The following is a 115,343-nucleotide window of genomic DNA, read 5'->3' on the forward strand; positions in this document are numbered from 1 at the left end:
GAATTTGATTTTTTATATTTTCTAGTTCTTCTTTTTTGCTATTTAGATTTTGTTCTTTTTCTAAAATTTCACTCTCATGTTTTTCTTAAACCTCATCTTTGTTTTGCAAATCACCAAGCAAAGAAAGTATATATTTAATATCTTCATCTTTTTGATCAACCCAAATATATGGATCTATTTTTAAATCTTGTTTTAAAACCCAAGTATTATCATCTGTTGTTCTTACATATACAAAATATTCTCCTGTGTTTTGTTTTTTCCAAATATCACCTAAATTTGCATCACTAGGCTCTTCTTCACTAGTGTATGTTGGTATATAAGCACTTGGATTTTCAGGACTTGTCCAAGTTTGACCACTAGTAGTTTGAACATATACAAAATATTCTCCTGTGCTTTGTTTTTTCCAAATATCACCTAAATTTGCATCACTAGGCTCTTCTTCACTAATAAAAGCAGGGTTTAATTCTCTTGGTAAAGCTGGATTGATCCAAGTTTTATTTTTTAAAACTTTCTCGCAAACATAAATTTCTCCTTCCATAATATCTTCCTCATTAAGAGGTTTAAACCAAATAGCACCTTCATTCTTTTGATTAGGTGGATTTTTTTGTATAAAATTAATAGTAGGATTTTGTAAAAATTGTAAAATTTGACATGTAGATTTTTTAAACCATATTTGATTTATTTTTGGATTAATTGGTTTATCATCACTGCTTGCAAAATCAAAAGGATATACCACTTGTTCATAAAGTTCTTCAAGAATTCTTAGTTTTTCTTTACTTAAATTTTCATAAGAAGATAAAGCATCTTTTACTTTTTTTTCAAAATCTTCTATGTGTTCTAATATATACTCATCTATTTTATCTTTACTATTATATAAATATTCTCTTATGGCTATTATATCTTTACTTGCTTGTTCTAAAGTAGAATACAACATAAGACTAGTAACTCTTGGATTCATCATCATTCTCCTTTTTAAAAATTTGATTGATTTCATTTTGCATATTAATAAGACTTAGGAGTTGTTGTAAAATTTTAGTGGTGCTTTTAATATTATCTTTATTAACTAATGTTTCTACTATTAATTGCTCATTGTTTGATATATCTTTTTGGCTAAGCTTTATCACATTGCTTTCCCATAAGAATCGTTCGATAGATATATTATGCGCTAAAGACTGGCTTAAAGCAAAATAGTCTGCTCCCAAGCAATTATCATTTAATCGCTCTATAATTTCATATCCTTTTTCATTTATAATGCTTAAAACTTCTTTGGTTTTATCTTGAGCGTGTTTAAAAATCACATTTTCTAATTCTTTTGAGTATTCTAAAAGATTTAATTTTTCTTCGTTAGACTTTAACTTAATTTCTTCTAATTTTAATTTTATAAAATTTATAAGTTCGTTTGATTTTTGATCAACAAAAAAACTTACCTCGTTAATTTGTTTTACTAGTTCATTTAATTCTTCTCCAAAAGGATTTAAAGATCTTACAAATGCATCTGCATGTTTATCAAAATCTATTGGATTTTCCAAATTTGGAGTTTTTGGCAATTGGTTTATTTTAGTTGTAATCATTTTCATTTATCTTCCTAGCCTTTAATTTTAAAAATTGCCTATTATCATTCTCATCTTGTATATTTAAAATTTCATACTTTTCATTTTTGAATACAATAAAATAAGACATATCAAGCTCTAAAAATCTAATTACAAATTCGCATTGATATAACTTACTAGATATATTATTTTGCTCTTTGTTTTCTATAATTAAATTTTTACAACTTGCAAAAACTTCTTTAATAAATATTTCTTTATCATGATCTAGTTCTTTAAATTCGTTTTGTTCTTGATACTTTTTATAAATTTTTAAACGATGCTTTAATGCTTTTGCATTCATAATAAACCTTAAAAAAATGTTATTTTATACCTATTGATAAGAGCTTTGCTTATATTGGGAAAACTTGTGTTTTCAAAAGCATGCAAACAATAATTTTTTAACCAAAGTTTTATATCCTCAGGTGGTATCTCATAACCTAAACTTACAATCATATTTCCACTGCCATTGCAATATAAAACATTGCAATTACTTTTAAATTCTGCTTTTAAATCTGCATTTTTTAAACAGTTAAATGGACCCAATACGACTCTTTCATTAAAAAAAGTAATCTCATAATCATTTTTAATTAAAATACGATTTGTTCTACTTTCAAATTCAGCTATTGCAGCTTTTAAAAATTGCTTTAAATTTTCATCAAACACATCGCTATCTATTCTTATAAACTCTCTTAATTCTTTAATATCTACAAGAGTTTTTTCAGGTGCATTTAATTCTTTAATAATCATTCTTTGCCTTTGCTTTTTTGTCTTTATCTTTTTTACCTTGCGAATTTTTTTCTTCTTTTTCTTCTTGTTCTGTAATTATCTTTACAATATTTCTATTTTCAAGGCGTAGAGCTTCTTTATCATTAAGCTCCACTACATCACCTTTTTTATAAAAAATATCTCCGCTTAAACACGATAAAAACTCTACTTTTTTCATAGTTATTGCCTTTAAGATGGGGTTACAATTTTACAAACTGCATCATTTGAAATTAATTTTGCATCCAATCTTGATCTGACTTTAATTCCAACCAAATCATTTTGAGCATAAAGTTCATTTAATCTTGTAAAGCTCATAGTCTCTCTGTCCCAAATTTCGTAAAAACTAAAATCACCGAAAATGGCTGGCACTTTATTAGATCCAAAACCATCCAAAGAAGAGCAATAAGTCACTTTTTTGCCTAAAATAGTGTCATATCCACCAGAGCTAAGTGCTGGCATCCATAAAGGCCTACCATCTCCATCTACTAACTTATAAAGTGCTTTCATAAAAGCATCTCCTACAAGCCAAGAAGCGTTCGTTCTATATGCACTCTTTAAAGTAAAAAACGCATCTATTACATCATGCGATGTAATGCCACTATTGGATGATAGCTGATACTCAGTTGTTGTATTTATAAGTCCTGTTGGTTTTTTACTACCATCGCCTTTGATAAATGCTTCTTCTTCGGTTTGAGATATTTTCTCAGCACTTTTTCTAATTAAAAAGCTTTCTAAATTTGAGATGTTATCATTTAGCAATTCTTCACTAATCTTAATAATACCTCCTAGTTTATATGCTCCAATGGTGAGTTTTGAAAAAGAAGCACTTGCTTCGTTAAAATTAGCCATTTCATCAATCCAACCAAAACCACTTATATCATCAAGTATTGGTATATCTTGATTTGTAGATGATTTTTGAACTGTTGCAAGTTTTCTAATCACGCTAAGATCTGTTAATTTGGTTCTAATTTTTGATTGTAATGTTGTAGGGACTAAAACTCCACCTTTATCTCCTGCACTTTCATTTAATGCATCTCTTTGTAAAGATTTATCAATAATTCCACTTCTTAAATATCTTACAAAAGAATCCATATTATCTTTTTTGATATTTTCATTTTGTGGATTTTGATCCAATCTTACGCTTACAACTTCATTTAAAAAACTTTCTCTTTTTTGTTCTTCTTCAAGTCTTAAAAGCTCATTGCGCTTGCTTTCAAAATCTTTAACCATTTCATTATATTTTTGCTCTTCTTCTGTGCTAAATGTTCTTTTTTCATTTTTTGCTTTATTGGAAAGCTCAACCATTTGCTTATGTAAAGCTCCTATTTCTTCTCTTATTTTTTGCATTTTTTCTCCTTTTAAAGTGTTTTAATCATAAGTTCTAGCTCGCGTTCTCTAGCTTGAGTTAAAGCTTTAGCTTCTTTTTGAGATTGTTCATCAAAAAAGCGTTTTTTAGCATTTTTATCAGCACCTTTCCAAACAGCACTTAGTTCAAAAATTTCAAATTCATTTACAAGAACTTTTTTGGGATTGCTATCGTTATCTATGGTTTGTCTTAATATTTTGTATCCAATTGACACATCATTTAAAATTCCATCTTTGTATTTTTTAAAAATGTTTTGACTTTTTTCATCTTTAGCAAAAATACAATCACAAACTAATTCACCATTTTCAATTCTTATATTTTCAATTTTTGCTATAGCATTATCTACATTTGGCACATGATCTTTAAAAAGTGTTCTTAACTCACTATATTTTGCACCACTAACATCTAATTCTTCTATATATTCACCTAAATCCCAATCCCAACGCATACAAGCATTAGAATTTGAAATCATGACAAAACTTAAAATACTCTCAGTTTCATCTACGCTTTTAATTTTTGCAGTATCTGATCTTATAAGGTTCATATTTTTCCTTAAAAATATATTTTTATGTAGATTTTATAAATTTTTTGAGGCGTTAGAATGCGTGTTAGATTAAATTAAACCTTGTATATTTAATTTAACCTGTAAAAAATCATAATCTTCAATAGGAGCTGAATAATCTTTTAAAATACCAAATGTAGTTAATTTTTTAAAACCATTTTCACTTTCATCTGCTATAAATAAAGTTTTTTTATTATAAATACTTTCAATCAAATCATCATAATAATCAAAATGAACTTTTTCCAAAGCAATGATTAATTCTAAAAATTTAGCTTTTTTTCCATTTACTACAGTAGTATGCCCCCATTCATTTGTATTTGTTTTAGAATAATTAAGATAAGTAAGATTGGCAGGATGTATAGTAACACCTAATTTTTCTTTTTTACCCAAAAGTATATGTCCAACATTAGCTATATCGTTTAATGCATAAAAAGTAATTTTTATCTTAGAATTAATTGGATAATCAAGGAAGATAAAATCATCTTTATTGATTTTAAATCTACCAAAAAAATATTCCCACCAAGTGCGTGATTTCCTACAAAACATAGATTTTTCATAAATAATTCTTTTATCTAATGTTTGAATTTTGATTTTAGATATATTGGCATTTAAAATAGCAAAAGCATCAAAACTTTCTTTTACATCTATAACAATACTCCAAGTTTTATTATCTTTACTTTGAGTATTTATCTCATCATCAAAACATGCATTTTCATTTGTTGGTCGCATTTTTACCCATTTATCAAAATAAACATCTGGCTCTTCATGTTTATCTTCATCGTTTGCACTTTTATAAACATAACCCTTAAAAGAAACCTCATCATTAATTTTATAAGTGTTTTCTTTATTCCAAAGTTGTGTTTTATCTTTGCTTATGGTATTTTGCTCTATTATAAATTCTAAAGGTCTGACTATAATCATTTCTCAATCCTTTCTGCTATTTCTCTTGTTTGTTTTGTAAGTATTGACATATCCATACAAAGTCTTTTAATGCCTTTATCTACATTATCTATCTTTGTAATTAGTCCATCAAATTTAGAATTTAATTGTTTAAAACCATTATCAATTCCTTTAGAAAGAGCCAATTCTAATTTTTCAAACATATTAGAAACATCAACCTTTAATCCTTTACCATCTTTTAATGGAATAACTGCTTCAGGATAACCATTTTCACCTATAATGGCATTTGTTTTTTGTGTTACTATTCCACCATCTGCAAAAGCAAGTGGTTTTTTATTAGGGTTTTTTATTTCTTGATTTAATTCACTATCTACTTTATTAGAATTGTTTTGATATGCAAGCAAAGCATACTTTAGATTTTCTATAGCAGCCACACTCAAAGAACTACCATTTTTTAACTCTTTAATCATACCTTCTAAGTATTTTGCTATAGGCGAATCTTTTCCAAGATACTTAATCATCTCCTGAACTTCTTTTTGGCTTTGCTCTAAAAGAGTTTCTCTGTATTTTTTTAATTCTTCTAAAGTCATAGAAGATGTATCTTTTATAGTTTCTTGAAGTTTTTCATTTAATTTTTCATTTTCTAATGTGATTTTGGCAATCTCATCTTGTATTGTATTTAAATCAGCTTCACCTCCTAAATCCTTCATATCGTTAGCCATTTTTAGCATTTGGAATTGATATTCTTCATAAGATGATGAATTTCTTAAGTCATTTGCTTTGGCACTTGCTGCCTGCTTTAGTTCTTCAAAGGAAGATGAATTAAAATTATTATTTTTAAAATCATCGCTAGCTTTTTTTAGTAATTTTTCATAGTTTTTACTTATCATTTGAGGTGTTTGAATAGTTTGCTTAATCAAATTATCACTAAAGCTAGCAAGAGATGATAAAATATTTTTTTGATTGTTTAAATTTTCTAAAAGTTTATTGTTTTCATTAATTTTAATTTTGGCATATTCTTTTGAATTCTCATCTTCATATGCTTTTATAAGCTCATCAACCTTAGCTAACTCATTCAAATGCTCTGATGAAAAAATTAGACCGCCTTGTTCTTTCATTATTTGTTCAAAGGAAGTTATAATAGCTATTAGTTGTTTTCTAAGCTCAGTATTACCAGTGCTTAAAAAATCATTTATTCCTTCATGCCCAAGCTCTAACAACTTATCATTAGCACTAAAAATATCTTTAAAAATATCTTGTTCTTCTTTACTTAGATCATCTTTTAATCCACCCATTATAGTAGCATACTGATTAAGCAAATCATTAACTTTAAAAACACTAGTATCCAATCCATTAACACCTGCAAAACTTTGATTTATCTGCATTAATTCACTTGTTTTATTAATAATGGTTTGCAAGATGTTATTTACTTGCTCATTTGCACTTGCTAAAGCTTGTAATAATTGCTCCCAAGCTTCTACATTTTGAGTTGAGAAATCATTTCTTAAGCTTTCATTATAAGCCTCATTAAGTTTATCTAGTGAAATTTGTGAAATATTTTTAAATTCATCTTCTTTTAACCCTAAGATATCAAAACCACCACTTACATTTCTAATGGCAGTTTTTAGTGCATACATGGTATCATCTAGAGTAATTTTTGCCACCTTCACAGGATCATTTTTATATATTTGACTTAAAATATTACTTTGCATACTCATAAACTGACCAAATTGCTTAGAAAGTTGCTGTGCATAAGATATATTTGATTCTTTGGCAGCTTGTTGTATGGCTTTGATTTGCTCATTAATCAATTCATTATCATTGGTATTTAAAAAACTTTTTAATAATGCATTTGGCACAGCTGTATCTACAAGAGAATTGCCACTATATTTTCCAGCGTTTATTTCGTATTTGTCTAAATTTGCCCCTAACTTTTCTAATAATGCATATTGATTATCTAAGAATAAATTTAATTCTTTTATCTTTCTATCGTTTATATTTTGATATTCAGTCCAACTTTTTTTACTAAACCACCCTTTCTTTTGATAGTCAATGTAGCTTTGCAAATTTCCTTGTGAAAAATGATCTTTAAAATTTATATCTTGCCAAAGTCTTAGACCACTTCCGGTAGCTTTAGTTTTTCCAAAAATTCCACCTATAACACTACCTAAAAGACCGCCTACCAAAGTACCTATACCAGGAGCTATTAAAGAACCCAAAACTCCTCCTATAGCACCACCACTTCCAGCATGAGTATCAGCTTTAAATAACATATCTCCAAGCTTTCCTATACCATAACCTAAAAGACCACCACTTAATGCATTAGTAGCTAAACCACCAACAAAGCCTAAAGTAGAACCAATACCACCGGCTAAAGCTCCATTTATACCGCCAATACCTAAAGAACTCCATAAAGCACCAGAACTAAAAGAAGTTAAAGCAGTCCCTCCAAAAAAACTACCAAGATATGCACTTCCTAAACTTAAAATATTGCTTCCTAGTGTTCCTATATTTTTTATTAAATTAGAAAAATTTTGAAACACAGAAGTAAAACTATCACCAATACTGCTAAAATTAAAACTACTAAAACTTTGTATTTTTTCAAATGTAGAGCCACTTAAAATACCTTCTAATGCATTAAATCCACTTAGCACATTAGATACACCATTTAACACATCTTGTCCCTTTTTAACCTCTCCATTAGAAGATATAATAACTTCTTTACCATCTATAACACCTGTAAAATTTCCATTATTATCTTTTTTTAAACCTAAATCTTGAGAAATTAAACTAACATTTTGATAAGAATTGTTCGCACCCATTAATGAATTTGTAAAAATTCCTGATATTGATCCGCTGATAGAACTAATAGCAGGTGATAGCATATCCATAGCTAAAGATTTACCTAAACCTATGAATAATTCTTTTAAATTTTTTATTTTTCCTTCTATAAAATCAAAAAAACGACTTTCTATGGTTCTTTGCATATTTGCTATCATCTTAAGATAATCATTTTCTACATTTTTAAATGTTTTTGATGCATTTTTTTCTACATTTAAAAAAGCTTCTTTTTGTGTCTTTATAAGTTTTTGGAGATCTTCCTTGTCTAAAATATCTATAAATTTCTCTCTTAATTCTATTTCTTTTAAAGCCCAAGCTTCTTGTTTTTTACCAACGCTTTCATAAAATTCAAGCATTAAGCTCTTATAGGATTGAAATTCTTTTTGACTTTCTTTTAAATCAAGATCTATAATCATTTCTTCTTTGGCTTTTTGTATAGTTTTACCATCAAAACCTATTTCTTTAAAATGTTTTAATTTTTCATTGATAGATTCCAAGCTTTTTTCATACTCACTCATAGTGATTTGTGAAAGTTCTTTGAGTGCTTGATTTTGCTCTTTTATGATTTGAGTATGCTTTTCTTGAGCAAGTTTTGCTTTTTCTTCTTGATCTAGTATTTTTTTAATCTCATCAGCTTTAGCAGCATGAGCTAATGCATTAGATATAATGTTTACCTGCTCTACTAATGCGCTATTTTGTTCCCAATTGTTAATACTTACAAGTTCTAATAATTTTTTGTTTAAATCATCTAAAGCTTTATTTGTTTTTTCTAACTCTTGGCTTTCTATTTTTGGAATTTGAATTTTTGTTATTAATTCAACTGCGTCCTTTAACTCTTTATTGAGTTTTTCTACACTATTTAGTTTTACCTCCTCTTTTGCATTTTGCTTAATTTTTTCATCTAAAAATGCTATTTTTTGAGCAATATTTGCTATCTCTCTTGCATCTTCAACGCTTTGTTCTCTAATAGCCCCCATAAAAGAAAAATCTATTTTTTGCAGATAAGAGATTGCCTTTTTATAATCATCTCCTATAATTTCAAATGAATATTCTTTTAAAAAATTTCCTATTGTGTTTTGAAAACTTCCAATATCTGATATGCTTTTTAACTCTTTTTCTAATTGCTCTTTTTGTTTTTTTAAATCCTCTATATCTAAAATTTCAATTCTTCTTTTAAAAGAAGAATTTAACTTTTCTGTTTTCTCATACGCTTTATCCAAAGCATCTTCTATAGCAAACAACCTTTCTATTAAAACTAAAGGTATAGCATTCTTGGCAACATTTGATAACGCTTTAAATCCCCTAGATAAAACAATAGTTCTTTTATTTATTTCATTTATACTTTGAGTGTTAGAAAGCAACCCAACTCTTTGTAGATATAAAGCATTTTTAGTATCTAGTATTGAAGCTTTTAGTTCTAAAAATCCTTTAGATAAAATCGGAGCTATTTTAGAGTATGCCTTTAAGCTAGCAAAAGCCAAAGAAACATTAATAAGTATAGGTGTTAAACTCTGAAAAGTTTTAATAAAACTAGAAATACTATCTTTATTTTCTTCCATGTAAATATTTAGTTTTAACAAGCTTTCATTTACACTTTCAAATATAGGCTTGCTCAGCTCTATTTTTAATTTATCTATATTTGACTTTAGAAGTCTAACATTATCCTCATATCCTCCAAGAGCTAGCTGAGCAATCTTAACATTTTCACTTGTTTTTTGAATAATTAAATTATAAAGATTACCACTTGCATTAGCTTCCTTAATAGCTTCATTAGTAAGTCCGATTTGTTTTAAAAACCTACCAAGATCAGAACTTGATAATACAGCTCCATCTCCAAGACCATCTATTGTCATTTTCAGCTGCTCGACTCCAAGACCTGATATTTTAAGAGTTTGCATTAAATTTTCAAAAGATTTTATACTTTCATCAAAATTCATATTTTTTGAAGCACCTGCGTAAAAACTAGAAAAAATATCTGCTAAATCCGATACAGCATATCCTGACTTAGCAGATAAATTATTAAACTGTTCTAATGTTTTAGAACTTTGTTTTAATGACAATTGATATTTTTCTTGTATATTTAATGTCTTACCAAAAGATGCAACATTAGATGAATTTACCGCTATTAAGGAAGCTATATTCTTCTTTGTTTTTTCATATTGAGCATTTAATTCTATAAAAGATTTGGCATAATTACTCACGCTATCAAACATAGCTTTATAACCATGATAACTTTGCACAAAATGTGCATTCATATCCAATACAGCTTTAGATAGACCCAAAAAGTTTTCTTTGGTATCTTTTGTTTTTTGATTTAGATTAACAAAGCTTTGATTTAGTTTATTAACACTAACCACTCCTTTATTTGTATCAACACTTATGCCAACTTTTACATTTTTTGCCACTTTAATTTCCTTTTATATTTAATTTAGCTAGAATGAAAACAAAAAAAGGTATTAGAATGTTTTTTTACTCTTATGAACCACTTACTTTTATAACTTTGCTGTTTTTGCTTGTGGTGTTTTTTATGGCTAAAACTAAGAGTAAAAAAGAATTTAAAGAAAAGATTATTAATAAAGAACTTGCTAATTTTACCAAAGCCGTCCATATTTTTCTTAAAGAAAACAAACCCCAAATTGTTCTGCTTAGCGCAAGAGCTATGCAATTTGGTATAAAAAACAATCTTTTTAATCACGATATAAAAGCTCAGTTTTGTCAAATTTTGCAAGAAAACCCAAATGAAAAAGAATTTATCGTGGAGATTGATCATAATTTATTATCCTAAAAGTTCTAAAAAATCTAAACCTAATTTTTTTAAATCTATATTTTGATTTGTATTAGCACTTTGCTTAATTGATGGCTTCAAATACTCACTTAGTAAAAAATCTTCACATTTATTTTTAGCTCCCATAAAAGATGCGATCATACTAAGCAAAATGCTCATTTGTATTTCATTTCTATCGCAAGCTAAAGGCTCATTAGACAAAAACTCCATCCACTCATTAAATTCTGCTTGGGTAATGCTTTGCTCTAGTTCGCCTATTGTCTTTCCTAATGCAAGGGCTAGGCGATATTTTAATCGCCCTTGCTCTCTTGCTTTGGGACTTCTACACTAAAAGTTAAAATTTCATCAGCTATTTTAGAAATAACAGCGAGTGCAGTTTGATTAAGCTGTGTGATTTCTTTTTTACTTAACCTTGGCTCTACAAGTCCTTTTAAGACAACTTCAGTTCTAAAATTAGAATTGTTGCTTATAGCTTCTATATTGATTTCATTAGTATCATCGCTATCTTTTTTAAATTCTATTTTGTGATTTTTCATAAGCTCATATTGCTCTAACATAGAAAGTTGTTTTATGGTTATTTTTTCATCAATACCATCAACTTTTATTTCTTTTGTTTTAAGAGAGTTATTTTGTAAAAAATCTTTTAAATTCATTTTCTTCTTCCTCTTGGTGCAAAATTATTATTATTAAAAACTTCTTCTGTGGCAGCTGAAGCTACTCCGCTACTTGAATCACAAGTATATTTTTTTCTTATATCTTGATTTGCTGGATATGTAAGCGTTAAAGGATTTGGATAAAAATAAATTGTTTTACCTTTTAACTCCTCATAAGTTTGCCCCTGAGTTGGCTCATTTTGAGTCTCATGAATAATATTTTCTTCATTTTCTTTTTCCCATTTGCTATCTTGTTCTTGTTCACTATCTATAAATTCTTTACTTTTGTCAAAAACTTGCTTTTTAGCATATGGACATACTCCTCTAACATTATCAAAAACATACACGAATCTCTCATCATCAATTTGTGGTATTTTTAGTGTGCTTGGATTTGGATAGTAATAAACTATTTTTGATTTTTTATCAGCATAAACATCACCCACATTTAACTCATCACTAGTATGCTCTATGTTTTCTCCTTCTTCAAATCTAAAAGGAGTGATGTCTTTTGCTTCTCCTATTTTTTCTGCTGTAATATTTGCACTAAATTTATTATTAGCTTCACTAGTAACTTCAAAACCCGTTATTTTCATTTTGATTTTTAAAGTTGTTTTTCTTTCATCATTAACCTCAACAATGATAAAAACTTCTTCATTTTCCTCAAAAGCCTTTTCAAGATAATTTACACCTTCAAAATCTTGCGTTTTTCCATCTTTTACAAATTTATAAAGCAAAGACATATTCACAGTAGCACTTGTTTTTTTACCTACTGCATTTATTTCTTCATAATCTCTGTCATTAATTGGGCTTAATTTTTGACTTTCCCTACTTCCTCCTTTAAGTCCTGAAATGCTAGTTAAAAAACCTGCTTGAACTGGTGTAGATCCGGCTGTTTCCATAGCACGAGATAAAACTAATACTCTAAGACCTTGAACATCTGGTGCTTCTGAAATTATTTTTTCTTTTGGCATTGGTTCTCCTTGCAATAAAATACAAATAGATTTTAAAAAAACTTTGAGGCGTTAGAAAGCGTATTAAAATTTAAAAGTTAAAAACATATTACTGTGATAAAAACCATTTTCTTCATCTTCTGTGGCTATGAGTATATCTGTTGGCTTTTTATCTATACTAAACAATAAATTTTCCAAATCTTCTTTTATATTTCTTAACTTTTGATACTTTTTGCTATATATGGTAAGGGATATTTCTATTTCTTTTACTAATAATTTATTATCAATACTTAAAACTATTTCTTCATTGCTTATTTCATAAACTATAAAATTTTCTTTACTTTCTATAGTTGCTTTTATAGGATAAATATCTAGTTTTAATTCATTTTCTAAATTTTGTAGAAAGCTCACTAAAAATTCTTTGTACATTTTCATTTAAAACCCTAATTTTTTTAATTCTTTTTCTAATTCGTTTTGAACTAAAATATCTGCCTTTGGTTCTATTTTTTTTGTAGCATTTTCCATAGTTTTATATCCTTTTACAAAGCTTTTTACACCTTTTTTGTTTTTTCCTCCTTTATGCCAAAAGCCATGCTCTAAAAAATGTGCATAATAAGCACTAGAAAAATACTCTATTTTATTTTTCTTTTCATTCTTTTTCTCTAAAGTCCATTTTTTAAAACTTTTTAATTTTTCATATCTTTTTTGACTTACTTTTTTCTTTTTAAATACAACAGCAGCTGCTCTATAAACACCTTTTTCTAAATTTCTACTTGTAACAGCCCTAACACTTGATCTTAAAAGACCACTTTCTTTAGGTGCTGTTTTTTTATAAACCTTAGCTATTTCCTTACTTACACTCATAGCACCTTTTCTGGCAGCTTTTGATAATGATGAATTACTTAGCGTGTTTAAATCTTTCATTAATTCTACAAGACCTTTTACTTCTATTTGTGCCAAGTCTCATCCTTTAGTGCATTTAACTTTCCTAAATTTAATGCTATAAGATGTTCATTTCCATTGCTAATTGGGTTCATTTCCTCTAATGCTCTAACCTCGTTAATACTCATAACTCCATTATTTAAAGCTTTTGTATAGCTTTCCCATCTTGAAGCACTATCAGCTCTTAAAATAGCATTGATATTAAATTTAAAATAATATTTTCCCCATTCGCTTTTAGTAAGCAAAAAGCGATTAAATGCTTGTTCTATTTTTGTAGTAAGAGGCGTAATTGTTTGAACCATGTAGTTTGTTTCTTGTTGTTCTATATTAGAAAATGTTGCCCTAGAAAGATCTCCTAGCTTATGCGGGGGTATATTAAATAATCTTGCAATTTCTATAATCTGAAATTGCTTGCTTTCTATAAATTGACTATCTTTATTTGCGCTTGTAGTTTGAGTAAATGTAGAGCCACTTTCTAAAATGGATATGTTATAAGCTTTCTTTTGACTATAGTTTTCTTTAAATGATTTTTTCAATCTATCATATGCTTGATCACTAAGCTCATTTGGAACAGTAATAACACCGCTTGTAAAAGCACCATTTTGAAAAAAGCTAAGTCCATGTTGCTCTATGGCTGTAGCTAACTTTGCTGTGGTTTTACTTTTTCTTAAAGGTGCTATTCCATTGACACCATCTTTTGTGTGATATGGGACATTTACTATTTCATCATAACTTAAAACAACACTGCCATTGCTAGAGTATGCACTATAAAAGTATTTTCCGCTTTGTTTAAACAGCGAAATATCTTTGTTTTCTATAAGTTCTATGGAGCAAATTTGCCCATTTCTTTTTCGCATAGGATATAAAAAGCCATTTCCATAAATAAGCATTTGCACCATAAAAGATTCTATAAGCGTAAATGGCGTCATGGTTTCATTTGGTGCAATTTTTATAAGATCAAACAAAGGATGATTAGTGGCTAATACAGAGCCATTTTTTTCTTTTTTGTATAGATTTAATGGCAAAGAAGCTATAGTTTCGCTTATGTTTGATATAGCTGCAATTACAGCAGAAAGCTCATCAGAATTTACCTTTTCTTCTGAAAGGAATTCTAAGGCATAATAATCTTGATTTCTTTTTTGTGTTTTAAAAAATGATTTTATTTTATCTAGCATTCAAAGCCTCGTTTTTTTAAGTATTTTAAAAAAACTTTGAGGCGTTAAAATGCGTATTTGATATAATTTCATTAAAAATAAAAAAGGAATATTTTATGGGAAATACTCAAAACAAGGAAGAATTAACAGAAAATATCAAAGTAGATAGACCTATAAAATGCAAAAATGATGATTTGTTTGATAGACAGCATATTGCTAATACATTAACCAAGACCATTAAAAATTACAAAGAAAGTGATAGTATTTCTATAGGTATTATAGGGGATTGGGGTAGTGGAAAAACTTCTTTTATAAATATGGTTTTAGAAGATTTTAATGATGATAAAAAATTCATTATAATAAATTTTAACCCTTGGAATATTTCCACTAGAAAACAGCTCATTAGTGATTTTTTTACAAAACTTTCTATTGAAATTGGAAGAAAAAATACTTCTAAGCGGTATAAAAAATTGAGCAATGGTTTAAAAGTTTTATCTTATACATTTAAACCATTTAAATTTATACCTGGATTAGATATTGCTTCTGAAATAAGTGATAATATTAGCAATGCTCTTCAGGAAATAGCTGAGATGACAGAAAAAAATTTAGATACCGCCAAAGAAGAAATCAATAATGTAATTAAAAAAATAGATAAAAAAATTATTATAGTTATAGATGATCTTGATAGATTAGCCGATACAGATATACAAGAAATTTTTCAACTTGTTAGATCTATAGCAGATTTTAAAAACACTATGTATATTCTTGCTTATGATAATGAAATAGTCACTAAAGCCTTAGACAAAATCCAAAAAGATAAAGGCGAAAGATATATAGAAAAAATAGTGCAAGTTCCTATAGTGCTGCCTAAATTAAACGAAGTTACATTAAAAAAAATATTTTTAGAAAAAATAAACAATATTAAATTAAAATATCCAAAACTAGATGATGGAAGATTAGCTATGTACGCTAAAAATTTAGTCAAATGTTTTCATAGTCTAAGAGATGTGAATAGATATATAAATATTCTCTCTTTTGAAATTAATGCCATAGAAGAAGATTTATTTTTATATGATTTTGCGGTAATTACTTTAATAAAAATTTTTGAACCAACAATATATGATTATATATATCAGCAAAAAACAATTGCCATATACAATCATAAAGAAATACCTACCAATAAAATAAAATTTAACATTATATGCGAATTGCTAAAATCTTGTGAACAAATTAATGTTAAAACTAAAAGAATAACTAGCTCTATTTTTTTTGATAATTATTTCGCATTATCTTTTCCAAAAAATGGATTTTCTCAAAAAACACTAAACTTAATTATAAATGCGACTACATATGATGAATTTAAAAATATTTTTAAAACAAATAATATATCAACACTAGAAAAACTAAATGATTTATATACACATTTAAAAGATAACCATGGTTTTACCTATTTAAAAAATAATCAAAATTTTTTATTGTATCTTTTTGATTTTTTTAATGAGCTAATGGAAGAATTTCATAGTAATCAGCCAAATAATCCTCATTGGGATTTGTATTTCGTTTTTTATAAGTTTTTTTCCGATATAGACTTAAACGAAAAAATAAGTAGTGTTTTAAATAAAGATTTAAAATCAACAAATGTTGAAATTTTTTATATGCTATGTCTTGATTCACACAAACCACAAGCATTATGTGATAAAAATACAATTGATAATTTAATGGATAAATATAAGAAAAACAATAAAAACTATATAAAAAACTTACATGAATTTTTTTATACAATTTATAATGAAAATCATTGGGTTAATGATTACAATATATTTGCTTATACTGCAATAGAAGATATTATTAAAAAATATCAAGTATCACCTACTTTTTTGAATATTATTCTAGAACTTTTTATCCAAAATGAAGCATATAAACAAGAATTTTTAATAAAAGCTATTGAAAAAAAAATTATTGATACAGAATATCTAATAAAAATTATAAATAACTGTGAAAATAGTGAAGATTATAAAGACCTTATTGCAATGATTTCCAAAAATAATCAACCATAAGAGACAATTTTTATGGCTGATTATTTTACAAACTCCTAATACCCCGTTTTTCATAAACACTTTCTTGTGGTTTTGCAAAGGTATTTTTAGTCGCTATGGCAGTTACTAAAGCTGAAATTGCATCTATTCTTTCGCTTGATTTTTTCTTATCAGGTTTGATATTTTCTCTTGCATCTTTATCTATTACCAAATTATTATTACACCATCTAAAAATAGGATTTGCATTATGGTTTATAGTTTGTTTTAATACTCTTATTTGATACTCTTTTAGCGGTTCGCTTATACTTGCAAAACCTTGTCTAATTTGAACGCATTCTAAGTTTTCTTCACTAAGTTTTTTGGCTACTTCAGTGCTATTCCAAGGATCATAACCTATCATTTTGATATTAAGTGTTTTACTAAAACAAATAATATCTTCTATCAATATATCATAATCTACACTATTACCTGGTGTTAAAGTCAAATACCCAAGCCTAGCCCATTCTAAATATGGAACCTTATCTCTTCTACTTCTTTGCTCAGCACAAAGTCTAGGTGCATAAAATTTAAAATCAACATGTAAAATTTTATCAATTTCGCAGATTATAGCTAGTGCAGTTAAATCTGTCGTAGCTGAAAGATCTATCCCCATAAAAACATCAGAAGTTAAATTTATTTTTCCAAGATTACACTTCATAAAATCATCATCTTTTACAAAAGCACCAGCATTTGAAGTCCATATGTTTAAATGCTTTGTCTTAAAACTAACCTCATCATTTGCATTTGATTTTGCTTTTTCAAAATACTCTCTTAATTTTTCTATCTTGACTCCATACCCTAAAGCAGGATTTACTTTTGCCCATACTTTTTCATCATGCCAATCATCATTTTCGCTTGGTTCATAAATTTTAGAATATGTGGAAGGATCATTTATAATACCACAAGCAACCTTTTTACAATAATCATATTGTTTTTTCATCTCTGAATTTTGATTATAACCTGCTGTTGATATTACTATACAAAGAGAATTAGAACGACTTGCTGTTCCTTCTTCTAAAACCTTGTATAGTTTTCCATCTTTTGCAGCATGAAGCTCATCGTAAATAAAAACATAAGGTCTTAATCCATCTTTAGTTTCACTAGTAGCTGTCAAAACCTTTATAAAATCTTCAAATTTTGTATTTTTCTTACGGATTTCCCTATAAGTCTTATATTGATAGCACATATCATTTAAGTGCCTTTCTTGATTTATCATAGATGAAGCTGCATTAAAAACTAATTTTGCTTGTTCAGTTTCATTTGCCGCACAATATATTTTCTTTCCTTTTTCTTTATCTACAAAAAGAAAGTAAAGTAAAATAGCCCCTATAAGCTCTGTTTTGCCATTTTTTCGCGGAATAAATAATAATGCATAAGAATACCTCCTAGCATTTTTTTCTTTTGAATATGTGGCGATAATATCTATTATAAACTCTATTTGAAAATTTAAAAGAGCAAATGGCTTTCCTGCTAATTCTCCATCGGTATGTTTTAATAAAGATACAAAAATAACCGCGTTTAAAGCTATTTTTGTATCTATATAAAATGGAGAATTTCGAAATTCTTCGTTTTTTATTTTGATATATTTTTTAGCATAATTTAAAATATCTTCTCTAGATCTTAACTTGATATCATTCATCTTCTTTTCCCAATAAGACATCAAAAGGAGAGCTTTCTTTTTTCTCTTTTGGATTTACTCTTGTTCTACTTGGAGCACCGATACCTAAAATTTTAGCTAAGCCTATTACATTTTTAGTTAGAGAGTTAAAAGCAACTAGCTCGGGAGTGATAATCTGCACTCCTTTATCACTTGTAGTGCAAAAACCTCTTTTCTCTACCTCTTTGCTTGAGCATTCTAGTAAAATAAGATTTTTAGCATATACTTTAATAATATCATCTTCAAGATCATCATAAATTCCTAAATTAATTAAGTCGTTTTTTACTTTTTGAGCCAATTCTTGCTCTATTGTTTGAAAATTTAAGTTATTTTCGTTTGTTTCTTCGGTTTTAAATACTTGTTTATTTTTTGGTTTTTCTTTTATAATACTTTCATCTATAAAAAGCGCTATTTCATTTTGCTTTGAGTTGTGGTGATTATCATCTTGTCTTTTTTTGGCTAACTTTAGTATTTCTTCTTTTGGATAAGGTTTAGCTTTTCCTCTTAAAACCTTAACTCCATTTTTCTTTAAATATCTACTCAAATACTCTTTAGAATTAATATTTAGTATTTGCAAAACCTCATCACAACTTAAAAATTCTTTTTGCATCAACACCTTTCTTTTTAGTGATTTTATACAAAACATAAGGCGTTAAAGTGCGTATTAGTTAATTGGGCGTTAAATATAAGAAAAACATGCAAAAGAAATTAAAGCACAAACCCCAATTATTCATATTTTAAACTTGGTATTTATTGGTTAATTAGTTAGTCAATTACACACACAATAAAAAAAATAGTTCGCATTTTTTTACGACTAGCCGGTCGGTGACTAGAGTTCCGGTTTTATAGAGATTTAACCCCCTACCCCTTTCAACTCTTCTTTGGTTTTTTTATTGTGACAAGTCATACATAAACTTTGTAAATTTGCTACATTTAGTTTTTCTCCACCTTGTTTTATAGGAATAATATGATCAACAATTTTTGCAAATCTTCCACATTTAAAACAAAACGGATTATCGTTAATAAAACCTGAACGCAATCTCTTCCATTCTACACTATGATAAAAACTAGAGCTATCTCTATCTCTTTTGAAAGTATCATAGTATTTATTTTGATTTCTAATGGTTATTATCTTACACTCAGAACACTTGTTCAAATGTGATAGAATCTTCTTTCCGCATTTGCAAAATTTATACACATTCATCTTTTATAAAAACCTATTTCAGTTTTCTTTGTAAGCGATACTTTAAATTCATATTCAAAATCATCATAAGCCTTAATAGCATAACAACTATAGCCAGCTTCAATTATCTTCATAAACCAATCAGGAAGCAAAATAAAGAAATTTCCACCAACTCTTTTAACTTTAAAACCACTTTTAATATCATTAACATTTCTATGAAAATTATCATATAATCCAAGATTATTTATAAAAATCTTTGCAGGTACAGCATTATTAATTATTTCATTTTTAAACATTTTTCTACCTTATCAATTTAAAGCAAAAAAAATAAGTGAAGTTCCTTATTTTGTATTTTATCATATTTTCACACAAAAATAAAAAATATATAAGTTTGGAATATTATTTGCTCTTACTAAGATGTTAAACAGCAAAAAGTATCTATATCTTTTCCCCGCAATAAGCAACCAAATAAAAGCTATTCTCCTTATTAATCATAGAGGTTTTAATCGGAGCATTAGCTAACATCGTATTAATTTTAATCGGAAATATAAAAAATATACTAATATTGACTTTAATCGGATTAAAAGAAACCATTGCTGTGTATACATTAAATTGTAAAGTAATGGGTTACTCAGTGGGTTACTAATAGAATAAAATATATCTAAAAATAGATATCAAATGAAATTTTTTAGTAGCTGACCTTGGGCACCATTTGTTTTAGTTTTAAACTTATAATATACTCATTTACAAAAAAACAAAAAATAAATTTCTACAATATTATGATGTGTTATAATATTTCCTTCATTGTTTCTTTTTATTTTCAAAATTAATTACGCACAAATAATTAAAATTTCTATAAAAGGTTTATATTGAATTACACATTGATAAAAAAAGATAAAATATTTTATTATGAGTTAAATTTAAAAAATAAAAACTTTTTTGATATTTTTTTAAAAATAATGGAAAATAGTATTTTTAAAGTAAAAAAAATTCAAGAAAATAATTTTATCGCAAGCGGAGGTAAATTTACTTGGATTTATGAAAATGGTAAAAACATCATAATGACAGAATCTGTCTTTGAGATAATTGCAAATTTTATTCTAGATGATTTTTTTAATCTTTACTATCAAACTCAAACAAATAATGAAACAATAAATGAAACCAAAAATATAACCAAAGAAAACTATACACCTAATACGCAAGATTTTATAGATCAATTTAGTTATTTTAATATACCTCAAACTTTAGATGCAAAATCTCTAAAAATCAATGCACAAGATATGTTTGAATTTGCAAAACAAATGAATGCTATGAGAAATTATTATGAAGATGAATTTGAACAAAGTGGCAAAATGGATTCAGAGCAAAAAGCTTTAAAAAATTATCAAGAAAAAATTATACAAAAAGCCTTAAGAGATGTCTTAGATATCACTCAAGAAGAATTTGAAAAACTCTCTTTAAGTGATACAAAAAAAGCACAAGATTTTATCGATGATGCTTTGGAGATTGAACTTTTAAAATATACTGATATATTTATCAATCATAAATTAGATGATGATATTTTCACATGTATAATTAAACCTTTACTTGAAGAAGAAACAAAAAATCAAATAGGTTTTATACAATCTAAATCTTTTAATAACATCAATTCTAAAGAATATTTTTTCAATTTAATAAAAGCTGGTGCAAAAGTGACATTCAAGCAAGCTCAAAAAAGTATGACAATACAAAATTTTTATTATTCTTTGCAAGCACAGCTTTGCGAAATTTATAATCAAAATAATCAAAATTACAAATTAGAAGACGAAGAAATAAATAAATTTATAGAATCTTTACCTAACTATATAATTTTTAACAAAATAAACATAGCTTTGCAAATATCTCAAGCAACACAAGGAAAAGAGCGTATTAATCAACTTGATGATATTGAATGTTTATATAATGAGTGGCAAAAAGAAGAATGCATAGAACTTTTTATATTAGATTATACCTATAGTCCTCCAAAACTTTTAGCTTATGAAAGAATTGATGCAAACTTAAATGATGAAGAGATAAAAAATAAAGAACAAGAACTCATAAGAGCGAAAAAATTTAATTTTAATGCCATAAAAGCTTACAAAATTAAAAAAAGAAATGATTTTTCTAAACAGATTTTAGAAGAAGAGTTAGCTCCTTCACAAAAACACGAATATACTATAAATTTAAATTCTATTGAAGAAAAATACATAAAAGAAATTTTAAATTTAGATGAAAATATAAATATTACAAATTTTCACATAAATACTATCAATTCTTTGTTTGATAAAATTATCCAAAAACTTTGTGGTAATTTTTTAGCATTAGATGATGTTTTAGAACAAAGCAAAATACACGATTTAATTCATAATGATTTTATCGAAATTTTAATGCAAAAAAGTGTTAGTAAAAAAACTTTGAAAAATATAAATATTTGTGTTTTTGAACCTATTTTTAGCACCAAAGAATACGATTTTTATTATAATTTAGAAAATGAGCAAAAACAAAATTTTGCCTTAAAAATAGATCAAAATCTTTTCAAAACTTTATTAAAATGTGGAGTAAGTATCACTCAAAAACACCTAAAAAAGCTACAAACCCTGAAAGAATTTTATACCTTAATGCATAAATTAAATCTTGAAAATTTTAATCAAAATTTAAATTATTACGAAAATCAAATATACTACACAAAAGACCATATAAAAATTCAATTAAAAAATTTAAATAAAATCACAAATTTTCAAGAATTTTTAAACAAAAATACAAATTTTATAGCTTTAAATCAAATTTTAGATATTTTAAGTCAAATAAAAGATTTATCTTCATATGAAAAAGAAGAATTTTTACAAAATTATGATTTTAAAGACTGGCAGTATGTCGATGGTGAAATTTTTGTATATGATAGACAATACATTAATGAAAACTCCATAGGTTTTTTAAAAGCAAATAAAGAATTTCAAGAACCGAAAATACGCTTACTAGGTTTTACACAAATTAAACCAAACAATAATATAGAAAGCCAAGCAGAAGAAATATTTGATTATTTAATGTTAGGAGAATCTCTTTTTGATTTAGACAATATATTAAATTTCTTAAATATCATTAAACACAAAGAATATTGCGATGCCTTAAAAGCTAATATAACCTATGGATTATCTTATAGACGAATAATAAATTTAAAAGAGTTGGCAAATTATCTAAAAACAGAAGAAATTAAAAATATTATATTTATCCAAAATGACGATGAGTGCTTTAACTCCTTAAGCAAAGCTTTGAAAATATTAAATTTAAAAGCAAATTTTGATTTTAAATTAGATTTAGATAATAATTTGCAAATTTTCATACTAGAAAATGAAGAGAATAAAAATTTAAAATCAGCTATTATGTTTGGAGACACCATAGAAGAAGAATATATTTTAGATTTTATAGAAAAAGAGCAGTTTAATCAAAACTCACTTCCTTTACTTTTTGATTTAAATTTTAGACAAAATGGCAATGGAGGAATGGCTTTAAATTCTATTTTTTATCAAGGTTGTTGCTATTTAGAAGACAACCATACTAAAGTTTATAAATACATAGGTAGTTTTGATTTTTTTCAATGTAATTGTTTTTTAAAATATTTTAAAAATGATTTAAAAAAGATCATTATAGCCTATATGGATAGAAGCAAAGAAGAGGATTTTAACATTGATGAAAATATAGAATTTAAATCCAATTTTGATAAAAAATTCTTTGACTATGTTTATTCTTGTAAAAATTCTTACAATAATCTTTTTATATGTGAAAAAAACAATATACTTTATATTATGTTTTGTACAGATATGTATCAATCAAATTTAGAAGATAATTTTACATGCATGAGCTCTTTTATAAATAAACATTTTCCACTAAGTGTAAAGGAAGTTAAATTTTACTCACAAAGTCCTTATGAAAAATTTGGACTAGAAACATTTTATATACAAGAACAAATACAACTAGAAAAATTACAAAACATTAAACAAACAAATGAAAATTTTATTTCATTGCAAAGCATCAAAATGGCTAAAGAATTTTATGATACATTAAAACCTTTTGATAGTTTAAATGCTCTAAAAATTTATAATGAATTTAAAAAAATTTGCCTAACACCAGTGAAATTTTTAGAAAATACGGATAAAGATTATGTAGATTTTTTTATAAATATTGATATTTCACACAATAAACCATTTATAGATGAATATTATATTTGTTTCAAATTTGAGAAAGATTTTTACACTTTTTTTAAAGATGAAAATCTAAGCAGATGGGTTTTAATGATAACTTTTAGTTTATCATATGATGAGTATCTTGAGCAAAATAAATCTTACTCAAGCAATGATAACAATGGAGAATTTATTAAATATGCAAATTTAAAAGAAGTAGATGATGTGGAAGATCTAGAAATCAATTATAAAGAGCAACAAATAAGATGTGAAAAAATCTTTGACTTTATAGAAACAAATCCACTCTTTAAGAAATTTTTCAATGAAAACAATCCTAGGAATTTTAAATTACGATTTGCTACTTATGCTGAACAAATTGATGAAATAGTTTGGATTAATAACACTTAGATTAAATAAAGAAAGGGAAAAATGAAAACACTAAAAAAATTAAAAATCAACAACACAAGGAAAAACAATGGATTTTAATACCGATATTTTAGAAAGCTTAGATGATTTCAAAGCATTTTTAGACACAAAACCTAATAAAGAACTCCTAGAAGCAGTAAAAAATCATATAGATGATTTTATGGAAGGTGCATATAATAATTTAGATCCAGAAAACTACGAAGTTGCTTTTGAAGAAGATACTGGTATACCTTATGATGAAGCAGATGAGGATGAATTTAAGGATTGGTTTATTAAAAATGTGCTTTGTCATGATGATTTAAGTGAGATTTATAAAATACTAAAATCACTTTTTAAAGATTAAAACTCATTTTACAAAAAAAGGAAAAACAATGAAAACATTAGAAGAAATATTATCTTTGGAAGAAGATGTAGATAAATATGTAAAAAACTTATGTTTAGAATTTTATGATCTTGTAGAGGCTAACAAACTTGAAGAAGTTAAAGAATTTTTAAAAGATTATCCTGTGCCTGAAATATTTTTTGAAAAATGCTATACACCTTATTGGGATAGTGAAAACAAAAGAGCTATTATCGATCCTGTTATCGCTTTAGCTTGTGCAGGAATTGCTTATGATAAAAGTAAAAGTTTTGAAATGATGGAGTATTTTGAAAATTTAGGACTTAAAGCCAATGAAGTGTGCTTTGGATACAATGCACTTAGTAGGTATATTGATAGAGATGGAAAAAATAAAGAAGTAATAGAGTATTTTTTTAAAAAAGGATGCACATTTGAAACTTATAATGAAGAAAGCGGCGATACTCCTTTACATGAATGGATATTATGCGGCGAAGAAGTGAAGTATTTAGAAGAAGCTTTAAAACTAGGAGCAAATCCTAATATGAGAAGTATTAAAACAGAAAATGAATTTAGTTTTAGCGATGCAGGAGAAACCCTTTTGCATAGAGCTGCAGAATCTGATGAGAAACCTATAGGAGCTTGTGTGGAAGTGCTAATCAAATATGGAGCTGATGTAAATGCGGCTAATTGTTGTATAAGTGATATTGAAGATGGAAAAATTGAATATTATGATCCTGCTACTCCATTGGATAGAGCTAATACTTGCGATATAAATAAAAACATAAAAATCTTAAAAAAAGCAGGAGCTAAGACTTGGGAGGAATTGGTTGAAGAATACAATATCGATACAAGCTTAGAAGAACCAGAACAAATTAAAATGTATGAAGAAAGAAGAAAAAATAAAAATTAAAGGAAAAACAATGAAAAAACTAGAAGATATCAAAGCTATGAGCTATCAAGAAAAAGATGAATTAGAAGATTTAGTTCTTGAAATTATAGATAATAATGATTTAGTTAAGCTAAAAGATATTTTAAAGGATTATCCTGTAAAAATATCTTGTTATGAGCTTAATATTAAAGATGAGGATGGAGACTTTCCTTTATTTGATCCTTTTAATCTAATAATAAGAGCTGCACATGCTTGTGAAGATAATAATAATGATTTTTCTATTTTAGATTATTTATTTGATGAGTATGGATTAAGTTTAAAAGATCCTAAATATAACTTTGCTTTTCATGATATGAAATATATCAAAGAAGCTAATGAAAAATACATCTTAATGAAAGAAGTAGAAGATGATCCTTGTATTTATCAAAACGCTCTAATCTATGATTATATACTCAATGCTGATAATCCAAATTCTCAAATCATACAGTATCTAGTAAATCGTGGAGCTAAATTTGAAGTGCATGATAAGGGATATTCCGGTAGGACTCCTATGCATTTTTGGGCTAGACAAAATAATTATGAATTATTAGAACTAGCTATAAAAGGAGGAGCTAATGTAGATATGCAAACTTTTAGCAAATTAAGAAAATGTAACAATGAAACTCTTTTATTTGAAGCTGTAGAAGAAGCAGAAACTTATAAGGTTACAAAGCTTTTAATCAAACTTGGAGCTAATGTGAATTTTGCTACCCCAGATACTCCTTTAGATATTGCAAAAGGATCTAGAAATAAAAAGCTTTTAAAAGATGCAGGAGCAATGACTTCAGAGCAAATTATAAAAAATTTTAATTTACCAGCATATGATTCTTCTCATTGCGAAATTGATGGAAAAACTGACTTTGATTTATTAGGTAAATATCATGATGAATACTCCAAGCTTTTAAACGATGCCATAAAAAAATCCAAGGAGAATGGAGAAAAAAAAGATGTAAATAAAGTTTCAACACAAGAAACTACAATAATTTTAGGAAAAACTCCTAAAGAGCTTATAGATGCTGTGCAAAATTTTAAAGTTTTAAAAGCTTTAAATTTATTACAAAATGGCGCTATTAAAAGCATCGACAAAGACATTTTAAAAATATGTGATGATGCTATAAATGAGTTAATCGATAAAGTTGTAGTAGATTCTAACAAAGGTAAAAATATAGGAGATGGTATTTATATAGAATTTAGTGAATTTATTTGCATTGATTATAATAATGATGGTTATAAAGATTATAGCAAGAGCGTAAGGAAAGAACTTAAAAAAAGCAGTCTTTACGAACTAAGAAAGATTTTAGAAGATATTATAAAAGGTAAAAGCATAGAAAGCACTTTGCGCGATTGTGCTTTTTATGATAAAAAAGGTAAATTTAAACCAAAACATCCAAATCTTTGCTATATTCCATTTAATCTTTTTGAATTAAAAATATTAGTAGAGATGGAATTTATATCTTTAGGGCAAATTGATTTAAGTTACATAAAAGACCTAAATCAACTTTTTGCTAGTTATTCTATGGAAATCATTCATTTGCATACAAATAGGAAAGATTTTAGCGGGATAGAGTCTTGGGATGTGAGCCAAATCAAATACATGAATGGACTTTTTAAAGGATTAAAAGATTTTAATGCAAACTTAAGCAAGTGGAAAGTTACAAATGTAAAAGATTTTGAAGAGATGTTTTGTGATTGTGAGTCTTTTAAAAGTGATTTATCTAAATGGAAACCAAAAAAAGCTGAAAACATCAATTCTATGTTTCATGGAGCAAAATCTTTTGACTGCGATTTAAGCGAATGGAATCTACCAAGCGAATTAGTAGAACAATCAAACAATATATTTAGCGACTGCTCTTTACAAAATAATCCACCTTCATGGTATAAAGCAGTATTTGATATGGATAATCCAAGCTATGAATTATTATGTAAGCTTGTTAAGGCGCGTGATTATAAGCAGGCTAAGATTATTTTAGAAAAAATAATTCCTTTGCAAAATGAACAATACAGACATATCACTCAGCTTTGTTTTTATGTACCAAAAGGAACGACAAGCAATGCAATGCCAGATGAGGATTTTTTTAGTACTCTTGTAAAAAATGCAAAATCTCAAGGCTTTCATATTCCTATTAGTGATGAAGTGATGCATACTTGTTTGCGTTTTGATAAACTAGAATATGCTAAATTTCTTAGAACATTAGGCTATAAAGTAGTAATTACTAAAGAAAACAAATTTGGTTTATCTGTTGCATTAAAACATAAGTTGAGCACAGAAAACAAAAATATTTTAGAATTTATCTTGGATAATCTTGATAGTAAAATCGATACTACATTTTTTGAAAATATTAGACTTAATCAAACGCCTAATATAAGATTTTGCGATGCAGATGATGAAACACTTGATTTTTTCTTTCAAGAATTAATAAAGCGTTATCCTAAAGAGATGCTTGATGAAAAACTACTAGTTATGTTTGTGCATAGCGATCTTATTTATTTACTTTTTAAACATGGATTAAAAATAGATTTAAAAAATATACCATATGATCTAAATATAGTAGGAAGGTATTACTTAGCGCCGATTCAGAAAATGCTCGCTTATGAAGTAAAGGGAAGAGTATCAAGATTTTTACAGCTTTTAAGACATAATTTATTGCGTGCAGATTCTATTATAGAATATCATACTGGAGTAAAAGCCCCTGCGTTGCTTATTTTTTTAGATAATTTTAAGGATAGATTAGACCTTGATGGTAAAGAATACCCAATAAAAGACATTTTAATAGAATTTGCAAGTCATAATGTAGATATACAAAAGCTTGGAACTTTTTATGATAAAGATTTTTATGAAATTTTAAAATCAAGCGAATATAAACAAGAAATATTGAAAATTTTTAAAAAATAAATATATAAATATTTAATAAACAAAAATGGTTTTTTATATATTTTAGTTATCTTAAAATTCTGCCTTAATAAATAAAATAATTAAATTTTAACTAAAAAATATATAAAAACCTTTTTTGAGACATTTTATAAGATAACTTCGTGATTTTTTAAAATGGCATTGAATTTTATCAACTTAAATTTGCATAAAATCTCATATAAAATATTTTTATTTAAATACTTAAGTTTTGCATTTTTGAGAAATTTCTTCAAAAGCCTCTTTAGAAATCACAAAACCTGTATGATAAAGCAAACAACTACCCACATCTAATACTTTCAAAACTAATTTTTTATTATTAGTATCTTTTGGATTGTGTTTAGAATTTGCTAAAGAATAAATCTCATAAACCATATCTTTACTAAGCTTATTTATATCAAGCTCTATAATATTTTCTTCAAATTTAGCAGGTTCTTGAGTGTATTCTTCTTTTGCTTCTTTTTTTTGAAAATTTTTCTTTTTATTGAAAGATTTAATCTCATTTTCCTTGGCTTCTTCTAAAGTATAAATTTCATTTAAACTAAAGCTTAGATCATTGTCATTGTTTTTATATCGAAGTAAAAATGCAAATGCTTGTTCTTTTTTTTCTTTGAAAATATTTTCTACTTTTTCTACCTGAGCTTCAAAAATAATCATTTCAAAAGAAGAATAAAGATCTAAAATTTCTGCTTTAGCATATCTTTTTCCACTTTTGCTCATCATAGATTTAAAATCTTCAATTTTACCAATGGTTAAAATTTCACCCTCACCTTTTAATTCTTCAAAATCTATACTTTTGTAATACTCTATACCTTCCATTTGAGAAGAAAATTTATCCAAAGGATGGCCTGATACATAAATTCCAAGCATTTCTTTTTCATATCCAAGTTTTTCCATCAAATCAAATTCGTTTTTATTTTCTCGAATTTCTACCTTAATATCTCCTGCAATCTCATCTTCTCCAAAAAGCGAAGCAGTAGAATTTCGCTTAACTTCGGCAATTTTTTTACTTGTTTCAGAAATAAGTTCAAGATTATCAATTAAACATTTTCTTGTATAGCCAAATTCATCAAAAGCGCCTGATTTTGCTAAATTTTCTATGGTTTTTTTATTAATTTTGCTTGGATCAATTAAGCTTATAAAATCATTAAAATCACTAAAACCACTCTCTTTACGGATAGCCATGATATTTTCTATAGCAGGAATTCCCACACTTTTTATAGCTCCAAGTCCATAAATAATCGCTTCAGAGCCATCTTCAAGCTTAATAGCACTAAATTCTCTTTGAGCTTTGTTGATATTTGGAGGCAAAAGCTTGATATTCATTCTTTTCATTTCTTCGATATATTTTGCTATTTTATCTACATTGCTTTCTTCGCTAGTTAAAAGTGCAGCCATAAATTCACTCGGATAATAAGTCTTTAAAAAAGCTGTTTGAAAAGTAATGAGTGCATATGCTGCAGAGTGAGATTTGTTAAAACCATACTCAGCAAATTTCAAAATAAGCTCAAACAAATCATCAGCTTTTTTCTCATCATATCCTTGTTTTTTAGCTCCTTCTAGGTATTCAGCTTTAAGATTATCTAAAATTTCTCTTTTTTTCTTACCCATAGCACGACGCACATTATCAGCTCCTCCTAAAGAAAAACCGCCTATTTTTTGCACAATCTGCATAACTTGCTCTTGATAAACTATAACTCCATAAGTATTTTCAAGTATAGGTTTTAAATCATCAAATGCATATGTTGCAGCTTTTCTACCATGCTTAATCTCGATAAAATCATCCACCATTCCACTATCAAGCGGGCCTGGTCTATACAAAGCTAAAACCGCAATTAAGTCTTCAAATCTTTCAGGTTTTAATCTAGCATTTAAGCTTTGCATACCTCCTGATTCTATTTGAAAAATTCCTAAAGTATTTCCACTTTGTATGGTTTTATAAACCTTAGGATCATTTACATCTATTTTTTCCCAAATGACATCTTTGTTGTATCTTTTTTTGATAAGCTTGATCGCATTATCAATCACCGTTAAAGTTTTAAGTCCTAAAAAGTCAAATTTGATTAAATCTACATCTTCTAAATACTCTTTAGAATACTGCGTAACCAAATGTCTTTCATCGTTTTTGCTTTGTCTAAAGAGTGGAGCTTTATTCCACAAAGCTTCATTAGATATCACAACTCCTGCTGCGTGCATACCCGCATTTCTATTTAACCCTTCTAGTGCCTTAGCAAAATCCCAAACTTGATGTCCTTTTGGATGAGAATTTATAAATTCAGCTATTTTTGGCTCTTGCTCATAAGCTTTTTCTAATGTGATCTTTAGCTCTTCAGGGACTAATTTTGCTAAAGCATCAGCATCAGGTATGCTCATATCACAAACCCTAGCTACATCTCTAATCACCCCTTTTGCTAAAAGCTTACCAAAGGTAATCACTTGTGCTACTTTTTCAGCTCCGTATTTATCGATAACATAATCAATCACTTCCCCTCTTCTATCTTGACAAAAATCCACATCAATATCAGGCATAGATACACGCTCAGGATTTAAAAATCTCTCAAAAAGAAGATTATAAGGTATAGGATCTAAATCTGTAATTTTTAAACAATATGATACCAAGCTTCCTGCTGCACTTCCACGACCTGGCCCCACTGGTATATCTTTTTCCTTGGCTGCTGCGATAAAATCATGAACTATTAGCATATAGCCTGAAAATTTCATATTTTTGATAATGTTAATTTCTAAATCAAGCCTAGCTTTGTATTCTTCATGCTTACTCTCATCAATAAATCGAAGTCTTTCTTCCAAACCTTTTTTGCAAAGATACTCAAAAACTATATCATCATTATCAAAGCTAAATTCTCTATCTTCAACTAAATTGAGATTATATTTACTAGCATATTCTTTTGTAAATTTAAAATTTGGAGGAGTTGGATCTCCTAGTTTTAATTCTAAATTGCATTTATTTGCAATTTCTTGAGTATTTTCAATGGCTTCAGGGATATCTGCAAAAAGCTCGCTCATTTGCTCTGGCGTTTTTACATAAAATTCATGCACTTCATGTCTTAAACGCCCTGGATCATCAAGCTTAACACCCATAGCTATACACATAAACACTTCATGCGCAGCTGCTCTTTCTTTAAAAGTATAATGCGTATCATTAGTAGCTATGATTTTTATATCAAGTTCTTTAGAAAGCTTTATAATAGACTCATCAATAAATTTTTGATCATCAATCCCATGACGCATTATCTCAAGATAAAAATCATCTCCAAAAACTTTTTTATACCATAAAGCTGCTTCTTTTGCTCCTTCATAGCCTTTTGCGCCAAATTTGATATTTCTTTCATTTTTTGTATTTAAATGCCAATTTACCTCTCCTTGTAAGCATGCTGAAGAGCAAATCAAACCTTCGCTATGTTTTTCTAAGAGCTTTTTATTAATCCTTGGGTAATAATACAAACCATGGATATAACTTTGAGAACTTAAAAACATTAAATTTTTATAGCCAATTTCATTTTTAGCAAATAAACAAATATGAAAGCGTTGTCTTGAGCTTTTATCGCTTAAATCATCGTGATTATGCAAATATGCTTCAAGGCCTATAATAGGCTTTATCCCTTCAGCTTTCATAGTTTTATAAAAATCAATCGCACCAAACATATTACCATGATCAGTCATAGCAACACTAGTTGCCCCTTGTGCTTTTAAGGTTTTAGCAAGTTCTTTAAGTTTATTTGCTCCGTCTAATAAAGAATATTCTGTATGTAAATGTAAATGCGTAAATTGGCTCATACTATCCCTTAATAATTTTTCGTAATTATAAAAAAAATCTTTAAATTTAAAATAATTGGATAAAAAATGTATAATATCACACTTAAAAAAGGAGTAAAAAATGGAAGTAAAAATTTATTATTGTAATTTTTGAAACTACAAACCACAAGCTGCAAGGGTTGCAGAAGAAATACAAAATGAGTTCAAAAATGCACAAATTTCTACCATAGAAAAAGGTGGAGGACATTTTATCGTTGAAGTAAATGGTAAAATCATTTATTCAAAAAAAGATTTATTTAATTGCGAAGTGGATAGATTTCCCCATGAAGGAGAAATCACTCAGCTAATCAAAACGATGTAATCTCTCAAATTTGAGAGATTATTTTGTAAGCGAGACAAGCATACCTTCATAAAGTTTTTCATAAATTTCTACCGAACACAAGTGTTTAGCAAGCTCTAAGCCAAACAATATCGCCGTAGCAGGTCCTGCTGAAGTGATGACATTTTCATTTACCACAACAGCTTTAGAAACTCTAACTCCATCAATACCACTTTCACATCCTGGATAACAAGCAAATTCTCCATTAATCACCCCTGCTTTAGCCAATACTATAGGCGAAGCACAAATTGCTGCTACTATTTTTTTATCCGTATGAAGATCTTGGATGATTTTTATAATGGTTGGGTTATTTTTAAGATTCATCATTCCTTCAAATCCACCAGCCATAGCAATGGCGTCTAAATTTTTAGCATCGATCTTAGCTAGCGTCGTATCTGCTTTAATGCAAATTCCATTTGCTCCTTCAACTATAAGCTCATCATCTAAAGAAGCGATGATAAGCTCTAAATTTCCACTCATTTTAGCTGCTCTTTTTAAAACATCAGCTATGCCTATAAATTCAGCCTCTTCAAAACCCTTTGCAAGGGGTATTAACACTTTTTTAGTCATTTTACTCCTTTAATCAATAAATCTCTTAGTCAAATCATTATAAAATTCTATGCGTCTATCGCGTAAAAATGGCCACCATCTACGCACATTTTCACATCTTTGCATATTTATATCCACTATTTTACAAAGTTCATTTTCATTATCTGCCATAAAAAGTTCTTCGCCTTGTGCTCCAAAAACAAAAGAATTTCCCCAAAATCTTATGCCATCTTCTACGCCACTTTCATCTTTTTCAAAACCTACTCTATTTATACTCACAACAGGCAAGCCATTTGCTATGGCGTGAGCTCTTTGTATATTGATCCAAGCATTTAATTGTCTTTGTTTTTCTTCTTTGTCATCTTTATCAAACCAACCAATAGCCGTAGGATATATCAAAATTTGCGCACCTTTTAAAGCCATAATCCTAGCAGCTTCAGGATACCACTGATCCCAACATACCAAAACTCCAAGCTTACCAAGACTTGTTTTTATAGGCTCAAAACCCAAATCACCTTGTGTAAAATAAAATTTCTCATAAAAACAAGGATCATCAGGTATATGCATCTTGCGATACTTTCCTGCTAACTTTCCATCTTTTTCAAAAACTACACTTGTATTATGATAAAGCCCCGCACTTCTTTTTTCAAACAAAGAAGTAACCAAAACTATCTCATTTTCCCTAGCTACTTCTGACCAAAAATTTATATCTTTTTCATAATCATTTGCCAAATCAAAAAAATCCACATTTTCACTCTGGCAAAAATACTGAGTTTGATGAAGCTCTTGCAAACATACAAGCTCGGCATTTTCTTTTTTAGCTTGTTTTATAAATTCACAAGTTTTATTTATAGTATCTTTTTTATTTTGATGAAATTTTTGCTGTATCAAAGCTACTTTCATTTTTTACCCTTTCTTCTTCAGAATCATCATATGGATCAAGATGAATTTGTATATCCCACTTATCATCTTTATAGTTTTTTCTAATCTCATCTTCTATATCATCAGCTATTTTATGTGCATTTAGTAAAGAAATTATAGGACAAAACACTAAATGCACACTAAGATATTTTTTATCAGGACTTTGACGCGTTTTTAATTGATGGAAACTAATGATTTCAGGATGTTTTTGTATGCAAACTTGTATCCAATCTACCACTTCTTTATCCAAAGCTTTATCCATTAAAAATTCTAAGCTTTTTTTGATAATCTTAAACGAAGAAAAAGCTATATAAAAGCTTACCAATATCCCAAAAATAGCATCAATAATATAAAATTGTGTAAAATAAATAATCACCAAAGCTAATAATGTAAAGAAATTTGTCAAAACATCGCTTTTATAATGCAAACAATCAGACTCTACAATCAAACTTTGAGTTTTTTTAGCCACATAAGATAAAAATAACACCAAAATAAAAGTCACCACTAAGGCAAATACCATAACATAAATGCCTAAATTTAGATTATCAACCCTTTCTTGATGGTAAATTTTTACTATACTTTCATAAAAAATATAAACACCTATAATAAAAATCACAAAACCTTCAAGCAATCCCATTAAAGCTTCTATTTTGGAATAACCAAAATTATATTGATTGTTTGATTTTTGAGAAGCTTTTTTTAGTGCTAAAAAATTCAAAATAGAAATAACAAAATCCACCAAAGAATCAATCGCACTAGCAAGTATAGCTACTGATCCTGTAGTAAAACCAATCACAAATTTCACAATAGCTAAAAAAATAGCACAAATACTAGCACTAATAGTTGCAATTTTGGCTAAATTCATCTTAATCCTTGATAGCGATTTTGACAAGAACAATGCAAAGATCCATTTTGCCTTAAAAACACCCTTGCATCAACGCCAATTACCTCTCGATCTTTACAAGCTTTTTGTAAAGCATTAATGATAATACTATCGTTTGTGTCATTATAAGTTGGGACTATTAAAGCATTATTGATAAAAACAAAATTTGCATAAGTAGCTCCAAGTCTTTTATCATTATAATAAATAGGCTTTGGTAAAGGTAAAGGTAAAAGGTTAAATTTAGTTTTTTTAAGCTCATTTTCCATAGCTTTTAAAGCTTCATAGTGCTCATCGTTTTCATCTTCGCAAATACAATATGCTATGGTATTTTCATTTATAAACCGTGCTAAAGTATCCACATGAGAGTCTGTGTCATCGCCTTTTATAAAGCCATTTTCAAGCCATATAATTTCTTTCAATCCAAAAATATCTTTTAATTTTTTTTCAATTTGTGCTTGATTAAAGTGCAAATTTCTATTTTCATTTAAAAGGCAAGTGGTGGTAGTAAGCATAACTCCATCACCATTAAAATCAATGCTTCCACCTTCTAAAATAAAATCTATTTTTTCTAATTTTCCTTGTAGTTTATTGTTAAAAAGTTTAGAATTTACAGCATTATCTAAAGAGCTTTGAAATTTATCCCCCCAAGCATTAAAGGTAAAATCAAGTCCTATGAGTTTTTCATCTTCATAAACATCAATAGCACCAAAATCTCTAATCCAAGTATCATTAGTTTCACACTGAAAAAAATCTACATTTTCAATGCTTTTAAATCTTGCAAAATCACTTTCACCAGGCGCGATTAATAACACTTTTTGAAATCTAGCCACAGCTTTTATAAATTCTTCATAACTTTGTAAAATTTCTTCTAAATAAGGCTTCCAATCAGTATCCTTATGAGGCAAAGAAAGTAAAAGTAATTCTTGCTTATGCCATTCAGCTATGCTTTTTCTCATTATAATACCCTTTTTGATAATTAAAAAGGTATTTTAGCATTTTAATTGTAGTTTTTTACTCTTTTTTTAAAATCCAAGCAAAATACCAAAGTCCAAAAGAAACAACCAAAATAGCAAATAATTTCACATCATAAACATCAAAGCCCATATATAAAATAGAATACATAAAGCCAAAACCACCCACATAAATGCAAATTTTACTCATAAAGCCACTCTCAACAGCTTTAAAACAAGGACATTTATGAAAAAATTTCTTTTTTTCTTGTGTTTTTTTGGGTCTAAAAAAACTTAAAATTGCACTCAAAATCAACAGAAAACATAAAAAATATAAAACATTTTGCATTAAAAATACCTAAGCCACGCTGGTATAGCATTTTGCTCTTCTTTTAAACTGGTTTTTTGACCATGACCTGGTAAAAGTTCATAATCTTTTTCATAATTTAAAACTTTTAATAAACTTTCTTTCATTAAATTAGCATCAGAATATGGAAAATCCCATCTTCCTATACTCCTATAAAATAAAAAATCACCGCTAAAAAGCACATCTTTACCACACAATTCTATCATGCAACATCCTGGAGTATGCCCTGGAAAATAATGAAATTTGAAAACAAACTCATCAATTTTTATCTCATTTTCATTTTCAATCAAAACATCTGCAAAAGAATGCTCAAAACCATAATTAAAAGGATCTTGCAACATAAAAGCATCATTTTTATGGATATAAATTGGAATATGATAAGCATTTTTTACCTTAGCATTATCAAATACATGATCATAATGACCATGGGTATTTAAAATCGCAAGAGGATTTTTAGCATTTTCTTTTATAAAATCCAAAGCATTTTCACCTGGATCGATGATGATTTGCTTATTATCATAATCAACAATATAACAATTTGTCTCATAAGGACCACAAGGACATTTTAAAATACGCATATAAACTTCCTTTTAACTAAATCAAAATATAATTTACTAAATTTAATTTAATACTAAGATTTTTTATGAATTATACAAAATTACAAGAATTATTAATCAATTTTATAAAAAAACAAGCCGGAAATAAAAATTTAGTCCTAGGATTAAGTGGTGGGATAGATTCTGCTTTGGTGGCTCATCTTTGCAAGATGGCAGTAAATGAAAGACTTTTTACACTTTTAATGCCTACAAAAAATTCTAATAAACAAAATTTAGACGATGCATTAAAACTTTGTAAAACATTGCAAATCCATCATGAGATTATTTATATTGATGAAATTTTACAAAGCTTTGAAAAGGTAAGCAAAGATTTAAATTTAATACGCAAAGGAAATTTCACAGCAAGAATTCGTATGAGTTTATTGTATGATTATTCTGCTTTAAAAAATGCCTTAGTCGTAGGCACTTCAAACAAAAGTGAATTAATGCTTGGCTATGGAACTATTTATGGAGATTTAGCTTGTGCTTTTAATCCTTTAGCTACTCTTTATAAAAGCGAAATTTTTGAATTTGCTAAATTTATAGGTGTGCATGAAAATTTTATCAATAAAGCTCCTAGCGCTGATCTTTGGCCAAATCAAAGCGATGAAAACGATCTTGGTTATGCCTATAAACAATTAGATGAAGTTTTAAAAGCTATAGAAAATAATGAAAATTTAGATCATTTTGATGAAAATTTAAAAAATTTAGTTTTAAAACGCATAAAAGAAAATGCTTTTAAAAGAAAACTTCCCACTACACTAGAAAGCATTATATGACTTGGCTTGATAAGTATTTTTTTAAACCTAGCTTTTATCAAAAACTGTTAGCATTTTTGCTTTTACCCTTTAGTTTTTTATATACTTTAATAGCCATTTTAAATACCAAATTTAAAAAAGAAGTGCAATTTAGCATACCCATTATAAGTGTAGGAAATTTAACCATAGGTGGAAATGGAAAAACCCCAATTTGCAAAGCTATTGCAGCTGAATTTGAAAAAAATTTCATCATTTTAAGAGGTTATAAACGAAAAAGCAAAGGACTTATAGTTGTTAAACACAATCATCAAATTTTATGCGATATAAGCAAAAGTGGCGATGAAGCTATGGAATATGCGTTAAATAAAGAATGTTTTGGTGTTATAGTAAGTGAAGATAGGATTTTAGGTATAAAAAAGGCTATTGAATTAGGTGCTAAAATAGTTATTTTAGATGATGCATTTTCTAAATTTCATATTAAAAAATTTGATATTTTGCTTTTTGGAAAAGAAAAGCCTTATTTTAATTTCACCTTGCCAAGCGGGGCTTATCGTTTGCCAAAAATTTATGAAAAAAAAGCTGATTTTATCACCTATGAAGGAAAAGATTTTACGCGTTATTCTTATGTAAAAGAAAACCAAAAAGCTATTTTAATCACTTCCATAGCTAAGCCTTTTAGATTATACGAGCATTTTATCAAAGCTAGGGCTTGTTATTTTTTTGCTGATCACTATGCTTTTAGCAAAGAAGAGCTTGAAACGCTTTTAAAAAAACATCATTGTGATACTTTAATGCTAACTTTTAAAGATTATGTAAAGGTGAAAGATTTTGGTTTTAAAACAGAGCTTATAAAATTAGAAATTGTTTTAAATGAAAATTTCAAAGAGCGTTTAAAAGCTTATGTAAAAGAATTTAACTAAAGGATTATAATGTTATTACATTCTACTCAAGATATTACCCAAACTTCAAGTTTTTCAAATGCTTTATTAAATCCAAGTGCTCCAAATAACGCACTTTATGCTCCTTTAAATTTACCACGATTAAATCCTGAAAATCTAAAAAATTTAAACTACAAAGAACTTGCTTTAAAAATCATTGGTGCATTTGATTTTGACATCAATTTGCAAATTTTTCAAAAGGCTTTAGAAGTTTATGATAATTTTGATGATAAAAATTGTCCCATCAATATCACAAAAATCAATGAAAATTTATATATCAATGAACTATATCATGGGCCAACTAGAGCTTTTAAAGATATGGCTTTACAACCTTTTGGAGTGCTTTTAGAGTATTTAAAAAAAGATGATTTTTATTTAATCATGTGCGCAACAAGCGGTGATACAGGCCCAGCTACTCTAAAAAGTTTTGAAAATAAAAAAAATATCAAAGTAGTTTGCATTTATCCAAATGATGGCACAAGCAAAACCCAAGCTTTGCAAATGATTCATTCTAAAGCTTGTAATTTAAAATCTATTGCTATAAAAGGAAATTTTGATGATGCGCAAAATGCACTAAAAACACTTTTAAATGATGAAGAATTTAAAGCTGTATTAAAAAAAGAAAACATCCACTTAAGTGCGGCTAATTCTGTTAATTTTGGAAGAATACTTTTTCAAATTATTTATCATTATTATGCAAGTTTAAAATTAGATAAAAATTTAGATATTATCATTCCAAGTGGAAATTTTGGCGATGCTTTGGGTGCGTATTATGCTAAAAAAATGGGAGCAAAAATTTCAAAAATTAAAATCGCTTCTAATAGCAATAATATTTTGAGTGAATTTTTTAATAGCGGAAGGTATGATTTAAGAACAAAAACTCTCCAAAAAACTATCTCTCCAGCTATGGACATACTTATATCTTCTAATATAGAAAGATTGCTTTTTGATAAATTTAAAGATCAAAGAACCAAAGAATTAATGCTAAATTTGAAAAATGAAAAATTTTATGAACTTAATTTTGAAGAATTAAAGCTTTTGCAAGAAGATTTTGAAGCTGATTTTTGCACCGATGAAGAATGTATGCATTATATAAAGCAATACCAAGATTATCTTTTAGATCCGCATACTTGCACTTGTTTTAAAATGCTAGATTCAAATACCCCTACTCTAATAACCTCTACTGCACAATGGAGCAAATTTACACCAAGTATGTATAAAGCTTTGTTTAATAAGGAATGTTTAGATGAAAAAAAAGCAATGCAAGAAATTGCTAATCAATTTAATCAAAACATTCATCCTAACATAGCTTGTTTATTTGAACAAGAAGATATAAAGGTAAAAACTTATAAGATTGATGATTTAAAACAAACCATTATAGATTGGATTAAACAATGATTATTATACCAGCAAGATTAAAATCAACCCGATTTGAAAATAAAATATTATGTGATATAAATGGCCTTCCTATGTTTATTTATACAGCTAAAAAAATGCAAGAACTTGATGAAGTTTGCGTAGCTGTAGATGATGAAGAGATTTTAGAATTAGCACAAAAATACAACATAAAAGCGGTTTTAACAAGTAAAAATCACGAAAGTGGCACAGATAGAATCAATCAAGCTTGTGAAATTTTAAATTTAAACCAAGAAGAAATCATCATCAATGTCCAAGCTGATGAGCCTTTTATAGAAACACAAAATATAAAAAAATTTAAAGAATTTAGCCAAGAAGCTTTTGAAAAAAATGAAGCTTTTATGACAAGTTGTTATAAAAATATAAAAGACTTAGCAAGCACTCAAGATCCAAATTTGGTTAAGGTGGTTATAGATTGTAATGATTTTGCTTTATATTTTTCAAGATCTAAAATTCCTTTTGAGAGGGCAAGTTATAAAGAAAATTTCAAAGCACATTTAGGAATTTATGCTTATAAGGTAAAAAATCTAAAAGAATTTTGTGCTTTAAAAAATTCAGCTCTTGAAGAGTGTGAAAAATTAGAACAATTAAGAGCTTTAGAAAATGGTAAAAAAATTAAAATGCTATTAATTCAAACCCAAAGTATAGGTATAGATACCAAAGAAGATTATAAAAAAGCTTTAAATTTTTTAAAAGGATTAAAATGAAAAAAATTATTTTATTGTTTATCTTAGCCTTTTGTCTTAACGCTAAAGATTTAACAGTAGGAATGGAACTAGCTTATCCTCCTTTTGAAATGAGTGATAATGCAGGAAATCCAAGTGGAATAAGTGTGGATTTTTTAAAAGAATTTGCTAAAGAAAATAACTACACTTTAAAAATTCAAAATATAGCTTGGGATGGACTCATACCAGCCCTTAAAAGTAAAAAAATAGACTTGATTATGTCTTCCATGAGTATTAGCGAGCAAAGACAAAAAGTGCTTGATTTTACCGTGCCTTATGCAAAAGCAAATCTAGCCATTTTAAGTGCTAAAAAATCAAACATAAACTCCATTAATGATTTAAATCAAAAAGGAAAAATCATAGCTTTAAAAAGAGGTACTAGTGCGCATATTTATGCCCAAAAACATCTTAAAAACGCAAAAATTTTAGTTTTTGATAAAGAAAATGCTGCAATTTTAGAAGTAGTTCAAGCAAAAGCTGATGGTTTTATATATGATCAAATGAGTATTTACAAAGCATGGAAAAAAAATCCTGAGCAAACTAAAGCCATTTTCACTCCTTTTGAAGAAAAACCAGAACAATGGGCAATAGCTCTAAACAAAGACAATGCAAAATTAAAACAAGAGCTTGATAAATTTATACAAAAATCAAAAGAAAATGGTTTTTTTGATTTCTTAGCTCAAAAATATTTAAAAGATATACAAGATATTTTTAAAGAGCAAAATCTTGAATTTTTCTTCTAAGAAAGCTTTTTTTCAAGCTTTCTTGAAAAAATAGATATAGGTAAAGTCAATACCAAATAACAAAGTGCTAAAGGAATATAAATTTCTAAAGTGGAAAAAGTAAAAGCGTTGATTTCTTGAGCATTTTGAGTAAGTTCTGAAATGGCTATTACGCTTAAAAGAGAGCTATCTTTTATAAGATTGCTTAATTGACCACTAAGCGGAGCTAGGACACTTTTTAAAGCTTGTGGGAAAATCACGCTTTTATAAATTTCAAATTCACTAAGCCCTAAAGCCTTGGCACTTTCATATTGAATTTTATGCACACTTAAAATTCCTGCTCTAAAAATTTCACAAATATAAGCACTAGAAAAAAGAGCTAGGATTAATACCCCGCATACATAACGATTATCAAGTCCTAAGCTATCTGCAAAAATATAATAAATCAAAAGCACTTGCACCAATAAAGGAGTGCCTCTAATAAGCTCTATATAAACTCTTGCAAACATATTTAAAATCACTATTTTACAAAGACTCATATAACACAAAATCAAAGCAAAAATCACACCTATTATCAAAGATAATAAGCTAATTATAAAAGTAGTAAAAAATCCAAAAATCATTTTATCTTTGTATTCTAAAATAGCTAGAAAATCAAAATTATAAGTAGCATTTAAAAAGATAAAATAAAAAAACGAAAACATAATAAAAGCTAACATAAAAGCATTGATGATAAAAATTTTAAAATTTAAGCTTTTTCTTTCGTTAAATTGATGATTTAATATAAAAAAATTCAATCGTTTCCTTGTTGTTAAAAAATAATTTTACTGATTTATTTAGGAGAAATATTAACTTAAATTTACCACAAATAAGTAAAATAAAGTCTTTTATTTAAGATAATTAAGGAAAAAAATGCGTTTTTTGCTAGTATTTTTATTTTTTATAAATTTTCTTTTTTCTAATGAAGTTTTAAAACTTGATGAAGCATTTAAACTCAATGTCTATTCAAACAATCAAGGATTTTTTTTAAAAATCAATCTAGCCGATAGAATTTATCTTTATAAAGATCAAACAAAGCTTATGCTTGATTCTAAAGACATCACTTCTTTGCTTAATTTTCCAAAAACTTCTCAAAGAGAAAATAAAGAAGTTATTTTTAATCAACTTGAACTTTTTATACCTAAATTATTACTTGATGATTTTGTTAAAACAGACAAAGCAAAACTTAGCTTAGCTTATCAAGGGTGTTCTGAAGATGGTTTATGCTATCGCCCTGTGTATGTTGATTATGAAATTTATAAACAAAATAATAGCTATCAAATTAGCTCTATTAAAGATCAATTTAAAAATATAAGCGAAGATGAGCAAATTGCTATAAATTTAAGTAAAGACAATGTTTTCATAACTTTAATCACATTTTTTGGATATGGCTTGTTATTATCTTTAACCCCTTGTATTTTACCTATGATTCCTATACTTTCATCTTTAATTGCAATGAAACTAAAAAATAATCCATCTAAAAAACACAGCTTTTATCTTTCTTTTGTTTATGTATTTTTTATGTCTTTAGCTTATGCTATAGCTGGAGCCTTGGTGGGGCTTTTAGGAGCTAATGTACAAGGTTTATTACAGCAAACTTGGATCATTATCACTTTTGCTGGAATTTTCATTTTACTCTCACTTTCCATGTTTGGACTTTATGAATTACAACTTCCTTTAAAATTTCAAAACTATATAAACAAAAAAATACAAGGGAAAAATGGTTTTATAGGTGTTGCAATTATGGGATTTTTATCTGCTTTAATAGTAGGACCTTGTGTTGCTGCACCTTTAGCTGGAGCTTTGCTCTATATCACAAAAAGTGCAGATGTGTTTTTAGGAGCTTTATCATTATTTATAATGAGTTTTGGTATGGGCGTGCCTTTGCTTTTGCTAGGTCTTGGAGGGGGATTTTTAAAAAGCGGTGCTTGGATGCTTAAAATAAAATTGTTATTTGGCTTTTTAATGCTTGCTATGGCCATTTGGATGCTAGAAAGAATTTTAAATGCGCAAATCATTTTAATGTTATATGGGGTATTAGGGGTATTTTTTGCTTGTTTTATGGGACTTTTTGATGAAGTAAAAAATAATTTTGATAAATTTAAAAAAGCAAGTATGATTTTAGTTTTATGCTATAGCTTAAGTCTTATTTTAGGTGGCTCCATGGGCTCAAAAAGTTTATTAAAACCTTTAAATTTTTCCACTACTATAGAGCAAAATTTGCCAAGTTTAAATTTCAAAAAAATTACAAATTTAGAAGAATTAAATAAAGAATTGCAAAATTCTAACAAACCTGTGATGTTGGATTTTACTGCTATTTGGTGTGAAAATTGCAAGCTTTTAGAAGAATATACTTTTAAAGATCAAAGTGTGCAAAATTTATTGAGCAACTATACACTTTTGCAAATTGATATTACTAATAACACTAAAGAAGATTTAGAAGTGATGAAAAAATTCAATGTTTTTGGGCCACCTGTGATGATATTTTTTAAAGACTCTCAAGAATTAGGACGCATTGTAGGCTATGTAGATGCTAAAGAATTTATAACAAAGGTTCCTCAATAATTTTTATCTAAAAAAGCCTTTAATGCCTTCAAGCTGGTATTGCCATAATTTTTCTATAAAAATTTTAAGCTTTATGGCTATTTTACCACTAATTGTTTTGTGCAATATAGTCCCTATGGCATAATCTTTACCTATAGAACATATAGTATTTCCACTTATAAATTTAAATTCTTTTTCAAATTTTTCTTCTTTGATTAGCTTTGTTAAGGCTTTTGCTGCGTAAGCACCTTGTCTTAAAGCTAGTTGGGCTGTTGGAGGATAAGGGGTGTTAGTTTGTGGGTTTTTACAAATGCTATTATCCCCTATAAAAAAATATCTATGAGAATCTTTAATATTTAGCGGATGTAAAAATTCATCCACTTCTATGCGAGATCTTACACTAGGAAAATCAAGACTATTTTCAATCACACGATTCCCCCTTATACCTGCTGTCCAAACTATGGTATTTGCTTTAATAGATGTTTGATCTTCTAATAAAATTTCATTTTCTTTACATTCTATAATTTTAGATTTTTCATATACTTTTATGCCAAATTTTTCTAATTCGCTTTTAGCTTTTTGGGATATTTTTTTCTCAAACATTGGTAAAATATGATCCATAGCTTCTATAATACAAAGCTGTATTTTTTGATAATCAACACCCTCTTTTTGACAAAAATTTATAAGCTCTTTAGCTAAAGATGATACAAATTCAACTCCACTCAAACCACCGCCACAAACTGCTATTTTTAAATCATCTTCATTTTGAGAACTTTTATAATTTTTAATTTTTTTATAAATTTCTTCATTAACCTTTAAAGCATTTTCGTAATTATCTATACTCAAAGCGTATTTTTGCATACCTTTAATGCCAAAAGTTTCCTTTTCAAACCCCAATCCACAAACTAAAATATCAAATTCATACTCGCCATTTTTAGCATAAACTTTGTCTTTAGAAATTTTAATAACTTCATCTTGTATAAAATCAATCTTTGAATTTAACAAAGGTAAAATGTCAAATTTAGGCCCTAAAACATCTTCGCCAGAAGCCACTTTATGAAGTAAAATCGTATGATAATGATAAGAATTGTTATTGATCAAACTAACTTGTGCATTTTCAAAAAATTCATCTTTTAAAGCTTTGATAGTAGATAAACAAGCATAACCAGCACCTAAAAATAAAATTTTTTTCTTTTGCACGCAAAATCCTTTGTAGTTTGATAAAAAAATAATTAATTTTTTGGCATAATGGTATAATTTTTTATCTTAAAGAATTTTTTATTTAAATTTATTAAGGAAATATCATGCAAAGACAAACATGGAGTAATACTCTTACTTACATCCTAACCGTAGCAGGAGCTACCATAGGCTTTGGAGCTACTTGGCGTTTTCCTTATTTAGTAGGAGAAAATGGTGGTGGTGCTTATGTGTTAGCTTTTTGTATAGCCATGATTTGCATAGGAATTCCTGTTATATTAGTAGAAAATGTCATCGGAAGAAGAAGAATGCTAAATTCTGTAGATGCTTTTGGTGGCACTACTAGCAATGGAGTTAAGATTAATAAATCTTGGCAAGGAGTTGGATATTTAGGACTTTTAGGTAGCTTTGGAATTATGGCTTATTATATGGTCATAGGGGGTTGGGTTTTAGCTTATATATTTAAAATTATTATTGGAGAATTTAATCTTTCAACCCCAATAAGCGCAGAATATACAAGTAATTTTTACAATCTAACTATAGAAAATAGTCCTTTACTAATAGGAATTTTCACTACTTTTTTTGTGGTGATTAATTGGATTATACTTAAAAAAGGTGTGATTGATGGGATTGAAAAATCTGTTAAATACCTCATGCCTTTTTTATTTATTTGCCTTTTAATAGTAGTAGTAAGAAATTTAACCCTTGAGGGGGCTAATGAGGGAATTAAATTTTATTTAACTCCAGATTTAAGCAAAATCACTCCTAAATTATTTATAGATGTTTTAGGACAAGTATTTTTTGCACTTTCTTTAGGCTTTGGAGTGATGATTACCTTATCTTCACATTTAAATAAAAGCGAAAATCTTATAAAAACTTCAATCTATACAGGTGTTTTAAACACTCTTATAGCAGTCTTAGCAGGGTTTATGATATTTCCTGCTTTATTTAGTGTGGGTTTAACTCCAGATAGCGGGCCTTCTTTAGTGTTTAAAACTTTACCTGTGGCATTTTCACATATACCTTTTGGAAATATCATTTGTGTGTTTTTCTTTTTATTATTAATCGTTGCTGCATTAACCACAAGTTTGCCAATATATCAAGTTATAATTAGCGTATTAGAAGAAAAATTTAAACTTGCTAAAAATACTGCTATAAATCTTACTTTAGGAAGTATTTTTGTACTAGGAAATTTACCTTGCATACTTACTTATGGACCATTAAAAGATATCACCATTATAAAAGATAAAAATATTTTTGATAGTTTTGACTTTATAAGCGGCAATATCTTTTTCGTATTGACTGCATTTTTTTGCTGTATCTATGTAGGATGGGTGCTTAAAAAAGATTCCATAGTCGAACTATCTAATCAAAATACACTAAAAGGAAAAGTCTTTACGCTTTGGTATTATTATGTAAAATTCATAATTCCAGCTATCATTTTAATCATTTTTTATTTTGGAATTTTTTAATAAATTTCCAAAATAAATAAAACAAAAATATAAAATATTTGACATTAAATATTAATTATGATAATATTTTTCAAAAAATTAAGGTTGTTTAATTGGCTGAAAAATATATTTTTATCAATCCAGTTGTTTTAAAACTTTATGATATATCATATTTAAAAAATCTACTCACACAAAATAATTTTAAACTCATTTTTCCCAAAGAAGATATCGCTCAAATTATTAAAAATAAATATCTATCACTAAGTTCTAATTCCAAAGAATGTATTATAGATTCAAGATGCCCTAAGATTAAAGATTTTATAGAAAATCACACTTTCTCTGCTAATGTCAATCCTATTTTAATAGAAACAGCTTTGCATTTACACGCTCAAAAACAAAAGGAAGATTTTTTATACATCACCACACCTTGTATTGCTTTAGAAAATTTTGGAAATAACTTAAATTTAAGTAACACTTTGTTTATAACTTGGAATAATTTTGTATCAAAATTTAAACTAAAAATTGATTTAAAAAATAAAAAACAATTGCAAAATAGTCCTATCCCTCCTGGTTTTTTTAAAGATTTAGAAAGTTCTATAGGAAAAATACCTTCTGTAAGCGGTGAGCAAAATATCATCAAAATATTTAAAGAAAAATCTTACAAAAAACATAAACTTATAGAAATGCTTTATTGTGATAATGGATGTCACAATGGAGATGGAATTTAACAAATGCAATGGATTAAAAAAAATGTGTTTATTGGTATTATTATATTATCTTGGTATATAGTTAGTGAGTTACAGATATGGAGTGAGTATATACTTCCTTCTCCTCAAAAGGTCTTTTTAGCTTTTTTGTCTGAATTAATTGATGGAAATTTATTAGAAAATACTTATATTAGCTTATTAAGAATCATATTTGGCTTTTTCATAGCGTGTATTTTAGCTTTTATGTTTGGAATCATTGCTGGAATGAAAAAACAAATTTTTGAATATTTTGAAAATATTATTGAATTTTTAAGAAACATTCCTCCAATTAGTCTAATTGCTATTTTAATCTTATGGTTTGGCATAGGAGAAGAACCAAAAATCATCATTATAATCTTAGCATCTTTTTTTCCTATATTTATCAACACAACAAAAGGTATTTATATGGTTGATAAAAAGCTTTTAGAAGTTGGGTATTCTTTAAATTTTACAAAAATACAATTATTTTTTAAAATCATACTGCCAAGTTCTTTACCTTATATTTTATCTGGTATGAAAATTGGTCTTGGATATAGTTTTAGAGCTATTATAGGAGCTGAAATGATAGCAGCTTCTAGTGGTCTTGGTCATATGATATTAGATGCACAAGAATTGTCAAAATCAGATAGAGTTATAGCTGGTATTATAGTTATAGGTTTATTAGGATGTTTGATTGATTGGTTTTTTTCTTATTTGATAAAAAAATCCTCTAAAACAGGATATACCTATGAAGCTTGAAGCTCAAAATATATCTAAATTTTTTATAATCAATAATAAACAAATAAATATACTCTCTAATATTAATTTTAAAACCATAGATAATGGAATAACCATCATTTTAGGCAAAAGTGGTTGTGGGAAAACAACATTTTTAAAAATCTTATCTGGCTTAGAAAAACCATCACAAGGACAAATTCTTTGCAATGCAAAATTATCTATAGTGTTTCAAGAACCAAGATTAATGCCATGGCTTGATGTTTTTTCAAATATAAGTTTTGGCATGAAAAAAAGCACAATAGATAAGGAAAAAATTTATAAACTGATTAATCTAGTAGGACTGAATGGATTTGAAAAAGCTTATCCTTCACAACTATCCTTGGGTATGATGCAAAGAGTTTCCATAGCTAGAGCTTTAGCTAATGATGCAGATATTATTTTAATGGACGAACCATTTGCTTCTTTGGATTATTTTACTAGAGAAAAATTACAAAAAAGTCTTATAAATATAGTAAAACAAACTAATAAATCCATTATATTTGTTACTCATTGTATTGATGAAGCTTTAATTTTAGGTAAAAAAATCGTAATTTTTAAAAATGGTCAGATTGAAAAAGATTATTTTTTAGATAAAGATTATGAAAGAGACTTATTGTCTTTTGATTTTATTGAATTAAAAAAAGATATATTAAATACTATTAAGGAGATTAAATGAAAATTTTTTCAAAAAACACCTTCAAATTTTTAACCATAATGATACTTTCACTATTGTTGTTAAATGCTTGTGATAAAAATTCATCTTCTAAAGAAAATATGGATAAAAATTTCACAGCAAAACAAATAACCATAACCTATGTCAAAGCACCATTAAATGCGCCTTCTATCATAGAAAAAGAAAAAGCTATCTTTCAAAAATATTTTGATAAATATAACATTAAACTTTCTTACTCTCAATTAACAACAGGCCCAGAGCAAACCCAAGCTTTAGCTTCAAAAGATATACAATTTTTATACGCTGTGGGATCTACTTCTGTAATCTTAGCAAAGGCCAATGGGCTTGATATTAAAATAGTTAATAAATATAGCAAATCCTCAAAAACTTTTACTATTTTATCCCAAAAAGGAACCCAATTTAAAACAGCTGATGATATCAAAGGAAAAAAGATAGCAGGCCCAAAAGGAACCATACTTCATGAGCTTTTGCTAGCTTATCTTAATAGTTTGGGATTAAAAGAAAATGATGTAGAATTTATATCAATGGGAATACCACAAGCCCAAGCTGCATTAGCTGGAAAATCTGTGGATATGGCTTTATTAGCAGGTCCTAGTGCTTATAGTTTAATACAAGATGGATATAATGTGGTTACTACGGCTGATGGATTGATCGAGCCTTTGATTGTAGTTGCTACAACTAAAGAATTTTATGATGAAAATAAAATACTTGTTGATGAATTTATTAACGCTCAAAAAGAAATCTTAGATTATATAGATAAAAATTATGAAGAAAGTATGAATATCGTTGCTAAAGAAACAAATTTAGACATTAATGCAGTAAAACAAATGTATCCTTTGTATGATTTTAATATCAGTATAAATAATGATGATATAAAATCTTTAGAAAAAACAAAACAATTTATGTTAGATAATAAAATGATAGATACAGATATTAAAATAGAAGATTTATTTATAAAAGATTAATCAAATTTATATTTATATCTTCTAAGCATACTCACATTTCCATCAAGTCCACCTTGATGGATATAAAGAATTTTGTTTTCAAAAATTTCTTTATTTGCTAATAAAGTTTTAAAACCTACCATATCATAAAGCAAATCAAATTCTACTTTACATTGACTTTTTAAATCTTTATAAAGTTCATAAAATTCCAAATAAGGTTTTGCAAAATGATATTTTTTAGGTGGATTTAGTATGGTTAAATTACTAAAATCATAATTTGGCTCTAAAGCTAAAATTTGCTCTCTTAAATACGCGCTATCTCCTACACAAGCACAAGTAAAAACTTTAAATTTGCTATGTTTAGCTAAAAATGCTGCCGAAGTTCCCGTGCCAGAAGGTAAAAAAATATCTACTTTTTCATTAAGTTGTTTTTGAAGCTCTAAAGCTAAATTTTTATACCCTATTTCAGCTTCTTTAATAGCAATACCTTCTTCTATAAAAATATCATCAGGTTTTTTTAAACTTAGGGCTTTAGATTTTCTATTTGCAAATTCTTCATTTTCTATAATCTTAACACCACATTTTAAGGCAGTTAGATAGTTTCCGTGAGGATTTTCTTTTAAAAAAGAACTAATCTTTTCACATATAAAAATTAGTTTAAAATCATTTTCATGACAAAAAATAGCCAAAGCTGCTAAAGCATTACTTTGAGAAGATCCATAAGAGATGAAAACTTGACCTTTTTTAAATTGATGCTTATTAGTCTCTAAAAAGGCTAATTTTCTAGCCTTGTTGCCGTTAATTTTTCCAAGTAAATCATCTCTTTTTAGAAAGAATTCAAATTCATTATATTTTAAAAGATCTATCCTACTTGCTATCAAGGTATTTTTCAACCTTTTCTAAAGCATTGTTGGTGTTGATATTAAATTTTATTTCTATTCTACGACTTGCTTCTTTGTCTTCTTTTCCATCTTTTATGACAACATCAGAATATGATCTACCACTTGCCATTAATAATTTTTGAAGCCTAGGATCTTTATAAAAAGAGTAAATAAAACTCATCACTGCATAAGCTCTTTTTTGCGATAAATCAAGATTATATATATAAGATCCTGCGCTATCTGTATGTCCTTCTATGACTATATTTTCAATACTTGAAAGTATATTTTCATCTTTTAAAATACCATCAAAATATTGAGTCAATATAGCTTTTAAATTTTCTTTAGCTTGAGGTTTTAAAGTAAAAGAATTACTATCAAATAATACTTCTGAAGGTAAAACAATAGCACCCGAATTTACATCTAAAGTAATATTACTATCAATCTTTGCTTGTAAATTTTTAATAGTATTTTCTTTAATCAATCCTAGCTCTTTGATCTTGTTTTTTGCTTCTTCAAAATTAACTTGTAATTCTTTTATTTCTTCATCTTTTTTATTTAGTCGCTCAAGCAAAGTAAAAATTTGCTGATCTTTTTCATCTAAAGATAAATTTAAATCCTGATTTAATTTTGCATAAGAACTGACATTTGCTTCTAATTCTTGTTTTTGCTTTGAAGCGCTACTTAATTTTTGATTTAAATTTTTAAGTATGTCTTCTTTTTGGCTTAATTCTTCTTTGTTTTCTTGTAATCTTTGCTCTTGTTTTTCTAAATTCTCTTTTATGGTTTTTAAATCACTTTGAGTTAAAACATATTTTACAACAATAGCTCCAATTAACAATACAAATACAAACAACAACCCAGCCATCAAATCAGCATAGGCTATCCAAAAATTATTATCTTCGTTATTCTTTTGATTGCTTTTTATCATCTACTTCTTCATCTTCTTTTTGGTTTTCAAGTTTAGCAATAACTTGTGAAGTTTGCTCGTCTAATTCTTTACTTTCAAGCTTAAATTCTTCCATCATTGAAATTTTTTCATCGATGCTTTTTTCTTCTTCATAAGCTTCTTTGAAAGTATGCATTCCTTCTATAATGCTAGATTTAAATCCTTCAAAAAGTTTCATTTGATTTTCAAGCATAAGATTTTGATATTTTTCTATATTATTAGCAAAATTTTCTATTTTATCATCAAGTATTGTCACACTTTTATCAAGATGAGAAATTTTATCTGAGCTAATATCTAAAAGTCTATTGTATTGTTCAGAAATTCTAAGAGTAAGATCTTTTACATTCGAATTTAACATATTTACTGCATTGGCTATTTCTGTATAAGTTTTTACTATATCTTTTTGCTCCCTTTGTGTTTTTGAAAGATCACTCATGGTTTGTTTTACATGCTCACTACTTAACCTTACAGCTTTTTCTTCAGCATTTACCAATTCTTGAAAAACTCTAAATTTTCTATCTATAGTGTTATCAAGTTCTTTGAAAAATTCTTCATTGCTTACATGCTCAAAAATCGTACCAATTTTTTCAAAATGCTTCAAACTTTCTTGTAAATATTTTCTATCTATTTCTTCTTTTGACCAAAAAAAGTCACTTGTAGCATTTTTTTGACGATTAAGAAGTCTTTGAAATTTACTCGATCCATATTTTTCAAAGAAAATCCACCAAAGTGCTAAAAAAATTCCATAAATAGAAACATAAAATGCAGTTCCAACTCCATTTAATAAAACAGAAATTTCTTGCTCTAATCCTGCTGTATCGCTAGAATTAAAGTTAGGCATAGACATAGCTATACTTATAAATGTTCCCAAAATTCCAAGCATAGGAAAGATAGCTCCACCGACCAAAGCAAAATTTTCATTTCTTAAATCTCTTGCATATGCATAAGCAAAATCATCAAAACTTGCATTTGATTTTGTTTCCTTGCCTATGATTAAAAAATGCTTCATAATATAGCGTTTTAATACAAGTTTAAATTCGTCCTTTTGTTGCTCAAAAATACTTGAAGCATAATCAGCACTATGTCTTGCAAAAATAAGTGCTATAATATAAATAATTCCTATCATTATAACACTATGTAATTCTACTTTAAAATCAATCTTTCCAAAATATCCCAAAAGAACCAAAAGATATAATATAGTCGGGATAAAAATAATTTTTAAATAAGCAACTATACCTGTGCTACCTTTTCCATCTGGCAACACAAGATCTGAAAATTCATCTGTTATTTTTGCTTCCATTATTGTATACCTTATGTTAATTTTACTCTAAAAATTTCATATCTTCACAGGAAAATTAACTAAGAGCATATGCTCTTAGTTTCTATCAATACAATTTAAATCACTAAACGCACATTCTAAGCGTTTAATCATACTTTCTTCACCCGCTCTTAACCAAACTCTTGGATCGTAGTATTTTTTATTTGGCTTATCTTCTCCATCTGGATTGCCAATTTGTCCTTGCAAATATGCTTTATTTTGAAGCTCATATTCTCTAACTCCATCCCAAAAAGCCCATTGAGTATCTGTATCAATATTCATTTTTATCACACCATAGCTTAGAGCAGCTTTGATATCATTAATATCACTACCACTGCCACCATGGAAAACAAAATTAATTGGCTTGTCTTGATTGAGATTGAATTTATTTTTAACATATTCTTGAGAATTTTTAAGAATTTCAGGTCTTAAGATCACATTGCCTGGCTTATAAACCCCATGAACATTACCAAAACTAGCTGCAATTGAAAATCTATCACTAATTTTAGAAAGTCTTTCATAGGCTAAAGCAACATCTTCAGGCTGTGTGTATAATTTAGCATTATCGATATTTGTATTATCCACACCATCTTCTTCGCCACCTGTGCAACCCAACTCTAGCTCCAAAGAAATTCCAAGTTTAGACATTTGCTCTAAGTATTTTTCACAAGTGCTTAAATTTTCTTCTAAATCTTCTTCACTTAAATCAATCATATGAGAACTAAATAAAGGAATGTTATTTTCTTTTTTAAATTCTACATTGGCTTCAATCAAAGCATCAATCCAAGGAAGAAGTTTTCTAGCAGCATGATCAGTATGTAAAATAACAGGAACATTATAAGCTTTAGCCATCAAATGCACATGTCTTGCTCCACTTATAGCTCCTAAAATATCAGCCTTAGGACAAGCTTTACCTGCTACAAATTTAGCTCCTCCATTAGAAAATTGAATAATCACAGGAGAATTAACTTTTTTAGCACTTTCTAAAACAGCATTAATAGAATTTGTCCCTACAACATTCACTGCAGGGATAGCAAAACCTTCTTTTTTAGCGTGATTATAAACTATATTTAAATCATCACCACTTAAAACACCTGGTTTAACAAGATCTAAAATACCCATTATTTATATTCCACTTGTGCTTTTTTACGAAGTTCTTCAGCTTTTGAATTCATAAGATTTTTAAATTCTTCCATTTTTAAAGTATTTTCGATACCTGCTTTAACTTCATTATAGCTCATAGTGCTTTTTGCTCTAGCATCTTCTTTAAAAATAACATGATATCCAAAGTCACTTTTTACAGGAGTTTTAGAAATAGTTCCTTTTTTCATAGAAAAAGCTGCATCAGCAAATGGTTTTACCATAGTTGATTCAGCAAACCACCCAAGTTCACCACCTTGAGCTGAAGAGCCTTTATCGATTGATTTTTCTTTTGCTAATTGTGCAAATTTTTCTTCTAAAGCTTTACCACTAAGTTTGCTAAGTTGAGCAATGATTTCTTTAGCTTCTTTTTCGCTAGTTACTAAAATATGTTTAGCTTTTACTTGAGCTGGTTTTGTGTATTGATCTTTATGTTCATCATAGTATTTTTTAGCTTTTGATTCATTATTTTTTATAGAATCAAAAATTTTCTTTTGATAAATATTCACCAAAATAGCGTCTTTTGCACGCTCTAATTCTTCTTTGTATAAAGGATCATTTTCTATTTTTTGAGCTTTTGCATCTTTTAATACAAGTTGTTGAAGGATGTATTGGTCAATAATTGCTTTTTTTTGTTCAGCTGGTAAATCAGTAACTTTAGCACCTCTTAACATAGGAGCAAAGAATTCATTTACTTGTGTATCAGTGATATTTGTTCCATCAAGAGTAGCTACAACCGCAGCATTTAAACTCAAGCCTGTTAATAAAGTCGCAGCGACTAAAGAAACTTTTTTCATTGTTTTTCCTTTAAAATAATTTTGTAGTCTTTATTATAACTAAACTTTATTTAAAGGCGATTAACATAAAATAAGTTTTATGAAAAGAAATTTAGAAATTAAACAATTATTTTTAAAACATTTTGGACAAGCCAAAACAGAATTAGTTTTTAACAATGCTTATGAGCTTATAGTTTGCGTTATGCTTTCAGCTCAATGTACCGATAAAAGAGTTAATCTCATAACCCCTGCTTTATTTAAAGCTTATCCTAGCGTGAAAGATCTAGCTAATGCTAATCTTACAAGTTTAAAACTACTAATTAATTCATGCTCTTTTTACAATAATAAAGCTCAAAATTTAATCAAAATGGCTAAAGCAGTGTGTGAAAATTTTAACGGAGAAATTCCTATGGATGAAATTTCTTTGAAAAGCTTAGCTGGAGTAGGACAAAAAACCGCACATGTAGTGATGATAGAATGGTGCGGAGCTAACTGCATGGCTGTAGATACTCATGTCTTTAGAGTTTCACATAGACTAAATCTTAGTAAAGCTAAAACTCCTGAAGAAACAGAGATTGATTTAACTAAAATTTTTAAAGATAATCTTAACTATCTTCATCAAGCAATGGTTTTATTTGGTAGATATACTTGTAAGGCAAAAAATCCTTTATGTAAAGAATGTTTTTTAAATCATCTATGTAAAAGCAAGGATAAGAAAATTTAATCTAGTGCTAAAAATAGCACTAGAAATTTTTTAATGAAAAAATGGTAAATATAAAAAAGCATTTATCACTAAGGCATTAACTATATCTATAAAAAATGCCCCTACTAAAGGCACGATAATAAAAGCCATATGACTCATTCCGTAGTGATTTGTAACTGTTTGCATATTTACCATAGCTGTTGGAGTTGCTCCAAGACCAAAACCGCAATGTCCAGCTGCTAAAACCGCTGCATCATAATCTTTTCCACAAACTCTAAAAGTGATAAAAATTGCATAAGCAATCATCATTGTAACTTGAACTACTAAAATAACTAGCATTGGTAATGCAAGAGTTACCAAATCCCATAAATTGATAGTCATTAAAGCTAAAGCCAAAAATAAAGACAAGCTTACATTACCTAAAACAGAAACTTCTCTATCAAAAACATGATGAATTTTAGTAATAGATAAAACATTTCTTAAAACCACACCTGTAAAAAGACAATACACAAAAGTTGGCAAAGTAAAGCCTGTTTCTGTTTTAATATATGTAGATAAAGCACTTCCTATTAATAAACATAAAGCAATCAATGCTAAAGATTCTATGAAAGATGATGGGGTGATTAATCTTTCTTTTTGCGGAGATTGAAAACTTAAAATTCCATCTTGCTCATCATTTTGTTTTGGCACTACTAGTTTATATTTATTCACTAAATATCTTGCAACAGGTCCACCAATAATTCCTCCTGAAATAAGGCCAAAGGTAGCACAAGCAATAGCAATAGTAGTAGCACTTGAATACATATAAGGCTCTTTTACAAATTCAGCTGCCCAAGCTGCGCCTGTTCCATGTCCTCCACTCATAGTAACAGAACCTGCGATAAGCCCCATTAGTGGATTTTGCCCCATAGCGGTTGCTACACCTATGCCAACGATATTTTGCGCAAAAAGCAAACCTACAACAACCACTAAAAAAATTGCTAATTTTTTTCCACCTTTTTTTAAAGATGCAAAATCAGCTAACAAACCAATGCTTGAAAAAAATGCTAGCATTAGTGGATCTTTCATAGAACTATCAAATTTAATATCAACAGAAAAAAAGCTATGTAAGATAAAAAGAATGATTGCAGCTATACTCCCGCCTACTACTGGCTCTGGTATATTATAATCGCGTAAAAATTTCACTCTTTTGATGACGAACACACCTAAAAGTAACACTATCACCATAGTAACTAATGTTGCGTAAAAATCAAAATTCATACTTCTCCCTTGTTTGATGTATGAATTCATTTTAATAGATAAAGACTTTAAAATAACAAAATTTACACAATCTTATTTATGACATTATTACAAAATGAAACATATTATCAAACAATTTAATCTGAAATTAAAACTATACTATGGTATAAATTTATATTTTTAAGTAAAGCTAATCTTGCTCTACTAAGCTCTTGCAAAGAATTCACTAGCAAAGTATCTGCATCAAGATAATCTTTTAATTCATTGCGTCCTAAATTATATTTTTCAAGATACAAAGAAGCAATTTGAGCTTGATTGGTGCTAATTTCATCGGTAAGTTTTAATAATAAATTAAAATATTTATCATTTTCATAGCACAATTTAAAATCATTTAATGTTTTTTGTAAAGTATCTTTGTATTCTAAAAGTCTAACATTGTATTCATATTCTGAAATTTTTATATTTTGCTTAATTTTATAAAAATCTAAAAAAGGTAAATCTATAGCGACATTTCCTCCTAAAAACAAAAATTTAAAACTATCGTTAAATTTTTCATTAGACCCATCTATACTACCAAGTATTTTTACACTTGGTAGTATATTTTTTTGCACACTAGAATAATTTTTATAAGATGATTTTAATAAATTTAACTTAGCCTGTATTTGTGGTGTATAAGCAAGCATTTTTAAGTCTATATCAAAATTTACCTTATCTAAAGAAAAATCTTTTAAAGTGTAAGTAGAAATTTTTTGAAGCAATTTTTCATTTTCAAAACCCATTAAATCTTTTAAATTTTTAAGTGTTATTTCTTTGTTTTGAAGATTAGTAATGATATTTTGCTTGGTATTAAGAAGTGATTTTTTTATATTTAAAAGATCAATATATTCTATCTTTCCAAATTCTAATTTGCTAGTATAAATTTCTAACATTTGCTCAAGATTATTATAGTGCTCATTAAGCAAAATATCTACATCATTAAAATATACTAGTTCAAAAATAGAATTTATAGTTAGATTGACTATATCTAATTTTAATTTTTGCAATTCATATTCGCTAGATTTGGCTAAAAATTTACTAGATGCAACTTTATCTGAAATTTTAGCATATATATCAAGTTCATAATTTAACATCAAGCCATTGGAAAATCCAGAATTTTCACTCCCATTTTCTAAATTTCTTTTTATATTTGCCCCTAAATTTCCACTTAAGGTTGGATAAAAATCAACCTTTAAAAGCTTATATCTAGTCAATGTGCTTAAAAGATTAATTCTAGCTACATTTAAGTCTTTATTATTATCAATTACACTTTGGACAATTTGGTTTAAATCTTCATTTTTATATCTTTGCCACCAAGGATAACTAGCATTAAAATCTTCAAAAATTTTTTGTGAAATTTGCTCTTGTTTGATTTGCTCTAATTTTACACTAGCACAAGCATTAAAAAACAAAGCTAATAAAAATATTATAAAAATTTTCATTTTATTCCTTTGATAGAGCATTAATAGGATTTAAATTTGCAGCATTTTTAGCCGGAAAAAATCCAAACACAAGCCCAATAAGAACAGAACTTAAAAGCCCTAAAAATATAGAATTTAAAGAAAGTATCATTGTAAAACCCATACCCAAAGAATTAAAAACTTCTACAATCACAAAAGAAAGTAAAACACCAAAAATAGCACCAAAAGAACAAATCAAAACCGCTTCTATTAAAAACTGCATTAAAATATCTTCTTTTCTAGCTCCTATGGCCATTCTTACTCCAATTTCTCTTGTTCTTTCACTCACAGAAACTAGCATAATATTCATCACCCCAATGCCTCCTACTATCAAAGAAACTACAGCTATAGAAGATACTAATAAAGTCAAAGTGGCAGTATTTTCTTCTACTGCATTTTTAATAGCATCAGAATTAATAGTGAAGAAATCTTTTTGCCCTCGTTTGATTTCTAAAATTTTTATCATAGCTTCTTCTGCCAAAGATGGATTAACCTCATCTTTTACTTTAGTGACTATGGCTCTTATTTGCTTATCACCTGTGATTTTATTCATTAAAGTAGTATAAGGAGTGTAAATTTTTATAGTATTTTCATCAGCTCTAAAACCTTTATTATCCCTTTCACGCTTTAAAACACCTACTATAGTTAAAGGTTGTTTGTTAAAAATTATACTTTTACCTAAAACACTTCTAGCATTAGCATTTTCAAATAAAATTCTCAAAGCATTTTCATCAACTATGCATATATTTGTATTATCATTAATATCTTCATAATTGATAAATCTTCCATCTACCATTACTAAACCTCTAAGTTTTAAATGATTTGGCCCTACTCCATAAATTCTAGCTTGCAAAGAATTACTTTTATAAGTTACAACCCCAACCTTACCCACATCAGCTTCTACAGCCTCTAAATAAGGCAAAGAGCTTAAAGTCTTTAAGTCGCTTAAATTTAAACGCGTTTTACCTGATCTTATATCTCCCAAACCTCTTCCAGATACTACTTCTATGGTATTTGTCCCAATAGAGCTTATAGAAGCTAAAATGCTTTGTTGAGCCCCAAGACCTAAAGCTACTACACAAACTACTGAAGCTATACCTATAATAATACCAAGCATAGTTAGCAAAGATCGTAATTTATGAGCTATAATAGCTGCTATTGACATCTTAAAGCTTTCAATAATTTGATTTTTTAATAAAGAAAAACTTTTTCTTTCTTTGCTCATTATTTTTTTATCAGGATTTATAAGCTCTTTTGGATTGCTATCTTTAATGATTTTTCCATCTTTAATTTCAATAACTCTTTTTGCCATAGCAGCTATACAAGGATCGTGTGTCACTAAAACTATAGTATGGCCTTGCTCATTAAGTTTGGTTAAAATTTCTAAAACTATTTTTCCGCTTTTAGAATCAAGAGCTCCAGTTGGCTCATCAGCTAAAATCAACTCACCACCATTTATTAACGCTCTTGCTATGGATACTCTTTGTTGTTGCCCACCGCTAAGCTGGTTTGGCTTTGAAAATTCTTTATGATCAAGCTCTAAAAATGAAAGTAATTCTTTAGCTTTTTTTAAACGCTCATTTTTATTTTTACCTGCATATACAGCTGGTAAAGCTACATTTTCTTTAGCATTTAATAAATTAAGCAGATTGTATCTTTGAAAAATAAAACCTATTTTTTCTCTTCTAAGTCTTGCTTTTTCATCTTTTGAAGCTTTATTAACATCATAATTATCTAAAAAATACTCTCCACTACTTGGTTCATCTAAGGTTCCTATGATGTTTAAAAGAGAAGTTTTACCGCTACCTGATTGACCGATAATAGCTACAAATTCACCTTTGCAAATTCTAAGGCTGACATTATCTAAAATAGCAACACCATTAATCTTTTTAGAAATATTTTTTAAAAGTATCATTTTGCACTTTTACCTATAATGACTAAATCATTTTCATTCAAACCTTTTAAAATTTGTGTGTTAAGACTATCTTTAATGCCTAGTTGCACAGGAGTTTTTACTACGATTTTATCATCTTTTAAAATTTCTACATAATATCCATTAATATCACTATGAATTGCCAAAGTTGGTATCACCAAAGCATCTTTTTCAGTTTTAATAGCTATTTCATTTTCTGTACTCATACCAATGCGTAAAAAATTGTTTTCATTTTTTACAAAAAATCTAGCATAATAATACACAGCATTTGCACTAGCACTTGAGCTAGAATTTAAATTTGAACTACTAGTTGTATTAGTAATGGTAGTATTTGCTGGATCTATACTTGAAATAACAGCTTCGTATTTTTTATCAGGCTCGTTTAATATGCTAAATTTCACACTTTTACCTACTGCGATTTTATTTATATCTGCTTCAGCTATTTGCATACGAATTTCCATCTCACTTAAATCCGCTAAACGCACTATACTTGGAGTGTTTTGATTTGCATTTACAGTTTGTCCTTCTTCAACCGCTACATTGATAATTTCACCCTTACTTGGTGCTTTAATTGTTGTATAGGCTAAATCTTTTTGAGCATTTTTTAAAGAAATTTCAAGCTGGGTTGTTTGGGCTTTTAATTCTGCTACATTTGCTCTTAAGGTGTAAAAATTATTTTTTAAATTTTCAAGGTTTTCTAAAGAAGTAGCCTTTTTTTCATATAATTTTTGCTCTCTTTGATACTGCCTTGAAGCTATATCTAAGGCAATTTTTTTACTTTCTAAATTCGCTTTTGCACTTTCAAGTTTTGCTTTGGTAATATCAAGATCATTTTGCTGCTTATCTTTATCAATTTGAGCTATTAAATCTCCTTCATTTACATGATCTCCTAAATTAACATAAAGCTTTACTACTTGCCCACTTACTTGCGCACCAACATCAACTTGAGTTTTAGCATATACCTCACCAATAGCTTCTATACTTTGAGTTATATCTTGTCTTTGAACCTCAACGGTTAAATAATCAATTTTTTCTTTATTAGCAAAAAAGAAAAAATACACACCGATTCCAACTATAACTAAAAACAATACCAAATAAACAATTTTTCTCATATAAACCTTTTTTTCTAGAATAATAAAATATTTTTATAAAGCCAAAATAAAATTGTATCAATTTAAAATATAATTTTAATAATTTTAAAGCCTTAATTAACTAGCATATAAAAAATTAAAAGGAAAAACTTATGGATTATCTACAACTCATGCAAAATCGCTTATCTGTTAGATCTTATCTTGATAAAGAAATTTCTAAACAGGATTTAACTTATATATTAGAATGTGCTAGATTATCTCCAAGTTCATTAGGTCTTGAACCTTGGAAATTTTTAATCTTTCAAAACAAAAAACATAAAAAAGAAATTTCTCAAATAGCTAACAATCAAGCCCATGTGCAAAATTGTGCGGCTATTATTGTAGTTTTAGCTAGAGCTGATTTTAAAGATTATTTTGAAACAAAGCTAAAAAAACGCAATCTTTCCCAAGAAGAATTTCAAAAACGAATCAATACCTATAAACCCTTTATAGGTGGTATGGATTTAGAGCAAAGTTTTGCTTATGCAAAAGAACAAAGCTACATAGCTTCTACCAATATCATTAACGCAGCTTTTAATTTAAATTTAGGAGCTTGTATAATAGGAGGATTTAATCAAGATAAAATCAATCAATACTTAAAACTTGATACAAACAAACAAAGAGTTTCTTTAATAATCACCCTAGGATATCCTAGCACTGATACAAAGACTAATAAAGCTCGTTTTGATTTTAATGAAGTGGTGGAATTTAAGGATTGATTTTGTAATATTTATTATTTAAAGTTAATTTAAAAAATAATTTGGAGTTTTAATGCAAAATAATTTTTTAAAAATTTTTGGAATTTTACCCTTTTTAGCAGTAGCATTTATCAATGCTTTTGTGGATTTAGGGCATAAAATTATTATTCAAAATACTATCTATAAAGTTTATGAAGATAGCACTCAACTTTTTTTAACCGCTATAGTAAATGCACTCATGCTTCTTCCTTTTATACTTATGCTATCTCCATCTGGTTTTTTAGCAGATAAATTTCCAAAAAATAAAATCATGAAAATTTCTGCATATTTTTCAGTAATATTAACTTGTATTATTTGTGTGTGTTATTATTTAGGAGCATTTTGGCTTGCTTTTATAATGACTTTTATCATGGGGATACAATCTGCTTTGTATTCTCCTGCTAAATATGGTTTTATCAAAGAATTAGTAGGAAAAGAGCTTTTGGCCATGGGAAATGGCAGCGTTAATGCTGTTAGTATAGTAGCTATTTTAGCTGGTATGGCTGTATTTTCTTTAAGTTTTGAATTTCTTTATAATCCTGATTTTATAGATAGCTCTGATGTTTTAAAACAAATGGCTCCTTTGGGTTTAGTATTGATTGTTTTTGCTTTATTAGAACTTTTCTTAGCTTATAAACTTCCAAATTTAAAAGAAGAGGATACAAGTTTAAAATTTGATAAAAAACAATACCTGCAAGGAAAACTTTTAGCAAGCAACCTTCAAGCTATTTTTAAAAATAAAATCATATGGCTTTGTATAGTTGGAATTTCTTTATTTTGGGCAATTTCTCAACTTTATCTTGTAACCTTTCCTGTTTATGCAAAAAGTGATCTTTTTATAGAAAATACTTTTTATGTGCAATGTGTTTTAGCTTTTTCTGGTATAGGTGTAATTATGGGCTCTTTGATAGCTGGAAAATTTTCTAAAAACTATATAGAATTAGGCTTGATACCTTTAGGGGCATTAGGTATTTTCTTAATGAGTATTTTTATACCTTATTTAGAAACTTTGACAAGTTATGGTGTGGTATTTTTTATCTTTGGATTATGCGGGGCATTTTTTATCATACCTTTAAATTCTCTCATACAATTTCACGCTAAAGAAAATGAACTAGGTAAAATCTTAGCAGGTAATAATTTTATACAAAATATTTTTATGCTTTCTTTTCTTGGTATTGCTACTTTTGGAGCATATTTTAAAACAGAAGTGGTGTATCTTTTTTATTTTATCATCGCAGTAGCACTTTTTGGAAGCTTATATGTGCTTTTAAAGCTTCCTTTTTCTTTAGTTCGTTTGCTTATGAGTATAGCCTTTTTTCAACGCTATCGTTTATTAGTAGAAGGTTTTGAAAATATACCTGAAAAAGGTGGTGCGTTATTACTAGGTAACCATATTTCTTTTATAGACTGGGCTATTGTACAAATGGCTATACCTAGAAAAATTTATTTTGTTATGGAAAAAAGCATTTATTCTAAATGGTATATAAAATTTTTTCTTGATCATTTTGGCGTTATACCTGTTTCAAGTAGCTCTAGCAAATCAAGTTTAGAGCTTATAGCTCAGCATATAAAAAATGGAAATTTAGTTTGTCTTTTTCCCGAAGGAGTACTTTCAAGACATGGGCAATTAAATGAATTTAAGGGTGGTTTTGAACTTGCTTGTGCTAAATTAGAAGAAAATGATGGAGTGATTTTACCATTTTATATTAGAGGACTTTGGGGAAGTGCCTTTTCGCGTAGTGATGAAGAATTTTCAACAAGAAATAGAAAATTAAGTAAAAGAAAAATTGCTATTGCTTTTGGAAAAAGCTTACCGATACACTCTAAAAAAGAAATCGTTAAAGCTAAAGTTTTTGAGCTTTCATTTATCGCTTGGAAATCTCAATGTGAAAGTATGCATACCATAGCAAGAGCATGGATTGACAATGCAAAAAGAAATTTAAATAAAATTGCCATTATAGATCCTTTGGTAGGAGCTTTTACTTATAGAAAAATGCTTGCTTTAAGTTTAGTGTTAAGCTCATTTATCAAAAATAAATCTTATGAGTTAAACATCAAACCTACACAATCAAAATATGGACCAAAAGAAGAATGTATAGGCATTTTGCTCCCTGCTTCTATGGCGAGCACACTTTGTAATTTAAGTGTTTTACTCGCTGATAAAATCGTGGTAAATTTAAATTTCACCGCAGGAAACAAAGCTATAAATTTAGCCATTGAAAATTCTCAAATTCGTCAAATTTATACTTCTAAAAAATTCCTTGAAAAACTAGAAAATAAAGGTGTTAAACTAGAATTTGATTCTCAAATCACATTAATTTTCATGGAAGATGTTATAGCTAGTTTTAAAAATCAAAAAAGCAAAATTATCACAATGTTAGCATTGGTTAGTATATTGCCTAGTTGTATATTAAAAGCTATTTTTTCACCAAATAAATGCAATATTACCATAGCTGCGATTTTATTTAGCAGTGGTAGTGAAGGAACTCCAAAAGGTGTAATGTTAAATAACCGCAACATTTTAAGTAATATTGCTCAAATTTCAGATGTATTATGTCCAAGGTATGATGATACGATTTTATCTTCTTTGCCACCTTTTCATGCTTTTGGTTTAACCGTAACTACTTTTTTACCTTTATTAGAAGGTATTAAAAGTGTAACTTTTGCAGATCCAACTGATGCTTTAGGTGTAGCAAAAGCTGTGGTTAAAAATAATGTTAGCATTATGTGTGGAACCTCGACATTTTTAGGAATTTATGCAAGAAATAAAAAACTTGATGCAATTATGTTTGAAAGCTTAAGAATTATCGTTTCGGGTGCTGAAAAATTAAAAAGCGAAGTGCGAAGTGCTTTTGAAATGAAATTTAAAAAACCTATTTTTGAAGGCTATGGAGCCACTGAAACTACTCCAGTAGCAAGTGTAAATTTACCAAATAAATTTGATCCTGATTATTGGGTATTACACCGTGCTAATAAAGAAGGAAGTGTTGGTATGCCTTTACCAGGAAGTGCTATACGCATCGTTGATCCATCTACCTATGAAAGTTTAAATCATGGAGAAGATGGTTTGATACTTATTGGCGGACATCAAGTAATGGTAGGATATTTAAATAATAAAGAAAAAACCAATGAAGTAATCAAAGATTTAGAAGGAATACGCTGGTATAACACAGGAGATAAAGGCCATGTTGATGAAGATGGGTTTTTATATATAGTAGATCGTTATTCTCGTTTTGCAAAAATTGGCGGAGAGATGATTTCACTTGGAGCTTTAGAAGAAGAAATTGCTAAATTTATTAATACTGAAGTAGTAAAATTTTGTGCTGTAGCCTTAGAAGATGAAAAAAAAGGTGAGATGGTTTGTTTATTGATAGAATGTCAAGATCAAGATTTTGAAGGTATTGTTGAAGCAATTAAAAATTCTAATATGCCTGCCATTTTTAAACCAAGTAAATATTTCAAAGTAGATCAAATTCCACTTTTAGGCTCAGGTAAAGTAGATTTAAAAGGCGCTAAAGATTTAGCAAAAACTTTTGTTTAATTTCCAAAGTGAAATTCACTTTGGAAAACTCACAAACTATTTCTTTTTACTTTATGATTGTATTTTTTTTCAAACACAAGTTTTTCATTTTCTTTAACTTTCATATCTCCTTTTATATAAAAATACTCCATATCACTTGTTTGAGTTAAGATAATATCTGTATCTATCATACAATTTTCTCTACCTATTTTCATTTTTTGAGCAATGGTATATTTTGCACTTAGTGGATCATCATTTTTTAAACTAAGTTCTCTTTTTAAATTATGTTCAACCAAAACATCAACCTCATCAAACCTATAAACACCCTCTCCAAAAACTCCTCCAACTCCATCTGTAATGCAAGTCCAAGTATCATTTAACACATCATAAGTTATAGTCCTATCTACCCTACCATCTTTTAGTAAAGTCAAAGGTGTTAAAGGCGCGCTTTGTGGCTCTAAAATTATTTTGTTGCTATCTTTACCATTAAAAATTGGTAATGAAATTTTACATTCACTTAAATCTAAAGTTAAAGTTGAAATTTCTGGCATAGGCCAAAACATAGGCCAAAAAGTATTTGCTAAAGAAAGTCTTATCTTAGAACCTTTTGAAAATCTGTGTCCGCATAAATCAAGCTTTAATTGTTTAACTATAAATTTATCTTTTTCTAAAGGCTCAAATTTTTCTTTATTATCGCTTAATGCTAAATTTAAAACACCATAGCTAACTCTTTGCACAAAACCATCATCTCTTACTTCGCTAAGTTGTGCAAAAAGCATAGCTTTTTCTTTATCACTTGAAAATTTTACATTAAGTAATGGGAATCCTAAAATATCTAAATTATCTTGCAAAATTTCACTTTCAAAAACTACAGCCATTCCATCATCTAGCCTCTGGTCACACGGACTTTCTCCTAAAACACCAGCTCCCATCCACTCACCAGCTAATAAACCATGATTTTGCAGAGTATTTATTTTTATATAAGAATTGCTTTTTTCTTGTTTTAATTGATACGGATTTAAATAATAATGACTATATTTAATATCTTTTTCTATGTCATCAATCCCAACAAAACGACCATCTATAAATTCTACCTTAGAATTTGGTTTTATAGAATTTTCAATATAAGCTTGTATCATAGGACAGTCTAACACATCATTATCTATATTTTTTAGCCATTTATCCCACCATTTTAAAGCTTCTTGTAAAAATCCCATAGCTGGAAGTGGAGCTCCATCGTGTGGATAAACATGAGCCCAAGGTCCTATGATAGCCTTTTTCGGCACTTTTAAGCCTTGCATTAAAGCAAAAACTGGATTAGTATAAGAATCAGCCCATCCATCTAAAGCAAAAACAGGAACTTCTATGTCATCATAATTTTCACTTACTGAACCATGTTTCCAATACTCATCTTTTAAAGTATGTTCAAGCCATAAAACTGGCCATAATGGCATATTTTCAAGTCTATTTAACCATTTAACTCTTCCTTCTGGGTCAATCTTTGGATCTACAAAACGAGATTGATAAGCAAGCATTATATTGCCCCACCAAAAATTATCATTTAATAAACAACCACCTTTATAATGTATATCATCATTGTATCTATCATCAGTAAAACCTACCACTATAATTGCTTTTAAATTCTTTGGTTTTCTAGCTGCTACTTGCAAGGAGTTAAATCCTCCCCAAGATTTTCCCATCATACCTATATTTCCATCGCACCATTTTTGCTTAGCTATCCACTCTATAACTTCTAAGGCATCATCTTGCTCTTGTTTTAGATACTCATCTTTTAAAAGTCCATCTGATTCCCCGCTTCCTCTCATATCTACTCTCACAACAGCATAACCATTTCCAGCAAAATACCCATGCATAGGCTCATCTCTTGTTCTTGTGCCATCATTTTTTCTATAAGGTATATATTCTAAAATTGCCGGTATTTTTTCACTTGTTTGTGGTAACCAAATTCTAGCAGATAACCTTATACCATCTTTTAAAACTATCCATTTATTTTCAATAACTTTAACTTCATATTTAAAATCTTTAATAATTTTTTTCATAATTTTTCCTTTTTATTGTATTTTTTAATCCATATAGTGCAAAATATCACACCTAAAATAGCCATAATTATCATGATGCTAAAGTAATAATGATACCCTTTTACCCCTGTATATCTATCAAGTAAATCTCCAGCTAAAAGTGGAGCAAAAACTTCAGGTAAATAACCAAAAGTAGATACTATACCTATGGCCATTCCTGTTAAATGCATGGGAATTTTTCCCTCGCTTAATAAAGAATAATAAATTCCAAAATTAGAATACATTGCCACATAAACTACTACACATGCACTAGTTAAAACAGTCATTTGCAAAAATCCACTTAAATTTGAACTAAGCATTAAAAATATAACACCAACACCCATCATTACAAACCCTATTAGCATAACTTTAGCCTTACCATAACCATCAGCAACAAAACCACCTATAGTAGAAGATACAGGACGAATGTATTGAGCCAAAACAGTTAAAATAGCTGCAAAAACTGCTGATGTGCCTATAATATTACTTGCATAAGGGGTAAAATAATAAAAACTCATATTGAAAAAATATGTGCAAAAAGTAATCGCTACAATCAACCAAAGAGCTGAATTTTTTAATAATACAAATAAATCTTGTAATTTTAATTTTTCACTTTGTTCTTCAACTTTATCTTTTAAAAGAAAAAATAATAAAATAGCACTGATAATAGGTGCTAAAGAATAAAACACAATTACCATTTCAATGCCTTGCGAAGCTAAGGATTTGGTTTGAAAATATCCAAATATACTTGTAGCAATAGCCAAATGAATAGCTCCAACAACACCTCTACCTCCTTCAAAAATTCCATAAGCTCTAGCTTGTTCTTTAGAATTTGCTAGACTTCTAACTATTTTGATCAAAGACGGCCAAAAAGTAAGTAAAGATGTAATACCCCAAATTCCATATATAATAAGCAATGCGTTTAAAGAAGTAAAATACAAATGTAACAATCCTCCACACCCTGTTGCAATTAAAGAAAAAATTAATAATTTTTTAGGAGCAAATCTATCAGCTAAATATCCACCTAAGGCGTAAGAAAACAACCCAAGCAAACCATAAGCACTTCCCAAAAGCCCCATTTGAAAATTATTAAGATTATAAAGTGCCATATAATCATCATAATAATACTTTCTAAAATAAGGTAATCCATAAATTATAGATCCACAAAAAGAAAGTAATAAAAGAGTGAAAAAATTATTTTTTAAATTTTGTATTTTTTGTGTCATATTTACACCTCCTTATTTTTATAATATACAATTTTTAATCTTTTAATATAAAATAAATAAAATTTTATACAAAAATTATCTTATTTGGTTTATTTTTGCACATTAAAAATATATATAATAAAAATTTATTATTTTTAAATTAAAAATTATTATGTAGTAATAGTGAAATTTATAATTATATTTTATTTTTTATTATCATTTTTTTGATAAATTTTACTAATTAAATATATTTATAAAGGGAAAAGATGAAAATTTTTGATATGGTAGTTATTGGCGCTGGGCCTGCTGGTATCGCAGCTGGAGTAGAAGCAAAAATAAAAAATAAAGAAGTAATTATATTAGAAAAAGCTGATGCAATTTGTCAAACTTTAGTTAAATTTTACAAAGAAGGCAAAAGGGTTGATAAAGCTTATAAAGGTTGTGATAGCACAAATCATGGTCATATAGATTTTAACGATGGAACTAGAGAAAGCACTATAGAAACTTTTGAAAAGACAATCAAAGAACATAATCTTGAAATTAAATTTTCAAGCGAAGTTGAAAGTATCAAACAAGATGGTGAAAATTTTATCGTTAGCACTGCAAATGAAAACTATATTTGCAAAAACGCTGTAGTTGCTATAGGTAGAATGGGCAAGCCGAACAAGCCAAGCTATGCTCTACCTATGACTTTAACTAAAATCATAAATTTTAACGCTAATTCTACTAGTCAAAATGAAAAAATTTTGGTAGTTGGCGGAGGAAATTCAGCTGCAGAATATGCAATAGATCTAGCTAAAAATAACGATGTTACACTTTGTTATAGAAGAGAAACTTTTTCAAGATTAAACGATATCAATCTTGAAGATTTGCAAAAAGCATTTAACGAAGGCGCTATTAAAGCAAAACTTGGCATAGATATTATAAGTGTTGAAGATGAAAGTGGCAAAGCTAAGGTTAATTTTACTGATAATTCTAGTGAAATTTATGATCGTATTATTTATGCTATAGGTGGTTCAACTCCACTTGATTTTTTACAAAAATGCTCTATACAAGTAGATGATAAAGGCGTTCCAAGCTTTGATGAAAATAAAGAAAGTAATGTTAAAGGCTTATTTGTAGCTGGAGACATAGCTAGTAAAAATGGTGCTTCTATCGTTGTGGGTTTAAATGATGCATTTAAAATCTGCAACCATCTTTATAAATGCTAAAGCTCTTTCAATATCCAAAAGGCTATCGTTACAACAATGATAGTCTTTTACTTTTTGATTTTTTATCCAAACAAAATTTACAAGGAAATGTTTTAGATATAGGTTGTGGTTGTGGAATTATAGGCTTATTAATAAAACAAAAATTTCCAAATTCTAAAGTTTTTATGCTTGATATACAACAAAAAAATATTGATTTAACTTGTAAAAATTCTATAGAAAATGGCTTAAATGTTAAAACTATTTGTCAAGATTTTTTATACTTTAAAAGTGATATTAGATTTGATTATTTAGTTTCTAATCCTCCATTTTATAAACAAAATACCCAAAAAACAGATAATTTACATATGAACATTTCAAGATATCAAGAATTTATGCCACTTGAAAAAATGATAGCTAAAATAAATTCCATAATTAAACCAAATGGAAAAATTTATATGTGCTATGAGGCTGAATTTTTAGATGTAATTTGTGCTTATTTTATGCAATATAAAATAAAACTTACCAAATTACAATTTATCCACTCTAATAATGCTAAATCAGCAAGATTGATACTATTAGAAGCTAGAAAAAATAACAAAAGTCCTATTGAAATTTTACCACCACTATTTATGTATGAAAATGATAAGTTAAGTCAAGCTATAGAAGAAATTTATAAAACAACTGGAACAATTAGTTATGATTTACAATAAAGATTATGATTACACTTTCGATGAAAGTGCTTGTCAAAGATGTCAAGGAAAATGTTGCACTGGAGAAAGTGGCTATATATTTGCTAGTCAAGATGAGCTTTATAAAATAGCAAATTTTTTAAATTTGAGTTTTGAAGAATTTCAAAAACAATACCTCATCAAAGTTGGCTTTAAATTTAGTTTTAAAGAAGCAAAATACGAAGATGGTTATCGTTGTATTTTTTTTGATACAATGCATAAAAAGTGTCTAATATACAAATATAGACCAAATCAATGCAAGACTTTTCCATTTTGGGAATATTTTAAAACGCATAAAAAGGAGTTGCAAAAAGAATGCATAGGGGTTTGCTTTCATTAATCATATTAATATCCATTTTTAGCTATACTTTTGCCAAAAACGAACAAGAACTTCTAAAAGCTTTAATTTACGAAGAACATTTTGAATACAAAAATGCCTATGAAATTTATGCAAAATTATTTAAAGATAGTAATGAAAGTATTTATTTACAAAAAGCTTTATTTTTAGCTTTAAGTAATGATTTTAAAGAAAAAGAACAGCTTTTAAAAGACTCAAAAGACTTTTTACATTTACCTGCTATAGCAAGATTGCATGCTTTATATGCTTTTGAAAAAGGTGATTATCAAGAAGCAGAAAATTTAGTTTTTAATCTTATTAAAAATGAACAAGATTATAAAAATTATGAATTATTAGGTGATATTTACACAAGAAAAGGATTATTTACAAAAGCTTTAAAAGAATATAACAAAGCTTATGAACTTTTTGCTCATGAAAATCTTTTACTTAAAATAGTAGAACTTAATGTAAGAACTAAAAATATCAATCAAGCCAAAAAAGATTTAGAAACTTTTAGAAAAAATTATGGATGTTCATTGAAAACTTGTACTTTGCTTTTAAAAATTTATCAAGAGCAAAACAATACTCAAGCTAGCATAGAATTACTTCAAAATTTATATAAAATCAACAATGATATAAAATATATCTATGCCATTATAGAGCTTTTAAGTAAAGAAAAAAAATACACTCAAGCTTTAAATATCGCCAAAGAATACAATATAGGCACAGATACTAAAGTATTTTTATATACTCAACTTAAAGATTACAAAAAAGCTTATGAAGAAGTTTTAAAACAATACCAATTAAGTAAAAATAAAAAATACCTTTCAATGGCTGCCATTTTAGAATTTGAAAATTACGCAAATACAAAAAGTAAAAAAATCACTGATAAAAAAAGACTAGAATCAATCTTAAAAAAATTTGAAGAAAGTGTTGATATACGCAGCGAGGCTTTGTATCAAAATTTTTATGGCTATACTTTAATAGAATATGATGTAGACATTAAAAAAGGTATAGAGCTAGTAGAATGGGCTTTAGAGCAAGAACCTGAAAATCTTTATTATCTTGATTCGCTAGCTTGGGGGTATTATAAACTAAATGATTGTAAAAAAGCTTATGAAATTTTACAAAAAACCCTACATGATAAAGAATTTTCAAATTCACCAGAAAGCAAAGAGCATTTAGAGGCTATAAAAAAATGTTTGAAAAAATAAACTTATTAGAGCAAAATTTCAAACAAAGTCAAAAAAAATTAGAACAAAAAAAAGAAAAAATTCCTTATGATGTTTTAGGTAGAAGTCTAGCTTCTAATGCTTTTTATCCTAAAGATTTATATTTAATGTTATTAGAAAATCAAATTTCAAATATTTTATTTTTAAATGATTTAAATTTTAAAAAAGATGATTTTGATGGAGTTATCATCAATACTTTTTTAGAAGATATACAAAATCTTAGCCTGTTTAGACGCTATAGTCAAAAACCCATCATACAATTTGATTTTATTTTTGATGAATATCAAATTTTAGAAAGTCTAGTATATGGCGCAGATGCATTTTATATACAACCAAAAATGCTTACAACATTGCAACTTAAAAAACTTTACAATTTTGCTATTCACTTAGGTTTAGAAGCTATATTTTTCACACAAGATAAAAGTGATATAAATCATTCTATATTAGCAGGAGCAAGAATTTTTCATATAGAAGATGAAGAGCTTTTAAAATTTTTACCTAAAAATAAAGCCATTATAAGTAAAAATATCAAACATCTTCACGCTTGCATAAAGGAATAAAATGGAATATTTATACGCACCTTGGAGAGATACATATTTTAATCAAAAAGATAAAAATTCTTGTCCATTTTGTAAATGTAATGAAGTTTTAGATCAAGATGAAGCTTTTGGAGTGATTTTTAGGGCAAAATATTGTTTTGCAATTATGAATAAATTTCCTTATAGTCCTGGACATTTTATGATCATACCCTATGAGCATACTGAAAATATAGAAGATTTAGATGATAAAATTTGGATACAAATGAGCCAATATGTGCAAATTGGTGTGAAAATTTTAAAAGGTGAACTTTTTGCTCAAGGTGTAAATATCGGTATGAATTTAAGCACAGCAGCAGGAGCTGGTATAGCACCTCATTGTCATTATCATTTAGTGCCAAGATGGCAAGGGGATACTAATTTTATTACTACTATTGCAAACACTAGAGTATGTGGAAGTGATTTAAAACAAATTTATGAAAAACTACGCAAAGCTTTTTTAGCTCATGTTTGAAGAAGTTGAATTTGATCAATTTCAAAATTACAATTTTGATTTGATTATAGATGCTAGAAGCCCTAGAGAATTTCAACACTCTCATATTAAAAATTCCAAAAATTACTATGCTTTAAATGATGAAGAATTTAAAGAAATTGGCGCTATCTACACTAAAAATAAGGGCTTAGCAAAAGCAAAAGGTGCAAGTTATATTTGTAAAAATATGAGTTATCATATTAAAGATATTTATGATAAATACAAAATTAGATCTTTGGTGGGGATTTATTGTGCTAAAGGTGGAATGAGATTAAAATCTTTATCATTAATACTTAGTGAGCTTGGATATAAGGTTGTGAGATTAAAAGGTGGTTATAAGGGATATAGAAGTTATTTGAATGATTTTTTCAAGCAAAAATTAAATATAAAATTTTATTGTTTATGCGGCAATACTGCAAGTGGCAAAAGTGATTTGTTAAATTTATTAGACAATGCTTTAAATCTTGAAAAATTAGCAAATCATCAAGGATCAAGCTTTGGAAAGATATATGGTGAGCAACCAAGTCAAAAATCCTTTGAAGATGAGCTATTTCATTTTTTAAAACACTACCCTTATAAAACTTGTTTTATAGAAGCTGAAAGTCGGCAAATTGGAAATTTAACCTTGCCATTAAATTTATACCAAGCTATGCAAAATGCTGAAAAAATTTGGTGTGAATGCTCTATAAATTTAAGAATTGATAGAATATTAAAAGATTATTCTAAAATTAAAAAAGAATATTTTTATCATTGTGTGGAAAAAATCTCTCCTTATATTAGTAAAGATTTCAAACACAATCTTTTACAAAATTATGAAAATAATGATCTTAAAAATTGTGCTTTAATGCTTTTTGAATACTATGATAAGGTTTATAAAAAACCTTTAAAAATAAATCATTACATCAATACAGATAATTTACATCAAGCAAAAAAATATCTTATAAATTTACAAGATTAAAATTTGAACAAATATCATAAAAATAATACTTGATAAAATTCCTGCTACAGGTAAGGTAATCACCCAAGCAAGGCCAATAGGTTTCATCATATTCCATTTTGCATCTTTGTTAAACACCCCTATTCCAAGTATCGCTCCGATTAAAATATGTGTTGAGCTAACAGGAATTCCTAATTGAGTTGCCAAAAGTATAACTATACTGGCACCAAGTTCAGCACTAAAACCTGTAGTTGGTTTAATTTGAGCTAATTTTGATCCAACAGTTTGGATAACTTCTTTGCCTAAAAACCAAAGCCCAATAACCAAAGATATACCAAACATCAACATTACAGCAAATGGGACTGGCGAGCTTGGATTGATTGTGTTATTTTTAAGCACATCTAAAATTGCAGCAAATGGGCCTAGAGCATTGGCAATATCATTAGCCCCATGCGAAAAAGCAAAACTTGAAGCAGTAAAAATTTGAAACCACGAAAAAATCTTTTCTATGGTTTTATTTAATTCTGTTTTTTTCATCAATCTAACAACTGCTAGAGTTACTATATAAGCAAAAATGGAAATAATAAAAACTATCCATAAATTTTGCATCAAATTTAAAGTAGAAACCTTGTTTAATCCTTTAAACAAAAACATAGAAGAAATCACCAAAGCAGCCACACCAGCTATCAATGGCACATGAAATTTCATCTTACTAAAAACATCTATATCTTTTTCTTTGTCTTTTAATTGTTTAATTTTTAATTTATACTCACTTTTTTTCTCATCATCATCTAGCACTATAGCGCTTAATTCTTTAATCTGTTCTTCTTGAGATTTATTTTGTAAATTTTTAAAATATTCTTCTTTAAATGCTTTTTTCTCTTTTTTAATTTCTTTAATTTTGACATTAATAAGCGAAGAAGGCTCTAAAATTCGTTTATAAATATATGAGTAAATCAAATACGCAACAAGTCCTCCAAGCAAGGGAGAGATAATCCAACTTGCAACAATTTTATAAATTCCATTCCAATTTACCATAGAAAAAGCTTCATGTTGATTAAAAAACATAAAACCCATAGCGATACTAGCACCCACTATGCCACCTATAATACTATGAGTAGTAGATACAGGCAATCCTTTTTTACTAGCTATTAAAAGCCAAATCCCTGAACTTAATAATGCTGAAAGCATAATACACACAAAAACCATAGGATCAACACCATTTGGTAAAACTACAATACCGCTTCTTATGGTATTTGTCACAGAACCACCTGCAAAAATAGCTCCGCTTAATTCAAATACAGCAGCGATGATCAAAGCTTGTTTTATCGTAACAGTTTTAGCGCCCACACTTGTTCCAAAGGAATTTGCAACATCATTGCCGCCTATATTAAATGCCATAAAAATCCCAAAAACACTTGCAAGAATAAATAAAATCATAGAATTATTAGGTATATAATTATACCCCCAAACAAAAAAACATAAAACGCTAATTATAAAAATAAAAAACGCTATCATATTGTCCTTATTCAAGTGCTCTCCTTAGGATTATTTTGTTTATCATTTTAGTAAAATTTACTTATTTTTTTCTTTTATTTTTAAAAACTCTAAAGCTGATTTTACAGCTTGGATATAACTTTGTAAATTTATTTTTTTATTTTTATATGCTATGTCATAAGCTGTTCCATGATCAACGCTTGTTCTAATAATGGGCAAATTTAAACTCACATTAATACTTTTTTCAAAATACAAAGCTTTTAATGGAGCTAATGCCACATCATGATACATACTGACTAAATACTTACATTTTTTTAAAGAAGAAGGTATAAAAGCACTATCAGCAACCAAAGGCTCATTGATGAAAATATCTTCTTTAAAATTTAATGCCTTTTCTTTCTCACTAAGTAAAACATCATTACTAAGCTCATTTAAATTTAAGCCATCATCTTTTAAAAAAACATTGGCTATTTTGATAGCTTTTTTTATTTGAATTTCTTCTTCTCCGCCTATAACCCCATCATCACTTGCATGTGGATTAAAACTTAAAACACCTATGGGTTTAAATAATGTGCATTGATAAAATTGTATTAAAAATTTAGCAAGATCTAAAGCATTAATGTACTTATAAACTTCTCTTAAAGCGATATGTTCAGTATATAAAGCTACAAATAATTCTTCACAACCTAACATCATAATAGCATCTTTATCAAAAAAAGCTCTTAAGGCTTCAGTATGGCCTTTGTAGTTAATTTGACTCATTTGCCAAGCTTTTTTATTAATAGGTAAAGTTGTTAAAGCATCTAAATAATTTCTTGTGCATTTACTTGCAGCTTGAAAACTTAAAAATGAATAAGCTCCAACTTTTGCATCAAGCATGCCTGCATTAATAGTAAAATCAATATCCACTTCTTGATCTAACAAAGCAGTGTAAGTATAAATTTTAAAATTTCTTTTTTTTTCTTTAAAGATAAAATTTTCTTGCTCTTTAGAAGAAAACTCTACTAAATTAAATTCATCTTGCAATGTTATATTTAAAAGCTTACTTGCTTTTAAAAATATTTCATAATGAATAAAATAAAAAGGCTCGCAAATTTTTATAAGCTCTTTATGTGCTTGTAGTAAAATTTGCATACTAATGCCATTTAAATCCCCTATGCTAATTGCGACTTTTTTCATCTTTGCATCAAAGCTTTCATTTGTAAAATAGCTTCTTTTAAACCTATAAAAATAGATTTTGCTACTATGCTTTGACCTATGTTTAATTCTTCAATTTCTAAAATATTGACTATATTTTTTATATTTTGATAATTAAGTCCATGACCCGCTGCAACTTTAAGTCCTAATTGCTTTGCAAATTTAGCACTTTCTTTAAGTCTTAAAAGTTCTTCATCTAAAAGTGTTTTTAAATCATTTTTTTCTAAAAGTAAATTAGAGATTGCATAAGAAGTGTGGTTGATGTTAGTATATAAAGCATTATAAATATTTGCATAAAACCCTGTATGAAGCTCTATATAATCAGCATTTAACTCTTTGGATTTTTCTATATCTTTTAAATTTGGATCAATAAATAAAGAAGTTTCAATTTGAGCTTGTTTTAACTTTAAGATAGCTTCTTGTAATTTTTCATTATTTAAATTCAATCCACCCTCTGTTGTTAGCTCTTGTCTTTTTTCAGGCACCAAAGTAACCCTAGAAGGTTTGTATTTTAAAGCATATTCTATCATATCAAGAGAGCATTCAAGATTGACTATGCATTTGCAATATTTTAAAATATTTTCTAAATCGTTTTCATTTGCATGTCTGCAATCTTCTCTTACATGTATGGTTATTTGATCACACAAAGGTGAAACTAAAAATGCAGCTTCTAATAAATCAGGATCATTTACTTTTCTAGCTTCTCTTAAAACAGCAATATGATCAATATTTACCCCTAAAAGCATAAGTTTTCCTTATATTTTTTTAGATATTATACTTTAATTTTTTTAAGGAGTATTGGTGCTAGGTATAGATTTAGGCTCAAATACCTTAAGAGCTGTTTTAATGGATGAAAATTTTAATAAGCTTCAAAGCGAAGAATTTATCATAGGTACTGCCAAAAATATGAAAAATTCAAATATTAGCGATGAAGCTATCCAAAAATTATTTGATGCATTAAATACTTTAAAAAACAAAAATTATGATTTAAAAAACGCTAAAGCAGTAGCTACAGCAGCTTTTAGAAAAGCTAAAAATACTAAAGAAATTTTTGAAAAAATCAAACAAGAATTCAAACTCAAAATCACACTAATTGATCCAAATACTGAAGCAAAACTAAGCATTTTGGCCATGCAAGAAAGATTAAAAAGATTGCATATTTTTAGGAAAGATTTTAATTATTGTGATTTAGGTGGGGCTTCTTGTGAAATTTCAAATGCTAAAATTAGCAAAAGTTTTGATTTTGGTATTATAAGTTTTTATGAGAAAAATCATTTTAAACACTCTAAACATAATGCTTTTGTTAAATTTTTCAAAAAAAACCCTAAGCAATTAAAACGCATAAAAAATAAAATTTTAAAATTTCATTTTAGTCCTTATCATCCTCATTTTAAACAATTATTCTTTAATGCTTTTAAAGAAACTATAATGGCTAAAAAGATACTAAAAAGTCAGTATTTTGTTTTAAATTCAGGTGTGCCTACTACACTTTATGCTTATAAACAAAAAATCAAATATAAAGATTATAAAGAAGAAAAAATCAATGGTAAAATGCTAAATTCTAAAGATTTTTTAAATTTTGCTATAAAAATTTGGAATTTAGAGCAAGAAAAAGCTAAAATTTACCTAGGTGATAATAGAAAAAAATACCTAATAGCTGGTGCTTTACTTCTTTATACTTTATTTGATAAAGAAAAACTCATCATCATTGATGATGGGATTAGAGAGGGAGTTTGCATAGCTCATTTTAAAAATATCTCATATAAAGGAATATAATGAATTTAAAAGAACAAATTTTAGAAGACATCAAAGATGCAATGCGATGTAAGAATGATTTTAAAAGAAATACTTTAAGAACTTTAAATGCTTGTTTTAAGCAAATTGAAGTAGATGAGAAAATCACTCTTGATAATGATAGAATTTATAAAATCATTGCTAGTGAAATCAAAAAAAGAAACGAAGCTTCTTTAGCTTTTAACAAAGGCTCTAGGGAAGATTTAGCACAAAAAGAATTGGCTGAAATTGCTATTTTAAGTACATATTTACCAAAGCAACTAAGCGATGAAGAATTAGAAAATGAGCTCAAAAAATTAATAGAAAAATTACAAATTAGCTCCTTGAAAGAACAAGGTGTACTAATGAAAGAAGCCAAAGCACTTTTTGGAGCAAGTGTGGATGGTAAAAGACTTAACGAAGCAGTTAGAAAACTTTTAGCATGAAAAAAATACTTTCTTTATGTGTTTTAGCTTTAAGTTCTTTTGCATACACCCAATACGAGCTTGACCCTAGTTTTAAAAAGTATTTTCAAAACTGCTCATTGTTGATGGATAAGTATTATTATATTAATTGCTATGATTATACTTATAAAGGCACAAAAGCAATAGCTTACAAACTTGAAGCTAGAATTTTAAACCAAGGACATATTAAAAAACGCCCTAAATTTTCAGAAGATACTAATATACCGAAAAAATATAGAACTTATTGGCAAGATTATATAAAAAGTGGCTATACAAGAGGCCATGTAGTACCTAATCAATCCATGAATGCTACTCCACAAGCTCAGCTTAGTACTTTTTTAATGAGCAATGTTACTCCTCAAAAAAAAGATATTAATGCAGAAATTTGGAATGAAATTGAGCAAAGAGAAAGATATCTAGCTAAGAAAAACCAAGAATTGCAAGTATTAAATTTAATACTTTATGATGAAAATCCAAAACGCATTAAAAATAATATAGCTATACCAAGTTTTTATATAAAAATTTTAAAAGCAAAAAATTATAGCGAATGTTATAAAGTCCCAAATAATGATAATTTTGCAAGATTTGATAGAAAGTATTTCAAAGAAAATTGTAAAAAATATATAAAGTAGGTTTTACAACCTACTTTTAAATTATTCTACTTCTGCATCTATTACATCATCATCTTTTTTCTTTTTATCTTCGCTTGGCTTTTCATCTTTTTTATACATATTTTCAGCTAATTTATGAGAAACCTCGCTCAATGCTTTCATTTTGTTTTCTATCTCTTCTTTGGAAGCATTTACATTTTTTAAAGTTTCTTTTAAATCATCAAGTGCTTTTTGGATATTTGCCTTATCCTCATCACTTACTTTTTCTCCAAGCTCGCTTAAAGATTTTTCAACTTGATGTACTAAACTATCAGCAGCATTTCTTGCTTCTACAGCTTCTTTGCGTTTTCTATCTTCTTCTTTATGAAGTTCTGCATCTTTTACCATATTGTTGATTTCTTCTTCACTTAAGCCGCTAGAACCTGTGATTTTGATCTCTTGAGCTTTACCAGTTGCTTTATCTTTAGCACTAACTGTTAAAATTCCATTTGCATCTATATCAAATGTAACTTCAATTTGTGGCATGCCGCGAGGTGCAGGTGGGATTCCTTCAAGATTAAAATTACCCAAAGATTTATTATCACGGCTAAATTCTCTCTCACCTTGTAAAACATTTATAGTAACTGCACTTTGATTGTCTTCAGCAGTTGAGAAAGTTTGCTCTTTTTTAGTAGGTATAGTTGTACCTTTTTCAATGATTTTAGTCATAACTCCACCTAAAGTTTCAATACCCAAAGAAAGCGGAGTAACATCAAGCAACAATACATCCTTAACATCACCTTTTATAACCGCTCCTTGAATTGCAGCACCAATTGCCACAACTTCATCAGGATTAACTGATTTATTTAAATCTTTACCAAAAGCTTTTTTAACTTCTTCTTGAACTAAAGGAACACGAGTTGATCCACCCACCATTACAATTTCTTTGATTTCATTCTTATCAAGTCCAGCATCTTTTACAACTTCATTGATTTTGCTAATCGTTTCAGACACCAAACCTTCAATCATACTTTCAAATTTAGCTCTTGTTAAAGTTTTTGTTAAGTGTTTTGGACCACTTGCATCAGCTGTAATAAATGGTAAATTTACATTAGTTTCATTTGCTGAACTGAGTTCTTTTTTAGCATTTTCAGCTGCTTCTTTTAATCTTTGTAAAGCCATTACATCATTTTTAAGATCAATTCCTGTTTCATCTTTAAATTCATTTGCTAAAAAGTCTATTAACTTATTATCAAAATCATCACCACCTAAAAATGCATTACCACCAGTTGCCAAAACCTCTACTACATTATCTCCTGTTTCAAGCACTGTAACATCAAATGTTCCACCACCTAAATCATAAACTACTATTTTTTCACTTTCTTTTTTATCAAGCCCATAAGCTAAAGCTGCTGCCGTTGGTTCGTTTATAATTCTTAAAACATTAAGCCCTGCTATAGTTCCTGCTTCTTTGGTAGCTTTTCTTTGTGCATCATTAAAATATGCTGGAACTGTTATAACCGCATCTTCAACCTTTTCACCTAAAAAAGCTTCAGCATCTTCTTTTAATTTCATCAAAACTTTTGCTGAAATTTCTTGCGGAGTATAAATTTTACCAGCTATTTCTATAGCACAAGCTCCATTTCTTTCTGTTATATGATAAGGAAGACGATTTTTAGCTTCTTTAGCTGCATCTTCATTGATCATCAAACCCATAATTCTTTTTATAGAATAAATGGTTTTTTCAGGATTAGTTACAGCTTGACGCTTAGCACTATCTCCAACTAAAATTTCACCTTTATCAGTAAAAGCTACTACTGAAGGAGTTGTATTTTTACCTTCTTTATTAGGGATAACTTTACTCTCCCCTCTTTCATACACGCTTACACAAGAATTAGTTGTTCCTAAATCTATACCTATAACTTTACTCATTTTTATTCTCCTTTATTAAATTTATTTTGCAACGCTAACTTTGGCTGATCTTATGATTCTATCATTCATCATATAACCCTTTTGTAAAAGAGCTACTATGTGACCGCTTTCATGATCAGCACTTTCTACATGAAACATAGCTTCATGTAAATTTGGATCAAATTCACCACTAGCTTCCACTGGTTTAACCATATGTTTTTCTAGTTTTTTCAAAAGTAAATCAAGTGTATTTTGCACACCTTCTTTAATTTTTAAACTAATTTCATCATTAGCTTCTACATTTACAGCCGCCTCCAAAGCATCTACTACATCAAGCAAATCTTTTGCAAAACTTTCATTTGCATAAATAGTTGCTGAAATTTTTTCCTTTTCCATTCTTTTTTTGATATTTTCAAATTCAGCATTTGCTCTTAAATAAGTATCTTTTAATTCATCATATTGTGCTTGAAGTTTTTGAAGCTCATCGTTTTGTTCTTCTAAAACTTGCGTATTTTCATCAAGCATTTCTTCATTTTGCTTTTCTTCGCTCATGCAGCCTCCTTTATAATGTTTAACATTGTTTTAAAATCAGAATATATGCTTCCAGCAAAAATCGCGCTAGATTTTTGACCTAAAAACATACTCTTAAGCTTTAATCCCATAAATCCTTCTTCAAACAAAGGATTAAATTTTAATTTTTTATCAAAATAAAAACCAATTTGTGGAGATAAAAGCTTAGCAAATTCATCATTTTGATAAATTTGATAAGCTTTGCTCTCGTTATATCTATAATAAACCATTGCCTGCTTTAGCATAGAAATTTTTTCTAATAACTCTTTAAAATTTACCTTAAAAGCTAAATTTTCTATATCTTTTAACTCAAGTCCAATTAATCTTTGGATAAATAAAAAAGAATCTTGACTAAATTTTAAAACCAATTCATTTTTTATAAAATCAAGTATAATAAATTTATTATTTACAACTTCAACATCATTTAAAACTAAATTATCTCCTCCATAAATTAAAGTATAAATTTCAAATTTATCAAGCAAAAATTCCAACAAAGCAAGATCGTTAATAATGATTTCATTATCACAAAGTTGCTCATTCCAATAAGCTTTCATAGCCCTATTAGTAGGAATTCTTCCGCTACTTATGTGAAGTTGAGTTAAAACTCCCTCATCGCTTAATTTTTTAAAATACACCCTTATAGTAGAAGCTGGAATGCAAACTTTATTATTTAACTCATTAGAACCCACAGGAACATTACCATCCAAATAAGTTTCTATAATGGTTCTTAAGATTAAATCTTTTTTGTCATAAGACTTCACTATAAACCTTTTTTTATAAATTAGCACTCAATATTTTTAAGTGCTGAAATTATTATACAACTTTAGTAATACAATGTCAAGTTATTTTTAAATAAATTTACTTAAAATATTTTAGTCTATATAACTAAAGTTTATTTAGTTTCTATAAATAAATTTAATAAATATATTTTTCAGCTATTTTAAAAGTTAAAATTATTATAATTTCATTAGCAATATTATAAAAAGGTTTACTTCAGTTATGAAAAATTTAACACTTAGAGAAAAACAAGACTTAAATTCATATGTGTTTTCAAACATAGAAAAAAGAAAAATGGCCTTAAATAGAGTTTTAAAGTTATATTTTATTAAGCTTTTTAGATTAGTTTTTTAATCTGTATTTTTTCATTTCTTTTTGCGTAAAAGATAATTCTTTAAATTCTGGAGATGAAATAAGCTCCATACATTGTTTATCTAAATTTTCTATACCTATTACATACAAACTAGCTTGAGAAAATTCATCAAGAAATAAATCAAACATAACGCAATCTTGATTATTGACCTTATAAAGAATTTTACCGCCTGTGTTTTTATCTAAATTCAAAGCATGAATTTTTCCACTTTTACTTAAAAGTTTTAAATCATTAGCAAAAGAATGGTTTAAAGTATAATAAACCATAAAATCTCGCATAATATTTTTAATTTCACTAAGCTCTTTTCTCATAGAAGTCAGATCTTTTAAATATAAACTCATAAAATTTGTATTAAGATATTCATTTAATGTTGCTTCATTGACATCTTTACAAGAATCATATTTTTTTAAAATATATGCTTTTTTATCACTTAAAACTATATCAACACAAGATTTTTTATCTTTTTTTAATTCTAAAATAGTAGCTTCTTTGGAGTAAAGATTAATTGAGTTTTGTTTATTGTAAGCAAAATCATTTAAAGTTTCATAAATATTTGCATAAGAAAAACTTACAATAAACAATAAAAATAAAATTTTCATACAAATAATTCACTATGATGTTGTTTAAGGTATTCTACAACTTCTAAAATTTCATCAACCCCTTCGCTTTGACTTTTAGCACACACATCGTCAATACAATCAATATAATACTCTATCGCTTTATCAAGTTTTTCTTTTTTCACTCCAGCATATAAAAGCATAGCTTCAAGTACTATACTTAATTCATATTGCAAATTTTCTATTTCTTCTTTTAAATTATGATTTGCTTTCATTATTTTCCTTTAATTCTTTGCTTTTAATTAAATCCATAAATTGAGCTTTGATAAATTCATAATTTGAACTATCTTTGTAAGAAGCAAACATCCCGCCACTAGCATTTTTATGGCCTCCACCATTGACTAAATTTTTAGCCATTAAACTAACATCTATTTTATTATTAGCTCTAAAACTTAAAGTTTTTCTCGAGCTAATATCTACAAAAAAATCAAAATCAGGATTTTGAGTTAAAAAATCATTCCCAATGACAGAAGTATTGCCTATGTTTGAAGTAAGTAAGCCTTTTTGACCTTTATATATAACACTAAATTTTTCTTTATCAAATTTTAATCTTTCTACTACAAATTTAGAAATTAAATTACTTAAGGTATCATCATTTTGCATCTTAAAAAAAGATTTTTTCAAGCTATGTAAATCATTGTCTAAATCAATATGAGCTTTTTCTTTTTTAATATACAATCTTGATTTATCAAAAAGATGAAAAATATATTTGATATTTTCATTGGCAAACATTACTCTGTTAATTTCTTTAGCACCAGCTACCATACCTAATAAAACCTTGCCTAACTCAAAATTTTTATCATGACTTAGCCAAATATCTACAGCATTAACAACATCTACAAATTCACTTAAAGATTTATCTTCACTACAGCATTTTGAAAAAAAATCATAAACAATTTTCGTTGCACATCTTTGATCATCTAAAAAATACCAAGGATACTTCAATGCACATTCTAATCCACTTTGATGGTGATCTAAAAGCAAAAGTTTGATTTTTTTACCCTCAATAGCTTTTTGAAATTCTTCACATTGGTTTAAGGTTAAATTTAAATCAGTGATTAAAATAACATATTCTTCATTAGGATTGATCTTCAAATCTTCTTCAATATTTTTAAAAATAACATTAAAGTTTTCATTGATTTCTTTCCCATAATTAGAATTATAAAAAAAGCAATTTTTAAAATAAAAATTTACTACATATTGACAAGCATAACCATCTAAATCAGTATGAGAAAGATGATAAATTTTCATATTTTATCCTTATAAATCATCAACTTTTATAATACCTTCTGTCTCAAATTTAGTATTTTCTGCAATCTCAGCAAAACTAAGCACAGTTATATTTATACCAAAATTTGAACAAATATCTGCGATAAATTTTCTAAGTTGTGGTTCTACACAAAGCAAGAAAGGTTTAATTCTAGTATTTGCCACACTTGCAAGCTCAGCTTTTAAAGCTTCAACCAAGGCTCCAGTTTGAGCTACATTGATCATTAAATGATAAGCTCCATCTTTAAATTGAACATGCTCCATTAGTTTTGCTGCAGCAGCTGCATCAAATATATAAAAGCTTATATTACCTTTTTCATCCACATATAAATTTGTAATCACTCTTGCCAAAGATGCTCTTACATGCTCTATAATCATATCCAAACTCTTGCTAACTTCAGCAATATCGCTAATTGATTCAAGTATAGTAAGCATATCTTTAATCGGAATATGCTCTTTAAGCAAGGCTTTTAATACCTTTTGTATCAAGCCAATACTTGCAACCCTTAAACAATCATCCACAACAATAGGATAATCATTTTTAATTTTATCAAGTAAATTCTGAACTTCTTGTTTAGTTAAAAGCTCTGATGCATTAGCTTTGATAAGCTCACTCATGTGAGTTGAAATTACACTTGCTGGATCAATTACTATATAGCCATTTAGCGTTGCTTCATCTTTTAAAGAAGCATCTATCCAAAGCGCATCAGAATTAAAAGCTGGTTCTTTGGTAGCTATACCCTCTACTGGTTCAGTAATAAAGCCACTATCCATAGCTAAATATTTATCAGGATAAATTTCAGCACTAGCTATACCAACACCTTTTAATTTAAAAGTATATTCATTTGGTTTTAATTGCAAATTATCCCTAATTCTAATTTTTGGCATCAAAAATCCCAAACTTTGAGCTATATTGCGTCTTGTTGATCTTATGCGTTCTGTTAATTCACTTTCTGCTAATTTAATCAAACCATAGCCTAGTTCTAATTCCAAAATTTCTAATTTTAAAATATCTGTTATTTTATTTTCTTCTTCTTTTAGTATTTCCTCTTCGCTTCGTTTTTGCGGTTTAGCTTGCTCATCTTCTTGAGCTTCTTGATTTTTCTTGCTTAAAGATGGATCAAGTTGAATTTTACCTTCTTGAACCTGCTTAATCACAAAACCAAGTCCTAAAAACACTAAAGCCATAAAACCTAATGAAAAATGTGGCAAACCAGGAACTAAAGCAAAAATAAATAAAATAAAACCAACGATTAATAATGTTTTATATTCACCTAAAAGTTGATTGATAGAACCTTCAGCAAAATTATCTTCATCTTTACTTGCACGCGTAATGATGATTGCGGTTGCTGTTGAAGTGATAAGCCCTGGAATTTGAGATACAAGTCCATCACCTATAGTTAAGATAGTATAAGTAGATGCGCATTGATTAAGCTCCATATCATGCTGAAAATAACCTATCATAAATCCACCAATAAGATTAACAATGGTTATGATAATACCCGCAACAGCATCTCCTTTAATAAATTTAGAAGAACCGTCCATCGCTCCATAAAAATTAGCTTCTGCTATGATTTCTTGTCGTCTTTCTCTAGCAGTTTTTTCATCAATCAAGCCAGCATTTAAATCTGCATCAATAGCCATTTGCTTTCCTGGCATTGCATCAAGGGTAAATCTTGCTTGAACTTCAGAAACACGAGTACTACCTTTAGTAACGACCATAAAATTTATCAAAACTAAAATACAAAATACTACCACACCAATGACATAGTTTCCACCAACAACAAATTCACCAAAACTTGCGATGATATCACTTACTACAGCAGGTCCTTGATGCCCTTCGCTTAAAATCATACGCGTAGTAGCTATATTAAGCGAGAGTCTAAAAAGCGTGATGATTAAAAGTATAGTTGGAAAAGTTGTTAAATCAGTAGGTTTAGGGATATATAAAGAAATTAATATAATTAAAACAGAAATTGCTATACTCAATGCAAGAAAAAAATCTAAAACGATACTTGGTAAAGGAACAATGATGATCGCTAAAATTGCAATAATTACAGCAACAATTGTTAAACTTTTTGCCTTTAAAACTGGTGCAATAAGCGGCGCAATCCAAGGCAAAACCAAATTTACTATATTTTTTTTAGCCATTATTTTTTATGATATCTTCCAAGGTAATAGAAACTAAAAATTCATCAATTTTATTTTGCAGTGTGACTAAAACTGGCATTAAATTGCAATTATCACCTTTTTGTGAAGGACAAATTCCATTACTACACTCAAAAACATTAACAGATTTTTTTTCAACACTATTAATAATCTCTTTTAAAGTATATTCTTGCGGATTTTTAACCAAAACAAATCCACCTTTTGCGCCTTTAAATGATTTTAAAAGATTATCTTTTGCTAAAGCTTGTAAAATTTTTGCTAAAAAACTTTTTGGAATATCTAAAGCATTTGACATAGTATCAACATCTTGAGGCTCTTGAGACTTTGCTATGTGAATCAAAGATAATAATGCATATTCGCTAGCTTTTGTAAATAACACACTAATCCTTTTTTAAATCTTTAAATATTTTGATATTAAAAATATCTTAAATAATTTGTTTTAATAAAAAATTTATATTATATCAAAAAATAGTATCAATATTATTGAATTTTTACAATTTAAAATTTTATTTGATTTCAGATTTCTTTTTGGTTTTTTATGTATAATTTGCGTTTTAATTTTATACCGCTCAGGAGGTCTATCATGGCTTTAGATTCGGCTAAAAAAGCAGAAATTGTTGCAAAATTTGCTAGAAAAAGTGGAGATACTGGTTCTCCAGAAGTTCAAATAGCGCTTTTAAGTGCTAGAATTTCAGATTTAACTGAACACTTAAAAATCTACAAAAAAGATTTTTCATCTCGCTTGGGATTATTAAAACTTGTTGGTCAAAGAAAAAGATTACTTTCTTATCTTAAAAGAAAAGATTATCCAACTTATACTAAATTAATTAGCGAGTTAAATTTAAGAGATAAATAAGCATTTTGCTTATTTATCTGCATTTTTATATAATTTTTCTTCATTTTATAAATACATTTTTTATCTTTTTAAGTTTTAATTTTTATCATATTAATTCACAAGAGTTTCACAATGTGAATTTGCTTTCAAAATACCTAAAAATAGGAGTTTAAGTTTTCTAATAAAAAATATTTTTCACACAAAAATTTATTGATTTTTAAAGTTTTTTTATTTTAGCGATAAAAAAACCATCTGCAAAATCATCTGGCAAAACCCTTTTAGCAAAAGATAAATCAAAATTTTCACTTTGTGCTTGAATATATTTAACATTTGTAAGTTCAAAATCCATCATTTGTAATTGAAAATTTGGATTATTTAAAGCATTTTCAAGCACTTCTTCATTTTCTTCTTTTAAAAAGTGCTATAAACAAGTTCTCCACCATGTTTTAAAGCCTCTAAAGCAGAATGTAATAGTCTTTTTTGCAAATTTGAAATTTGCTTGATTTCTTTGATACTTTTTTGCACTTTAAGACCTAATTTAGAAAAAGTAGAACAAGGTGCATCTAATAAAATTTTATCAAATTTTAAAGGACATAGTTTTCCTATAGTTTTAGCATCTTTTAAAAAACATTTTGAATTATATACATGGTATTTTTCTATATTTTCTTTTAAGGTAAAAAATCTTGTCTTTGAAAATTCACAACAAGCTAAATATCCTGTATTTTGCATAAAATTTGCTAAATTAATACTTTTACCACCAGGTGCTGCACACATATCTAAAACACTATCTTGAGTTTTTACATCTAAAGTTTTAACACACAAATACGAAGAATAATTTTGTATATAAAATTTTCCTTCGTTAAAAGCATCCATAGAGCTTAACTTGCCTTTATATTCGTATGAAATTTTATAGCAAAATTCATCTATTTTATCAAAAGGTATTTTTTCTTTATTTAGTATTTGCTCTAATTTTTCTTCATTAGCAATCAAAGAATTTCTAAAAATATTAACATTTTTAGGTTTATTAAAGCTTTGTAAAATTATATTTTTTTGCTCACTAGAATAAATTTGCTCCAAGGCTAAATTTAAATCAAACAATGCCATAATAATTCTTTAAAATCAAATACGCAGCCAAAGAATCAAGCTTGCCATCTTTTTTCTTTAAATTTGCTACCTGAAGTTCTTGTGCTTGTTTGGAACTAAAACTCTCATCTACAAAAATAATTTCTTTTTCAAAATTTATTAAAGACACAAAATGTTCAATGCGTCTTTTCATCTCATCTTCACTAGATCCACCCTTAGGAATACCAACTACTAAAATATCTATCTCATAATCTTGCAAAATTTTACCTACATCTTTTGCTGCTTGGTTTCTATTTTTTCTTATAATAGCATCTAGTGGCATTGCTATTTTACAATCAATACAAAGTGCAAGTCCTATTCTTTTTAAACCAATGTCTAAAGCTAATGTTTTCATGACTTAACTCTCACGCTCAAGCCACAAATTTCAACCAAACCCTCAAGCTCATACTCATAAATTCTATCGCCAAATTTTTGCAAAATTTTATCTAAATTATTCTCTTTTTTAATAAATTCTAACAACTCATCATTATTACTTTTTTCTTCTAAAACTCCAAACATAGAAGCAAATTCAGAAAAATCATAAAGCAATTTAGCTTGATTTTTTGCTAGAAGTAAATTTGTACCTTCACTTTCTTGCCTTCTTTGAGGTAAAACATATATAGGTTTTTTCATACTTAAAGCAAGTCTTGCACTCTGCATAGAACCACTATATAAATCAGCTTGAGCTATAATCACAACTTCGCTTAAAGCAATAATTAGGCGATTTCTAAGTAAAAAATCATAAGGCTTGGGTTTATAAAAAGCTTCGTGTTCGCTTAAAGCTAAAGCATGTTCATAAATTTGCTCGATATATTTTTTATTGCTTTTTGGATAAATTTCATCAAGACCATTAGCAAAAATAGCTATAGTATTTGGAAATGCAGCATTAGCAGCTGTGATATCTACCCCCAAAGCTCCACCACTTACTATACAAATTTGTGCGCTTTTACAACAATTTACAAGCTCATAAATACAATTTTTAGTATAAACACTCATTTTTCTTGAGCCAATAATTGCTATTTTTCTATTTTTTAAAAGTTCTAAATTTCCTTTATAATACACATTAGCTGGAGGATCTTTTAAAGAATTAAATTCTTTAATATTATTTATAGATTTCATTTAAATACACAAGTTCAACTGAATTTAACAATTCTTTACTTTGCACTAAAGCTTCAAAGGTATTTTTTCTTGGATGAGCTATAGCTATAGCAAAACCTTTATTTTTAGCTTCATTAACTACTTGTATAATTTGTTTTTTGATATACTCAACATTATCTTCATTATCTAAAAATACATCTCTTGCTATATAAGGCTGATTATATTGTTTTGCAAGTTTTGGTGCTTTAGAATTACCAATGGTTCTTGAATCTACAAAAATAAAATCATTTTCCAAAAATACATCAAAAAGATTTTTCATAGCAGTTTCATCTGCGGTAAATAAACTACCGGTATGATTGTTGATAAATTTTAAATTTGGAAAATGCTTTTTTATATATGCTATGCGTTTAGATATAACTTCTTTGCTGTCTTTTGGCTCTAAGGTATTTAACTCAGCTTTATCGTATTTTATAGCAGCTAAAGGAAGATGCACCATAAAAAATTCAAAATCTTTGGCAAGTTCGGCTGTATAAGGATGTCGTTTATCTGGAGGAAAAAACGATGGGATAAGTTTTAAGTTAGTTTTTTTAAGCATATCAACATGAGTATGACTAGCCATATCATCTATAATAATAGCCAAAGATGGTTTGTTTGGTTTAGTTTGATGTAATTGTTTTTTTACTTGCTGTGAAGTTAAATTTTGCTCATTATTTATTTGCTTAGTAGGATTTTCATCTATTTTGCTTATTTGTTTAATATCTTCTAATTGCATATTATTAGAAGAATTTTGTTCCGTGCTTAAATTTATATCATCATTTTTTATTTTATTTTCTTGAGCATTATTATTAAAATTTAAAATTTCACTTATATTTTTATCTAAAAATTCTAATTTTTCATCTTTTAACGCAAAATTACTTTCGTTGTTTTCTAATGTTTCAAAAACATCTATTTTTTTCTGCGTAATAACCATAGGCTCAGTTATTTGAGTTTTATTTTTTACTTCAATATCTTTTTTTTGTAAAAATAAACTTCCTAAAAAAAGCAGTATAATCCCAAGCACTAGCACACAAAGTGCTAAAAGCACCTTGTATTTTGTATGTATATTTTTCAATTAATTTTTATCTTTATCTATTAATTTTTTAGCACTAATCCAAGGCATCATAGCACGAAGTTCACGACCTGTTTTTTCGATTAAAGATTCATTCATAATTTTTCTTTGAGCATGCATTCTAGCAAAATTAGCTCTTTTTTCTAAAATAAAATCCTTAGCAAAAGTCCCATTTTGTATGTCTTTTAAAACACATTTCATTGCTTCTTTGCTTTCTTTTGTGATGATTTTTTCACCTGTGATATAATCTCCATATTCAGCAGTATTTGATATAGAATATCTCATATCAGCAATACCTCCTTGATATATCAAATCCACAATCAATTTCATCTCGTGTAAGCATTCAAAATAAGCCATTTCAGGTTCATAACCAGCTTCAACCAAGGTTTCAAATCCAGCTTGGATTAAAGCCGTAAGTCCTCCACATAACACAGCTTGCTCGCCAAATAAATCTGTTTCAGTTTCTGCTTTGAATGTTGTTTCTATAATACCTGTTCTTCCACCACCAATCGCACTTGCATAACTTAAAGCTAATTTTTTAGCCATTTTACTTTCATCTTGATGAACAGCTATCAAACAAGGAGTCCCACCACCTATACTAAATTCATGTCTTACGGTGTGTCCTGGTGCTTTTGGTGCAATCATAATCACATCAATATCTTTTGGGGCAATAATTTGACCATAATGTATGTTAAAGCCATGAGCAAATGCTAAAGTTTTTCCAGATGTTAATTGCGGTTTGATTTCTAAATTAAAAATATCACTTTGAAGCTCATCAGGTGCTAAAATCATAATCACATCAGCTTCTTTTGTAGCTTCTTTAACACTTTTTACAGCAAAACCAGCATTTTGAGCTTTACTCCAACTTTGCCCATCTTCTTTTAAACCTATGATAACATCAACCCCGCTATCTCTTAAATTCATAGCATGAGCATGACCTTGAGAGCCAAATCCTATAATAGCTACTTTTTTTGATTTTATAAAATTTATATCACAATCTTTATCATAATAAATAGACACAGCCATTATATGCTCCTAAAAAATAAATTAAAGCAAAGATTATAACTAAAAAATACAAATTTAATTCTTTTGTGATAAAATTTCACCACACATTTTATAACAATCTAAAAAGAATATTATGAAAGAATTATTTAATCAACTTAGCTATGGTTTAAGTCCAAATGAAATCACCAATAAAACCAAACAAATTATAAGAGAATTATCAACTTGTGAAATTATTAAATTTTATAAAAACAAATATTATTTAAAAGATGGTTTTACTTTTGGAAAAATAGATATTTCTTCTAATGGGACTGGATTTTTACAATGTTTTGATGCAAATTTTAAAAAAGATTTGATTATAGAAAATAAAAATTTAAAAGGTGCTAATTATGCAGATATTGTTGTAGCAAAACTACTGCCTATTAAGAAAAAACGAGCAAGTGCTAAAGTGGTTTTAATACTAAAAAGAGCTCACGAAACATCTTTAGTAATTACTCAAAAATATGGACAAGCTATATTAGGAGTAAATATACAAACAGGTTTAACTTGCGCTTTAAAAGCTTCACAAAAGTCATTAAAATCCTTACCACTTGGAGCTATTTTAAAAATAGAAAATCACAATAACAACATCACAGAAGTTGTAGGTCATATAGATGATGAATTTGTTGATGAAAAAATTTCTCTTGCTTTATACAATAAAAATTCCATTTTTGACACCTTATGTGAAAATGAAGCTAGAGCTTATGGTGATTTTGTAGATGCAAGTATGTATCCACAAAGAAAAGATTTAAGAAATTTAAATTTTTGCACCATAGATCCCATAGATGCAAAAGATTTTGATGATGCAATATTTTATGATAAAAATGAACATGCTATTTATATTGCCATTGCTGATGTAAGCTCTTATGTGCATGCTTATAGTGCTATTGATAAAGAAGCTAGAAATCGTGGATTTTCTATATATTTTCCCCATATTGCCATACCTATGCTCCCAAGAGCTCTAAGTGAAAACATATGTTCATTAAAGCCAAATGAAGATCGTTTAGCTTTTTGCTTTAAAATTTCATTAGATAGTAATAATGAAGTGATCAAAGAAGAATTATTTGAAGCTATTATTAATTCCAAACGCCGTTTTAACTATGATGAAGTTGATCAATACCTAAGCACGCTTGAAAATTTAAATCAAATCAATTGGTTATATGATCTTTTTAAAATCACTCAAAATTTACGCAAAAAGCGTTTAAAAAATGCTTGTGAATTTAAAACGCAAGAGTTAAGAATGCAATTAGATGAGCATAATAAATTAAAAAATACTTATCTTGAAAATGATACCCCATCACACAATCTCATAGAAGATTGTATGCTTTTAGCTAACAAAGCAGCAGCAAAACTTATAGAAATAGGAATTTATAGAAACCATTTAAACCCTGATTATAAAAAAATCGATCAATTACTAGCTGATTTATCTAGTTTAAGCATTGATGTAAGTCCAAAAAATAACATTATAGAATTGTTTAAAAATATACAAGATTTAGCAGATGAGCTAAATATGCGTCCTGAAATAGATAAACTTTTAATAAAGGCTCAAAAAAAGGCTTTATATGCTAGTCAAAATGCCGGACATTTTGGCTTAGGATTTGACAAATATACTCATTTTACAAGTCCTATTAGAAGATATTCTGATTTACTTTTACATAGACTTTTAAAAGCTAAAATCAATAATGATGAAAAAATGTTTAATTATTTACTTTTAAATATAGAAAGCACTTGTGAAGAATTAAGCATTTTAGAAAGAGAAGCAGATAAAGTATCTTGGGATTTTATGGATAGAAAATTTGCAAGATGGGCAAATGAAAATATAGGTAAAAAATTTAAAGCTGTAGTTGTAGAAAATCAAAGCTTGTTACAAGTAAAATTAAACGATGAGATTAAAGGTGCATTGGTTACCATTATAGGCTCAAAAGCAAATTTATTAGAAAATGTAGAAATTCAAATCACGCAAGTTGATATTATTAGTGCTAAAATTTTTGGCAAAATAACACAATTTTTAAAATCAGAAAGAATACTAAATGTATAAAAATCAACTCCAAACTCTTTTAAATTCAAAAACTTTTCCTAATTTTTTTCTACTTTATGGAGTGGATAATTTTCAAATAGAACTTTTTGCTAACTTCATTAAGCAAAAGTATAAGTTTGATGAAAGTTTAAAATTTTATTTTGATGAGTATGATTTTAAACAAGCTTATGATTATTTATCAAGTTCATCTTTATTTAGTGAAAAAAAATTGCTTGAAATTAAAAGTTTTAAAAAGCTTTCTTCGAAAGAAATAAAACAACTAGTAGATCTTTGCAAAAATTCTAATGAAAATTATTTTTTACTTCAAATTTATGATGAAAGTGCAAAATTAACTGATTTAGAAAAAACATTTAGTGAAAATTTTTGTAGATTTTTTAAAGCAAATTCAGCTAAAGAAGGTATAGAACTTCTTGGATTAAAAGCAAAAGAATTAAAGGTTAATATCACTCAAAATGCACTTTTTACACTCTTTTATAATTTTAATGAAAATCTTTATTTGGCGGCAAGCGAACTTAACAAATTTGTAGGTTTAAATATCGATGAAAAAATTATACAAGAACATTGTTGTAGCTTAAGCGTTATTAGCTTTGAAAGTTTTTTTGAAAAAATACTTGATAAAAAAGATTTTAGAGAAGATCTTGATAAAATACTTGATAATTACAATGAAATTGCCTTGATTAATGCTTTAAATGTGAGTTTTTTAAGACTTTTTAAAATAGCTTTACATGCAAAAGCATATGCAAATATAGATTTAAAAGAAATTTTAGGCTATGCTCCACCTATGCATATAGCAAAAAATTTACAAAACCAAGCCATGTCTATAAAAATTTCACAATATAAAAAAATCTTTTTATCTTTATGTGAGTGTGAATATGAACTTAAAAAAAATTCAAAAATAGAAAAAAAAGAATACCTACTTTCTAATTTGCTACACATTAACACTATATTAAAAAGTTAAATTAAGCAAACTTAAGATATAATGAAAACCGCATTTTTTGCAAAATCCTTGCCTAAATTTTTTAGGCTTTATATCCACAAGGAGAAAAATTAATGAGACATTATGAAGTTTTATTCATATTAAAACCGACACTTACAGAAGAAGAAGTAAGTGCTAAGTTGGAATTCGTAAAAGAAATCCTTACAAAAAATGGCGCACAAATTGAAAGCGTAGTTCCAATGGGAACAAGAAAACTCGCGTATAAAATTAAAAAATACGAAAGAGGAACTTATTTTGTGATTTATTTCAAAGCTCCTACAAATTTGATTGCTGAGCTTGAAAGGGTATTAAGAATCACTGAAGAAGTTATAAGATTTTTAATTGTAAAATATGAAAACAAAAAAGAAATCGCTGCTTGGGAAAAACTAAGCAAAGGCATTAAACAAAATAAAAAAGAAATTAAAGCTAGTGAAAATACAGAGGGCTAAGAAATGTTCAATAAAGTCGTTTTAGTAGGTAATCTTACACGAGATATAGAAATGCGTTATGCTCCATCAGGTAGTGCTATAGGATCTTCAGCTATTGCAGTTACTAGAAGATTTAGCACAAATACAGGAGAAAAAAGAGAAGAAACTTGCTTTATCGACATTAGTTTTTTTGGAAGAACAGCAGAAATTGCCAATCAGTATTTAAGCAAAGGTAGTAAAATTTTAATTGAAGGTCGTTTGAGATTTGAGCAATGGAGTGATCAAAATGGACAAAATAGATCAAAACACAGCATCCAAGTTGAAAATTTAGAGATGCTAGGTTCTACCATCCAAAATAATCAACAAAACAATTTTGACAATCAAAGCTACAACCAAAATTTCAACCAACAACAAAGCTTTGATCCATACGCACAAGTTCAAACCAAAACTCCATCAAATCCATATCAAAACAACACTCCAAAAGAAACTCCTATGAGAGAAATTGATATAGATAAATACGATGATGACACAGAATTACCATTTTAAAGGAAAAAACATGGCAGAAAAAAGAAAATATTCACGCAAATATTGTAAATACACTGAAGCAAAAATTGATTTTATTGATTATAAAGATACAGCTTTATTAAAACATGCTTTATCAGAAAGATTTAAAATCATGCCTCGTCGTTTAACTGGCACAAGCAAAAAACATCAAGAAATGGTTGAAGTTGCTATTAAAAGAGCAAGACATGTGGCTCTTATCCCTTATATAGTAGATAGAAAAGAAGTTGTAACTAATCCTTTTGAAGGATTATAATTTTCATTCCCAAGCTTAAGCTTGGGATAATTTTAAAGGCTAAATAGATGTTTTCAGATATAGAATCTGAATTTTATATTGTCTTACTTGCATCAGTTACCATTATAGCAGTACTAAATCCTTTTGGAAATCTCCCACAATTTATAACTATGACAGAAGGCTTAGATGCCCAAAAAAGAAAAAAACTTTTTAGAAATATCATTTATACTGCATTTTGCATAGTGCTAGTTTTTTTACTCTTAGGTCCTTTTATTATGAAGTATTTATTTAAAATAGACATTAATGATTTAAGAGTTGCTGGAGGGCTTATTTTAATCATAATGAGTACAAAAAATTTACTATTTACCCCATCTAGCACCCAATTTCAGCACTATCAAGATTTAAGCCATGAAGAGCTTTTGAAAAAAAGTATTGTTCCTATGTCTTTTCCCATGATGGTAGGACCAGGTACACTTTCTACCATAGTAGTTATCTCTGAAGATCAAAGTTTAGGCATTGCTATTGCTTCTATTTTGCTAACTTTTGCCTTCATTTTTGTACTTTTTCATTTTTCAGCAACCATTGAAAAAGTTATTGGAAAATTAGTTCTTTATGTATTTTCAAGAATAGCATTGGTTTTTATAATGGCCATGGGTGTAAAAATGATAGCTATTGGGATTCAAACCTATATTCATCAAATTTAGGGTAGATAAAAAAACTTTTTTGCAAAAATACTTCTTCATTTACTCCTTGATTTGCATTTAATAATACACTTACATTAATAGCTATAATTGAATTAGGATTTTCATAATCTGTTATAATTTTTCCATTATCACACTTAGCCAAAGGATACACATAATCAATTTTAACCACAGCTTGATTATAGTTAAATTTAATTTCATCAAGGCATTCTTTATCTTGAGTTCTTGCCTCATATAAAAAATATTTTGACAATTCCACAGCATCAAAAAGGATGATTTTTCCTTGAGTGTAAAAAATCAAATCTTTCATTATTCTTGGAGGGTATGAGGAAATTTTTATAGCAAAAAGCACCATAAAAGACACAAATATAATTAAAAAAATAGTATAAATCATAGCAAAAGATTTTTTCACTTAAACATCCATTTGCTTAAACACTCATCATTTTTACAAAGTGTAATTTTAATAAAATTTTGATCTTTCTCTATGCCAAATTGATCGATCTCATCAGCAAATAAAAATCTATCTTGCCTATTTTCAAAATCTTTAATTTCAAAAAATATCTTTTTATCTTCATAAATGATTTTTATAAAAGCATACACAACATGATAAAATCCACTAAAACTTTCACCATAAAAATTTACATTTTCTTTATCTTGAACATATACTTTATAAATTTTATTGTCATTTAAAGCATACATGTATATAAAATCATAAGGATAAATTTTTTGCTTTTTAGCTAAATGCAAATCTTTATAATTACTTAAAACTCCATTTAAAACACCATTTTCAATAAAATAAAATCTACTATTTGGGCTTATAAAATTTTCTCCATCAAGCACAATACCACTAAAATTTAATACTTTTAAATTTACATCATAAAAAATGTCATCATTTGCACTCATATAACACTCAAAATAATTTGTATCATATTTAATTTCAATACAAGTTTGATAAATTTTTTCTATGCCTAATAAAGCTTGGTTTAAATCAAAGAAAATACTATTTTTATTTTTTATTTCAAAAACTCTTTTATAAATTTGTAAAGAAGGACTGGTTAAAACATATGCAATAATTCCAAATATAACTAAGCTCAAAACAAGTTCTAATAAACTAAAAGCTTGCTTCATTGTAAAATTCTTTTTTATAAGAAAGATCTTTTGGTTTTAAAGATTTAAGGTTAAAAGTATCATCAAAATATTCTATAAATATATGGTTGTTTATTTGGATAATTCTTGTATTGGCTAAGTTTTTTTGTAAAAGATTTTTTTCTACTTCATACAATTTTTGATTTAATTTTAAGCTATCGAAAGATTTAAAATAAAAAATAAAATAATAAAAGCTAAAAATTACACCAAGCAAAACTATACAAAAAGCAAGCTCTAGGAGACTAAAAGCTTGCTTCATTTTTGAGAACTAGCTAAAAAAGCTTCAAAAAATGCAGCCCTTAAAGCTCTTTTTTCCAAAGCTTCGATTCCTTTTATAGTTACTCCTGCTGGAGAGCAAATTTTTTCTTTTATCAAGGCTGGATGCTCTTGATTAAACAAGGCACTAAAGCTTTCAAAAGTAGCCTTGGTTAGATTATAACTTAAATCATTTTTCAATCCACCTCTTACTCCAGCATTAGCTAAAGCTTCTGCTACCAAAGCTAAAAAAGCAGGAGCACAACCACTTAAAACCATAGCAATATCAAATTCTTTTTCATTTTGAAGCAAAAAAGATTTACCAAAAGTATTAAGCACTTGCAAGATTTCATCTTTAAATAAAGATTTTTCCATTAAATACGCAGTTGTGGAAGATTTAAATTTCGCAGCAATATTAGGCATTATTTTTATATAATCTTGTGCTTTTATGACATGAAGTTGTTCAAAAGTAGTATTTGCCAAAACAGAAACAACCCATCTTGCCTCACCTTTTAACATTTTTGCAACATCATTTAACGCAAAAGGTTTAAAAGCTAAAATTACATTTTTACCTTCTAAATTAAATTCTTTATAGGAAATTGTTTTAATGTTTGGTTTAGATATTATATTTTTACTTTCATCTCTAGCGACAATTGTAATTTCATATTTATCTTCTAACCCCAATGCTATAGCATTTGCCATAGCTCCATTTCCTAAAATATAAATTTCAGACATTATTTACTTGTTTGTTTGATAAAAGCTGAAATTTTTTCAGATTGAAAATAATTAGGATATTTAGTTGTATCTAAGATTACTTGAACTAAAGAATTATTGTCATAATTCATCACAACAGGAGCTAAAAAATTTACTGTTGATTCTTCCAAAGGCTTATTAATAGCAACAATTACAAAAACACCAAAACTTGATTTTTCATTTAAAGCTAATAATTCTTGATAATAATCAGGAACTTCAAAATCATAATCTGGGCGTATCATATAAGGATCAATCATCACAAAAGAAAAATCTTTCCCATCAAGACTTTTTAGTCTATAAAACACCTCGTCTATCTTGTAAAAATTCATATTTTTGGTTTCTTCAAAACCTAAAATAGGACATTTAACCTCTAAATTCATTTTGCCTCCTAAAATCTATTGACTAAGAAATTACAAAAAATTAAGCAAAATTAGTTCCAAATTTAAAATGCTTAAAAATTTATACTTTTTGATTATAATTTTAGTTTTTAAAAATTAACAATTTCATAAACATAAAAACATTATAATAATGCTTTTATTTTTAAAGGTTTAATAATGAAAAAAATTTTAATATCTTGTACTATTATTTGTGGATTATTTTTAGGAGCTTGTAGCTCAAAAAAAGCTGAGGATTTATATAATTTAAGTGCTATTGAGTGGTATCAACAAATCATCAAAGATTTACAAGAAAAAAATCTCGAAGCAGCAGATCAGCATTATACTTCAATGGCTGCTGAACATGTAGCAGATCCATTGCTAGAGCAAACTTTGTTAATTTTAGCACAAGCTCACATTAGCGAAGAACAATACGAACTAGCAAATTTTTACCTTGATGAATATTTAAATAAATTTGGCGATTCTCAAAATATTGCTTATATAAGATATTTAAAAATTAAAGCCAAATTTGATTCCTTTGCTGTACCTAATCGCAACCAAGCGCTAATGCTTCAAACCATACAAGAAATTCAAGAATACAATCAAAATTATCCAAATGTTCAATACAACGATTTAATCGATACTATGTTTACTAAATTTAATCTTGCAATTTTTTACCTTGATACTAGCATCGCAGAACTTTACAAAAAACTTGGTAGAAAAGAAAGTTATGAAATTTATAAAGAAAAATTAGAAAATTCTGATTTTAAAAATTTAGACATGATTAAACCTGAATTACCATGGTATAGAAAAATATTTGAAGAAGGTATATTGTAATGAAATTAGATAATAATCAAAATTATCCTACTCAACTTCCAGTGATCATAGAAGATGAATTATTTTTATATCCTTTTATGATTACTCCTATTTTTTTAAGTGATACGCAAAATATCAAAGCACTTGATTTAGCTATACAAAATGAAACAATGATATTTGTAGCTCCTTCTAAGATAGAAGGTGGAAGAAGTTTTGATGATATTTATGATTGTGGAGTAATTGGAAATGTCATGAGAAAGGTTCCTCTTCCAGATGGGAGAATTAAAATTTTATTTCAAGGCTATGCTAAAGCAAAAATTATCAATCAGCTTTCAAATGAGCCACTATGTGCTTTAGTTGATTTGATCCACCAAGAGCCATTATGTTCCACCAAAAAAGAAGCCATAATGGAAGTTTTAAGAGAAAAAGCTAAAGCTTTATCCACGGTAAGTCATTATTTTCCACCTGATCTTTTAAGAACCATAGAAGAAGATAACGAACCAAGTAGAATTTGTGATCTTATCTTAAATTCTATTAAAATTAAAAAACACCAAGCTTATGAATTTTTTATCGAAACTAATTTAGAAACCAAACTTTTAAATTTAATTGATTATCTTGCCAAAGAAATAGAAGCAAATAAAATCCAAAAAGAAATCAAAAACAAAGTACATTCTAAAATAGATAAAGTCAATAAGGAATATTTCTTAAAAGAACAGCTTAAACAAATTCAAAGAGAACTAGGAAGTGATATACAAAAAGAAAGCGAAGTAGAAGAATATAATAAAAAATTAGAAAAAAAGAAAGCTTTTATGTATGAAGATGCATACAAAGAAATAAAAAAACAAATTCAAAAATATGAAAGAATTCATCAAGATAACTCTGAAGCTTCTATGGTGCAAACTTATATCGAAACTGTTTTAGATATACCTTTTGAATCATCATCTAAGAAAAAACTAAATTTATCAGATGTTATCAAGCAATTAAATACAGATCATTATGCTTTAGAAAAACCAAAAGAACGCATAGAAGAGTATTTTGCCGTAAAAGAGCTATTAGAAAAACGCAAAATCAAAGATAAAGATGGGGCTAAAGTGATTTTATGTCTTGTAGGTCCTCCTGGCGTAGGAAAGACATCTTTAGCAAATTCAGTCGCCAAAGCTTTAAAAAGAGAGTTAGTTCGTATTGCACTAGGTGGTCTTGAAGATGTAAATGAACTAAGAGGTCATAGAAGAACTTATATAGGAGCAATGCCTGGACGCATCATACAAGGACTTATAGAAGCAAAACAAAGTAATCCCGTTGTCGTACTAGATGAAATTGATAAATTAAGTCACAATCACAGAGGCGATCCAAGTGCAGTTTTACTTGAAATTTTAGATCCTGAACAAAATACTAAATTTAGAGATTATTATTTAAATTTTAATATAGATTTAAGTAAAATCATTTTTATAGCAACTGCCAATGATGCAAGCTTAATCCCTGCTGCTTTAAAAGATAGAATGGAATTTATAGAACTTAGTTCTTACACTCCTCAAGAAAAATTCCAAATCGCAAAAGATTATTTAATACCTGATGAAATTAAAAAACATGGGCTTAAAAAAGAAGAAATTACTTTTGATAAAAAAGCTATAGAATTAATCATTAGCGATTATACAAGAGAATCAGGAGTTAGAAATTTAAGAAGAAAAATCGCAGAAATTTGTAGAAAATGCGTAAAAAAACTTCTTTTAAATAAAGAATTTAAAACTATCAAAATCACAACTAAAAATCTAAAAGATTTTTTAGACAAAAAAGTCTTTGAAATAGAAAAGCATGAAAAAGAAAATAAAATTGGTCAAGTAAATGGCCTTGCATGGACTGCTGTTGGTGGAGATGTATTAAAAATAGAAGCTATTAAAATAAAAGGCAAAGGAGAGCTTACCCTTACTGGTAGTTTGGGTGATGTGATGAAAGAATCTGCAAAAATCTCTCAAAGTCTTATTAAAAATTTAATAGATCAAAATATTATTAAAGTTCCAAAAAATTTAATCTACAAAGAAGACGAAAGCGTTTATAATCTTTATAATCTCCATATTCATGTTCCAGATGGAGCTACGCCAAAAGATGGACCAAGTGCAGGCATTACCATAACTACTGCAATAGCTTCAATCTTTAGCAATAAAAAAGTAAGATCTGATGTTGCTATGACTGGAGAAATAGATCTAATGGGCAATGTTTTACCAATAGGTGGCTTAAAAGAAAAATTAATTGCTGCGTATAAAGCAGAAATTTCAACAGCCATTATCCCACATAAAAACTATGAAAGAGATTTAAAAGATATACCTCAAGAAGTCATTGATAATATGAAAATCATAGGGGTGAAAAATCTAGCAGAAGTTTTAAAAATAGTTCTTGTTTAAAAAAACTAGAAGCTTTATGCTTCTAGTTTATCCATTATAGCTTTACTTTCTTTTTCTAATTCTCTTATATCATTAACAATAGCATCGTATGCTGATTTGTCTATGACTTCATTTTGAGAAAGTTCAACTGCTTTATTTGCTCTTCTTTGTAAATGCTCACTCTTAATATCTAACTCATGTGGAGTAATCAATGGACAGAATATACTTTGTGCATCTTCATCTTTGCATAGTGTAGAGATAGGATCAAGATTATGCAATTTATCTTGAGAACCATTAAGAGTCAAATAAACATCAGATTTATATAAAATATGATCAATTTTCATAGCAGAAAGAGTTAAATCAGAAGCAAAATTTGTAAATTCTTTGCCTAAATGAGAACTTTTATCTTCTAATTCTCTAAATGCTTCGCTAAAATCTGCAATTTTACTATCTGAAGAATTTGCAATAACATAAACTTTTTCACTATTTTCTTGGATAGAGCCTATTTCTTGATTCATCACTTGTATAGCTAAAGTAATTTCTCCAGTAGCCTTTTGAGTTTTTTCAGCTAATTGTCTAACTTCATCAGCAACAACAGCAAATCCACGACCATGTTCTCCTGCACGAGCTGCTTCAATCGCTGCATTTAAAGCTAAAAGGTTAGTTTGATCTGCGATATCTCTAATAACTTCGACGATAGAATTGATATTTTGCGCATTAGAAGCAAAAGTATTTACAGCATTTTTACTTTCATCAGCTACTTGCATCATTGATGAGATTGATTCTTGCAAGCCACCAATTTCTATACCATTTTTTTGAGCAGTATCAGAAATAATTCTTATATCACTAAAGACTTCTCTCATAAGTTTTATAATTTTATTTAAAGAAGTAGATAAATCATTTAAATTTTTATTTTGATTGCTTAAACTTAAATCCATTAATTCTCTAGAAAGTGCATTTTTAAATACAGATTTACCTGTTTTTTCTATATCATCTAAAGATTCATTAATGAAATTTATATTATGAACAAAAATTCCTTTTAAACCTTCAGGTATTGCTCTTCTATAATATTCACCTTTTTGAGAACATGCTATAGAAGTGTTAATCTCTCTTAAATAAGCTTCTAAGCCATCAATAGTATTATTTAAATTATCTGCAATTTCTTTTAATTTTTTATTGCGACATTTAATATATATAACCCTCTCATCAAAATTTCCATTTTTTAGCTCTTTGCTTAAATGTAAAATTTTATCATTAAAATCTTCATCGCTTTTATTAATATAAATACTAGCTAAAAACACTAAAAAAACTAAACCAAAAATACCAGCAGATATATACTCTGCAAATAATACCCCTACTAAACACCCTATAATGCTTACTAAAAGTCCAATATACAAAACATTTCTTGCCAAAACAATCTCCTAATTTATTTTTGAATTTCCATCATAAGTTGATTATAAGTCATACCATAAGATTTTACTATTTTTTGGAGCTCTTCAACTCCTGCTTTAATCCCATGATCTTTTTCTTTTTCTATAAGCTTTCTATAAATTTTTTCCATAGTCGCAATTGCTTCTTGCTTAGGTTTTCTTCTTACAGAATAATAATTGATAACATTATCATTTATATCATGCGAAGCTGTTACATTAGCAAAAACCCAATAATAATCATTATATTTGGTTTTATTTTTTACAAAAGCAAAAATTTCTTTACCCTCTTGAATATAATCCCATAAAAATTTAAACACCGTTCTTGGCATATCAGGATGACGCATAAGACTATGAGGTTTATATAAAATTTCTTCAATAGAATAATCTGAGTATTTTAAAAAATCATCATTAGCGTAAATAATTTCACCCCTTAAATTTGTCTTTGATGTTATTAAAACATCTGAAGTTAAAACTTTTTCTTTAGACACAGACAATCTCCTTCTTATCTATTTTTCAAGATTTTATTTAAGATAAAAAAAGTGTTATTATATATTAAGATAAAATAATACTTTTTAAACAAACCTTAATATATTATTTTTGCAAGGCAAGAATCAATTGATTATAGTTCATATTATATGAAGTAACAATCTTCATTAATTCTTCAATTCCTGCTTTAATACCACCATTTTTTTCCGCTTCTAAAAGTATTTGATATACTTTTTCTATTGTAGCAATTGCTTCTTGCTTAGGTTTTCTCCTTACAGAATAATAATTAATAATATTTCCATTTTCATCATATGAAGCTGTAACATTAGTAAAAACCCAATAATAATCATTATATTTGGTTTTATTTTTTACAAAAGCAAAAATTTCTTTACCCTCTTGAATATAATCCCATAAACATTTAAAAACTGTCTTTGGCATATCAGGATGACGAACTATACTATGAGGTTTGTATAAAATTTCTTTCATACTATAACCTGCATATTTTAAAAAATCATCGTTAGCATAAATAATATCACCCTTTAAATCAGTTTTTGAGGTTATCAATGTATTTGCTTCTAGGATTATTTCTTTTGACATATTTTTCCTTGTTTTATTTTTTTAAATTTCATTAAAATTAAAACCTTTTTCAAAAAGTATTTTTCTAACTAATTCTTGGTGCTCCTTTCCTTTTGTTTCTAAAGTGATAAAAATCATAGCATCACCATAATCTAGCTTAGTTGAAAATCTATCATAATCAATTTTAACAATATTGGCATTAGCTTCTTTTATAGCATCACTTAAAGCCATCAAAGCGCCAGGTTTATCAACTAAAGTGACATTGATGCACATTTTTCTAAAAGATTTAAACAAACCTTTTTCTATAATGATATTTAACATCTGCACATCAATATTTCCACCACTTAAAACAACACCTACTTTTTTATGTCCTTTTAAATTTACTTTTTTATGTAAAAGTGCTCCAACAGCACAAGCACCAGCTCCTTCTACAATCATCTTATGTTTTTCAAGCAAATACAATACCGCATTAGCAATTTCTTCATCATCTACCTGTATAAATTCATCAACACATTCTAAAATAATGTCAAAATTTATTTTATTTACATCTCTAACAGCTATACCATCGGCTATTGTGCGAACAAATTTAGAATTAATAATATTTTTATTATAAAAACTTTCAAACATTGCAGGAGCTCCTTTTGCACTCACTCCTACAACTTTTATATCAGGATTGATCTGCTTTGCAACACTAGCTATACCACTAATCAATCCTCCTCCTCCAACAGGAGCTAAAATCATATCCAAATCATTAATTTCATCAAGCATTTCAAGCATTATCGTTCCTTGACCTGCTATGATTTGCTCATTTTCAAAAGGATGGATAAAATTTAAGTCCTGCTCTTTGGCGTAATTTAATGCAAAAGAATAAGCCTCATCAAAATTATCCCCATGAAGTATCACTTGTGCCCCTAAATTTTTAGTAGCACTTACTTTTAAAAGTGGAGTAGCTTCAGGCATAACTATCACTGCTTTAATGTCAAATTTTTTAGCACTTATGGCCACACCTTGTGCATGATTTCCAGCACTTGCAGCTATAACCCCTAGTTGTCTTTGCTCTTGAGTTAAATTTGCTATAGCATTGTAAGCACCGCGTATTTTATAAGCTCCTGTTTTTTGTAAGTTTTCACATTTTAAAAAAATTTCTGTTTGTAAAAAATCACTTAAAAATGAAGAATGCACAAAAGGAGTTTTTAAAATAAAATCAGATATTTTTTGTTTTGCTTGATAAATTTGATTTAATTTTATCATTTATTTTCCTTCGATTGAAGCTCTATTTTGATGCATTTATCTTGAACGCAAATTATATGAAATTTTTCACACTTTTTACAAATTTCATCATTTATTATGCCAAGTTGCATCCAAAAATTTTTAACATTTTTTTCCAATAAACTTTCAAAAATTTCATTTGCATAGCTAGCTTTTCTAAACATCACAACCGTATCTATGCTAAAAGGAATATCTTTTAGATCTTTATAAACTTTTTCTTTTAAGATAAATTCTTCTTTTGGATAAATTGGATATATTTTAAATCCTTTATTCTGTAAAAATTTAGCTACAAAATTAGAAGCTTTATTTTCATCAGGACTTAAACCTATAATGGCAATATTTTTCATAGAATTTAAAATTTTTTCTACATTACCCAAATTTAACCTTTGCGTTTTAAATACACTCCGCATTCAAGATGGCTTGTATTTGCAAATTGATCAAAAAATGCAAATTTAAATATTTTATGAGTATTGCATAATTTTTCAAGATTTTCTTTTAAAGTAATAGGATTGCATGAAATATAAATAATATTTTCAAAATTTTTAATGAATTCTATCACACTTTCATCAAGTCCGCTTCTTGGAGGATCAACCAAAACATGTGTTATTTTAAATTCATCAAGATTAATATGTTTTAAACGATTAAATTGTCGTTGTTTTTTTAAGGCTTGACTTAATTCTTCGCTAGAAAGTCTAGTGAAATTTATATTTGAAATGTCATTTAAAGTGCAATTTTTCAAAGCAAATTCTATATTTTTTTTAGAAATTTCAGTAGCTAAAATTTTATTAAATTTATTTGCTAAAGCTATGGTGAAATTTCCATAACCACAATAAAGCTCTAACAAATCTTTCTTTACATCTTTATCTATACAAGAAAGAGTCCATTCTATCATCTTTTCATTGATATAAGTATTTGGCTGGATAAAACAATCATTATTAAATTCATAAAAAATTTCTTTATTTTTTACATAAAGAACTTGCTTTAAATTTTCCCCATTAAAAATATGTTTTTTACCTCTACTTCTTGCTATGAGTTTTACTTTTAAAAAAGAAGCCAAATGAAACAATTCATCATAAATTAAATCTATATTTTTATGATAAAGCAAAGTTATACTTAAATCTAATCTTGTAGCTAAAAATTCAACTCCAAATAATTTATGTTTTAAATTTTTATTTAAAGACTCAAGCAAAATAGGCATAAAATGTTGAATTTTTTCATCAGCTATATCAAATTTTTTTATAGGAGTTTTTTTGCCATTTTCATACATAGCATAATCAATTTCATCATTTTTACCATGATAAATAGAAAATTCAGCTCTAGTTCTATAAGCAATAAGCGGAGAATCAAAGCATTCGACTTTCTCATCAAAAAAAGAAGAAAATAATGCTTTATTTAAAGCAATTTTTTCTTCAAAATTCATTAAGCATCAACCTTTTTGCCAACAACAAAAAGCAAAACTATCATAGCTAAAATTCCAAAAGCCAAACCAAGCCACACATTAAGCCCTAAAGCAACTGGTAAATAGCCACAAAGTATGCTAATAGCACACACACTTAAAGCATAAGGCATTTGAGTGCTAACATGAGCTAAAAGATCACATTTGCTACCCATCGAAGAAAGTATAGTCGTATCTGAAATTGGTGAACAATGATCTCCAAAAATAGCACCTGTTAGAACCCCTGAAATATTAATAATCATATACTGATGAAGCTCAACGCCGCTTAATTCATTATGCACTCCAACTGCCATAGCTAAAGGAATGGCTAAAGGCATTAAAATACCCATAGTTCCATAACTAGTACCAGTAGAAAAAGAAATTACTGAAGCAAATATAAAAATAGCTGTTGGTAATAAATAAATAGGAGTTTTATCTGAAAATAAATCAATCAAATATTTAGAAGTTCCCAAATCCTTAATCACAGAAGCCAAAGACCAAGCACAAAGTAAGATGATTACCGTCATTATCATAGTTCTCCAGCCATGAGTCCAAGTAGCAATCGCTTCTTTAAGGGTGAAAATTTTTCTATACATACCTAAAATAATCGCAACTATAGTTGCTAATAATGCTGCTTGAAACAATACTATGGAAGCATCAGCTGCTCCAAAAGTTTCCCTAAAAGCAAATAAACTTAAAGGTGAAGCGTCAATTTGGGCTTTTAAATTTGCATCTTCAATAGCATTATATCCACTAAAATAAAAACCTATAAACGAAAAAGCAATCAAAACAATTAAAGGTATAATGGCATTTGATGCTTGTAATTTTATATGCTCTTTTGGCTCTAATACTTTATCTTCTACATTATCAATTTGTTCATGTCCATGAGAGAATTTACCTGCTCTTGCACGAAGCTCAGCTTTTAACATAGGCCCAAATTCTCTACCTGTATAAATAGTCAAAACCACAAATATCAACATAAAAAGATTATAAAATCTATATGGCAATGTTTGCACAAAAATTTCAAAAGCATTGATTTCTTCTTTTAAAATTCCTAAATGTGCAAAAGTTGCATCATCAATTAAATCATATCCGCTGCGAATTAAAGAAATTTCAAGTCCTATCCAAGTAGAAATAATAGCAAGTCCAGTAATTGGTGCAGCAGTAGCATCCATAATAAAAGCAAGTTTTTCACGACTTACTTTAAATTTGTCTGTCACAGGTCGCATAATAGGACCTACAATTAAAGAGTTAGCATAATCATCAAAAAAGATAAACATCCCCATGCACCAAGTTGCAAACTGAGAACTTTTTGCCTGCTTAGCCTTTGTAGAAAGCCAAAGCGCTACTGCTTTAGTCCCACCTGTTTTAGTGATTAACGCGACAACTCCGCCTATGGTTAAAACTTGCAATAAAATTCCAGCATTACCAGAACTTGCCATAACACTTACAACTTTATCAACAAATCCTGTAAAAGAAGCAATGATAGCATGATAGATCGTATTTTCTACAAGAGCTAGCATAAAAGTTCCACTTAATGCACCAATAAACAAAGAAAGTACCACATCTTTAGTTATAAAAGCTAAAATGATAGCTACAACAGGAGGTAAAAGAGTCCAAACTCCAAAAATTTCAGCATTGCTTTGCGTATTAGCAAGCAATAAAAGTGGAGTCAATAACAAACAAAAAAATTTCATGCTTCTCCTTAAAATAAATTACACTTTTTCAACAAAAGTCCCAGCCCATGTTTGAGTTACAGGCATAAGTTCGATTTCATTGATATTTATGTGTTCAGGCAATGTAATAATAAAAGAAATAATCCTAGCAATATCACTAGCTTGAATATACTTAGTATCTTGATACACCTCATCTGCTTTTTGCCAATCACCTTTAAAGCGAACTTGACTAAATTCTGTTTTGCAAAGACCTGGAGCGATATTGGTTACTTTTATATTTGAACCCCTTAAATCAGTTCTTAAAGCCTTAGAAAATTGCGATACAAAAGCTTTAGTGCCACAATATACATTTCCTCCATAATAAGCAACATTTCCTGCAATGGATCCAATATTAATCACATGTGCATTCTTAGATTTTCTTAATAACGGCAAAACCGCCCTTGCAACATATAAAAATCCTTTGATATTAGTATCTACCATAGTTTCAATATCTTCAATACTTAATTCATCAAATTTTTCAAGCCCTAGTGCAAGTCCTGCATTATTTACTAATAATGATATATTTTGATAAGATTGGGGTAAATTTTCTATAGCATTAAAAACTGCTTGTTTATCTCTTACATCTAAAGCAATTGTAAAAATTTTATCTTGATATTTAGCTTTTAGCTCTTCTAATCTTTCTTTGCGTCTAGCTATAGCTATAACCTTATAATCAAGCTCTATCAAAGCTTTTAAAGTCTCTAGTCCAAAACCAGAGCTTACGCCTGTAACTAAAGCTATTTTCATGGCTCAATATCACCATAAAGCATTAAATTTTCATTTTCTTTAAGACCTAATTCTCTTAGATATTTAACATTTTCTTCTTTTTTAGCAATAATAGCAAAATCTAAAGCATTAAAACCCAAATCATCCACCTCATCAATTTTAACCTTATGCTCAACAAGAAGCTTAAGCATTTTCACATCAGCATAATTAGCTGCATGCATAAAAATATTTTTTGAAGTATGTTCTAGCGCACATAAAGTGATGTAATAAGGAGTGTTAGAGCCTATGCTAGCTACTGAGAGTTTTTCATTATCATTAATGTATTTTTGATTGATATTAGCACCATTTTCTATTAAAAGTTTTGCAACTTTATGGTTATTGTATTCAACAGCATAAAATAATGCTGTTTTTCCAAAAGAATTTTTATAATCAACCAAAGCACCATTTTCTAAAAGAAATTTAACATTATCATAATCACCCAAAGCATAAAATAAAGCAGATTCATATCCTTCATTTAATTTAGCTCCAAGTTTTATAAATTCAGCTATTATATTGACATCTCTATTATTTAATAAAGCTGATTTAAAGCCATTGTTTAATTCTAAATCACTAATTTTATTTGCATATATATATTCTTTAATTTGAGTTAAAGAATTTTTAGAATTAGCTACAAATTTTTGAAAATTTGAAATATCTTTAAATATTTTAGTTTCACCAACTGCCCAGTTTAAAAATTCATTCAAAGCATTGCTTGCATAATAAATCGCACTTGCTTTATCCATTTTAAAATTATTATAAAAATACATAGTCAGTGGATTAATAGCATTGTTATATTCTTTCCAAAAATCTTTATAAAGTTTAAAATTTCCAATGCTTTGATAAGCCCAAAATCTAAAATAAGCTTTTAATTTTTCAAATTTTTCTTCCAAAATAATTGCATCTTGAAGATTTTCTTTATAACTTAAAGGATCCAAAGCTGCTTTTAAAAGTAAAAAATCAAATTTTCTTAAATCACTAAAATACTCTCCGCCCATACAAGCACTGTTACTACCTCTAATTTCATTTGCAAGCGTGTAAAGCTTTTGTGTGATAGGATTGTTTTTAAAAGAAAATTTGCAATTTAAATCAATCTGGGAATAATCTTGCATATTTTGTGGGTGAAAATTCTTAAAAAAGTTTTTTTCATGTTCTTTTATATACTCGCAATTATATTCTAATGCTAAAAGTTGAAAAGATAATGCAAAAATTAAAACTAAAATTCTCAAATACTTTCCTTAATTTTTAAAATATAGTGCTATTTTAACTAAATTTTTGCTTTAATAACAATTAATTATTTTAAAATAAAGGTTAAAATATGTATCAAAGTATCTATTCTTGTGATATTGGATATATTGTATTAACAAGTGATTCTAAAAAACTCATAGATCTTCAATTTTCAAATCAAAAAATAAATTTTAAAAATCAAAATTGCCCTATTTTAAATTTAGCCAAAAAAGAGCTAGATTTGTATTTTGCTAAAAAACTTTTTGTTTTCAAAACTCCTTTATTTATACAAGGAAGTGAATTTGAAAGAAAAGTCTATAAAGCTTTATTAAGTATTCCTTATGGTCAAACAAAAACTTATCAAGAAATAGCAATGATGATAAAAAATCCAAAATCTTATAGAGCTGTGGGTAATGCAAATGCTAAAAATAAATTAGCTATTTTTATACCTTGTCATAGAATTGTTGCTAAAAATCATATAGGCGGATACTCAGGAGGAATTTTTATCAAACAAGCTTTGTTAAATTTAGAAAGTTTTAATAAATAATTTTACTCAAATACAAACCGCTTGCAGGAGCTAAAAAACGATTGTAAATTTTTTCTGTATTAATTTGCTCTAAAAGTTGATCTTGACTCATTTTACCTTCTAAAACTTTTAAAATACTTGCTATCATCATTCTAATTTGCGATCTTAAAAATCCATTAGCTTCAAAATAAAAGATAGTAAAATCCTTATAAGTATAAACTTTACTAGTATAAATTTTTCTTATAGTGGTTTTATTATCCGAGCCTTCTTTTTGAAAAAATTTAAAATCATGCTCTCCTTGAAACAACTTGGCTAATTCTAAAGCTAATTTAAGATCTATTTTTGGATAAAAATGCACATAAGAAGCAAGCAAAGGATTATATTCTCCATGAAAAAGTATATAACGATAAGCTCGTTTTTTGACATCAAAACGCACTTGAAAATCTTCATGCATTTTTTGTATTTGTTTTATATAAATAAAGGGTTTTGCAAAATGATTGATTTTGTTTTTTAGATAAGTTAAATCTTGAAAATGTTCTTTAATTTTAACACTAGCTACAGCTTTGCTAGCATGCACGCCTTTGTCGGTTCTTGAAGCAAATAAAACTTTTTCATAAATACCAAGATGGCTAAGTGCACAAGAAAGCTCATCTTGCACACTTTTTCCATGGGGCTGACTTGCTGAGCCTTGAAATTTAGAGCCATCATAAGAAAAAGTTAATTTTATAAGCATTAGTATTTATTTGCAATTTTCTTACTAAAATAAAACATTGAAAACAGTAAAAAGCTTACAAAAATCACTCCTACTGCCACTAAAGGAGGTTTGTAAAAACTAATTAACAAACTAAAATATGCAAAAATCACTACAAAAATTCCAAAATAAGCAAAACCTTTTTCATAACGATAAGTCACAATTCCAAAAGAAAGTGCAAACAATGCACTAGCAAGAGGAAATAAAGCTATAAGAGTATATATGACAAATTCTTTTGCTTTGTCTTTGTTAGTATTTAAATCAGACCAATAATCATAAAAATTTTTAGTATTTAAATCTTTAGTATAAACCTTACTTTTAATAAGTAAATTTTTAAAACTTGAAATATGCCAATTATCATCTTTAATCTCATAGGCCTTACCTTCTTTTAAACTAAAAGAAATAATACCTTCATTACTTTCTAGCTTTCCTTCTTTAGCCAATATAGCTTGTTCTTTATCTTGAGCACTTTTTTTAGGATGATACATGATGATATTTTTATAAACTCCATTATCATCTTTTTCATCTATGAATACAAGCCATTCTCCGTATCTTTGTCCAAATTCACCCGTTTTAATACTCACTTTTGTGCTAATTTTTTTATAATCTACAAAATTATCAAAAAGTTCAAAAGATATAGGTATAAAAATCCAAACTACAAGCAACATAAAAGCACTAAGTAAAGCAGCAATTTTCATAAAAAATTTTGCAATAACTTTAGGAGAAATTCCCAAAGCAAACAAAACAATGCTTTCATTTTCTCTTGATAATCTATAAAAACTTAAAGTCAAAGCTATAAAAAAAGAAATCGGCAAAGTAAAAGCTAAAGTCTTTGGTAGCAAGTAAATATATAATTGAAAAAGCTCTAAAAGAGTGATTTCTATATAAGAAGTAATTTTTGCAAGTTGGATAAAAAATACAATAGAAACTATAGTAAATAAGGTAAAAAATAAAGACAGCATTGTATTTAAAAATTGATTTAATAAATACTTATAAACTAATTTCATATCACTCTTTCTACGCCAAAATGCACTAAAATAGCTATAAACAAAAAAGGAATCATAGGCATTTGATAATCTTTTTTTGCTATTTTTACAAACAAGATTAAACTTAAAACAGATGCTATAAATAGTATCCAAAAAGCTTTTTCATAGCCAAAAATTCCAAAAATCAAAGCTATAATTATAACATCACCCTCGCCTAAACTTTCTAAAATTTCATCTCTTTTTTTAAAATTTTTTATAAAATTAATAAAACTTTTTAACAAAAAGAAAAACCCTGCACCAAAACAAATTTTAAAAAGAAAATGTTCTTCTAAATTTAAAACAGATATATCTTTATAACTATAAAAATCAAACAAAAATGCAAAAACAAATAAAATCCAAAGCCAAATTTCACTCACAGCTTTTAAATAATAATCCATCCAAGAAAGCATTAAAAACACACTTAATATCAAAGCAAAAAGCAAAGCTTGTAAAAAATCAAAAAAATAAAAGCAAAATGCAAATAAAATCGCACAGCATAGTTCATTAAAAGGATAAACAAAAGAAATTCTTTCTTTACAAAAAGCACATTTACCTTTTAAAAAAACAAAAGATAAAATGGGGATTAGATGATAAATTTTTAAAGTTTTACCGCATTTATTACAATGAGATCTAGGTTTTATGATGCTTTGTTTTGTAATACTTCTAAAAATTACCACATTTATAAACGAACCTATACAAAGTCCTAATAATATAAAAAATATCATTTACCAAAGGTTCTTTTGCTCTTTTTAAATTCTTTTATGATGGATTTAAATTCCTTTTTAGTTAAAGCAGGAAATAAAGTTTGACTAAAATAAATTTCAGCATAACTTGATTGCCAGATTAAAAAATTTGAAATTCTTTGTGCGCACCCTACCCTTAAAAATAAATCCACATCTTCGCTTA

Annotated in this window: 112 protein-coding genes and 4 pseudogenes (1 of these 116 running past the window's edge); 43 read left to right on the top strand and 73 right to left on the bottom strand. The window is 27.7% G+C overall.

Annotated features, from left to right (window positions below; translation table 11 throughout):
* Window positions 1-85: 85 nt before the first annotated feature.
* The 9 genes from CVOLT_RS07920 to CVOLT_RS04315 all read right to left on the bottom strand — a co-directional run bounded on the left by CVOLT_RS07920 (window position 86) and on the right by CVOLT_RS04315 (window position 10,428).
* Complete coding sequence (locus tag CVOLT_RS07920; protein WP_170227657.1) at window positions 86-961, bottom strand: hypothetical protein; 876 nt, start codon at window positions 959-961, stop codon at window positions 86-88.
* The gene (locus tag CVOLT_RS04280) at window positions 939-1,577 is read right to left on the bottom strand and encodes a hypothetical protein (RefSeq protein ID WP_039665593.1); all 639 of its coding nucleotides are present in this window, start codon (window positions 1,575-1,577) and stop codon (window positions 939-941) included. Before CVOLT_RS04280 ends, CVOLT_RS07920 begins: the two co-directional genes overlap by 23 nt.
* Window positions 1,558-1,890, bottom strand: a complete 333-nt coding sequence (locus CVOLT_RS04285; protein ID WP_039665594.1) for a phage head completion protein — start codon at window positions 1,888-1,890, stop codon at window positions 1,558-1,560. Before CVOLT_RS04285 ends, CVOLT_RS04280 begins: the two co-directional genes overlap by 20 nt.
* An 8-nt stretch (window positions 1,891-1,898) precedes the next feature.
* Window positions 1,899-2,336, bottom strand: a complete 438-nt coding sequence (locus CVOLT_RS04290; RefSeq protein WP_039665595.1) for a head-tail connector protein — start codon at window positions 2,334-2,336, stop codon at window positions 1,899-1,901.
* Window positions 2,326-2,532: a hypothetical protein gene (locus tag CVOLT_RS04295; RefSeq protein ID WP_039665596.1), complete on the bottom strand. Its 207-nt coding sequence runs from the start codon at window positions 2,530-2,532 to the stop codon at window positions 2,326-2,328. Before CVOLT_RS04295 ends, CVOLT_RS04290 begins: the two co-directional genes overlap by 11 nt.
* Window positions 2,533-2,543: 11 nt before the next feature.
* Window positions 2,544-3,701 (bottom strand): phage major capsid protein, encoded by a 1,158-nt coding sequence (locus CVOLT_RS04300; RefSeq protein WP_039665597.1) that lies wholly within the window; start codon window positions 3,699-3,701, stop codon window positions 2,544-2,546.
* An 11-nt stretch (window positions 3,702-3,712) separates the two neighbouring features.
* A complete protein-coding gene (locus CVOLT_RS04305) occupies window positions 3,713-4,264 on the bottom strand; it encodes an HK97 family phage prohead protease (RefSeq protein WP_039665598.1) in 552 nt (183 codons plus the stop codon).
* A 69-nt stretch (window positions 4,265-4,333) separates the two neighbouring features.
* Entirely contained in the window at window positions 4,334-5,203 is an 870-nt protein-coding gene (locus CVOLT_RS04310; RefSeq protein WP_012661563.1) for a hypothetical protein, read from the bottom strand.
* Window positions 5,200-10,428, bottom strand: a complete 5,229-nt coding sequence (locus CVOLT_RS04315) for a hypothetical protein (protein WP_039665599.1) — start codon at window positions 10,426-10,428, stop codon at window positions 5,200-5,202. Before CVOLT_RS04315 ends, CVOLT_RS04310 begins: the two co-directional genes overlap by 4 nt.
* A gap of 56 nt (window positions 10,429-10,484) precedes the next feature.
* On the opposite strand from CVOLT_RS04315, the gene CVOLT_RS04320 reads away from it, so the two are divergent.
* Window positions 10,485-10,808 (top strand): hypothetical protein, encoded by a 324-nt coding sequence (locus CVOLT_RS04320; RefSeq protein ID WP_039665600.1) that lies wholly within the window; start codon window positions 10,485-10,487, stop codon window positions 10,806-10,808.
* Here the strand turns inward: CVOLT_RS04320 and CVOLT_RS04325 are convergent.
* The 6 genes from CVOLT_RS04325 to CVOLT_RS04350 all read right to left on the bottom strand — a co-directional run bounded on the left by CVOLT_RS04325 (window position 10,800) and on the right by CVOLT_RS04350 (window position 14,528).
* A complete protein-coding gene (locus tag CVOLT_RS04325) occupies window positions 10,800-11,066 on the bottom strand; it encodes a phage tail assembly protein T (RefSeq protein WP_425321040.1) in 267 nt (88 codons plus the stop codon). The genes CVOLT_RS04320 and CVOLT_RS04325 overlap by 9 nt on opposite strands.
* Before the next feature lie 32 nt (window positions 11,067-11,098).
* A complete protein-coding gene (locus tag CVOLT_RS04330; RefSeq protein WP_012661567.1) occupies window positions 11,099-11,461 on the bottom strand; it encodes a hypothetical protein in 363 nt (120 codons plus the stop codon).
* Window positions 11,458-12,432, bottom strand: coding sequence for a hypothetical protein (locus CVOLT_RS04335; protein WP_039665601.1), 975 nt, complete (start codon window positions 12,430-12,432; stop codon window positions 11,458-11,460). The genes CVOLT_RS04330 and CVOLT_RS04335 overlap by 4 nt, the downstream gene beginning before the upstream one ends.
* Before the next feature lie 63 nt (window positions 12,433-12,495).
* Window positions 12,496-12,846 (bottom strand): hypothetical protein, encoded by a 351-nt coding sequence (locus CVOLT_RS04340; RefSeq protein ID WP_052243172.1) that lies wholly within the window; start codon window positions 12,844-12,846, stop codon window positions 12,496-12,498.
* Window positions 12,847-13,371 (bottom strand): HK97 gp10 family phage protein, encoded by a 525-nt coding sequence (locus tag CVOLT_RS04345; protein WP_084059210.1) that lies wholly within the window; start codon window positions 13,369-13,371, stop codon window positions 12,847-12,849.
* Window positions 13,359-14,528, bottom strand: coding sequence for a phage portal protein (locus CVOLT_RS04350; protein ID WP_039665602.1), 1,170 nt, complete (start codon window positions 14,526-14,528; stop codon window positions 13,359-13,361). The genes CVOLT_RS04345 and CVOLT_RS04350 overlap by 13 nt, the downstream gene beginning before the upstream one ends.
* 95 nt (window positions 14,529-14,623) lie before the next feature.
* Between CVOLT_RS04350 and CVOLT_RS04355 the strand changes: the two genes are divergently transcribed.
* The gene (locus CVOLT_RS04355) at window positions 14,624-16,564 is read left to right on the top strand and encodes a KAP family P-loop NTPase fold protein (protein ID WP_069106940.1); all 1,941 of its coding nucleotides are present in this window, start codon (window positions 14,624-14,626) and stop codon (window positions 16,562-16,564) included.
* A gap of 25 nt (window positions 16,565-16,589) precedes the next feature.
* Here CVOLT_RS04355 and CVOLT_RS04360 read toward each other — a convergent pair whose 3' ends face one another.
* From CVOLT_RS04360 to CVOLT_RS04375, 4 genes are all read right to left on the bottom strand, one after another.
* On the bottom strand, window positions 16,590-18,221 hold the full coding sequence (locus tag CVOLT_RS04360; protein ID WP_039665603.1) for a terminase large subunit: 1,632 nt from the start codon (window positions 18,219-18,221) through the stop codon (window positions 16,590-16,592).
* Window positions 18,214-18,849: a P27 family phage terminase small subunit gene (locus CVOLT_RS04365; RefSeq protein ID WP_039665604.1), complete on the bottom strand. Its 636-nt coding sequence runs from the start codon at window positions 18,847-18,849 to the stop codon at window positions 18,214-18,216. The genes CVOLT_RS04360 and CVOLT_RS04365 overlap by 8 nt, the downstream gene beginning before the upstream one ends.
* Before the next feature lie 243 nt (window positions 18,850-19,092).
* The gene (locus tag CVOLT_RS04370) at window positions 19,093-19,443 is read right to left on the bottom strand and encodes an HNH endonuclease (protein WP_039665605.1); all 351 of its coding nucleotides are present in this window, start codon (window positions 19,441-19,443) and stop codon (window positions 19,093-19,095) included.
* Complete coding sequence (locus CVOLT_RS04375) at window positions 19,440-19,718, bottom strand: hypothetical protein (protein WP_039665606.1); 279 nt, start codon at window positions 19,716-19,718, stop codon at window positions 19,440-19,442. The genes CVOLT_RS04370 and CVOLT_RS04375 overlap by 4 nt, the downstream gene beginning before the upstream one ends.
* Before the next feature lie 573 nt (window positions 19,719-20,291).
* Between CVOLT_RS04375 and CVOLT_RS04380 the strand changes: the two genes are divergently transcribed.
* From CVOLT_RS04380 to CVOLT_RS08045, 5 genes and pseudogenes are all read left to right on the top strand, one after another.
* Window positions 20,292-24,026, top strand: coding sequence for a hypothetical protein (locus tag CVOLT_RS04380; protein ID WP_039665607.1), 3,735 nt, complete (start codon window positions 20,292-20,294; stop codon window positions 24,024-24,026).
* Window positions 24,027-24,093: 67 nt separating this feature from the next.
* Window positions 24,094-24,387 (top strand): hypothetical protein, encoded by a 294-nt coding sequence (locus CVOLT_RS04385; RefSeq protein WP_039665608.1) that lies wholly within the window; start codon window positions 24,094-24,096, stop codon window positions 24,385-24,387.
* 28 nt (window positions 24,388-24,415) lie between these two features.
* Window positions 24,416-25,294: an ankyrin repeat domain-containing protein gene (locus CVOLT_RS04390; RefSeq protein ID WP_039665609.1), complete on the top strand. Its 879-nt coding sequence runs from the start codon at window positions 24,416-24,418 to the stop codon at window positions 25,292-25,294.
* Between the two features lie 10 nt (window positions 25,295-25,304).
* Window positions 25,305-26,246: pseudogene (locus CVOLT_RS08040) on the top strand (ankyrin repeat domain-containing protein); the annotation flags it as partial.
* 621 nt (window positions 26,247-26,867) lie between these two features.
* Window positions 26,868-28,205: pseudogene (locus CVOLT_RS08045) on the top strand (BspA family leucine-rich repeat surface protein); the annotation flags it as partial.
* A 219-nt stretch (window positions 28,206-28,424) separates the two neighbouring features.
* Here the strand turns inward: CVOLT_RS08045 and dnaE are convergent.
* On the bottom strand, window positions 28,425-32,015 hold the full coding sequence (dnaE, locus tag CVOLT_RS04400; RefSeq protein WP_039665610.1) for a DNA polymerase III subunit alpha: 3,591 nt from the start codon (window positions 32,013-32,015) through the stop codon (window positions 28,425-28,427).
* A 100-nt stretch (window positions 32,016-32,115) separates the two neighbouring features.
* Here dnaE and CVOLT_RS08105 point away from each other — a divergent pair, with 100 nt between their 5' ends.
* Complete coding sequence (locus CVOLT_RS08105) at window positions 32,116-32,355, top strand: SelT/SelW/SelH family (seleno)protein (protein ID WP_257719630.1); 240 nt, start codon at window positions 32,116-32,118, stop codon at window positions 32,353-32,355.
* 18 nt (window positions 32,356-32,373) lie between these two features.
* On the opposite strand, the gene CVOLT_RS04410 is transcribed toward CVOLT_RS08105, so the two are convergent.
* The 6 genes from CVOLT_RS04410 to CVOLT_RS04430 are packed head-to-tail and all read right to left on the bottom strand — an operon-like array spanning window position 32,374 to window position 36,621.
* Window positions 32,374-32,943 carry a 4-methyl-5(beta-hydroxyethyl)-thiazole monophosphate synthesis protein gene (locus CVOLT_RS04410; protein ID WP_039665611.1) on the bottom strand — a complete coding sequence of 190 codons (570 nt, stop codon included), beginning with the start codon at window positions 32,941-32,943 and terminating at the stop codon, window positions 32,374-32,376.
* Between the two features lie 9 nt (window positions 32,944-32,952).
* Window positions 32,953-33,825, bottom strand: coding sequence for an N-carbamoylputrescine amidohydrolase (locus CVOLT_RS04415; RefSeq protein WP_039665612.1), 873 nt, complete (start codon window positions 33,823-33,825; stop codon window positions 32,953-32,955).
* Window positions 33,785-34,708: a cation diffusion facilitator family transporter gene (locus CVOLT_RS04420; protein WP_039665613.1), complete on the bottom strand. Its 924-nt coding sequence runs from the start codon at window positions 34,706-34,708 to the stop codon at window positions 33,785-33,787. Before CVOLT_RS04420 ends, CVOLT_RS04415 begins: the two co-directional genes overlap by 41 nt.
* Window positions 34,705-35,682 carry an agmatine deiminase gene (locus CVOLT_RS04425; protein WP_039665614.1) on the bottom strand — a complete coding sequence of 326 codons (978 nt, stop codon included), beginning with the start codon at window positions 35,680-35,682 and terminating at the stop codon, window positions 34,705-34,707. Before CVOLT_RS04425 ends, CVOLT_RS04420 begins: the two co-directional genes overlap by 4 nt.
* A gap of 55 nt (window positions 35,683-35,737) precedes the next feature.
* Window positions 35,738-36,025, bottom strand: coding sequence for a hypothetical protein (locus CVOLT_RS07925; protein WP_039665615.1), 288 nt, complete (start codon window positions 36,023-36,025; stop codon window positions 35,738-35,740).
* Window positions 36,025-36,621: an MBL fold metallo-hydrolase gene (locus tag CVOLT_RS04430; RefSeq protein WP_039665616.1), complete on the bottom strand. Its 597-nt coding sequence runs from the start codon at window positions 36,619-36,621 to the stop codon at window positions 36,025-36,027. Before CVOLT_RS04430 ends, CVOLT_RS07925 begins: the two co-directional genes overlap by 1 nt.
* Window positions 36,622-36,686: 65 nt before the next feature.
* Between CVOLT_RS04430 and CVOLT_RS04435 the strand changes: the two genes are divergently transcribed.
* From CVOLT_RS04435 to CVOLT_RS04455, 5 genes are read left to right on the top strand one after another with little or no spacing between them, the layout of a single operon-like run.
* Window positions 36,687-37,418 carry an NAD+ synthase gene (locus tag CVOLT_RS04435; protein WP_039665617.1) on the top strand — a complete coding sequence of 244 codons (732 nt, stop codon included), beginning with the start codon at window positions 36,687-36,689 and terminating at the stop codon, window positions 37,416-37,418.
* The gene (locus tag CVOLT_RS04440; protein ID WP_039665618.1) at window positions 37,415-38,317 is read left to right on the top strand and encodes a tetraacyldisaccharide 4'-kinase; all 903 of its coding nucleotides are present in this window, start codon (window positions 37,415-37,417) and stop codon (window positions 38,315-38,317) included. The genes CVOLT_RS04435 and CVOLT_RS04440 overlap by 4 nt, the downstream gene beginning before the upstream one ends.
* 9 nt (window positions 38,318-38,326) lie before the next feature.
* The gene (gene thrC, locus CVOLT_RS04445; protein WP_039665619.1) at window positions 38,327-39,733 is read left to right on the top strand and encodes a threonine synthase; all 1,407 of its coding nucleotides are present in this window, start codon (window positions 38,327-38,329) and stop codon (window positions 39,731-39,733) included.
* Window positions 39,730-40,458 (top strand): 3-deoxy-manno-octulosonate cytidylyltransferase, encoded by a 729-nt coding sequence (gene kdsB / locus CVOLT_RS04450; RefSeq protein WP_039665620.1) that lies wholly within the window; start codon window positions 39,730-39,732, stop codon window positions 40,456-40,458. The genes thrC and kdsB overlap by 4 nt, the downstream gene beginning before the upstream one ends.
* The gene (locus CVOLT_RS04455) at window positions 40,455-41,219 is read left to right on the top strand and encodes a transporter substrate-binding domain-containing protein (protein WP_039665621.1); all 765 of its coding nucleotides are present in this window, start codon (window positions 40,455-40,457) and stop codon (window positions 41,217-41,219) included. The genes kdsB and CVOLT_RS04455 overlap by 4 nt, the downstream gene beginning before the upstream one ends.
* Here CVOLT_RS04455 and CVOLT_RS04460 read toward each other — a convergent pair.
* Complete coding sequence (locus CVOLT_RS04460; protein ID WP_039665622.1) at window positions 41,216-41,995, bottom strand: amino acid ABC transporter permease; 780 nt, start codon at window positions 41,993-41,995, stop codon at window positions 41,216-41,218. The genes CVOLT_RS04455 and CVOLT_RS04460 overlap by 4 nt on opposite strands.
* Window positions 41,996-42,110: 115 nt before the next feature.
* On the opposite strand from CVOLT_RS04460, the gene dsbD reads away from it, so the two are divergent.
* Window positions 42,111-43,802, top strand: coding sequence for a protein-disulfide reductase DsbD (gene dsbD / locus CVOLT_RS04465; RefSeq protein ID WP_039665623.1), 1,692 nt, complete (start codon window positions 42,111-42,113; stop codon window positions 43,800-43,802).
* A gap of 3 nt (window positions 43,803-43,805) precedes the next feature.
* Here the strand turns inward: dsbD and CVOLT_RS04470 are convergent, their stop codons facing one another.
* Complete coding sequence (locus CVOLT_RS04470) at window positions 43,806-44,981, bottom strand: type II NADH dehydrogenase (protein ID WP_039665624.1); 1,176 nt, start codon at window positions 44,979-44,981, stop codon at window positions 43,806-43,808.
* Window positions 44,982-45,085: 104 nt separating this feature from the next.
* On the opposite strand from CVOLT_RS04470, the gene CVOLT_RS04475 reads away from it, so the two are divergent.
* From CVOLT_RS04475 to CVOLT_RS04495, 5 genes are all read left to right on the top strand, one after another.
* Window positions 45,086-46,450: a sodium-dependent transporter gene (locus CVOLT_RS04475; RefSeq protein WP_039665625.1), complete on the top strand. Its 1,365-nt coding sequence runs from the start codon at window positions 45,086-45,088 to the stop codon at window positions 46,448-46,450.
* 92 nt (window positions 46,451-46,542) lie between these two features.
* Window positions 46,543-47,157, top strand: a complete 615-nt coding sequence (locus tag CVOLT_RS04480; RefSeq protein ID WP_052243173.1) for a hypothetical protein — start codon at window positions 46,543-46,545, stop codon at window positions 47,155-47,157.
* A 3-nt stretch (window positions 47,158-47,160) separates the two neighbouring features.
* On the top strand, window positions 47,161-47,913 hold the full coding sequence (locus CVOLT_RS04485) for an ABC transporter permease (RefSeq protein WP_039665626.1): 753 nt from the start codon (window positions 47,161-47,163) through the stop codon (window positions 47,911-47,913).
* Window positions 47,903-48,607 carry an ABC transporter ATP-binding protein gene (locus tag CVOLT_RS04490; RefSeq protein ID WP_039665627.1) on the top strand — a complete coding sequence of 235 codons (705 nt, stop codon included), beginning with the start codon at window positions 47,903-47,905 and terminating at the stop codon, window positions 48,605-48,607. The genes CVOLT_RS04485 and CVOLT_RS04490 overlap by 11 nt, the downstream gene beginning before the upstream one ends.
* Window positions 48,604-49,590, top strand: a complete 987-nt coding sequence (locus CVOLT_RS04495; protein WP_052243174.1) for a nitrate/sulfonate/bicarbonate ABC transporter, periplasmic substrate-binding protein — start codon at window positions 48,604-48,606, stop codon at window positions 49,588-49,590. Before CVOLT_RS04490 ends, CVOLT_RS04495 begins: the two co-directional genes overlap by 4 nt.
* Here the strand turns inward: CVOLT_RS04495 and CVOLT_RS04500 are convergent.
* The 5 genes from CVOLT_RS04500 to CVOLT_RS04520 form a co-directional block, all read right to left on the bottom strand.
* The gene (locus tag CVOLT_RS04500; protein ID WP_039665628.1) at window positions 49,587-50,450 is read right to left on the bottom strand and encodes a pyridoxal-phosphate dependent enzyme; all 864 of its coding nucleotides are present in this window, start codon (window positions 50,448-50,450) and stop codon (window positions 49,587-49,589) included. The two genes, CVOLT_RS04495 and CVOLT_RS04500, sit on opposite strands and share 4 nt — an antisense overlap.
* Window positions 50,437-51,378, bottom strand: coding sequence for an OmpA family protein (locus CVOLT_RS04505; protein WP_039665629.1), 942 nt, complete (start codon window positions 51,376-51,378; stop codon window positions 50,437-50,439). The genes CVOLT_RS04500 and CVOLT_RS04505 overlap by 14 nt, the downstream gene beginning before the upstream one ends.
* Window positions 51,353-52,696, bottom strand: a complete 1,344-nt coding sequence (locus CVOLT_RS04510; protein WP_039665630.1) for a MotA/TolQ/ExbB proton channel family protein — start codon at window positions 52,694-52,696, stop codon at window positions 51,353-51,355. The genes CVOLT_RS04505 and CVOLT_RS04510 overlap by 26 nt, the downstream gene beginning before the upstream one ends.
* Before the next feature lie 75 nt (window positions 52,697-52,771).
* The gene (gene fbaA / locus CVOLT_RS04515; RefSeq protein WP_039665631.1) at window positions 52,772-53,836 is read right to left on the bottom strand and encodes a class II fructose-bisphosphate aldolase; all 1,065 of its coding nucleotides are present in this window, start codon (window positions 53,834-53,836) and stop codon (window positions 52,772-52,774) included.
* On the bottom strand, window positions 53,836-54,651 hold the full coding sequence (locus CVOLT_RS04520) for a major antigenic peptide/PpiC-type peptidyl-prolyl cis-trans isomerase (protein WP_039665632.1): 816 nt from the start codon (window positions 54,649-54,651) through the stop codon (window positions 53,836-53,838). The genes fbaA and CVOLT_RS04520 overlap by 1 nt, the downstream gene beginning before the upstream one ends.
* A 79-nt stretch (window positions 54,652-54,730) precedes the next feature.
* Here CVOLT_RS04520 and nth point away from each other — a divergent pair, with 79 nt between their 5' ends.
* Window positions 54,731-55,354, top strand: coding sequence for an endonuclease III (gene nth / locus CVOLT_RS04525; protein ID WP_039665633.1), 624 nt, complete (start codon window positions 54,731-54,733; stop codon window positions 55,352-55,354).
* 30 nt (window positions 55,355-55,384) lie between these two features.
* On the opposite strand, the gene gltS is transcribed toward nth, so the two are convergent.
* The 4 genes from gltS to CVOLT_RS04545 form a co-directional block, all read right to left on the bottom strand.
* Window positions 55,385-56,593: a sodium/glutamate symporter gene (gene gltS / locus CVOLT_RS04530; RefSeq protein ID WP_039665634.1), complete on the bottom strand. Its 1,209-nt coding sequence runs from the start codon at window positions 56,591-56,593 to the stop codon at window positions 55,385-55,387.
* Window positions 56,594-56,709: 116 nt separating this feature from the next.
* Window positions 56,710-58,050, bottom strand: coding sequence for a TolC family protein (locus CVOLT_RS04535; RefSeq protein ID WP_039665635.1), 1,341 nt, complete (start codon window positions 58,048-58,050; stop codon window positions 56,710-56,712).
* A 1-nt stretch (window position 58,051) separates the two neighbouring features.
* Window positions 58,052-59,983, bottom strand: a complete 1,932-nt coding sequence (locus CVOLT_RS04540; protein ID WP_039665636.1) for a MacB family efflux pump subunit — start codon at window positions 59,981-59,983, stop codon at window positions 58,052-58,054.
* Window positions 59,980-61,113, bottom strand: coding sequence for an efflux RND transporter periplasmic adaptor subunit (locus tag CVOLT_RS04545; protein ID WP_039665637.1), 1,134 nt, complete (start codon window positions 61,111-61,113; stop codon window positions 59,980-59,982). Before CVOLT_RS04545 ends, CVOLT_RS04540 begins: the two co-directional genes overlap by 4 nt.
* 131 nt (window positions 61,114-61,244) lie before the next feature.
* On the opposite strand from CVOLT_RS04545, the gene CVOLT_RS04550 reads away from it, so the two are divergent.
* Together CVOLT_RS04550 and CVOLT_RS04555 are read left to right on the top strand one after the other, a co-directional pair.
* Complete coding sequence (locus tag CVOLT_RS04550) at window positions 61,245-61,850, top strand: nitroreductase (RefSeq protein ID WP_039665638.1); 606 nt, start codon at window positions 61,245-61,247, stop codon at window positions 61,848-61,850.
* A gap of 52 nt (window positions 61,851-61,902) precedes the next feature.
* Entirely contained in the window at window positions 61,903-65,409 is a 3,507-nt protein-coding gene (locus CVOLT_RS04555; RefSeq protein WP_039665639.1) for a 2-acylglycerophosphoethanolamine acyltransferase / acyl-acyl carrier protein synthetase, read from the top strand.
* 29 nt (window positions 65,410-65,438) lie between these two features.
* Here CVOLT_RS04555 and CVOLT_RS04560 read toward each other — a convergent pair whose 3' ends face one another.
* Together CVOLT_RS04560 and CVOLT_RS04565 are read right to left on the bottom strand one after the other, a co-directional pair.
* Window positions 65,439-67,448 (bottom strand): CocE/NonD family hydrolase, encoded by a 2,010-nt coding sequence (locus CVOLT_RS04560; protein WP_039665640.1) that lies wholly within the window; start codon window positions 67,446-67,448, stop codon window positions 65,439-65,441.
* Window positions 67,445-68,692 (bottom strand): MFS transporter, encoded by a 1,248-nt coding sequence (locus CVOLT_RS04565; protein ID WP_039665641.1) that lies wholly within the window; start codon window positions 68,690-68,692, stop codon window positions 67,445-67,447. The genes CVOLT_RS04560 and CVOLT_RS04565 overlap by 4 nt, the downstream gene beginning before the upstream one ends.
* Before the next feature lie 245 nt (window positions 68,693-68,937).
* Between CVOLT_RS04565 and CVOLT_RS04570 the strand changes: the two genes are divergently transcribed.
* The 7 genes from CVOLT_RS04570 to mnmH are packed head-to-tail and all read left to right on the top strand — an operon-like array spanning window position 68,938 to window position 74,184.
* Complete coding sequence (locus tag CVOLT_RS04570) at window positions 68,938-69,882, top strand: NAD(P)-binding domain-containing protein (RefSeq protein ID WP_039665642.1); 945 nt, start codon at window positions 68,938-68,940, stop codon at window positions 69,880-69,882.
* Complete coding sequence (locus tag CVOLT_RS04575) at window positions 69,876-70,571, top strand: tRNA1(Val) (adenine(37)-N6)-methyltransferase (protein WP_039665643.1); 696 nt, start codon at window positions 69,876-69,878, stop codon at window positions 70,569-70,571. The genes CVOLT_RS04570 and CVOLT_RS04575 overlap by 7 nt, the downstream gene beginning before the upstream one ends.
* A complete protein-coding gene (locus CVOLT_RS04580; RefSeq protein WP_039665644.1) occupies window positions 70,558-70,929 on the top strand; it encodes a YkgJ family cysteine cluster protein in 372 nt (123 codons plus the stop codon). The genes CVOLT_RS04575 and CVOLT_RS04580 overlap by 14 nt, the downstream gene beginning before the upstream one ends.
* The gene (locus CVOLT_RS04585; protein WP_039665645.1) at window positions 70,905-72,140 is read left to right on the top strand and encodes a tetratricopeptide repeat protein; all 1,236 of its coding nucleotides are present in this window, start codon (window positions 70,905-70,907) and stop codon (window positions 72,138-72,140) included. The genes CVOLT_RS04580 and CVOLT_RS04585 overlap by 25 nt, the downstream gene beginning before the upstream one ends.
* A complete protein-coding gene (locus tag CVOLT_RS04590) occupies window positions 72,125-72,718 on the top strand; it encodes a beta/alpha barrel domain-containing protein (protein ID WP_039665646.1) in 594 nt (197 codons plus the stop codon). Before CVOLT_RS04585 ends, CVOLT_RS04590 begins: the two co-directional genes overlap by 16 nt.
* A gap of 1 nt (window position 72,719) precedes the next feature.
* Window positions 72,720-73,208 (top strand): HIT family hydrolase, FHIT branch, encoded by a 489-nt coding sequence (locus tag CVOLT_RS04595; RefSeq protein ID WP_039665647.1) that lies wholly within the window; start codon window positions 72,720-72,722, stop codon window positions 73,206-73,208.
* On the top strand, window positions 73,201-74,184 hold the full coding sequence (gene mnmH / locus CVOLT_RS04600; protein WP_039665648.1) for a tRNA 2-selenouridine(34) synthase MnmH: 984 nt from the start codon (window positions 73,201-73,203) through the stop codon (window positions 74,182-74,184). The genes CVOLT_RS04595 and mnmH overlap by 8 nt, the downstream gene beginning before the upstream one ends.
* Here the strand turns inward: mnmH and CVOLT_RS04605 are convergent.
* The 3 genes from CVOLT_RS04605 to CVOLT_RS04615 are packed head-to-tail and all read right to left on the bottom strand — an operon-like array spanning window position 74,173 to window position 77,603.
* Complete coding sequence (locus tag CVOLT_RS04605; protein WP_039665649.1) at window positions 74,173-75,696, bottom strand: inorganic phosphate transporter; 1,524 nt, start codon at window positions 75,694-75,696, stop codon at window positions 74,173-74,175. The genes mnmH and CVOLT_RS04605 overlap by 12 nt on opposite strands.
* Before the next feature lie 42 nt (window positions 75,697-75,738).
* Window positions 75,739-76,839 carry a 4-hydroxythreonine-4-phosphate dehydrogenase gene (pdxA, locus tag CVOLT_RS04610; protein ID WP_039665650.1) on the bottom strand — a complete coding sequence of 367 codons (1,101 nt, stop codon included), beginning with the start codon at window positions 76,837-76,839 and terminating at the stop codon, window positions 75,739-75,741.
* Window positions 76,836-77,603: a pyridoxine 5'-phosphate synthase gene (locus CVOLT_RS04615; protein WP_039665651.1), complete on the bottom strand. Its 768-nt coding sequence runs from the start codon at window positions 77,601-77,603 to the stop codon at window positions 76,836-76,838. Before CVOLT_RS04615 ends, pdxA begins: the two co-directional genes overlap by 4 nt.
* 55 nt (window positions 77,604-77,658) lie before the next feature.
* Here CVOLT_RS04615 and CVOLT_RS04620 point away from each other — a divergent pair, with 55 nt between their 5' ends.
* The 3 genes from CVOLT_RS04620 to CVOLT_RS04630 are packed head-to-tail and all read left to right on the top strand — an operon-like array spanning window position 77,659 to window position 79,726.
* Window positions 77,659-78,633, top strand: coding sequence for an exopolyphosphatase, Ppx/GppA family (locus tag CVOLT_RS04620; protein ID WP_039665652.1), 975 nt, complete (start codon window positions 77,659-77,661; stop codon window positions 78,631-78,633).
* Window positions 78,633-79,076, top strand: a complete 444-nt coding sequence (locus CVOLT_RS04625) for a GatB/YqeY domain-containing protein (RefSeq protein WP_039665653.1) — start codon at window positions 78,633-78,635, stop codon at window positions 79,074-79,076. The genes CVOLT_RS04620 and CVOLT_RS04625 overlap by 1 nt, the downstream gene beginning before the upstream one ends.
* Window positions 79,073-79,726 (top strand): DNA/RNA endonuclease G, encoded by a 654-nt coding sequence (locus tag CVOLT_RS04630; RefSeq protein WP_039665654.1) that lies wholly within the window; start codon window positions 79,073-79,075, stop codon window positions 79,724-79,726. Before CVOLT_RS04625 ends, CVOLT_RS04630 begins: the two co-directional genes overlap by 4 nt.
* Before the next feature lie 21 nt (window positions 79,727-79,747).
* On the opposite strand, the gene dnaK is transcribed toward CVOLT_RS04630, so the two are convergent.
* Genes dnaK through CVOLT_RS04645 form a run of 3 tightly spaced genes read right to left on the bottom strand, consistent with a single transcriptional unit; the run spans window position 79,748 to window position 82,926 of the window.
* Window positions 79,748-81,616 (bottom strand): molecular chaperone DnaK, encoded by a 1,869-nt coding sequence (gene dnaK / locus CVOLT_RS04635; protein WP_039665655.1) that lies wholly within the window; start codon window positions 81,614-81,616, stop codon window positions 79,748-79,750.
* 21 nt (window positions 81,617-81,637) lie between these two features.
* Complete coding sequence (gene grpE / locus CVOLT_RS04640) at window positions 81,638-82,147, bottom strand: nucleotide exchange factor GrpE (protein ID WP_039665656.1); 510 nt, start codon at window positions 82,145-82,147, stop codon at window positions 81,638-81,640.
* Complete coding sequence (locus CVOLT_RS04645; RefSeq protein WP_039665657.1) at window positions 82,144-82,926, bottom strand: HrcA family transcriptional regulator; 783 nt, start codon at window positions 82,924-82,926, stop codon at window positions 82,144-82,146. Before CVOLT_RS04645 ends, grpE begins: the two co-directional genes overlap by 4 nt.
* A gap of 238 nt (window positions 82,927-83,164) precedes the next feature.
* On the opposite strand from CVOLT_RS04645, the gene CVOLT_RS08110 reads away from it, so the two are divergent.
* Entirely contained in the window at window positions 83,165-83,296 is a 132-nt protein-coding gene (locus tag CVOLT_RS08110) for a hypothetical protein (protein WP_256375836.1), read from the top strand.
* Here CVOLT_RS08110 and CVOLT_RS04650 read toward each other — a convergent pair.
* The 5 genes from CVOLT_RS04650 to CVOLT_RS04670 are packed head-to-tail and all read right to left on the bottom strand — an operon-like array spanning window position 83,285 to window position 87,749.
* Window positions 83,285-83,914, bottom strand: a complete 630-nt coding sequence (locus CVOLT_RS04650; protein ID WP_052243176.1) for a hypothetical protein — start codon at window positions 83,912-83,914, stop codon at window positions 83,285-83,287. The two genes, CVOLT_RS08110 and CVOLT_RS04650, sit on opposite strands and share 12 nt — an antisense overlap.
* The gene (locus CVOLT_RS04655; protein ID WP_039665658.1) at window positions 83,911-84,147 is read right to left on the bottom strand and encodes a CDK5 domain-containing protein; all 237 of its coding nucleotides are present in this window, start codon (window positions 84,145-84,147) and stop codon (window positions 83,911-83,913) included. The genes CVOLT_RS04650 and CVOLT_RS04655 overlap by 4 nt, the downstream gene beginning before the upstream one ends.
* Window positions 84,131-85,183: a DHH family phosphoesterase gene (locus CVOLT_RS04660; RefSeq protein WP_039665659.1), complete on the bottom strand. Its 1,053-nt coding sequence runs from the start codon at window positions 85,181-85,183 to the stop codon at window positions 84,131-84,133. Before CVOLT_RS04660 ends, CVOLT_RS04655 begins: the two co-directional genes overlap by 17 nt.
* A 9-nt stretch (window positions 85,184-85,192) precedes the next feature.
* Window positions 85,193-87,352 carry a flagellar biosynthesis protein FlhA gene (gene flhA, locus CVOLT_RS04665; protein ID WP_039665660.1) on the bottom strand — a complete coding sequence of 720 codons (2,160 nt, stop codon included), beginning with the start codon at window positions 87,350-87,352 and terminating at the stop codon, window positions 85,193-85,195.
* Complete coding sequence (locus tag CVOLT_RS04670) at window positions 87,345-87,749, bottom strand: Rrf2 family transcriptional regulator (RefSeq protein WP_039665661.1); 405 nt, start codon at window positions 87,747-87,749, stop codon at window positions 87,345-87,347. The genes flhA and CVOLT_RS04670 overlap by 8 nt, the downstream gene beginning before the upstream one ends.
* Before the next feature lie 204 nt (window positions 87,750-87,953).
* Here CVOLT_RS04670 and rpsO point away from each other — a divergent pair, with 204 nt between their 5' ends.
* Entirely contained in the window at window positions 87,954-88,226 is a 273-nt protein-coding gene (gene rpsO / locus CVOLT_RS04675) for a 30S ribosomal protein S15 (RefSeq protein ID WP_039665662.1), read from the top strand.
* A 196-nt stretch (window positions 88,227-88,422) separates the two neighbouring features.
* On the opposite strand, the pseudogene CVOLT_RS04680 reads toward rpsO, so the two are convergent.
* The 5 genes and pseudogenes from CVOLT_RS04680 to ilvC all read right to left on the bottom strand — a co-directional run bounded on the left by CVOLT_RS04680 (window position 88,423) and on the right by ilvC (window position 92,559).
* Window positions 88,423-89,309 (bottom strand): annotated as a pseudogene (locus CVOLT_RS04680) (RsmB/NOP family class I SAM-dependent RNA methyltransferase).
* The gene (ruvX, locus tag CVOLT_RS04685) at window positions 89,296-89,682 is read right to left on the bottom strand and encodes a Holliday junction resolvase RuvX (RefSeq protein WP_039665663.1); all 387 of its coding nucleotides are present in this window, start codon (window positions 89,680-89,682) and stop codon (window positions 89,296-89,298) included. Before ruvX ends, CVOLT_RS04680 begins: the two are co-directional and overlap by 14 nt.
* Window positions 89,679-90,446 carry a DNA-processing protein DprA gene (locus tag CVOLT_RS04690; RefSeq protein ID WP_039665664.1) on the bottom strand — a complete coding sequence of 256 codons (768 nt, stop codon included), beginning with the start codon at window positions 90,444-90,446 and terminating at the stop codon, window positions 89,679-89,681. Before CVOLT_RS04690 ends, ruvX begins: the two co-directional genes overlap by 4 nt.
* Window positions 90,430-91,536 (bottom strand): divergent polysaccharide deacetylase family protein, encoded by a 1,107-nt coding sequence (locus CVOLT_RS04695; protein WP_039665665.1) that lies wholly within the window; start codon window positions 91,534-91,536, stop codon window positions 90,430-90,432. The genes CVOLT_RS04690 and CVOLT_RS04695 overlap by 17 nt, the downstream gene beginning before the upstream one ends.
* Window positions 91,537-92,559 (bottom strand): ketol-acid reductoisomerase, encoded by a 1,023-nt coding sequence (gene ilvC / locus CVOLT_RS04700; RefSeq protein ID WP_039665666.1) that lies wholly within the window; start codon window positions 92,557-92,559, stop codon window positions 91,537-91,539.
* A 112-nt stretch (window positions 92,560-92,671) separates the two neighbouring features.
* On the opposite strand from ilvC, the gene CVOLT_RS04705 reads away from it, so the two are divergent.
* The 6 genes from CVOLT_RS04705 (at window position 92,672) to CVOLT_RS04730 (ending at window position 97,516) form a co-directional block, all read left to right on the top strand.
* Window positions 92,672-94,612, top strand: coding sequence for an RNB domain-containing ribonuclease (locus CVOLT_RS04705; protein ID WP_039665667.1), 1,941 nt, complete (start codon window positions 92,672-92,674; stop codon window positions 94,610-94,612).
* Complete coding sequence (holA, locus tag CVOLT_RS04710; protein WP_039665668.1) at window positions 94,605-95,570, top strand: DNA polymerase III subunit delta; 966 nt, start codon at window positions 94,605-94,607, stop codon at window positions 95,568-95,570. The genes CVOLT_RS04705 and holA overlap by 8 nt, the downstream gene beginning before the upstream one ends.
* A gap of 92 nt (window positions 95,571-95,662) precedes the next feature.
* Window positions 95,663-96,037 carry a 30S ribosomal protein S6 gene (gene rpsF, locus CVOLT_RS04715; protein ID WP_039665669.1) on the top strand — a complete coding sequence of 125 codons (375 nt, stop codon included), beginning with the start codon at window positions 95,663-95,665 and terminating at the stop codon, window positions 96,035-96,037.
* A 3-nt stretch (window positions 96,038-96,040) separates the two neighbouring features.
* Window positions 96,041-96,562: a single-stranded DNA-binding protein gene (locus CVOLT_RS04720; protein ID WP_039665670.1), complete on the top strand. Its 522-nt coding sequence runs from the start codon at window positions 96,041-96,043 to the stop codon at window positions 96,560-96,562.
* Window positions 96,563-96,572: 10 nt separating this feature from the next.
* A complete protein-coding gene (gene rpsR / locus CVOLT_RS04725) occupies window positions 96,573-96,833 on the top strand; it encodes a 30S ribosomal protein S18 (RefSeq protein WP_039665671.1) in 261 nt (86 codons plus the stop codon).
* 47 nt (window positions 96,834-96,880) lie between these two features.
* The gene (locus CVOLT_RS04730; protein WP_039665672.1) at window positions 96,881-97,516 is read left to right on the top strand and encodes a MarC family protein; all 636 of its coding nucleotides are present in this window, start codon (window positions 96,881-96,883) and stop codon (window positions 97,514-97,516) included.
* Here CVOLT_RS04730 and CVOLT_RS04735 read toward each other — a convergent pair.
* The 5 genes from CVOLT_RS04735 to fliW are packed head-to-tail and all read right to left on the bottom strand — an operon-like array spanning window position 97,482 to window position 100,047.
* Window positions 97,482-97,925 (bottom strand): hypothetical protein, encoded by a 444-nt coding sequence (locus CVOLT_RS04735; RefSeq protein ID WP_039665673.1) that lies wholly within the window; start codon window positions 97,923-97,925, stop codon window positions 97,482-97,484. The two genes, CVOLT_RS04730 and CVOLT_RS04735, sit on opposite strands and share 35 nt — an antisense overlap.
* Complete coding sequence (locus CVOLT_RS04740) at window positions 97,922-98,641, bottom strand: prepilin-type N-terminal cleavage/methylation domain-containing protein (protein WP_039665674.1); 720 nt, start codon at window positions 98,639-98,641, stop codon at window positions 97,922-97,924. Before CVOLT_RS04740 ends, CVOLT_RS04735 begins: the two co-directional genes overlap by 4 nt.
* Window positions 98,625-98,918 carry a hypothetical protein gene (locus CVOLT_RS04745; RefSeq protein WP_039665675.1) on the bottom strand — a complete coding sequence of 98 codons (294 nt, stop codon included), beginning with the start codon at window positions 98,916-98,918 and terminating at the stop codon, window positions 98,625-98,627. The genes CVOLT_RS04740 and CVOLT_RS04745 overlap by 17 nt, the downstream gene beginning before the upstream one ends.
* Window positions 98,915-99,649: a pyrroline-5-carboxylate reductase gene (locus tag CVOLT_RS04750; RefSeq protein ID WP_039665676.1), complete on the bottom strand. Its 735-nt coding sequence runs from the start codon at window positions 99,647-99,649 to the stop codon at window positions 98,915-98,917. The genes CVOLT_RS04745 and CVOLT_RS04750 overlap by 4 nt, the downstream gene beginning before the upstream one ends.
* Window positions 99,649-100,047, bottom strand: a complete 399-nt coding sequence (gene fliW / locus CVOLT_RS04755) for a flagellar assembly protein FliW (RefSeq protein ID WP_039665677.1) — start codon at window positions 100,045-100,047, stop codon at window positions 99,649-99,651. Before fliW ends, CVOLT_RS04750 begins: the two co-directional genes overlap by 1 nt.
* A 174-nt stretch (window positions 100,048-100,221) precedes the next feature.
* Between fliW and CVOLT_RS04760 the strand changes: the two genes are divergently transcribed.
* Both CVOLT_RS04760 and lon read left to right on the top strand, forming a co-directional pair.
* Window positions 100,222-100,878, top strand: a complete 657-nt coding sequence (locus tag CVOLT_RS04760) for an outer membrane protein assembly factor BamD (RefSeq protein ID WP_039665678.1) — start codon at window positions 100,222-100,224, stop codon at window positions 100,876-100,878.
* Window positions 100,878-103,256 (top strand): endopeptidase La, encoded by a 2,379-nt coding sequence (gene lon / locus CVOLT_RS04765; protein WP_039665679.1) that lies wholly within the window; start codon window positions 100,878-100,880, stop codon window positions 103,254-103,256. Before CVOLT_RS04760 ends, lon begins: the two co-directional genes overlap by 1 nt.
* Window positions 103,257-103,270: 14 nt before the next feature.
* On the opposite strand, the pseudogene CVOLT_RS08210 reads toward lon, so the two are convergent.
* The 9 genes and pseudogenes from CVOLT_RS08210 to CVOLT_RS04810 all read right to left on the bottom strand — a co-directional run.
* Window positions 103,271-103,948, bottom strand: a pseudogene (locus CVOLT_RS08210) (methyl-accepting chemotaxis protein); the annotation flags it as partial.
* 713 nt (window positions 103,949-104,661) lie between these two features.
* Entirely contained in the window at window positions 104,662-105,153 is a 492-nt protein-coding gene (locus CVOLT_RS04775) for a PAS domain-containing protein (protein WP_039665681.1), read from the bottom strand.
* Between the two features lie 103 nt (window positions 105,154-105,256).
* A complete protein-coding gene (locus CVOLT_RS04780) occupies window positions 105,257-105,748 on the bottom strand; it encodes a PAS domain-containing protein (protein ID WP_039665682.1) in 492 nt (163 codons plus the stop codon).
* 21 nt (window positions 105,749-105,769) lie between these two features.
* The gene (gene ilvA, locus CVOLT_RS04785; RefSeq protein ID WP_039665683.1) at window positions 105,770-106,978 is read right to left on the bottom strand and encodes a threonine ammonia-lyase; all 1,209 of its coding nucleotides are present in this window, start codon (window positions 106,976-106,978) and stop codon (window positions 105,770-105,772) included.
* The gene (locus CVOLT_RS04790; RefSeq protein WP_243705890.1) at window positions 106,975-107,343 is read right to left on the bottom strand and encodes a CoA-binding protein; all 369 of its coding nucleotides are present in this window, start codon (window positions 107,341-107,343) and stop codon (window positions 106,975-106,977) included. The genes ilvA and CVOLT_RS04790 overlap by 4 nt, the downstream gene beginning before the upstream one ends.
* 32 nt (window positions 107,344-107,375) lie before the next feature.
* On the bottom strand, window positions 107,376-108,416 hold the full coding sequence (trmA, locus tag CVOLT_RS04795) for a tRNA (uridine(54)-C5)-methyltransferase TrmA (protein ID WP_039665685.1): 1,041 nt from the start codon (window positions 108,414-108,416) through the stop codon (window positions 107,376-107,378).
* The gene (locus CVOLT_RS04800; RefSeq protein WP_039665686.1) at window positions 108,416-110,128 is read right to left on the bottom strand and encodes a Na+/H+ antiporter NhaC family protein; all 1,713 of its coding nucleotides are present in this window, start codon (window positions 110,126-110,128) and stop codon (window positions 108,416-108,418) included. Before CVOLT_RS04800 ends, trmA begins: the two co-directional genes overlap by 1 nt.
* 18 nt (window positions 110,129-110,146) lie before the next feature.
* The gene (locus tag CVOLT_RS04805; protein WP_039665687.1) at window positions 110,147-110,893 is read right to left on the bottom strand and encodes a short-chain dehydrogenase/reductase, subgroup 5; all 747 of its coding nucleotides are present in this window, start codon (window positions 110,891-110,893) and stop codon (window positions 110,147-110,149) included.
* Window positions 110,890-112,137: an ankyrin repeat domain-containing protein gene (locus tag CVOLT_RS04810; protein WP_039665688.1), complete on the bottom strand. Its 1,248-nt coding sequence runs from the start codon at window positions 112,135-112,137 to the stop codon at window positions 110,890-110,892. Before CVOLT_RS04810 ends, CVOLT_RS04805 begins: the two co-directional genes overlap by 4 nt.
* 89 nt (window positions 112,138-112,226) lie before the next feature.
* Here CVOLT_RS04810 and CVOLT_RS04815 point away from each other — a divergent pair, with 89 nt between their 5' ends.
* Complete coding sequence (locus CVOLT_RS04815) at window positions 112,227-112,682, top strand: O-6-alkylguanine-DNA/cysteine-protein-methyltransferase (RefSeq protein WP_039665689.1); 456 nt, start codon at window positions 112,227-112,229, stop codon at window positions 112,680-112,682.
* On the opposite strand, the gene truA is transcribed toward CVOLT_RS04815, so the two are convergent.
* The 4 genes in view from truA to uppS are tightly spaced (each overlapping or abutting the next) and all read right to left on the bottom strand, a layout consistent with a single transcriptional unit that may run on beyond the window.
* Window positions 112,672-113,394 carry a tRNA pseudouridine(38-40) synthase TruA gene (gene truA / locus CVOLT_RS04820; RefSeq protein ID WP_039665690.1) on the bottom strand — a complete coding sequence of 241 codons (723 nt, stop codon included), beginning with the start codon at window positions 113,392-113,394 and terminating at the stop codon, window positions 112,672-112,674. The two genes, CVOLT_RS04815 and truA, sit on opposite strands and share 11 nt — an antisense overlap.
* Complete coding sequence (locus tag CVOLT_RS04825) at window positions 113,394-114,419, bottom strand: LptF/LptG family permease (RefSeq protein ID WP_039665691.1); 1,026 nt, start codon at window positions 114,417-114,419, stop codon at window positions 113,394-113,396. The genes truA and CVOLT_RS04825 overlap by 1 nt, the downstream gene beginning before the upstream one ends.
* Complete coding sequence (locus tag CVOLT_RS04830; RefSeq protein WP_039665692.1) at window positions 114,416-115,162, bottom strand: prepilin peptidase; 747 nt, start codon at window positions 115,160-115,162, stop codon at window positions 114,416-114,418. Before CVOLT_RS04830 ends, CVOLT_RS04825 begins: the two co-directional genes overlap by 4 nt.
* On the bottom strand, window positions 115,159-115,343 hold the 3' end of the coding sequence (gene uppS, locus CVOLT_RS04835; RefSeq protein WP_039665693.1) for a polyprenyl diphosphate synthase. 484 nt of this gene lie beyond the right edge of the window; the window shows 185 of its 669 coding nt (coding positions 485-669); its start codon lies off the right edge, out of view; the stop codon is at window positions 115,159-115,161. The genes CVOLT_RS04830 and uppS overlap by 4 nt, the downstream gene beginning before the upstream one ends.

This window comes from Campylobacter volucris, from assembly GCF_008245045.1.
Taxonomy (GTDB): Bacteria; Campylobacterota; Campylobacteria; order Campylobacterales; family Campylobacteraceae; genus Campylobacter_D; species Campylobacter_D volucris.

Coding starts and splice junctions, on each gene's coding strand:
- CVOLT_RS07920 (WP_170227657.1), bottom strand. CDS start 961: ATGATGAATCCAAGAGTTACTAGTCTTATGTTGTATTCTACTTTAGAA.
- CVOLT_RS04280 (WP_039665593.1), bottom strand. CDS start 1,577: ATGAAAATGATTACAACTAAAATAAACCAATTGCCAAAAACTCCAAAT.
- CVOLT_RS04285 (WP_039665594.1), bottom strand. CDS start 1,890: ATGAATGCAAAAGCATTAAAGCATCGTTTAAAAATTTATAAAAAGTAT.
- CVOLT_RS04290 (WP_039665595.1), bottom strand. CDS start 2,336: ATGATTATTAAAGAATTAAATGCACCTGAAAAAACTCTTGTAGATATT.
- CVOLT_RS04295 (WP_039665596.1), bottom strand. CDS start 2,532: ATGAAAAAAGTAGAGTTTTTATCGTGTTTAAGCGGAGATATTTTTTAT.
- CVOLT_RS04300 (WP_039665597.1), bottom strand. CDS start 3,701: ATGCAAAAAATAAGAGAAGAAATAGGAGCTTTACATAAGCAAATGGTT.
- CVOLT_RS04305 (WP_039665598.1), bottom strand. CDS start 4,264: ATGAACCTTATAAGATCAGATACTGCAAAAATTAAAAGCGTAGATGAA.
- CVOLT_RS04310 (WP_012661563.1), bottom strand. CDS start 5,203: ATGATTATAGTCAGACCTTTAGAATTTATAATAGAGCAAAATACCATA.
- CVOLT_RS04320 (WP_039665600.1), top strand. CDS start 10,485: ATGTTTTTTTACTCTTATGAACCACTTACTTTTATAACTTTGCTGTTT.
- CVOLT_RS04330 (WP_012661567.1), bottom strand. CDS start 11,461: ATGAATTTAAAAGATTTTTTACAAAATAACTCTCTTAAAACAAAAGAA.
- CVOLT_RS04335 (WP_039665601.1), bottom strand. CDS start 12,432: ATGCCAAAAGAAAAAATAATTTCAGAAGCACCAGATGTTCAAGGTCTT.
- CVOLT_RS04340 (WP_052243172.1), bottom strand. CDS start 12,846: ATGAAAATGTACAAAGAATTTTTAGTGAGCTTTCTACAAAATTTAGAA.
- CVOLT_RS04350 (WP_039665602.1), bottom strand. CDS start 14,528: ATGCTAGATAAAATAAAATCATTTTTTAAAACACAAAAAAGAAATCAA.
- CVOLT_RS04355 (WP_069106940.1), top strand. CDS start 14,624: ATGGGAAATACTCAAAACAAGGAAGAATTAACAGAAAATATCAAAGTA.
- CVOLT_RS04360 (WP_039665603.1), bottom strand. CDS start 18,221: ATGAATGATATCAAGTTAAGATCTAGAGAAGATATTTTAAATTATGCT.
- CVOLT_RS04365 (WP_039665604.1), bottom strand. CDS start 18,849: ATGCAAAAAGAATTTTTAAGTTGTGATGAGGTTTTGCAAATACTAAAT.
- CVOLT_RS04370 (WP_039665605.1), bottom strand. CDS start 19,443: ATGAATGTGTATAAATTTTGCAAATGCGGAAAGAAGATTCTATCACAT.
- CVOLT_RS04375 (WP_039665606.1), bottom strand. CDS start 19,718: ATGTTTAAAAATGAAATAATTAATAATGCTGTACCTGCAAAGATTTTT.
- CVOLT_RS04385 (WP_039665608.1), top strand. CDS start 24,094: ATGGATTTTAATACCGATATTTTAGAAAGCTTAGATGATTTCAAAGCA.
- CVOLT_RS04390 (WP_039665609.1), top strand. CDS start 24,416: ATGAAAACATTAGAAGAAATATTATCTTTGGAAGAAGATGTAGATAAA.
- dnaE (WP_039665610.1), bottom strand. CDS start 32,015: ATGAGCCAATTTACGCATTTACATTTACATACAGAATATTCTTTATTA.
- CVOLT_RS04410 (WP_039665611.1), bottom strand. CDS start 32,943: ATGACTAAAAAAGTGTTAATACCCCTTGCAAAGGGTTTTGAAGAGGCT.
- CVOLT_RS04415 (WP_039665612.1), bottom strand. CDS start 33,825: ATGAAAGTAGCTTTGATACAGCAAAAATTTCATCAAAATAAAAAAGAT.
- CVOLT_RS04420 (WP_039665613.1), bottom strand. CDS start 34,708: ATGAATTTAGCCAAAATTGCAACTATTAGTGCTAGTATTTGTGCTATT.
- CVOLT_RS04425 (WP_039665614.1), bottom strand. CDS start 35,682: ATGAGAAAAAGCATAGCTGAATGGCATAAGCAAGAATTACTTTTACTT.
- CVOLT_RS07925 (WP_039665615.1), bottom strand. CDS start 36,025: ATGCAAAATGTTTTATATTTTTTATGTTTTCTGTTGATTTTGAGTGCA.
- CVOLT_RS04430 (WP_039665616.1), bottom strand. CDS start 36,621: ATGCGTATTTTAAAATGTCCTTGTGGTCCTTATGAGACAAATTGTTAT.
- CVOLT_RS04435 (WP_039665617.1), top strand. CDS start 36,687: ATGAATTATACAAAATTACAAGAATTATTAATCAATTTTATAAAAAAA.
- CVOLT_RS04440 (WP_039665618.1), top strand. CDS start 37,415: ATGACTTGGCTTGATAAGTATTTTTTTAAACCTAGCTTTTATCAAAAA.
- thrC (WP_039665619.1), top strand. CDS start 38,327: ATGTTATTACATTCTACTCAAGATATTACCCAAACTTCAAGTTTTTCA.
- kdsB (WP_039665620.1), top strand. CDS start 39,730: ATGATTATTATACCAGCAAGATTAAAATCAACCCGATTTGAAAATAAA.
- CVOLT_RS04455 (WP_039665621.1), top strand. CDS start 40,455: ATGAAAAAAATTATTTTATTGTTTATCTTAGCCTTTTGTCTTAACGCT.
- dsbD (WP_039665623.1), top strand. CDS start 42,111: ATGCGTTTTTTGCTAGTATTTTTATTTTTTATAAATTTTCTTTTTTCT.
- CVOLT_RS04475 (WP_039665625.1), top strand. CDS start 45,086: ATGCAAAGACAAACATGGAGTAATACTCTTACTTACATCCTAACCGTA.
- CVOLT_RS04485 (WP_039665626.1), top strand. CDS start 47,161: ATGCAATGGATTAAAAAAAATGTGTTTATTGGTATTATTATATTATCT.
- CVOLT_RS04490 (WP_039665627.1), top strand. CDS start 47,903: ATGAAGCTTGAAGCTCAAAATATATCTAAATTTTTTATAATCAATAAT.
- CVOLT_RS04495 (WP_052243174.1), top strand. CDS start 48,604: ATGAAAATTTTTTCAAAAAACACCTTCAAATTTTTAACCATAATGATA.
- CVOLT_RS04505 (WP_039665629.1), bottom strand. CDS start 51,378: ATGATAAAAAGCAATCAAAAGAATAACGAAGATAATAATTTTTGGATA.
- CVOLT_RS04510 (WP_039665630.1), bottom strand. CDS start 52,696: ATGGAAGCAAAAATAACAGATGAATTTTCAGATCTTGTGTTGCCAGAT.
- fbaA (WP_039665631.1), bottom strand. CDS start 53,836: ATGGGTATTTTAGATCTTGTTAAACCAGGTGTTTTAAGTGGTGATGAT.
- CVOLT_RS04520 (WP_039665632.1), bottom strand. CDS start 54,651: ATGAAAAAAGTTTCTTTAGTCGCTGCGACTTTATTAACAGGCTTGAGT.
- nth (WP_039665633.1), top strand. CDS start 54,731: ATGAAAAGAAATTTAGAAATTAAACAATTATTTTTAAAACATTTTGGA.
- gltS (WP_039665634.1), bottom strand. CDS start 56,593: ATGAATTTTGATTTTTACGCAACATTAGTTACTATGGTGATAGTGTTA.
- CVOLT_RS04535 (WP_039665635.1), bottom strand. CDS start 58,050: ATGAAAATTTTTATAATATTTTTATTAGCTTTGTTTTTTAATGCTTGT.
- CVOLT_RS04540 (WP_039665636.1), bottom strand. CDS start 59,983: ATGATACTTTTAAAAAATATTTCTAAAAAGATTAATGGTGTTGCTATT.
- CVOLT_RS04545 (WP_039665637.1), bottom strand. CDS start 61,113: ATGAGAAAAATTGTTTATTTGGTATTGTTTTTAGTTATAGTTGGAATC.
- CVOLT_RS04550 (WP_039665638.1), top strand. CDS start 61,245: ATGGATTATCTACAACTCATGCAAAATCGCTTATCTGTTAGATCTTAT.
- CVOLT_RS04555 (WP_039665639.1), top strand. CDS start 61,903: ATGCAAAATAATTTTTTAAAAATTTTTGGAATTTTACCCTTTTTAGCA.
- CVOLT_RS04560 (WP_039665640.1), bottom strand. CDS start 67,448: ATGAAAAAAATTATTAAAGATTTTAAATATGAAGTTAAAGTTATTGAA.
- CVOLT_RS04565 (WP_039665641.1), bottom strand. CDS start 68,692: ATGACACAAAAAATACAAAATTTAAAAAATAATTTTTTCACTCTTTTA.
- CVOLT_RS04570 (WP_039665642.1), top strand. CDS start 68,938: ATGAAAATTTTTGATATGGTAGTTATTGGCGCTGGGCCTGCTGGTATC.
- CVOLT_RS04575 (WP_039665643.1), top strand. CDS start 69,876: ATGCTAAAGCTCTTTCAATATCCAAAAGGCTATCGTTACAACAATGAT.
- CVOLT_RS04580 (WP_039665644.1), top strand. CDS start 70,558: ATGATTTACAATAAAGATTATGATTACACTTTCGATGAAAGTGCTTGT.
- CVOLT_RS04585 (WP_039665645.1), top strand. CDS start 70,905: ATGCATAGGGGTTTGCTTTCATTAATCATATTAATATCCATTTTTAGC.
- CVOLT_RS04590 (WP_039665646.1), top strand. CDS start 72,125: ATGTTTGAAAAAATAAACTTATTAGAGCAAAATTTCAAACAAAGTCAA.
- CVOLT_RS04595 (WP_039665647.1), top strand. CDS start 72,720: ATGGAATATTTATACGCACCTTGGAGAGATACATATTTTAATCAAAAA.
- mnmH (WP_039665648.1), top strand. CDS start 73,201: ATGTTTGAAGAAGTTGAATTTGATCAATTTCAAAATTACAATTTTGAT.
- pdxA (WP_039665650.1), bottom strand. CDS start 76,839: ATGAAAAAAGTCGCAATTAGCATAGGGGATTTAAATGGCATTAGTATG.
- CVOLT_RS04615 (WP_039665651.1), bottom strand. CDS start 77,603: ATGCTTTTAGGGGTAAATATTGATCATATTGCTGTTTTAAGAGAAGCT.
- CVOLT_RS04625 (WP_039665653.1), top strand. CDS start 78,633: ATGAATTTAAAAGAACAAATTTTAGAAGACATCAAAGATGCAATGCGA.
- CVOLT_RS04630 (WP_039665654.1), top strand. CDS start 79,073: ATGAAAAAAATACTTTCTTTATGTGTTTTAGCTTTAAGTTCTTTTGCA.
- dnaK (WP_039665655.1), bottom strand. CDS start 81,616: ATGAGTAAAGTTATAGGTATAGATTTAGGAACAACTAATTCTTGTGTA.
- grpE (WP_039665656.1), bottom strand. CDS start 82,147: ATGAGCGAAGAAAAGCAAAATGAAGAAATGCTTGATGAAAATACGCAA.
- CVOLT_RS08110 (WP_256375836.1), top strand. CDS start 83,165: ATGAAAAATTTAACACTTAGAGAAAAACAAGACTTAAATTCATATGTG.
- CVOLT_RS04650 (WP_052243176.1), bottom strand. CDS start 83,914: ATGAAAATTTTATTTTTATTGTTTATTGTAAGTTTTTCTTATGCAAAT.
- CVOLT_RS04655 (WP_039665658.1), bottom strand. CDS start 84,147: ATGAAAGCAAATCATAATTTAAAAGAAGAAATAGAAAATTTGCAATAT.
- CVOLT_RS04660 (WP_039665659.1), bottom strand. CDS start 85,183: ATGAAAATTTATCATCTTTCTCATACTGATTTAGATGGTTATGCTTGT.
- flhA (WP_039665660.1), bottom strand. CDS start 87,352: ATGGCTAAAAAAAATATAGTAAATTTGGTTTTGCCTTGGATTGCGCCG.
- rpsO (WP_039665662.1), top strand. CDS start 87,954: ATGGCTTTAGATTCGGCTAAAAAAGCAGAAATTGTTGCAAAATTTGCT.
- ruvX (WP_039665663.1), bottom strand. CDS start 89,682: ATGAAAACATTAGCTTTAGACATTGGTTTAAAAAGAATAGGACTTGCA.
- CVOLT_RS04690 (WP_039665664.1), bottom strand. CDS start 90,446: ATGAAATCTATAAATAATATTAAAGAATTTAATTCTTTAAAAGATCCT.
- ilvC (WP_039665666.1), bottom strand. CDS start 92,559: ATGGCTGTGTCTATTTATTATGATAAAGATTGTGATATAAATTTTATA.
- CVOLT_RS04705 (WP_039665667.1), top strand. CDS start 92,672: ATGAAAGAATTATTTAATCAACTTAGCTATGGTTTAAGTCCAAATGAA.
- holA (WP_039665668.1), top strand. CDS start 94,605: ATGTATAAAAATCAACTCCAAACTCTTTTAAATTCAAAAACTTTTCCT.
- rpsF (WP_039665669.1), top strand. CDS start 95,663: ATGAGACATTATGAAGTTTTATTCATATTAAAACCGACACTTACAGAA.
- CVOLT_RS04720 (WP_039665670.1), top strand. CDS start 96,041: ATGTTCAATAAAGTCGTTTTAGTAGGTAATCTTACACGAGATATAGAA.
- rpsR (WP_039665671.1), top strand. CDS start 96,573: ATGGCAGAAAAAAGAAAATATTCACGCAAATATTGTAAATACACTGAA.
- CVOLT_RS04730 (WP_039665672.1), top strand. CDS start 96,881: ATGTTTTCAGATATAGAATCTGAATTTTATATTGTCTTACTTGCATCA.
- CVOLT_RS04740 (WP_039665674.1), bottom strand. CDS start 98,641: ATGAAGCAAGCTTTTAGTTTATTAGAACTTGTTTTGAGCTTAGTTATA.
- CVOLT_RS04745 (WP_039665675.1), bottom strand. CDS start 98,918: ATGAAGCAAGCTTTTAGTCTCCTAGAGCTTGCTTTTTGTATAGTTTTG.
- CVOLT_RS04750 (WP_039665676.1), bottom strand. CDS start 99,649: ATGTCTGAAATTTATATTTTAGGAAATGGAGCTATGGCAAATGCTATA.
- fliW (WP_039665677.1), bottom strand. CDS start 100,047: ATGAATTTAGAGGTTAAATGTCCTATTTTAGGTTTTGAAGAAACCAAA.
- CVOLT_RS04760 (WP_039665678.1), top strand. CDS start 100,222: ATGAAAAAAATTTTAATATCTTGTACTATTATTTGTGGATTATTTTTA.
- lon (WP_039665679.1), top strand. CDS start 100,878: ATGAAATTAGATAATAATCAAAATTATCCTACTCAACTTCCAGTGATC.
- CVOLT_RS04780 (WP_039665682.1), bottom strand. CDS start 105,748: ATGTCAAAAGAAATAATCCTAGAAGCAAATACATTGATAACCTCAAAA.
- ilvA (WP_039665683.1), bottom strand. CDS start 106,978: ATGATAAAATTAAATCAAATTTATCAAGCAAAACAAAAAATATCTGAT.
- CVOLT_RS04790 (WP_243705890.1), bottom strand. CDS start 107,343: ATGAAAAATATTGCCATTATAGGTTTAAGTCCTGATGAAAATAAAGCT.
- trmA (WP_039665685.1), bottom strand. CDS start 108,416: ATGAATTTTGAAGAAAAAATTGCTTTAAATAAAGCATTATTTTCTTCT.
- CVOLT_RS04800 (WP_039665686.1), bottom strand. CDS start 110,128: ATGAAATTTTTTTGTTTGTTATTGACTCCACTTTTATTGCTTGCTAAT.
- CVOLT_RS04805 (WP_039665687.1), bottom strand. CDS start 110,893: ATGAAAATAGCTTTAGTTACAGGCGTAAGCTCTGGTTTTGGACTAGAG.
- CVOLT_RS04815 (WP_039665689.1), top strand. CDS start 112,227: ATGTATCAAAGTATCTATTCTTGTGATATTGGATATATTGTATTAACA.
- truA (WP_039665690.1), bottom strand. CDS start 113,394: ATGCTTATAAAATTAACTTTTTCTTATGATGGCTCTAAATTTCAAGGC.
- CVOLT_RS04825 (WP_039665691.1), bottom strand. CDS start 114,419: ATGAAATTAGTTTATAAGTATTTATTAAATCAATTTTTAAATACAATG.
- CVOLT_RS04830 (WP_039665692.1), bottom strand. CDS start 115,162: ATGATATTTTTTATATTATTAGGACTTTGTATAGGTTCGTTTATAAAT.